The sequence below is a fragment of the Pseudomonas fluorescens genome (assembly GCF_900636825.1).
Lineage (GTDB): Bacteria > Pseudomonadota > Gammaproteobacteria > Pseudomonadales > Pseudomonadaceae > Aquipseudomonas > Aquipseudomonas fluorescens_BG.
Genome location: NZ_LR134318.1, coordinates 3,130,224 through 3,245,566 on the forward strand (window position 1 = coordinate 3,130,224; position 115,343 = coordinate 3,245,566).

At 58.2% G+C, this 115,343-nt stretch carries 98 protein-coding genes, 1 tRNA gene and 3 pseudogenes (2 of these 102 cut by a window edge); 60 read left to right on the forward strand and 42 right to left on the reverse strand.

Annotated features, from left to right (window positions below; genetic code table 11):
* Window positions 1-669: the 3' portion of a glycine betaine/L-proline transporter ProP gene (gene proP / locus EL257_RS14085; RefSeq protein WP_126363478.1), read on the forward strand. It extends 834 nt beyond the left edge of the window; the window shows 669 of its 1,503 coding nt (coding positions 835-1,503); its start codon lies off the left edge, out of view; it ends in the stop codon at window positions 667-669.
* Window positions 670-740: 71 nt separating this feature from the next.
* Window positions 741-1,334 (forward strand): hypothetical protein, encoded by a 594-nt coding sequence (locus EL257_RS14090; protein ID WP_126363480.1) that lies wholly within the window; start codon window positions 741-743, stop codon window positions 1,332-1,334.
* On the opposite strand, the gene EL257_RS14095 is transcribed toward EL257_RS14090, so the two are convergent.
* From EL257_RS14095 to EL257_RS14110, 4 genes are read right to left on the reverse strand one after another with little or no spacing between them, the layout of a single operon-like run.
* Window positions 1,335-1,937: a hypothetical protein gene (locus EL257_RS14095; protein WP_126363482.1), complete on the reverse strand. Its 603-nt coding sequence runs from the start codon at window positions 1,935-1,937 to the stop codon at window positions 1,335-1,337.
* A gap of 1 nt (window position 1,938) precedes the next feature.
* Window positions 1,939-2,736, reverse strand: coding sequence for a DUF2092 domain-containing protein (locus tag EL257_RS14100; protein WP_126363484.1), 798 nt, complete (start codon window positions 2,734-2,736; stop codon window positions 1,939-1,941).
* Window positions 2,733-2,981, reverse strand: a complete 249-nt coding sequence (locus tag EL257_RS14105; RefSeq protein WP_126363487.1) for a hypothetical protein — start codon at window positions 2,979-2,981, stop codon at window positions 2,733-2,735. The genes EL257_RS14100 and EL257_RS14105 overlap by 4 nt, the downstream gene beginning before the upstream one ends.
* A gap of 24 nt (window positions 2,982-3,005) precedes the next feature.
* The gene (locus tag EL257_RS14110) at window positions 3,006-4,619 is read right to left on the reverse strand and encodes a mechanosensitive ion channel family protein (RefSeq protein WP_126363489.1); all 1,614 of its coding nucleotides are present in this window, start codon (window positions 4,617-4,619) and stop codon (window positions 3,006-3,008) included.
* 230 nt (window positions 4,620-4,849) lie between these two features.
* Here EL257_RS14110 and EL257_RS14115 point away from each other — a divergent pair, with 230 nt between their 5' ends.
* From EL257_RS14115 to EL257_RS14130, 4 genes are all read left to right on the forward strand, one after another.
* Window positions 4,850-6,127, forward strand: a complete 1,278-nt coding sequence (locus EL257_RS14115; RefSeq protein WP_126363491.1) for an OmpP1/FadL family transporter — start codon at window positions 4,850-4,852, stop codon at window positions 6,125-6,127.
* Between the two features lie 351 nt (window positions 6,128-6,478).
* Window positions 6,479-7,774 carry an OprD family porin gene (locus EL257_RS14120; RefSeq protein ID WP_126363493.1) on the forward strand — a complete coding sequence of 432 codons (1,296 nt, stop codon included), beginning with the start codon at window positions 6,479-6,481 and terminating at the stop codon, window positions 7,772-7,774.
* A gap of 171 nt (window positions 7,775-7,945) precedes the next feature.
* Complete coding sequence (locus EL257_RS14125) at window positions 7,946-8,191, forward strand: type II toxin-antitoxin system ParD family antitoxin (RefSeq protein WP_126363495.1); 246 nt, start codon at window positions 7,946-7,948, stop codon at window positions 8,189-8,191.
* Entirely contained in the window at window positions 8,184-8,474 is a 291-nt protein-coding gene (locus EL257_RS14130) for a type II toxin-antitoxin system RelE/ParE family toxin (RefSeq protein ID WP_126363497.1), read from the forward strand. The genes EL257_RS14125 and EL257_RS14130 overlap by 8 nt, the downstream gene beginning before the upstream one ends.
* Window positions 8,475-8,581: 107 nt before the next feature.
* Here the strand turns inward: EL257_RS14130 and EL257_RS14135 are convergent.
* From EL257_RS14135 to fdnG, 7 genes are all read right to left on the reverse strand, one after another.
* Window positions 8,582-8,677: transfer RNA gene (locus EL257_RS14135), tRNA-Sec, on the reverse strand.
* A 6-nt stretch (window positions 8,678-8,683) separates the two neighbouring features.
* Window positions 8,684-10,600 (reverse strand): selenocysteine-specific translation elongation factor, encoded by a 1,917-nt coding sequence (selB, locus tag EL257_RS14140; RefSeq protein ID WP_126363499.1) that lies wholly within the window; start codon window positions 10,598-10,600, stop codon window positions 8,684-8,686.
* Window positions 10,597-12,000, reverse strand: a complete 1,404-nt coding sequence (gene selA, locus EL257_RS14145) for an L-seryl-tRNA(Sec) selenium transferase (RefSeq protein WP_172604554.1) — start codon at window positions 11,998-12,000, stop codon at window positions 10,597-10,599. The genes selB and selA overlap by 4 nt, the downstream gene beginning before the upstream one ends.
* 45 nt (window positions 12,001-12,045) lie before the next feature.
* Window positions 12,046-12,972: a formate dehydrogenase accessory protein FdhE gene (gene fdhE, locus EL257_RS14150; RefSeq protein WP_126363503.1), complete on the reverse strand. Its 927-nt coding sequence runs from the start codon at window positions 12,970-12,972 to the stop codon at window positions 12,046-12,048.
* Window positions 12,973-12,975: 3 nt separating this feature from the next.
* On the reverse strand, window positions 12,976-13,641 hold the full coding sequence (locus EL257_RS14155; RefSeq protein WP_126363505.1) for a formate dehydrogenase subunit gamma: 666 nt from the start codon (window positions 13,639-13,641) through the stop codon (window positions 12,976-12,978).
* Window positions 13,638-14,573, reverse strand: a complete 936-nt coding sequence (fdxH, locus tag EL257_RS14160) for a formate dehydrogenase subunit beta (RefSeq protein ID WP_126363507.1) — start codon at window positions 14,571-14,573, stop codon at window positions 13,638-13,640. The genes EL257_RS14155 and fdxH overlap by 4 nt, the downstream gene beginning before the upstream one ends.
* A gap of 14 nt (window positions 14,574-14,587) precedes the next feature.
* Window positions 14,588-17,653, reverse strand: a complete 3,066-nt coding sequence (gene fdnG / locus EL257_RS14165) for a formate dehydrogenase-N subunit alpha (RefSeq protein ID WP_145964614.1) — start codon at window positions 17,651-17,653, stop codon at window positions 14,588-14,590.
* A 288-nt stretch (window positions 17,654-17,941) separates the two neighbouring features.
* Here fdnG and EL257_RS14180 point away from each other — a divergent pair, with 288 nt between their 5' ends.
* The 5 genes from EL257_RS14180 to EL257_RS14205 all read left to right on the forward strand — a co-directional run bounded on the left by EL257_RS14180 (window position 17,942) and on the right by EL257_RS14205 (window position 22,724).
* Window positions 17,942-19,096: a MalY/PatB family protein gene (locus tag EL257_RS14180; RefSeq protein ID WP_126363512.1), complete on the forward strand. Its 1,155-nt coding sequence runs from the start codon at window positions 17,942-17,944 to the stop codon at window positions 19,094-19,096.
* A gap of 207 nt (window positions 19,097-19,303) precedes the next feature.
* The gene (locus EL257_RS14190) at window positions 19,304-20,161 is read left to right on the forward strand and encodes a glucose 1-dehydrogenase (RefSeq protein ID WP_126363514.1); all 858 of its coding nucleotides are present in this window, start codon (window positions 19,304-19,306) and stop codon (window positions 20,159-20,161) included.
* Between the two features lie 87 nt (window positions 20,162-20,248).
* Window positions 20,249-20,860 carry a Yip1 family protein gene (locus EL257_RS14195; RefSeq protein WP_126363516.1) on the forward strand — a complete coding sequence of 204 codons (612 nt, stop codon included), beginning with the start codon at window positions 20,249-20,251 and terminating at the stop codon, window positions 20,858-20,860.
* A 42-nt stretch (window positions 20,861-20,902) separates the two neighbouring features.
* Window positions 20,903-22,246: a cation:proton antiporter gene (locus EL257_RS14200; RefSeq protein ID WP_126363518.1), complete on the forward strand. Its 1,344-nt coding sequence runs from the start codon at window positions 20,903-20,905 to the stop codon at window positions 22,244-22,246.
* A 184-nt stretch (window positions 22,247-22,430) separates the two neighbouring features.
* A complete protein-coding gene (locus EL257_RS14205) occupies window positions 22,431-22,724 on the forward strand; it encodes a hypothetical protein (protein WP_126363520.1) in 294 nt (97 codons plus the stop codon).
* Between the two features lie 351 nt (window positions 22,725-23,075).
* Here EL257_RS14205 and EL257_RS14210 read toward each other — a convergent pair whose 3' ends face one another.
* The 4 genes from EL257_RS14210 to EL257_RS14225 form a co-directional block, all read right to left on the reverse strand.
* On the reverse strand, window positions 23,076-23,606 hold the full coding sequence (locus EL257_RS14210) for a hypothetical protein (RefSeq protein ID WP_126363522.1): 531 nt from the start codon (window positions 23,604-23,606) through the stop codon (window positions 23,076-23,078).
* 76 nt (window positions 23,607-23,682) lie between these two features.
* A complete protein-coding gene (locus EL257_RS14215) occupies window positions 23,683-25,602 on the reverse strand; it encodes a hybrid sensor histidine kinase/response regulator (RefSeq protein ID WP_126363524.1) in 1,920 nt (639 codons plus the stop codon).
* 5 nt (window positions 25,603-25,607) lie between these two features.
* Window positions 25,608-27,926 carry an ATP-dependent DNA helicase gene (locus EL257_RS14220; RefSeq protein WP_126363526.1) on the reverse strand — a complete coding sequence of 773 codons (2,319 nt, stop codon included), beginning with the start codon at window positions 27,924-27,926 and terminating at the stop codon, window positions 25,608-25,610.
* On the reverse strand, window positions 27,923-29,575 hold the full coding sequence (locus EL257_RS14225) for a VRR-NUC domain-containing protein (protein ID WP_126363527.1): 1,653 nt from the start codon (window positions 29,573-29,575) through the stop codon (window positions 27,923-27,925). Before EL257_RS14225 ends, EL257_RS14220 begins: the two co-directional genes overlap by 4 nt.
* A 193-nt stretch (window positions 29,576-29,768) precedes the next feature.
* On the opposite strand from EL257_RS14225, the gene EL257_RS14230 reads away from it, so the two are divergent.
* Window positions 29,769-29,993 carry a YgdI/YgdR family lipoprotein gene (locus tag EL257_RS14230; protein WP_126368125.1) on the forward strand — a complete coding sequence of 75 codons (225 nt, stop codon included), beginning with the start codon at window positions 29,769-29,771 and terminating at the stop codon, window positions 29,991-29,993.
* Window positions 29,994-30,832: 839 nt separating this feature from the next.
* On the opposite strand, the gene EL257_RS14235 is transcribed toward EL257_RS14230, so the two are convergent.
* Genes EL257_RS14235 through EL257_RS14250 form a run of 4 tightly spaced genes read right to left on the reverse strand, consistent with a single transcriptional unit; the run spans window position 30,833 to window position 34,623 of the window.
* A complete protein-coding gene (locus EL257_RS14235) occupies window positions 30,833-31,918 on the reverse strand; it encodes a polyamine ABC transporter substrate-binding protein (RefSeq protein WP_126363529.1) in 1,086 nt (361 codons plus the stop codon).
* Between the two features lie 55 nt (window positions 31,919-31,973).
* The gene (locus EL257_RS14240) at window positions 31,974-32,318 is read right to left on the reverse strand and encodes a cupin domain-containing protein (RefSeq protein WP_126363531.1); all 345 of its coding nucleotides are present in this window, start codon (window positions 32,316-32,318) and stop codon (window positions 31,974-31,976) included.
* Between the two features lie 30 nt (window positions 32,319-32,348).
* The gene (locus tag EL257_RS14245; RefSeq protein WP_126363533.1) at window positions 32,349-33,755 is read right to left on the reverse strand and encodes an NAD(P)/FAD-dependent oxidoreductase; all 1,407 of its coding nucleotides are present in this window, start codon (window positions 33,753-33,755) and stop codon (window positions 32,349-32,351) included.
* Window positions 33,756-33,807: 52 nt separating this feature from the next.
* The gene (locus EL257_RS14250; protein ID WP_126363536.1) at window positions 33,808-34,623 is read right to left on the reverse strand and encodes an AraC family transcriptional regulator; all 816 of its coding nucleotides are present in this window, start codon (window positions 34,621-34,623) and stop codon (window positions 33,808-33,810) included.
* Between the two features lie 261 nt (window positions 34,624-34,884).
* Here EL257_RS14250 and EL257_RS14255 point away from each other — a divergent pair, with 261 nt between their 5' ends.
* Window positions 34,885-35,157, forward strand: coding sequence for a DUF1652 domain-containing protein (locus EL257_RS14255; protein WP_126368127.1), 273 nt, complete (start codon window positions 34,885-34,887; stop codon window positions 35,155-35,157).
* Window positions 35,158-35,205: 48 nt separating this feature from the next.
* On the opposite strand, the gene EL257_RS14260 is transcribed toward EL257_RS14255, so the two are convergent.
* Window positions 35,206-37,680, reverse strand: coding sequence for a UvrD-helicase domain-containing protein (locus EL257_RS14260; protein ID WP_126363538.1), 2,475 nt, complete (start codon window positions 37,678-37,680; stop codon window positions 35,206-35,208).
* A 276-nt stretch (window positions 37,681-37,956) separates the two neighbouring features.
* Here EL257_RS14260 and EL257_RS14265 point away from each other — a divergent pair, with 276 nt between their 5' ends.
* The gene (locus EL257_RS14265) at window positions 37,957-38,652 is read left to right on the forward strand and encodes a pirin family protein (RefSeq protein ID WP_126363540.1); all 696 of its coding nucleotides are present in this window, start codon (window positions 37,957-37,959) and stop codon (window positions 38,650-38,652) included.
* 70 nt (window positions 38,653-38,722) lie between these two features.
* Here EL257_RS14265 and pgm read toward each other — a convergent pair whose 3' ends face one another.
* The 4 genes from pgm to EL257_RS14285 all read right to left on the reverse strand — a co-directional run bounded on the left by pgm (window position 38,723) and on the right by EL257_RS14285 (window position 44,965).
* Window positions 38,723-40,369, reverse strand: coding sequence for a phosphoglucomutase (alpha-D-glucose-1,6-bisphosphate-dependent) (pgm, locus tag EL257_RS14270; RefSeq protein WP_126363541.1), 1,647 nt, complete (start codon window positions 40,367-40,369; stop codon window positions 38,723-38,725).
* A 106-nt stretch (window positions 40,370-40,475) separates the two neighbouring features.
* Window positions 40,476-41,876 (reverse strand): PLP-dependent aminotransferase family protein, encoded by a 1,401-nt coding sequence (locus EL257_RS14275; RefSeq protein WP_126363543.1) that lies wholly within the window; start codon window positions 41,874-41,876, stop codon window positions 40,476-40,478.
* 49 nt (window positions 41,877-41,925) lie between these two features.
* Complete coding sequence (locus EL257_RS14280; protein ID WP_126363545.1) at window positions 41,926-43,377, reverse strand: hypothetical protein; 1,452 nt, start codon at window positions 43,375-43,377, stop codon at window positions 41,926-41,928.
* Between the two features lie 565 nt (window positions 43,378-43,942).
* Window positions 43,943-44,965 carry a zinc-dependent alcohol dehydrogenase family protein gene (locus tag EL257_RS14285; protein ID WP_126363547.1) on the reverse strand — a complete coding sequence of 341 codons (1,023 nt, stop codon included), beginning with the start codon at window positions 44,963-44,965 and terminating at the stop codon, window positions 43,943-43,945.
* 270 nt (window positions 44,966-45,235) lie between these two features.
* Here EL257_RS14285 and EL257_RS14290 point away from each other — a divergent pair, with 270 nt between their 5' ends.
* From EL257_RS14290 to EL257_RS14315, 6 genes are all read left to right on the forward strand, one after another.
* Window positions 45,236-46,153 (forward strand): LysR family transcriptional regulator, encoded by a 918-nt coding sequence (locus EL257_RS14290; RefSeq protein WP_126363549.1) that lies wholly within the window; start codon window positions 45,236-45,238, stop codon window positions 46,151-46,153.
* Window positions 46,154-46,286: 133 nt separating this feature from the next.
* Window positions 46,287-46,634 (forward strand): DUF4190 domain-containing protein, encoded by a 348-nt coding sequence (locus EL257_RS14295; RefSeq protein ID WP_126363551.1) that lies wholly within the window; start codon window positions 46,287-46,289, stop codon window positions 46,632-46,634.
* A gap of 16 nt (window positions 46,635-46,650) precedes the next feature.
* On the forward strand, window positions 46,651-47,112 hold the full coding sequence (locus EL257_RS14300; RefSeq protein ID WP_126363553.1) for a DUF805 domain-containing protein: 462 nt from the start codon (window positions 46,651-46,653) through the stop codon (window positions 47,110-47,112).
* 269 nt (window positions 47,113-47,381) lie between these two features.
* Window positions 47,382-48,635, forward strand: a complete 1,254-nt coding sequence (gene mexE, locus EL257_RS14305; RefSeq protein WP_126363555.1) for a multidrug efflux RND transporter periplasmic adaptor subunit MexE — start codon at window positions 47,382-47,384, stop codon at window positions 48,633-48,635.
* 15 nt (window positions 48,636-48,650) lie between these two features.
* Window positions 48,651-51,842: an efflux RND transporter permease subunit gene (locus tag EL257_RS14310; protein WP_126363557.1), complete on the forward strand. Its 3,192-nt coding sequence runs from the start codon at window positions 48,651-48,653 to the stop codon at window positions 51,840-51,842.
* The gene (locus EL257_RS14315) at window positions 51,839-53,260 is read left to right on the forward strand and encodes an efflux transporter outer membrane subunit (RefSeq protein ID WP_126363559.1); all 1,422 of its coding nucleotides are present in this window, start codon (window positions 51,839-51,841) and stop codon (window positions 53,258-53,260) included. The genes EL257_RS14310 and EL257_RS14315 overlap by 4 nt, the downstream gene beginning before the upstream one ends.
* A gap of 243 nt (window positions 53,261-53,503) precedes the next feature.
* On the opposite strand, the gene EL257_RS14320 is transcribed toward EL257_RS14315, so the two are convergent.
* From EL257_RS14320 to EL257_RS14330, 3 genes are read right to left on the reverse strand one after another with little or no spacing between them, the layout of a single operon-like run.
* Entirely contained in the window at window positions 53,504-54,427 is a 924-nt protein-coding gene (locus EL257_RS14320; RefSeq protein ID WP_419866625.1) for a biotin/lipoyl-binding protein, read from the reverse strand.
* Between the two features lie 25 nt (window positions 54,428-54,452).
* Entirely contained in the window at window positions 54,453-54,653 is a 201-nt protein-coding gene (locus tag EL257_RS14325; protein ID WP_016774855.1) for a DUF1656 domain-containing protein, read from the reverse strand.
* Entirely contained in the window at window positions 54,643-56,778 is a 2,136-nt protein-coding gene (locus EL257_RS14330) for an FUSC family protein (protein WP_126368129.1), read from the reverse strand. Before EL257_RS14330 ends, EL257_RS14325 begins: the two co-directional genes overlap by 11 nt.
* 169 nt (window positions 56,779-56,947) lie before the next feature.
* Between EL257_RS14330 and EL257_RS14335 the strand changes: the two genes are divergently transcribed.
* The 3 genes from EL257_RS14335 (at window position 56,948) to EL257_RS14345 (ending at window position 61,304) form a co-directional block, all read left to right on the forward strand.
* Entirely contained in the window at window positions 56,948-58,003 is a 1,056-nt protein-coding gene (locus EL257_RS14335) for a tetratricopeptide repeat protein (RefSeq protein WP_126363563.1), read from the forward strand.
* A gap of 131 nt (window positions 58,004-58,134) precedes the next feature.
* Window positions 58,135-59,637 carry an ATPase domain-containing protein gene (locus EL257_RS14340; RefSeq protein WP_126363565.1) on the forward strand — a complete coding sequence of 501 codons (1,503 nt, stop codon included), beginning with the start codon at window positions 58,135-58,137 and terminating at the stop codon, window positions 59,635-59,637.
* Window positions 59,634-61,304, forward strand: a complete 1,671-nt coding sequence (locus EL257_RS14345) for an ATP-binding protein (protein WP_126363568.1) — start codon at window positions 59,634-59,636, stop codon at window positions 61,302-61,304. Before EL257_RS14340 ends, EL257_RS14345 begins: the two co-directional genes overlap by 4 nt.
* A gap of 118 nt (window positions 61,305-61,422) precedes the next feature.
* Here EL257_RS14345 and EL257_RS14350 read toward each other — a convergent pair whose 3' ends face one another.
* Genes EL257_RS14350 through EL257_RS14370 form a run of 5 tightly spaced genes read right to left on the reverse strand, consistent with a single transcriptional unit; the run spans window position 61,423 to window position 67,967 of the window.
* Window positions 61,423-61,800 carry a response regulator gene (locus tag EL257_RS14350; RefSeq protein WP_126368131.1) on the reverse strand — a complete coding sequence of 126 codons (378 nt, stop codon included), beginning with the start codon at window positions 61,798-61,800 and terminating at the stop codon, window positions 61,423-61,425.
* A 44-nt stretch (window positions 61,801-61,844) separates the two neighbouring features.
* A complete protein-coding gene (locus EL257_RS14355; protein WP_126363570.1) occupies window positions 61,845-63,059 on the reverse strand; it encodes a hybrid sensor histidine kinase/response regulator in 1,215 nt (404 codons plus the stop codon).
* On the reverse strand, window positions 63,053-63,646 hold the full coding sequence (locus EL257_RS14360; protein WP_126363572.1) for a chemotaxis protein CheB: 594 nt from the start codon (window positions 63,644-63,646) through the stop codon (window positions 63,053-63,055). Before EL257_RS14360 ends, EL257_RS14355 begins: the two co-directional genes overlap by 7 nt.
* Window positions 63,643-64,476 (reverse strand): CheR family methyltransferase, encoded by an 834-nt coding sequence (locus tag EL257_RS14365; protein ID WP_126363574.1) that lies wholly within the window; start codon window positions 64,474-64,476, stop codon window positions 63,643-63,645. Before EL257_RS14365 ends, EL257_RS14360 begins: the two co-directional genes overlap by 4 nt.
* Window positions 64,476-67,967, reverse strand: a complete 3,492-nt coding sequence (locus EL257_RS14370; protein WP_126363576.1) for a response regulator — start codon at window positions 67,965-67,967, stop codon at window positions 64,476-64,478. The genes EL257_RS14365 and EL257_RS14370 overlap by 1 nt, the downstream gene beginning before the upstream one ends.
* Before the next feature lie 263 nt (window positions 67,968-68,230).
* On the opposite strand from EL257_RS14370, the gene EL257_RS14375 reads away from it, so the two are divergent.
* The 21 genes and pseudogenes from EL257_RS14375 (at window position 68,231) to EL257_RS14480 (ending at window position 90,837) form a co-directional block, all read left to right on the forward strand.
* A complete protein-coding gene (locus EL257_RS14375) occupies window positions 68,231-68,605 on the forward strand; it encodes a response regulator (protein ID WP_126363578.1) in 375 nt (124 codons plus the stop codon).
* Between the two features lie 118 nt (window positions 68,606-68,723).
* Window positions 68,724-70,013 (forward strand): glycosyltransferase, encoded by a 1,290-nt coding sequence (locus EL257_RS14380; protein WP_126363580.1) that lies wholly within the window; start codon window positions 68,724-68,726, stop codon window positions 70,011-70,013.
* 161 nt (window positions 70,014-70,174) lie between these two features.
* Window positions 70,175-71,026 (forward strand): phospholipase, encoded by an 852-nt coding sequence (locus EL257_RS14385; protein ID WP_126363582.1) that lies wholly within the window; start codon window positions 70,175-70,177, stop codon window positions 71,024-71,026.
* Window positions 71,027-71,203: 177 nt separating this feature from the next.
* Window positions 71,204-72,073, forward strand: a complete 870-nt coding sequence (locus EL257_RS14390) for a phospholipase (RefSeq protein WP_126363584.1) — start codon at window positions 71,204-71,206, stop codon at window positions 72,071-72,073.
* Between the two features lie 70 nt (window positions 72,074-72,143).
* A complete protein-coding gene (locus EL257_RS14395; protein WP_126363586.1) occupies window positions 72,144-73,049 on the forward strand; it encodes an AraC family transcriptional regulator in 906 nt (301 codons plus the stop codon).
* Between the two features lie 235 nt (window positions 73,050-73,284).
* Window positions 73,285-74,595, forward strand: a complete 1,311-nt coding sequence (locus tag EL257_RS14400; protein ID WP_126363588.1) for an ABC transporter substrate-binding protein — start codon at window positions 73,285-73,287, stop codon at window positions 74,593-74,595.
* A 173-nt stretch (window positions 74,596-74,768) separates the two neighbouring features.
* Complete coding sequence (locus tag EL257_RS14405) at window positions 74,769-75,695, forward strand: carbohydrate ABC transporter permease (RefSeq protein ID WP_126363590.1); 927 nt, start codon at window positions 74,769-74,771, stop codon at window positions 75,693-75,695.
* Between the two features lie 8 nt (window positions 75,696-75,703).
* Window positions 75,704-76,534: a carbohydrate ABC transporter permease gene (locus EL257_RS14410; RefSeq protein WP_126363592.1), complete on the forward strand. Its 831-nt coding sequence runs from the start codon at window positions 75,704-75,706 to the stop codon at window positions 76,532-76,534.
* A 119-nt stretch (window positions 76,535-76,653) separates the two neighbouring features.
* A complete protein-coding gene (locus EL257_RS14415; RefSeq protein WP_126363594.1) occupies window positions 76,654-77,757 on the forward strand; it encodes an ABC transporter ATP-binding protein in 1,104 nt (367 codons plus the stop codon).
* Window positions 77,758-77,775: 18 nt separating this feature from the next.
* A complete protein-coding gene (locus tag EL257_RS14420) occupies window positions 77,776-79,248 on the forward strand; it encodes a mannitol dehydrogenase family protein (protein WP_126363596.1) in 1,473 nt (490 codons plus the stop codon).
* A 219-nt stretch (window positions 79,249-79,467) separates the two neighbouring features.
* Window positions 79,468-80,964, forward strand: a complete 1,497-nt coding sequence (xylB, locus tag EL257_RS14425; protein ID WP_126363598.1) for a xylulokinase — start codon at window positions 79,468-79,470, stop codon at window positions 80,962-80,964.
* Between the two features lie 19 nt (window positions 80,965-80,983).
* The gene (locus EL257_RS14430) at window positions 80,984-81,922 is read left to right on the forward strand and encodes a carbohydrate kinase family protein (protein ID WP_126363600.1); all 939 of its coding nucleotides are present in this window, start codon (window positions 80,984-80,986) and stop codon (window positions 81,920-81,922) included.
* Between the two features lie 45 nt (window positions 81,923-81,967).
* Window positions 81,968-82,588: a hypothetical protein gene (locus EL257_RS14435; RefSeq protein WP_126363602.1), complete on the forward strand. Its 621-nt coding sequence runs from the start codon at window positions 81,968-81,970 to the stop codon at window positions 82,586-82,588.
* Window positions 82,589-83,001: 413 nt separating this feature from the next.
* A complete protein-coding gene (tssI, locus tag EL257_RS14440; RefSeq protein WP_126363604.1) occupies window positions 83,002-86,505 on the forward strand; it encodes a type VI secretion system tip protein TssI/VgrG in 3,504 nt (1,167 codons plus the stop codon).
* Entirely contained in the window at window positions 86,498-87,148 is a 651-nt protein-coding gene (locus EL257_RS14445) for a DUF2931 family protein (protein ID WP_126363607.1), read from the forward strand. The genes tssI (EL257_RS14440) and EL257_RS14445 overlap by 8 nt, the downstream gene beginning before the upstream one ends.
* A gap of 206 nt (window positions 87,149-87,354) precedes the next feature.
* Window positions 87,355-87,438 (forward strand): annotated as a pseudogene (locus tag EL257_RS28430) (hypothetical protein); the annotation flags it as partial.
* A 247-nt stretch (window positions 87,439-87,685) separates the two neighbouring features.
* Entirely contained in the window at window positions 87,686-88,336 is a 651-nt protein-coding gene (locus EL257_RS14455; protein ID WP_126363609.1) for a DUF2931 family protein, read from the forward strand.
* A gap of 111 nt (window positions 88,337-88,447) precedes the next feature.
* Window positions 88,448-89,095: pseudogene (gene tssI / locus EL257_RS14460) on the forward strand (type VI secretion system tip protein TssI/VgrG); the annotation flags it as partial.
* A 119-nt stretch (window positions 89,096-89,214) separates the two neighbouring features.
* Window positions 89,215-89,865, forward strand: coding sequence for a DUF2931 family protein (locus tag EL257_RS14465; protein ID WP_126363611.1), 651 nt, complete (start codon window positions 89,215-89,217; stop codon window positions 89,863-89,865).
* A gap of 213 nt (window positions 89,866-90,078) precedes the next feature.
* Entirely contained in the window at window positions 90,079-90,348 is a 270-nt protein-coding gene (locus tag EL257_RS14475; RefSeq protein WP_126363613.1) for a DUF2790 domain-containing protein, read from the forward strand.
* A gap of 90 nt (window positions 90,349-90,438) precedes the next feature.
* On the forward strand, window positions 90,439-90,837 hold the full coding sequence (locus EL257_RS14480) for a hypothetical protein (protein ID WP_126363615.1): 399 nt from the start codon (window positions 90,439-90,441) through the stop codon (window positions 90,835-90,837).
* Here EL257_RS14480 and EL257_RS14485 read toward each other — a convergent pair.
* A complete protein-coding gene (locus EL257_RS14485) occupies window positions 90,834-91,103 on the reverse strand; it encodes a DUF1652 domain-containing protein (protein ID WP_126363617.1) in 270 nt (89 codons plus the stop codon). The two genes, EL257_RS14480 and EL257_RS14485, sit on opposite strands and share 4 nt — an antisense overlap.
* A gap of 367 nt (window positions 91,104-91,470) precedes the next feature.
* On the opposite strand from EL257_RS14485, the gene eco reads away from it, so the two are divergent.
* The gene (gene eco / locus EL257_RS14490; protein ID WP_126363619.1) at window positions 91,471-91,956 is read left to right on the forward strand and encodes a serine protease inhibitor ecotin; all 486 of its coding nucleotides are present in this window, start codon (window positions 91,471-91,473) and stop codon (window positions 91,954-91,956) included.
* 30 nt (window positions 91,957-91,986) lie between these two features.
* On the opposite strand, the pseudogene ilvA reads toward eco, so the two are convergent.
* Window positions 91,987-92,976: pseudogene (ilvA, locus tag EL257_RS14495) on the reverse strand (threonine ammonia-lyase, biosynthetic); the annotation flags it as partial.
* Window positions 92,977-93,228: 252 nt separating this feature from the next.
* Here ilvA and EL257_RS14500 point away from each other — a divergent pair.
* Window positions 93,229-93,564 carry a DUF2834 domain-containing protein gene (locus EL257_RS14500; protein WP_126363624.1) on the forward strand — a complete coding sequence of 112 codons (336 nt, stop codon included), beginning with the start codon at window positions 93,229-93,231 and terminating at the stop codon, window positions 93,562-93,564.
* Between the two features lie 99 nt (window positions 93,565-93,663).
* On the opposite strand, the gene EL257_RS14505 is transcribed toward EL257_RS14500, so the two are convergent.
* The gene (locus EL257_RS14505; RefSeq protein WP_126363626.1) at window positions 93,664-94,809 is read right to left on the reverse strand and encodes a PQQ-dependent sugar dehydrogenase; all 1,146 of its coding nucleotides are present in this window, start codon (window positions 94,807-94,809) and stop codon (window positions 93,664-93,666) included.
* Between the two features lie 51 nt (window positions 94,810-94,860).
* A complete protein-coding gene (locus tag EL257_RS14510; protein WP_126363628.1) occupies window positions 94,861-95,196 on the reverse strand; it encodes a hypothetical protein in 336 nt (111 codons plus the stop codon).
* 189 nt (window positions 95,197-95,385) lie between these two features.
* Between EL257_RS14510 and EL257_RS14515 the strand changes: the two genes are divergently transcribed.
* A complete protein-coding gene (locus EL257_RS14515) occupies window positions 95,386-96,252 on the forward strand; it encodes a Ku protein (RefSeq protein ID WP_126363630.1) in 867 nt (288 codons plus the stop codon).
* A gap of 117 nt (window positions 96,253-96,369) precedes the next feature.
* On the opposite strand, the gene lpxO is transcribed toward EL257_RS14515, so the two are convergent.
* On the reverse strand, window positions 96,370-97,269 hold the full coding sequence (gene lpxO / locus EL257_RS14520) for a lipid A hydroxylase LpxO (protein ID WP_126363632.1): 900 nt from the start codon (window positions 97,267-97,269) through the stop codon (window positions 96,370-96,372).
* Between the two features lie 378 nt (window positions 97,270-97,647).
* Here lpxO and EL257_RS14525 point away from each other — a divergent pair, with 378 nt between their 5' ends.
* Together EL257_RS14525 and EL257_RS14530 are read left to right on the forward strand one after the other, a co-directional pair.
* A complete protein-coding gene (locus EL257_RS14525; protein WP_126363634.1) occupies window positions 97,648-99,234 on the forward strand; it encodes an ABC-F family ATPase in 1,587 nt (528 codons plus the stop codon).
* A gap of 305 nt (window positions 99,235-99,539) precedes the next feature.
* Window positions 99,540-100,721: an MFS transporter gene (locus EL257_RS14530; RefSeq protein ID WP_126363636.1), complete on the forward strand. Its 1,182-nt coding sequence runs from the start codon at window positions 99,540-99,542 to the stop codon at window positions 100,719-100,721.
* A gap of 132 nt (window positions 100,722-100,853) precedes the next feature.
* On the opposite strand, the gene EL257_RS14535 is transcribed toward EL257_RS14530, so the two are convergent.
* Window positions 100,854-101,891: an alpha/beta hydrolase family protein gene (locus EL257_RS14535; protein ID WP_126363638.1), complete on the reverse strand. Its 1,038-nt coding sequence runs from the start codon at window positions 101,889-101,891 to the stop codon at window positions 100,854-100,856.
* 169 nt (window positions 101,892-102,060) lie between these two features.
* Window positions 102,061-102,672 carry an FMN-dependent NADH-azoreductase gene (locus EL257_RS14540; protein WP_126363640.1) on the reverse strand — a complete coding sequence of 204 codons (612 nt, stop codon included), beginning with the start codon at window positions 102,670-102,672 and terminating at the stop codon, window positions 102,061-102,063.
* Window positions 102,673-102,798: 126 nt separating this feature from the next.
* On the opposite strand from EL257_RS14540, the gene EL257_RS14545 reads away from it, so the two are divergent.
* Together EL257_RS14545 and EL257_RS14550 are read left to right on the forward strand one after the other, a co-directional pair.
* Window positions 102,799-103,707 (forward strand): LysR substrate-binding domain-containing protein, encoded by a 909-nt coding sequence (locus EL257_RS14545; protein ID WP_126363642.1) that lies wholly within the window; start codon window positions 102,799-102,801, stop codon window positions 103,705-103,707.
* Window positions 103,708-103,724: 17 nt separating this feature from the next.
* The gene (locus EL257_RS14550) at window positions 103,725-104,084 is read left to right on the forward strand and encodes an MmcQ/YjbR family DNA-binding protein (RefSeq protein ID WP_126363644.1); all 360 of its coding nucleotides are present in this window, start codon (window positions 103,725-103,727) and stop codon (window positions 104,082-104,084) included.
* Between the two features lie 118 nt (window positions 104,085-104,202).
* Here the strand turns inward: EL257_RS14550 and EL257_RS14555 are convergent, their stop codons facing one another.
* Both EL257_RS14555 and EL257_RS14560 read right to left on the reverse strand, forming a co-directional pair.
* Window positions 104,203-104,631, reverse strand: coding sequence for a DUF1294 domain-containing protein (locus EL257_RS14555; RefSeq protein ID WP_126363646.1), 429 nt, complete (start codon window positions 104,629-104,631; stop codon window positions 104,203-104,205).
* Window positions 104,628-105,458: an undecaprenyl-diphosphate phosphatase gene (locus EL257_RS14560; RefSeq protein ID WP_126363648.1), complete on the reverse strand. Its 831-nt coding sequence runs from the start codon at window positions 105,456-105,458 to the stop codon at window positions 104,628-104,630. The genes EL257_RS14555 and EL257_RS14560 overlap by 4 nt, the downstream gene beginning before the upstream one ends.
* 301 nt (window positions 105,459-105,759) lie before the next feature.
* Between EL257_RS14560 and EL257_RS14565 the strand changes: the two genes are divergently transcribed.
* From EL257_RS14565 to EL257_RS14605, 9 genes are all read left to right on the forward strand, one after another.
* On the forward strand, window positions 105,760-107,394 hold the full coding sequence (locus tag EL257_RS14565; RefSeq protein WP_126363650.1) for a methyl-accepting chemotaxis protein: 1,635 nt from the start codon (window positions 105,760-105,762) through the stop codon (window positions 107,392-107,394).
* 227 nt (window positions 107,395-107,621) lie between these two features.
* Entirely contained in the window at window positions 107,622-108,185 is a 564-nt protein-coding gene (pnuC, locus tag EL257_RS14570) for a nicotinamide riboside transporter PnuC (RefSeq protein ID WP_126363652.1), read from the forward strand.
* Window positions 108,182-108,706 carry an AAA family ATPase gene (locus EL257_RS14575; protein ID WP_126363654.1) on the forward strand — a complete coding sequence of 175 codons (525 nt, stop codon included), beginning with the start codon at window positions 108,182-108,184 and terminating at the stop codon, window positions 108,704-108,706. The genes pnuC and EL257_RS14575 overlap by 4 nt, the downstream gene beginning before the upstream one ends.
* Before the next feature lie 356 nt (window positions 108,707-109,062).
* Window positions 109,063-109,512 (forward strand): hypothetical protein, encoded by a 450-nt coding sequence (locus EL257_RS14580; protein WP_126363656.1) that lies wholly within the window; start codon window positions 109,063-109,065, stop codon window positions 109,510-109,512.
* A gap of 1 nt (window position 109,513) precedes the next feature.
* Complete coding sequence (locus EL257_RS14585) at window positions 109,514-110,086, forward strand: adhesin (protein WP_126363658.1); 573 nt, start codon at window positions 109,514-109,516, stop codon at window positions 110,084-110,086.
* Window positions 110,087-110,157: 71 nt separating this feature from the next.
* Window positions 110,158-111,153, forward strand: coding sequence for a heme utilization protein (locus tag EL257_RS14590; RefSeq protein WP_126363660.1), 996 nt, complete (start codon window positions 110,158-110,160; stop codon window positions 111,151-111,153).
* Between the two features lie 66 nt (window positions 111,154-111,219).
* Window positions 111,220-111,900, forward strand: a complete 681-nt coding sequence (locus tag EL257_RS14595) for a C39 family peptidase (protein ID WP_126363662.1) — start codon at window positions 111,220-111,222, stop codon at window positions 111,898-111,900.
* A gap of 43 nt (window positions 111,901-111,943) precedes the next feature.
* A complete protein-coding gene (locus tag EL257_RS14600) occupies window positions 111,944-112,690 on the forward strand; it encodes a hypothetical protein (RefSeq protein ID WP_126363665.1) in 747 nt (248 codons plus the stop codon).
* 45 nt (window positions 112,691-112,735) lie between these two features.
* Window positions 112,736-114,052, forward strand: coding sequence for a transporter (locus tag EL257_RS14605; protein WP_126363667.1), 1,317 nt, complete (start codon window positions 112,736-112,738; stop codon window positions 114,050-114,052).
* Window positions 114,053-114,182: 130 nt separating this feature from the next.
* On the opposite strand, the gene EL257_RS14610 is transcribed toward EL257_RS14605, so the two are convergent.
* A protein-coding gene (locus EL257_RS14610) for a sigma-54 dependent transcriptional regulator (protein ID WP_126363669.1) crosses the window boundary here: on the reverse strand, window positions 114,183-115,343 show its 3' portion. The gene runs 165 nt beyond the window's last position; the window shows 1,161 of its 1,326 coding nt (coding positions 166-1,326); the start codon falls outside the window, past its right edge; its stop codon occupies window positions 114,183-114,185.

Genomic DNA, 115,343 nt, shown 5'->3' on the forward strand with positions numbered 1-115,343 from the left:
CTGCTCACTTACATGCCGAGCTACCTCACGCATAACCTGCACTACAGCGAAAACCACGGCGTATTGATCATCATCGCCATCATGGTCGGGATGTTGTTCGTGCAGCCGCTGATCGGCTTCATCAGTGACAAAATCGGTCGCAAGCCTTTTATTGTCGTCGGCAGCATCGCCCTGTTTATCTTCTCCATCCCCGCGTTCATGTTGATCAACAGCGGCAGCCTCGGCCTGATCTTCGCCGGGTTGCTGACCCTCGCTGTGATACTGAACTTCTTCATCGGCGTGATGGCTTCGACGCTGCCGGCGATGTTTCCCACGCACATTCGATACAGCGCGCTGGCCAGCGCCTTCAACGTGTCGGTGCTGATCGCCGGCCTGACCCCGACCGTGGTCGCCTGGCTGGTGGAAAGCACCAACGATCTGTACATGCCGGCGTATTACCTGATGGTCATTGCCGTGGTCGGCCTGGTAACCGGCGTAACCATGAAGGAAACCGCCAACAAACCCCTGCGTGGCGCGGCGCCTGCGGCGTCTGATCTGGAAGAAGCCAAGGAGTTGCTCCAGGAACATCACGACAATATTGAACAGAAAATCGAAAACATCGACGCCGAAATCGCCGCGTTGGAGGCCAAGCGCAAGGAACTGGCGCAGCAGCATCCGCGCATCGACTGACAGACCGTCAGCACGTTGCTGAGCTTCAGCTAGCCTTGAATGCGCAATCGCACGTCATTCAAGGAGCCGTCATGTTCAAGTTCATCAAGACCACCGTGATCGGTGGTCTGCTGTTCATCCTGCCGCTTGTGTTGATCGTCGTGCTGGTCGAAAAAGCCATTCACCTGTTGCGCGGGCCGGTGGAAAAACTGCTGCCCATGTTCAAGAACTATGACGTGGCCGGCGTTACGCTGATCAGCCTGGCGACGTTGATCGGCCTGATCGTGCTGTGTTTTCTCGCCGGGTTGCTGGCACGCACTTCACTGGCGACCCGCGCCATGGCAGCCACGGAAAACAAACTGCTGAGCAATTTGCCGGGCTACCAGTTGTTCAAGGACACCACCGCACGCTTTGCCGGGCTGGAGAACGAGGACGGTTCCAAAGTCGGCATCATTGCCGAAGGCGACGGCTGGCGCCCGTGTCTGATTGTCGAAAGCGTCGATGACTGGCTGACGATCTTCATGCCCGACGGCGGCCCTGCCGGGGGCACCTCTGGTGAAGTGCGACTGGTGCCCGCCAGCGAAGTGATCGTCACCGAGCTGTCGTGGCTTACCCTGGCCACGGGGTTGCGCCGTGGCGGTCGCGGTATGTTCGCTGCGATCCAACCCTGGGTGCCGAAAGCCTGATCACGGCGCGTTGACCACCACATACGTCACATCGCTGCCCTGGTACTGCGGCTGGTACCAGGTCGAACCGCATTGCATGTAGGCAACGTCGTAGCGAATCACCTGCACGCAACTGCTGGGCATTTGCGCTGGCGTCAGGATAGAACCGACCACTGCCGCGGTGACTGCAACGGTTGCCGTCACCGCGGCGGCGGTTGCGATCGGATGATAGTGATCGTCGTAGCCATAACGGCCATGCCCGTCGACATCGATGTCGACGTCGCGATGGTTGTCGATGTTGACGTTACGGTTGACGTTGCGATTACGGTTGCTGTTATTGACGTAAGTGCGATTGCCGACGTTGTTGCCCGCCGCGACCCGATTGCCCGAATGGACTCGATCAACGGCGGTCGCCCGGTTATTCGCGTTCACATGCTGGGTGCGTTGCGGCGCATGCATGCGCTGCGCTCGTTGCGCATTGGGCGCGGGTGCGCGATTGACATGAGCACGAGCATGGCTCTGCGCACGCTGGCCACGGGCATCTGCCTCGGCGACCACACCCGCGGTCAACAGCGTTGCGGTGGCCAGCGATATCAGCAAACTCCACTTCATCGACTTGTTCATCTCACTGCCCTCCCTGATCGCTGGCTTGCTTGAACGCAATCGCGACATCATCCTTGGCCGGTTTGAACGTAAACAGCGCATCAGGAATGTTCGGTTTGAGGTTCCACTGATAGATGGCGGTGTATTCGGGGTAGGTCTTTTCGTCCGTCGTGGTGATCACCAGTTTGCACGGCAGCGGTTTGTCCGAGCGGGTCAGCCACAACTGCCAGTCGATGCCCTCCTGGCGGAACGCCAAGTGGTCGCAGAGCTGACCCTTGATGATCGACGGCCCGACGTAAAGCGCGGCTTGCAAGGCATCGATCTGCGCCTGATCGCTGCCGAACAGAAACAGATCTTCCATCGGCACTTGCACGCCGTAGTAATTCTCGACCTTGTGCAGGGTTTCGCCAACGGTGGCCGGTGCGTCGACGGTGGTGTAGTACTTCAGATAGGGCGAATACTGAGTGAGTTTTTTGCCGTTGTAGAAGAACTCCCGCGTCCGCACATCACCTTCGCTCTTGGCGTACAAGCGGTCATGGCCGACCACTTTCAAGGTGTTGACCGACTCGGTCTTGATCTTCTGCCCCGACTCCAGAACCGTGTCCCGCGAGACCTGCGCGTCGACCTGGAATTTCGGCAGGCTGCGCAGGTAATCGCCCATGTCGATGAGCTTGTCGACCACCTGCGGATTGACCAGCGGCGTGTCGTCCGCTGCATCGGTGGCCGGTGTGGCCGGTGTCGCGGGCGGATCATCGGCGCGGACTCCCGGCGCGAGAACCAGCGTGAACATCAGGCAGACCATACTGACTGGGGCTTTCATCGGCTCCGCTCCTGTCCCTGCGTTGGGCGTGACGCCCGAGTGGGCGACTGACTGTCCAGCCTAGACGCCAGTATCGGGCTGCGCCAATGCGCGTATGTCCCCACAAAACCCAGCCCCAATGAAAAACCTGTGGCGAGATGAAAGCTGCCGATATGGATACGACCGACGAATACGCCCAGAGCAATCGCCAGGAACACGCCGATCTCAGGATCAGCGCGTAACGCGTGGAGGATGAATTCCGGCATGGACGAACTCCCTTGGGCTGACAATCATTGATCCTTTGGTTCTTGAGCCGGCGCGGTGTACCACTTGTCTCTGGGCACCTTCTTCTCTTGTTGCGGATCAGCCAGATAATGCGGCGACATGATTTGCACGTCGTACTCGTTGAACACGTCCTGGATATTGGCGTGGAGCATGCTCAGCAACACCGCGCGTGGTCGCGGCTGGCTGGGAATGGCCTGTGCCACCAGCCGGTACTCGGGATAAAAGTCCGACAAGGCCGTCTGGAACACTTGCGCCGGCGGATCCTCGAGAATGCCCGGCGTGCGCTGCGCGGCCTCCAGCAACATCGCCTCGACCTGACGCCACGGCGTGTCGTAACCAATGGTGACGATCGTGTCGACCACATACCCGGGGCCTTGTACGGTGCGCGAATAGTTCTTGGTGACGGTGCCGGTGATCATCGAGTTAGGCAGGGTCAGCACTTCGCCCAGACCGGTGCGAATGCGCGTGGTGAACATGCCCAGTTCGGTCACGGTGCCTTCGTACTCGCCAATCCTGACGAACTCACCGGGGCGCAAGGTGCGTGTGTAGGTCAGGATCAATCCGGCCGCGGCCTGACCCACGACGCTGGTGGCGCCGAGGGAAATCATCAGGCCGATCAACACCGACAACCCCTTGAACGCATCGGTGCCAGCGCCTGGCAGATACGGATAGGCCATGGCCAGTGCAAACAGCCAGATCGCCAACGCGGTCAGGCGTTGCGTCGGTTGCAGGGTTTCGTGGTTCAGCCAGCTGAAAGTGCCCGGCATGGCCATGCGCCGCAGGATGCGCCGGGTAAACGCGGTAACGCCGCGGGCAATGAAGAAAATCGCCAGCGCCACACCCAGACCGGGAATCGCCCCGACAATGCCTTGCACCAGGTAGCCAAGCAGTTCAAACAGGTAATTATTGAGGCTTTCTCCCCAGGGCCGTGTGTAGGGAAATCGCGACAGCACAAAACCCAGCCATTCGTAGGTCAGCAGCAGGATCACCAGCCAGCGCAGCAGCAAGAGCAACCGGCTGACCAGCGGATAGAGAAAGTTCGAGTCGATCAGTTGCACTCGTCCCACCCTCAGCGCCTGGGTGTGCCGCTCCATTAGCGCCGGAAGCCTGGCCAGCAACTTGCGCCGCAGGTACGCCAGGCACCAGAGCAGACCGAGATAGATCAGGGTTGCCACCGCCACCAGCGCGAGCGAGCGCAGGATCATCTCGATATTGCGTGCCTCACGGGTTTCCGTGACGACCTGACGGAGTTTCTCCGCCGCGCCTTCAGCGGCCTGTTGCACTGACGAATAGGCGAGGCTGTCGACATCCTGCGGCGCGACGATGAACGCGCGCTTGTCGCCGATCAACACCATGTAGCTGTTCTGAATCGCGTCGGTGCTGATGTTCAGCGCCGCGTTCTCGTCCAAAGCCTCGCTGATGACCATTTTTGCGCGTTTGACCCGAGACGCCGGAGCCTCGCCCAGAATGGTCGCGCGAAACAGCATGATGCTGCGGTTGGCGACCTTCAACTCCACCGCTTCATCGGCGGGTTTTGTCGCCTCGTCGATCGCCCAGCCCACCCCGCTCCACAGCACTGCAAACACCACCATCGATACCGCCAGCAGCCTGCTTCGCATGCGCCTGTTTCCTTACGCCCAAGTGTCAAAGAGGGTTACGTAAGCCAGCGTAGTCGAGCGATCAACGCCTGTCAGATTTGCCCCGGGAGTTAAATGTCACAGCAGATTTTCCGGGCCGCTATGAGCCCGGATCACATCCGCCCCGCTCGTCTTTACGACCAATCAACTGGTGCGCTGGCCGATTCGCGTCTAAACCTGATGCACGTCCCCGTTTATAAGGAAGTACCCGGATGCGATCGACACATTCACTGATGATTCTTGCCTTGGCCGGTAGCGCCGGTCAGGCGTGGGCGGGTGGTATTCAGCTGTATGAGGCCGGTCAGGAAGGCGCCGGGCTGGCCAATGCGGGCTCGGCGGCGCTGGCGACCGAGCCGAGCGTATTGATGAGCAACCCGGCGGGCATCGCCGCACTCAAAGGCACGCAGATCACCCTGACCGGCCAAGCGGTGTTCGGTGGCCTGGGCTTTGATCGGGACGGTGACAACGATTTTTCCGGCAATGAGGGCGGCAATCCACTGCCGATCCTCCCCGGCAGCAGCTTTTTCATCAGCCATGAAGTCAATGACCGCGCCAGCATCGGTTTTGGGCTGTACGGCAATTTCGGCCTGAGCGTGAAGTACGACGACGACTGGGCCGGGCGCTATTTCACTCAGGAATCGACATTGATCGGCATTTCGATGCAGCCGACCTTCGCCTACAAAATCACCGACGACCTGTCGATGGGCATCGGCCCGCGTCTGGTTTACGGCTATTACTACACAAAAATGGCCATCGACAATAACGCCTTCCTGCCGGGCACACCGTTCCAGGAAGATGGCAACCTGCAGTTCAAGGACACCGACACCGGCGTCGGCCTTAACCTCGGTCTGCGCTATCAACTGGACCCCCGCACCACCATCGGCCTCGCCTACACCAGCAAGGTCAAGATGGAATTCAAGGACGCGCCGTCAACCCATGGCGTGCGTAATCCGCTGCTCAATCTGGCCTTGTCACGACTCGATGTCGACGAGCTGGAAATCGACATGAACATCCCACAAACCGCGACCCTCAGCATCGCCCATCAGTTGAACGAGCAATGGACGTTGCTCAGTTCGGTGAACTGGCAGGACTGGAGCGACTTTGCCGACATCGCGGTGAACGTCGATACGGCGCTCGGCGATGTTTCCCGTTCGGTCGACCGCAAGTATCAGGACACATGGCACTTGTCGATCGGCGCGCAAAATCAGATCAGCCCGAAACTGCGCTGGAACATGGGCATCGGCTACGACAGCTCCGCCGTCAAAGACAAGGACCGCACCGTCGACAACCCGATGAACGAGACCTGGCGATTGGCGACGGGCCTGAGCTACAAACTGGCCGAAGACACCGACATCAACCTCAACTACACGCTGGTCTGGTTGGGCGATATGGACGTGCAGCAAACCAAGCGCAATGGCCAGACGCTGTCGGGCAGTTATCCCAACAGCGCGCTGCACATCGTCGGGGGTGGCGTGACCTGGCGGTTTTGATGCCACGACCTGCAATTATGTCGACTGAGCCACCGCCATCGCTTGCAGGGCAAGCTCCCACAGGGGTCTGAGCCGTTCAGTGATCTCGCGATTGCCACGAGACCTTGTGGGAGCTGGCTTGCCAGCGATGAGGCAAGCACAGTCAGCGTCTTCATTGACTGAGCCACCGCCATCGCTCGCAGGGCAAGCTCCCACAGGTATCTGAGCCGTTCAGGGATCTTGCGATTGCCACGAGACCTTGTGGGAGCCAGCCCTGCTGGCGATGGCGTCAGTGCAATTCAGCACATCGGCTCAATCTTGTAAGCGGATATTCTTCGATCATTCGGCCACTTCAATTGCTGGCCACTGACCATGATCGATCATGCACTTTCGCGTTTCAGCCTGCTCGCCCTGCTCTGCAGTCTGCACGGCACAGCCAGCGCGAGCGGTTTCCTTGATGACGCGAAGACCGAGGTGCTCAGCCGCAACTTCTTCCTGAGCAATGACTACCGAACCCCTTCGCCCACCGGCAAAAGCTATAAACAGGAATGGGCGCAAGGCTTTATCGGCACGTTTACATCAGGCTACACATCGGGCAGCGTGGGATTCGGCATCGACGCCCATGCGTTCCTTGGCTTGAAGCTCGATGGCGGCAGAGGCCATTCCGGCACCGGTCTGTTACCGGTGAACAGCAGCGGTCGCAGCGAATCGGATTACTCCGACGCCGGCGGCGCGTTCAAATTGAAGGTTTCGCGCACCACCCTCGCGTTCGGCGAAATGACCGTCGAAACACCGGTATTCGACACCTCCGACAAACGCCTGCAACCGGAATTCGCCACGGGGTTTCTGATAAATAGCCGCGAAATCGACAACGTTAATCTGCAGGCCGGACACTTCACCGCCTTCAAAAACCAGGACAGTTCTTCCGGCCATGGCGACTTCTATGGCTACGGCGCCAACACCGAAGCCGGCGGGATCAGCTTCCTCGGCGCCGACTTGTTCGGCGACAGCCCCGTCGGCGGTTCGCTGTTTGCCTCGGAGCTCAGCGACGCCTGGCACCAGTACTACGGCAATCTGCATTTCAGACAATCCGGCGTGCTGCTCGACGCCAACCTCTATCACACCCAAGACACCGGTCGGGCCGTGGCCGGCGCGATCGACAACACCGCATTCAGCCTGTCCGGCAAATACACCTTCGGCGCGCACGGGATAATGCTCGGCTGGCAACGTATCGATGGCGACACGCCGTTCGATTTTGTCGGCGGCGACTCGATCTACCTCGCCAACTCCATCAAATACGCCGACTTCAACGGCGCCGGCGAACGCTCGTGGCAAGCGCGCTACGACCTCGACCTCGGCGTCTTCGGCATCCCCGGCCTGACCTTCATGACCCGCTACGTCTCCGGCAACCACATTGACGGCACCCACGCGCCCAAGGGCGGCGCGTACAACCCGTTCGATCCCGACAGCGGCGCATATCAGCCGCAGCAAGGCGCCGGCGGCAAACACTGGGAGCGCGATATTGATTTGAAATACATCGTGCAATCGGGAGCGGCGAAGGATTTGTCGGTGCAGCTATCGCACGTTTCGCACCGGGCAAATGATGCGCAGGCCGGGGATGATATTGACCGGATATATGTGGTGGTGCAGTACCCGTTGGGGTTTTGAATCCGCGCGTTCATTAACATCTTGAACAGAAGCGTTTATGTAATTCGGCGCTCCACAACCCTAACATCCTTCGCGATTTTGATAGCTTGACCGACAGGCCTGAATGCTCGATGGCGCACCAATAGTATGATAATTTGCACGGAACCGACCATCTGCCTGGAGGCCCTAATCATGGGAACCGTACGCAAAACCATTACCGTCACCGACCAGCAAGACAGCTGGATCAAAGCGCAGATTGAAGCAGGTCATTACACCAACGATAGCGAATACATTCGCGATCTTATCCGCCGAGAGCAAGAGCGTAGCGCTGAAATTGACACGATCCGCGCAGCGCTTCGTGAGGGTGAGTCCAGTGGAAAACCTCGCCCATTTGATTCCGTTGCATTCAAGCAGAGAATGTTAACCACGCATGACTGAATATCGTCTGACGCCCGCTGCCGAAGCTGACCTTGAGGCAATCTGGATATACACCGTGCGCCAGTGGGGCGTGGATCAAGGCAATAATTACATCGACGCCCTGACCTCTGCATTCTTGCAGTTGGCCGAGCGCCCGAAAACAGCGCCGGCCTGCGACGACATACGTGCAGGCTACCGCCGTTGTCGGGTGGAGCGGCATATGATTTATTTTCGAATCACTGCTTACGGGATTGCGATCATCAGAGTCTTGCATGACCGAATGGAAGTGCAGCGCAATCTCTAATTCGCCCCTTTTTACTCTCGATAAATCTAATCGATTGAAAAAACCGCCATCGCGAGCAGGCTTGCTCTCACAGGAAGCATAAGTGTGTCTGAAGGTGCTCTGTTAATTGGCGGAAGGCAGCCGGAGTCGAACCTGCCCGGGAACGGATGCCGTCCCCAACCGGGTTTGAAGCCCGGCCGCGCCACCGGGCGCGATTGCCTTCCTTGAACTCAGTGTGTATCGGGGTTGGCCAGTGCGTTGTCGGGGCGAATCTGCCGGGATTCGCCGATGCGTCGGGTCAGGCCGAGACGGTCGAAATATTCCAGATACTGAATACAGCGTTTGCGTCCCAAGCCTAGCGCATCGCGGAAGGTTGTCACCTGGATCGGTGGATTTTCCTCGGCGAGCTTCAACAATACCGCTGCCATTTGCCGCAATTGCACATCGTACATAAACAGATCGCGCACCACTTGGTGCATCAAGCCCAGCCGCGCCAGTTTGCGCAACAGCAGACGTACCACGGCATCCTCCTGGCCAAGCGTTTTCGCCACGTCTCGTACCCATGGCGGATCGAATCCTGCGCTTTCAAACAGCGGCTGCATCTGCTGCCACAAGGTTTCGTCATCAGCATTCAAGCGCACCTGATGGTCGGGAAGATGCAGCCACGGGCCGCTGGTGGTGATCGCGCCCGCTTCGCGCAATTCATCGAGCAGGCTGGCAAACGTTGAACGTTCCAGCGCCAGTCCGCTGAAGCGCCGCAGGCGGTCGCGGTCCGGGCCCATCTGATCAGGCTCCAGCTCATGAAACTTCGCCAGTTGCTCGAGCAACATAAATTTCAGTTGGCCCCAACGCTGGACGTTGAACAGCACGGGGCCTTGGCGGGTATCGATCAGGCGCACGTTGGCCGGCAGCATCCAGTCGGTGCGGGGCCGATTGAATTGGCGTTCAAGTATTTGCGGATCGAGGCCCGATGCGCTGTGACCAAGCAACACCGGCAGCACCTGTTCGAAACTGTCGCTGTGAGCCAAGGCGTGGAGTTGCGCAAGACGTTCGGGACTGCGCCGACGTCGGGCCGGGGCGAACGGGTCGAGTACGCGCCCGCCGCCAAGGGTGCGCTGGGCACTGGCGTCACGGAGGATCAGCCGATCGCCCTTCACTGCATGCACCGGTGCGTTGATCAGCAGCTGCGCAAACATGCGCTCGCCGGGGTTCAAGCGTGGGCCTTCAAGCAACGCGACGCGGGCAATCACATCCTTTGTGCCAAGGTGCACATGCACCGGGTGAAAGTGTTCGAATGTGCGTTCGCCGGGCAACAGTTGAAACTCGATGTCGACCCGCTGCGTCGGTGCGTGCAGCCATTGCGTCAGCAACCACTGGCCGCGATGGATCTGCGCCAGTTCAAGACGTTCGCCGCTGATATTCAACGCCACTCGTTGTCCAGCCAAAGCCTGTTCGGCAGGTTGATTCTGCGCGTGCAAGCCGCGGACCCGCACCGATTTTCCAGAAGGCCCAAGAGTGAGCTTGTCTTCGACGGAAATCATCCCCGACAGCGCCGTTCCGGTGACCACAATCCCCGCACCGGCGACACTGAAGGCGCGGTCGATGGCCAAACGGAAACCACCTTCGCGACTGCGCTCTTGCACTTTATGTTGCTCGCCCACCAGCATTTCACGCAGAGCATCGACACCCTGCCCGGTTACGCTGGAGACGATCATCATCGGCGCGTCGGCATACGGGCCGGGCTCCAGTAAATCAAGGATCTGCCGCTGAATCTCTTCCACTCTGCCCGCCTCGACCCGGTCACACTTGGTGATCGCCACCAGCGCCCGAGGGATGCCGAGCAGTTCGACAATCGCCAGATGCTCGCGGGTCTGCGGCATCACGCCGTCGTCCGCCGCGACTACCAGCAGCACCAAATCGATACCTTGGGCGCCGGCGAGCATGTTGTGGGTGAATTTCTCGTGGCCGGGGACGTCGATAAACCCGGTCAGGCCCGCGCCGGGTTCGAGTTCCGCGTAGAGGTAGCCAAGATCGATGGTCATGCCACGCTCGCGTTCCTGCGGGCGGCGGTCGCCGGTTTGTCCGGTCAGGGCTTGCAGCAGCGAGGTCTTGCCGTGGTCGATGTGCCCCGCCGTGCCGACAATCATGAATCAACCTGCAACTGCGGCAATTGCGTGAGCCACGCCGGTTCGTCGTCGAGTTGGCGCAGGTCCAGCCACAGCGCGTCGTCGTCGATACGACCGAGCACGGGGATCGGCAAGGCCCGCAACGCGGCTTCCAGATTCAGCAGGCAACGCCCGCGCAAGCGCTTGGAGACTTGTGGGCGGCAGCGCAGCGCCGCACTCGGCAGACGCGCCACCGGTTGGCTGCCGCTGCCGATCATGCCCAAGGCCTCAACTGCACTGACCTGCCAGCGCTCACCTAACAAGTCAGCCATCAAGGGCTGCAAACGTAAGGACTGGGCGAAGATGTCAGCTTGCGGGCGGGTCAGCAGGCGCAGGCTGGGCAGACGTTCAGCGAGGCGATCCGGATCGCGGTACAAACCCAGCACTGCCTCCAGCGCCGCCAAGGTCAACTTGTCAACCCGCAAGGCGCGTTTCAGCGGATTCTTCTTGATCTTCGCAATCAGCTCTTTACGCCCGACGATCAACCCGGCCTGCGGGCCGCCGAGCAGTTTATCGCCGCTGAAGGTAACGATGTCCGCGCCATCGAGCAGCGCCTGACGCACCGTTGGCTCTGCGGGCAAGCCCCACCGTGTCAGATCCAGCAGGCTGCCGCTGCCGAGATCCTCCAGCAGCGGCAAGCCATGCGCGTGCGCCAACGCAGCCAGCTCAGCGGTCGGCACGCGGGCGGTAAACCCTTCGATGCTGTAGTTGCTCGCATGCACGCGCATGATCAAACCGCTGCGTGGATTGATCGCTGCTTCGTAATCGCGAGCATGGGTGCGATTGGTCGTACCGACTTCATGCAGTCGTACGCCGGCACGGGCCATGATGTCGGGGATACGAAACGCGCCGCCGATTTCGATCAGCTCGCCGCGAGAAATGATGCCTTCCTTGCGTACGCCCAGACTGTTGAGCGTCAGCAGCACCGCAGCGGCATTGTTGTTGACCACGGTGACGGCTTCGGCACCGGTCAGTTCACGGATCAGGCCCTCGATCAGATCATCACGGTCGCCGCGCTTGCCGCTGGCCAGATCGAATTCCAGATTGAGCGGATAACGCGCGGCCATTTGCACCGCTTCGATGGCTTCGTCGGGCAGCAACGCGCGGCCGAGATTGGTATGCAGCACGGTGCCGGTGAGGTTGAACACCCGGCGTACGTTGCTGCGCTGTTGCCGGTCCAGACGCTCACCGACGCGGCCGGCGAGCACTTCGGGACTGATTTCGACGGATGATAATTGCCCGTTCAAAACGCCGGGCCGCAATTCATCGAGCAATTGCCGCAAACTCGCCAGCAACGACTCACGGCCGTGGCGTTCAAGTAACGGCGCACACGCCGGGTGCCGCAACAAACCATCAATGGAAGGTAACCGCAGGGACATCAGCCACTCCTGGAAACAGATCACTGCGCCAGAGTGTAGACCCTTCGTTCACTCGTCTCCGGGTGCTAGCAACAAGTTCGGCGCCAAGCGCTGATAACCGTCCTGCGCCAGGCGCATGTCCAGCAGCAGACTGCCGAGATCCGCCGACAGCGCCTCGGCCTCGGCATCGTTTTCCAGATAAATCAGTTTCAGGTAACTATTACAGCCCGGACAGACTTCAGCACGCAGCGGCGCCTGATTGGCCGCGTGGCGATCGTTCTCGAAGCTCAGGTAATCAAGGCCTTTGCTCGATTCGCAATACACGCACTTGACTCGCACCACATGCCATTCACAGGCGCACAGCGAACACACCAGATATCGCAAACCGTTGTGTTTGCCGCGATGGCGGATCACTCCGGCCATGGCGGGCGAACCGCAGGCCGGGCATTGGCTGAGGCTGTCGCCGGGTTGCAGTTTCAGGTCAGCCGCGCTGAGCAACCAATGGCTCCACGCCGTCTGCAGCGCCGCGCCGAGAAACGGCACCAGTTGCGCCGGCACCAGTGAATATTGGCCGCTGACCAACGCCACCGCCCATGAACGCAAGTGGCCGGGACTGGCAGCGCGTAGCGTGTCCACCGCCGCAACAACAGCGGGCTGAGCCACAGGCTCGTAACGCTGAAGAAAAACCTCGAGGTAAGCCTGCCAACCTTCTTCCCGCACCAATGTGTCGGCCGCAAACGGCGGCAAGCCATGTTGCTGACACGTCTCGATTCGCTGCGCATCCAGCGCACTGTTCGACGGTGGATCATCGAACACCTGCTGCTGCACCCGGCACAAACCCGCGATCAACCGCAAGTATTCAGCCAGCGCATGCCCCTCGGCCAAATGCTCGAGGCGTTGCGCACGCAGCGTGAACAGATTGCGTGGCGGCATATACAGAAACGGCGGCGAACTGGCCGCCGCTTCGATTTCCCCCGGTTCGAGAATGGTCGGCAAAAGTCAGCCCTTTTTGGTCAGCGGTCGCTCAGGCACGTCGCGAGGCTGTTTCTCGCGGGTCACCTCGCGGTACCACAGTTCATGATGTTTCTTCGCCCACGGCCGGCTGACCCAGCCATGCAGCATGGCGTCCACCGAACCCTTGATCCACAGACCCGCGTAAATATGAATGATGATGCTCAGCACCAGAACAAAACCCGCCAGCGCATGTAAAAGCATGGCCCAGCGGATCACGCTGATGCCGAAGTACGCACTGAACCAAGCGCGCCAGATCACCAGCCCGGTGAACAGCAAACCGAGCATGCACAGCAGTAAAGTCCAGAACAGCAGCTTTTGCCCGGCGTTGTATTTGCCCACCGGCGGCACGCTTTGTTCGTCGTTGACCATGACCCGATTGATCCGCCGCAACCACTGGCGGTCATTGGCGATGAAAAAGTTGGTGCGCCAGAAACTGAACACCAGGCCGAGAAACAGCACAAACATGGCGATGCCCATGTATGGGTGCAGGATCCGCGTCCAGGTGCCGCCGCCAAACAGGTTGCTCAGCCAGAACAGCGATGGATGAAACAGCGCCAGCCCCGACAACCCGGCCATGAAAAACAGGATCGCCACCAGCCAGTGATTGGTGCGCTGGTTGGCGCTGTAGCGCAGGATCGTCTTGTTGCTCATGGTCGCTCCTCCCCGCGTGGATCGAAGGTGTGCACCGCCGGATCGACGACGTGCACCGAGGTGTCCGGCGCTGGCGGATGCTCATCCTCTTCGACACGATTCGGCCCGATGCGCACATAGTGAAAGAACCCCGCCAGCACCGCCGCGCCCATCGCCAGCAGGCCCAGCGGCTTGCTGATGCCTTTCCACAAGTCCACCAGTGGACTGATTGCGGGATGATCCGGCAGCCCGGCGTAGATTTTCGGCGTGTCGGCATGGTGCAGCACGTACATCACGTGCGTGCCGCCGACTCCGGCCGGGTCATACAGACCGGCATTTTCGAAGCCACGGCTTTTCAGGTCGACGATCCGTTCGGCGGCGTGTTCCTTCATGTCTTCCTTGGTGCCGAAGACGATGGCGCCGGTCGGGCAGGTCTTCACGCAGGCCGGCTCAAGCCCCACCGCCACGCGGTCGGAACACAAGGTGCATTTGTAGGCTTTGTGATCTTTCTGCGAAATGCGCGGAATGTTGAACGGGCACCCGGTGATGCAATAGCCGCAACCGATGCAGTGATCCTGATCGAAATCGACGATGCCATTCGCGTGCTGGATGATTGCGCCGGGGCTCGGGCACGCCGCCAGACAACCGGGTTCGGCGCAGTGCATGCAGCCGTCCTTGCGGATCAGCCATTCGAGGTTGCCGGCGTCGGTCTCGTGCTCGGTGAAGCGCATCAGTGTCCACGAATCCGCCGTCAGATCCTGCGGATTGTCATAGGTGCCATGGTTGTGCCCGACCTCGTCGCGCAGCTCGTTCCATTCCGAACAGGCGACCTGACAGGCTTTGCAGCCGATGCATTTGGTGGTGTCGATCAGCTTGGCGACCGCCTCCTGATTGCGCACCGACGGCGGCACCGTGGTGGTGGCCGAGCGGGCAATGATGTCTTGGCTGGCCATTTAAAGATTCTCCATCAGAGCTTCTCCACGTTGACCAGGAATGACTTGGATTCCGGGGTCTGTGTGTTGCCATCGCCGAGGAACGGCACCAGGGTGTTGGTCAGATAACCGTGGCGCGTCAGGCCGGTGAAACCCCAGTGCAGCGGGATGCCGATTTGATGCACGACCTGACCATTGACTTGCAGCGGCCGAATCCTTTTCGTCACCACCGCCACCGCTTCAATAAAGCCGCGCTTGCAACTGACCCGCACGCGATCACCCGCCGCGATGCCCTTCTCTTTCGCCAGCACTTCGCCGATTTCAACAAACTGCTCAGGCTGAGCAATCGCATTCAATTTGCAGTGCTTGCTCCAGAAGTGGAAATGCTCGGTCAATCGATAGCTGGTGCCGGCGTACGGAAAGTCCTTGGCTTCGCCGAGGCTTTCCCAAACCGAATCGAAGATCCGCGCCGCCGGATTACTGGTGGCTTGCTTGTTTTGCGGATGCAACGGGTTGATGCCGATCGGCGTTTCAAACGGCTCGTAGTGCTCGGGGAATGGGCCTTCGGTCATCTTGTCGACGGCGAAGAATCGGGCCACGCCTTCGGGGTTCATGATGAACGGGTTCATTCCGGCTTCCGGCGGCACATCGGCTTTGTAGTCCGGCACGTCGGTGCCGGTCCAGGTCTTGCCGCTCCACCACACCAGACGTTTTTTCGGATCCCACGGTTTGCCCGCCGGATCTGACGAAGCGCGGTTGTAGAGGATTCGCCGATTGGCCGGCCACGCCCAGGCCCAGCCCTGATGCTGGTGCATGCCGAACGGATCGGCGTTATCGCGACGGGCCATCTGGTTGCCAGCCTCGGTCCAGCTGCCGGCGAAAATCCAGCAGCCGGATGCAGTGCTGCCGTCATCCTTGAGCAAACCGAAGCCGGCCAGTTGCGTCCCCGCCTTGACCGTGACGCCGCTGGCGTCGGTGAAATCGCTGACGGCGGTGCCGTTGATTTCCCGCGCCAGTTCTTCCGGCGAAGGCTCGTCGGGAATCTTGTACGGCCACGACAGCTTGAGCAGCGGATCGGGAAACTTGCCGCCCTCGCGCTGATAACGCTGGCGCAGGCGCAGGAACAGTTCGCTCATGATGCGAATGTCGGTTTGCGCTTCGCCCGGGCCATCGGCGCCCTTCCAGTGCCATTGCAGCCAGCGACTGCTGTTGACCAGCGAGCCGTCCTCTTCGGCGAAACAGGTGGTCGGCAGGCGAATGACTTCGGTCTGGATGTCTGCGCTTTTCACGTCATTGTATGGCCCGACGTTTTGCCAGAACTCCGAGGTTTCGGTGGCCAGCGGGTCCATCACCACCAGCCATTTGAGTTTGGCCAGCGCGCCCATCACGCGGTTCTTGTCCGGCAACGCGGCGATCGGATTGAAGCCCTGACAGAAGTAGCCGTTGACCTTGCCCTGGCTCATCAGGTCGAACATTTTCAGCACGTCGTAATTGGGGATGTCGAGCTTCGGCAAATGGTCGTAACACCAATTGTTTTCGAGCGTGGCATTGGCGCCGTACCAGGATTTCATCAGGCTGACATGAAACTTGCTGTAGTTCTGCCAGTACGACAGCTGCCCAGGACGCAGCGGCACTTGTGTGCGTTTGTGAATGAATTGGCCGTAATCCTGCTCGCTGTCCTGTGCCAGCGTCAGATAGCCGGGCAACGCGTTGGAAAGCAATCCCAGGTCGGTGAGGCCCTGAATGTTCGAGTGGCCGCGCAAGGCATTGACACCGCCACCGGGCATGCCGACGTTGCCCAGCAACAACTGCACCATCGCCGCGCTGCGAATGATCTGCGCACCGATCGAATGCTGCGTCCAGCCGAGGGCGTAAAGAATCGTCATGGTCTTGCCCGGCGTCGAGCAAGTGGCGATTTCGTCCCAGATTTTCTGCATCGCATCGACAGGCATACCGCAAATCTGACTGGCGAGGTCGATGTTGTAGCGGCTGTAATGCTGCTTCATCAATTGATAGACGCAGCGTGGGTCTTGCAATGTCGGGTCGACTCTGACGAAACCGTCGTCGCCCAGTTCGTAACCCCAGCCGGATTTGTCGGTGTAGCTGCGTTTATTGACGTCGTAGCCACTGAAAATGCCGTCTTCGAAGCCGTAGCCAGCTTTGACGATGAACGACACATCGGTGTAGTTGCGCACGTATTCGTGCTGGATCTTGTCCTCGGTCAGCAGGTAATTGATCAAGCCGCCCATGAAGGCAATGTCGGTGCCGGTGCGGATCGGCGCGTAATAGTCGGCCACCGACGCGGTCCGGGTAAAACGCGGGTCGACCACAATCAGCCGCGCGGCGTTGTGCGCCTTGGCTTCGGTTACCCATTTGAAGCCGCACGGATGCGCTTCTGCTGCGTTGCCGCCCATCACCAGGATCAGATTCGCGTTGGCGATATCGGTCCAGGTATTGGTCATGGCACCACGGCCGTACGTCGGGGCAAGACTTGCCACCGTCGGGCCGTGTCAGACACGCGCCTGGTTATCGAACCCCAGCATGCCGAGGCTGCGAATCACCTTCTGAGTGATGTAACCCGCTTCGTTGGACGCCGCCGAGGCCGCGAGGAAACCGGTGGTCAGCCAGCGATTCACCGTTTGCCCGTTGGCATTCTGTTCGATGAAGTTGGCGTCGCGGTCGGCCTTCATCAGGTCGGCGATGCGATCGAGCGCATCGTCCCAACTGATCCGCGTCCATTCGCTACTGCCGGGCTTGCGTGTTTGCGGGTAGAGCAAACGACCGGGGCTGTGAATGAAGTCGAGCAGGCCTGCGCCTTTCGGGCAGAGGGTGCCGCGATTGACCGGATGGTCGGCGTCGCCCTCGATGTGAATGATGTTTTGCGCCACGTTTTTGCCGGCATCGCCCTGGCTGTACATGATCAAGCCACAACCGACCGAGCAATACGGGCAGGTGTTGCGGGTTTCATGAGTGTGGGCGAGCTTGAAGTGGCGTACCTGCTCGGCGAAGGCTGGCGTCGGGGCCATGCCCAACGCGCCCAGGCTTGAGCCTGCAAGGCCGACACCGGCGACCTTGAAGAACTGACGACGGCTGAGATCCATCGTGCACTCCTGATCAGGTGGAACCCGGTGCTTGTGCCGGGTTTTATCTGGACAATCACGGTTGCAGCGCAACGGCGCTGACTTTTTCACTGTAGCCAAAGACCATACAATTTGTGTGAAAACCGACCGTCGGGCTCGGCAACGCCCGTGTAGGAGCTGCCGAAGGCTGCGATCTTTTGACTTTGCCTGTAAAAAACAAGATCAAAAGATCGCAGCCTTCGGCAGCTCCTACAGGGGTTGAGGGTTTATCATGGCGCCCATGAACAACCCGCCTTCACGAGACCGCGCATGACTTTCGATTTTGATCAGGTATTCGACCGCCACCACACCGGCAGCACCAAGTGGAGCCGCTACCCTGCCGATGTGCTGCCGATGTGGGTCGCTGATATGGATTTCGCCGCGCCGCCGGTGATCATCGAGGCGCTGCAACAGCGTCTGCTGCATCCGCTGGTGGGTTACAGCGTGGCTCAGGACAACCTGCGTGAAGCGATCGTCGCCGACCTCTGGAACAAATTCGCCTGGAAGGTCAGACCGCAGGAGCTGATCTTTCTGCCAGGCGTCGAATCCGGTTTCAACATGGCGCTCAAGGCCTTGGTACAGCCGCAGCAGAACGTCGTGGTGCAAGTGCCGAACTATCCGCCGCTGCGTCATGCTCCCGGCCATTGGGGCTTGAACAAAGTCGAACTGGAATTCGAGCCGCAGACCGACGGCACCTACCTGACCCCGTTGGATGTGTTGCGTGATTCGCTCGCAGGGGGCGGCGCGCTGCTGTTGAGCAACCCGCACAACCCGCTGGGCAAAGTATTCAGCCGTGAAGAACTGCAAGCCGTGGCGGACATCTGCGTGGCCCAGGACGCGTGGATCATCTCCGACGAAATCCACGCGGAACTGTGCTTCGATGGCCGCGTGCACATTCCGACCGCGTCGCTAAGCCCGGACATCGCCAAACGCACCATCACTCTGATGTCGGCGAGCAAGGCCTACAACATCGCCGGGCTGAAGACTTCGTTCATGATCATTCAGGATGCGGCCCTGCGAGAACGCGTCAACCATGCTCGCTGCGGGATGGTCGACAGCGTCAACCCGTTGGGCATGGAAGCGACCCGCGTGGCGTACAGCGAAGGCGCGCCGTGGCTGGCCGAGCTGAAAACCTATCTGCAAGCCAACCGCGACTGGCTGGTGGCAGCGGTGCGCACGCGCCTGCCGGGCGTAACCATCAATGTGCCGCAGGGCACTTATCTGGCGTGGATGGATTGCTCGGCGCTGGATCTGGCAGATCCGCAGAAGTTCTTCCTCGAACAGGCCAAGGTTGGTCTTAGCGCGGGTGTGGATTTTGGCGATCAGCACCAACAATTCGTACGCCTGAATTTCGGCTGCCCGCGGGCGTTGCTGGAAGAAGGGATTGCGCGGATGGAGCGGGCTTTGACCAGCCGCAACAGCTGAAAACACCTTGCCCCCTGTGGGAGCTGGCTTGCCAGCGATGACGGCCTCACATGCAATATAGATGTTGTCTGTGGCACCGCAATCGCTGGCAAGCCAGCTCCCACAGTTTAGCCAATCAGTCTGTAAATCCAGCGCAAATCCAATCGAACTCAAGGCAAAGCCATCAGGTCAACCCGGAACACTGGCCTTGAAATCAGGAGATCCGCGATGACTGACTATCCAAAACCACCCTTCCCGAAACAAGCCCAACCGGTGCCCGGTTCGCAACGCAAAATGGAACCCTATCCGGACTGCGGCGAACAGAGCTACGTCGGCTCCGGCCGTCTGTCCGGCAAAATTGCTTTGATCACCGGCGGCGACAGCGGCATCGGTCGTGCCGTGGCAATTGCCTTCGCCCGCGAAGGTGCGGACGTGGCGGTGGCTTATCTGAACGAACACGAAGACGCCAAGGAAACCGCACGCTGGGTCGAACAGGCCGGGCGCCAATGCCTGCTGCTGCCGGGCGATATCGCTGAGAAAGCGCAGTGCCAGGCTTTGGTCGACAAGACCGTCGAGCGCTTCGGTCGCATCGACGTACTGGTCAACAATGCCGCGTTCCAGATGACCCACGAAAACTTCGAAGAAATCCCCGATGACGAATGGCTGATGACCTTCGACGTCAACATCACTGCCATGTTCAGGATTTGCCAAGCAGCGATCAAACACATGGGGCCCGGTTCATCGATCATCAACACCAGCTCGGTCAACTCGGACATGCCCAAGCCCACCCTGCTCGCATACGCCACCACCAAAGGGGCGATTGCCAACTTTACCGGCGGCCTCGCGCAGATGCTCGGGCCGAAGGAAATCCGCGTCAACAGCGTGGCACCGGGGCCGATCTGGACACCGCTGATCGTCTCGACCATGCCTGACGAAGAAGTGCAGAACTTCGGCGGTAGCACCCCGCTCGGCCGTCCGGGGCAACCAGTGGAAGTCGCACCGATTTACGTGCTGCTGGCGTCCAACGAAGCCAGCTATATCACCGGCCAGCGCTACGGCGTGACCGGTGGCAAACCGATGCTGTAACCGCATAGCAGAAAAACGGAACCCCAGCGGCATGACATCCCTCCATACCTGTAAGCGCCCACGGGCCATCAGGAACAGGAGGTTGTCATGTCCGCACCCCTCGTCAGACTTTTTACCCAACCCAACTTCGCCTGGACCGATATCCGCCGCGAAGAAGAAACCCATCCCCGCCACTACCTCGCCCATCTGCTGCTGCTCGCGCTGATACCGGCGGTGTGCCTGTTTCTCGGCACCACCTATGTCGGCTGGAGCCTGGCGGTCGGCGAGACCGTGCGCCTGAGCATGGCCAGCGCCTTGCAACTGAGCGTGTTGTTGTACGTGACAATCGTTGCCGGCGTGGTGGTCATGGGTGGTTTTATCCGCTGGATGTCGCGCACGTTCGATGCGCGGCCGACGCTTAACCAATGCATTGGCTTCGCCGCCTATACCGTGACACCGTTTTTCATCGCCGGCATTGCCGGGCTGTATCCAAGCCGCTGGCTGGCGATTCTGGTGCTCGGTGCGGCGTCGATTTATTCGACGTTCTTGCTGTTTGTCGGCCTGCCGACGTTTATGCACGAGCGCAAGGAGCAAGGTCTGCTGTATTCGGCCTGCGTGTGGGGCGTCGGGCTGCTGGTGCTGGTGACCATGCTGGTGTCGATGATCCTGCTGTGGTTCAACGTGCTCATTCCCGAGTACCTGCGCACGACCGTGAGCTGACCCGGTGCGACTGTCCTTGAAAATTCATCATAGCGAGCGGTCATGAGTTTCGGCGTATGGGTCGCGGTGCTCGGCGCCGTGCTGCTGACGCTGGCGCTGACGTCGTCATGGTTGCGCTGGATGCCGGTCACCACGTCGGCGGTGTGTCTGCTGCTGGGGATCGCCATCGGCCCCAGTGGCCTCAACCTGTTGAAACTGTCGCTGGAACAATCGTCGCTGTGGATGGAACACCTGACTGAAGTCGCGGTGCTTTTCTCGCTGTTCGTCTGCGGGTTGAAATTGCGCCTGCCGCTGCGGAATAAAACCTGGCGCATCGCTTTTGGCCTGGCAGGACCGGTGATGGTCATGACGATTATCGGCGTATGCCTGCTGTTGCATTGGGGCTTGCAGTTGTCGTGGGGGCCGTCGTTGCTGATTGGCGCGATCCTCGCACCCACTGATCCGGTGCTCGCGGCGCTGGTGCAGGTCAACGATGCGCAGGACGTCGACAGTGTGCGCTTCGGCCTCTCGGGCGAAGCCGGGCTCAACGACGGCGTGGCCTTCCCTTTTGTGATCCTCGGTTTGCTGTTGCTGCATGGCGATGGCAGCGCCGCCGAATGGCAGCACTGGGCGTTACGCAGTTTGTTATGGGCAGTACCGGCAGGTTTGCTTACCGGTTACTGGATGGGCCGTGGCATCGGTCGCATCGCCTTGTCGCTGCGCATCCACAATGAAGACAGCACCCTCGGTCCCAATGATTACCTGACGTTGGCGTTGATCGCGCTTTCGTATGTGGTGGCCGATGCGATTGGCGGCTACGGCTTCCTCGCGGTGTTCGCTGCGGGTCTCGGTTTGCGTCAGGAAGAAGTCAAGTCCACCGGCGTCAGCCAACCGCCAGCCGAGCATTTGGTGCAACCAGTGGTGGGTCATCAGAACATCGAACCGCAAAACGCGGTGCATGGCGACACCGAGCAGTTGGAAGAAAGCCAAGTGGCGGCTGGCATCATGATGGGCGACATGCTGGCCTTCGGCAGCCTCGTGGAACGGGCGATGGAAGTGTTTCTGGTAACCCTGCTCGGCGTCGTGCTTATCGCCCACTGGGACTGGCGTGCGTTGTGGATCGGCGCCGTGCTGTTTTGTCTGATTCGTCCGCTGAGTGTCGCGGTGATGCCGTGGGGCAAGTTGCTCAGCGGTCCGCAGCGTCTGCTGATCGGCTGGTTCGGCATACGCGGGATCGGCAGTCTGTTCTATCTGTTTTTCGCGTTGAATCATGGCTTGGACAGCGACGTCGCAACCATCTGTACGAACATCACTTTGTCCGTCGTAGCCCTGAGCATTCTGCTGCATGGCATCAGCACGCAACCCATGCTGGCGCGGTACGAACGTCTGAAACAACGGAAAAGCTGATTCTTCAGCCGTTTGAAATCGTTCAGATTTATCGAAGTTTTTTCTGCAAAAAAATGGATCGCTGGTGGCGACTGGGGAGTCACAACCTTAACCGCGCCAATTCTGCGGCGCGGCCCGGCAGGTTCGGTTCCCCTGCGGCGAATAGCCTATTAAACGGAACTTCGACAACTTTAAGGTTACGGTCATGAATGAATGCTCGACTCCTGCTCAAATCAAGGCTTGCAGAGCGCTGGCTCTGGAAAACAATCGTCAACTGTTCGAGGAAGCCCATGAGCTGAATCGAGCGGCGAACGCCCTGCTCGAGAACACGCCAATGGATTTTGAGCGATTTGAAGAATATCGAGCACTGCGCAAGAAGGCCGATGCCAAGTTCGAGGACGCGATTGATCATCTGTGTGTATTGAATGAAGACTTCCCGCCGATTCCTGCGGCTGTGCAGAATTCGGTAACGACGCGGCGTGAGCTGGAAACTGCTTGATCGTGTCCCTGAAGGTCAAAAGCCCCTCACCCTAGCCCTCTCCCAAAGGGAGAGGGGACTGACTGCATGATTCTCTCGTCATTCATCGACTTGAAAAATCGAGTCGAATGATGAATTTGAAAAGCAAAAAGTGCTCCCTTCCCCTCGTCCCACCGGGAGAGAGGGGACTGAGCGCATCGTTCTTCAGTCATTCATCGACTTGAAAAATCGAGTCGGGCACCAGTTTGAAAAACATAAGTTCTGCTCCCTTTCCCCCCTCGCCCCCTTGGGGGAGAGGGCTGGGGTGAGGGGGTAGAAATCTAGCAGCCACCACAGAACCCGGAACCTTGCCTCGTCCCAGCCAATCCCGACTCAAGGATTGGTCACCTGAATGAACACCGCGTAAACCCCCAACATCACCCAGAACGTGGCGAAGATCCACGGTGTCCGCACCGAAAACAGCAGCGACTTGCGATAGCCTTTGTGGCTCGACTCCATTTCGCTGAACAGCGGCGATTCGTCATAAGCTGCACCCATCACCGGCTCACTGTGCAACAACTGGCTCTGCTTGAAATGCCAGTGATCGATGATGTCGTACGCCGCGCGAATCCCCGGCCAGGCATTCAGGGAACTGAGTACGCCCAGCAGCGCCAGAAACGGCGGCACGACGAGAGTGAACATCTTGCCCCATTCAGGATTGACGTTGGCCATGCAGGACGCGAACGCAATCACCAGAAAAGACTGGGCGGCCAGATAGGCGTCGGTGCGGTTGGCCAGGATGCTCGTTTCGTACTGGATTTCCCGACGATAGAAATCCAGACGTTCCTTGGGTGAGCCGAACATCTTGGCGTTGTGTTCGGTCAAGGTTTCTTCAGCGGTCGGCTCGGTGAGTATGAGGGACAAAACTTGCGCGCTCCGGAGTGGGTGAACTCGTTAGAGACACTCCGGCGCGCACTGGTTCAGGCGGATCTACCAATGGTCATTTCATCGACTGAGCGATGATTTCCACCAGATTCAGCTGTGTAAACGGCTTGGCTAGCCGCGGCAGTTGCGCGGCAAAACCCTCCAGGCGTTCGGCGTAACCGGTGGCGAGGATGATCGGCAAGTCCGGTTTGCGTAGCCGCACCGCATGTGCCAGTTGCGCGCCGCTCATCTGCGGCATGGCCATGTCGGTGATCATCAGATCAACGACTTCATTCTGATCCAATAGCGCGAGCGCCTGAGCGCCGGACGTAGCGCTGATCACCCGATGCCCGAGGTCTTCCAGCAGCAGGCTGGTACTGGTCAACACCAGCGAGTCATCGTCCACTACCAGAACGCTGAGCCTTGGCACGGAAACCGGCGCGATTGGCGCATACGAGGTTTTCACCGTCGCGCCTTCGACAGCCACCGGTAACCACAGCTCGGCCGTGGTGCCTGTGCCCTTCTTGCTTTTGAGCATGAAGCGGCCACCGAGCTGTTCGATGAAACCGTGCACCATCGACAACCCCAGCCCTGTGCCTTTGCCCAGGCCTTTGGTGGTGAAAAACGGATCTCGCGCCGAGGCCAGCGTCTGTTCGTCCATGCCTTCACCGCTATCGATCACGCTCAGACATACATAACGACCGGCGGCCAGGTCAGCATGAGTTTGTTCAAGCACCACTTGTGGCTCTGCGCTGATGATGACATTGCCGCCATCGGGCATCGCGTCGCGAGCGTTGGTCGCCAGATTGAGAATCGCCAGTTCGAGTTGATTGGTGTCGGCGAGCACTGGTTCAAGGTCTTTGGGGAAACGCGTGTTGATCCGGATCCCCGGCCCCAGCGAGCTGCGCAGCAGGCCGGTGATGCCCTGCACCAGTTGCGCGATGTCCACTGATTCGGTCTTCAGCTCCTGGCGGCGCGCGAACGCCAGCATGCGCTGGGTCAGAGAAACGCCACGCAATGCACCTTGAGTGGCGTTTTCGAGCAGGCGGCGCACACCCGGTTGATCCCCGGTCCGTTTTTGCAGAATCTCCAGATTGCCGAGAATTACCGTCAGCAAATTATTGAAGTCATGGGCGATGCCGCCGCTGAGTTGACCGATCGCCTGCATTTTCTGCGCTTGGAACAACGCTTCACGGGTTTTCTCGAGGGCCTGTTGGGCCACGTGGGTTTCGGTGACGTCGCGAGTGATCTTGGCAAACCCGAGAAGCGTGCCGGTGTCACCGCGAATCGCATCGACCACCACGTGGGCGAGAAACCGCGTGCCGTCCTTGCGCATGCGCCAGGTCTTGTTTTCGAAACGGCCCTCGCGGGTGGCGATTTCCAGCGCCCGTTGCGGCTCGCCCAGATCGCGATCTTCAGGGGTGTAGAAAATCGAGAAATGCTTGCCGATGATTTCTTCCGGCAGATAGCCCTTGATTCGCTGTGCGCCCTGGTTCCAGTTGCTGACCAGGCCTTCGGGGCTGAGCATGTAGATCGCGTAGTCGGTAACGCCCTGCACCAGCAGACGGAACTGCTGCTCGCTTCGCTTGAGGGTTTCTTCGGCCATTTTGCGATCGGTCAGGTCGCGGGTGATCTTGGCGAAGCCCAGCAGATTACCGCTGGGGTCGATGATCGGATCGATGACAACGTGGCACCAGAAGTGAGTGCCGTCCTTGCGCACCCGCCATCCCTCGCCTTCAAAGCGCCCCTCACGGATCGCGGTGTCGAGCGCGCGCTGGGGCAAGCCGGCCGCTCGGTCATCGGTGGTGTAAAACCGCGAAAAGTGCTCGCCGAGGATTTCCGCCTCTTCGTAGCCCTTGAAACGTTTGGCGCCGGAGTTCCAACTGGTGATGATGCCGCCCGGGTCGATCATGTAGATCGCATAGTCGACGACCGCATCGATCAGCAACCGGAAACGCATCTCTTCAATCGCGGCGGTCTTGGTGTTTTCGCTCATCACATTCATCGCACAGTGTCATGCGCAGAATTATGCGGTAATCCGGGAAATTGAAAAGCCACCGTTTCGCTTTTGATCGCCCACCAGCGCGGCAACAACTGCTGGACGCGCCCTTCGGCGAAACGATCATCGATGAGCATGACCACGCCGCGATCCTCACGCGTGCGGATCACCCGCCCAGCCGCCTGTACGACTTTTTGCACACCAGGGTATAAATAGGTGTAGTCGTAACCGGCGCCGAAAATCGCCGCCATGCGGCGTTTCATTTGTTCGTTGACCGGGTTGAGTTGCGCAAGGCCCAGCGTGGCGATGAATGCGCCGATCAACCGCGCGCCCGGCAAATCGATGCCTTCGCCGAACGCGCCGCCCAACACGGCAAAACCGACGCCTTGGCTGTCGGCAGTGAACTGATCCAAAAACGCCTGACGTTGGCCCTCGGCCATGCCTCGCGACTGCTGCCACAGCGGGATGTGCGGATGTCGTTCGGCCAGCAGCGTCGCCACTTGTTGCAGATAATCGAAGCTGCTGAAGAATGCCAGATAGTTACCGGGGCGCTCGCGGAATTGGCGGGCGATCAACTCGACTATCGGCTCCAGCGACGCTTGGCGGTGATTGAAGCGTGTCGATATCTGACTGACGATGTGCACTTGCAATTGCTCGGCTTCGAACGGTGATTCGACGTCGATCCACACCGTACTGGCCGGGGCGCCCAACAGATCCGCGTAATAATTGCGCGGGCTGAGGGTTGCGGAGAACAACACACTGCTGCGCGCCGCAGTCAGTCGTGGGCCGATGAATGCTGCCGGCACCACGTTGCGCAAGCACAGTTGCGACAGCGGTTTTTTGCGGTCGAGGTCGCGTTTGCTGATATCGAACAGATAGCTTTCGTCGTACAGCTCCGCGACCCGGCCGAATTGCAGCAGGTCGAAATAGAAGTTCTGCAGGCTGCTTTCCAGCCCTTGCGGGTGTTCGTTGAGATAATCGCCAATCGCCGCGCAGCACAGGGAAATCGCCTGCAGCAGTTTTTCCGGCGCTTTGTCATACGCCTGATACGCCGCCAATTGCGGTGCATGCAGGGCGTTCCATTCACGATTGATGCGTTGCAGGGAATTTTTCAGCGCGGCGGGCGCGGTCTTGCGCACGCTGGCAAGTGCGAACTGGTCGAGACTGGCGCTGTACATCTGCCGCCCGCGCTCGACCAGGTTATGCGCCTCATCTGCCAGCACCGCGACTTTCCACTGGTTGAGCTGGGCCAGACCGAACAGCAATGCGCTGAAGTCGAAGTAATAGTTGTAATCGGCGATGACCACATCGGCCCATCGGGCCATTTCCTGGCTCAGGTAATACGGGCACACCGCGTGCTGCGCGGCGACCTCGCGCAGGGCCGCCTGATCAAGCAGGTTGAGGCGACTGGCCGCTGCGCGCGCGGCCGGCAAACGATCATAAAAGCCTTGCGCCAACGGACAGGATTCACCGTGACAGGCTTTGTCCGGATGCTCGCAGGCCTTGTCCCGCGCGACCATTTCCAGCACGCGCAAGGGTAAGCCGGGCGACCGGTCGAACAACACCTGACTGGCGTCCAGCGCCAGTTTGCGCCCTGGTGTCTTCGCGGTCAGGAAAAACACTTTGTCCAGTTGCTGCGGCGCCAAGGCCTTGAGCATCGGGAACAGCGTGCCAAGAGTTTTGCCGATACCGGTCGGCGCCTGCGCCATCAGGCAGCGGCCGGTGCTGACGGCTTTGAACACTGATTCGGCCAGATGCCGCTGGCCGGGACGAAAATCCGCGTGGGGAAACGCCAATTGTTGCGCCGCCAGATTGCGCGCCTGTCGATGAGCCATCTCTTGCTCGGCCCATTGCAGGAACAACCCGCATTGCGCCTCGAAAAAATTTTGCAGCTCAGCGGCGCTGCAATGTTCGACCAGGCAGGTTTCCTTCTCGCTGACGATATCGAAGTACACCAGCGCCAGACTGATCTCTTGGAGTCCGAGCTTGCGGCACATCAGCGCGCCATAGATTTTCGCTTGCGCCCAATGCAACTGCCGATGGTTGGCCGGTTGTTTGCTCAGATCGCCGCGGTAGGTTTTGACTTCTTCCAGGCGATTCTGCGTCGGGTCATAGCCGTCCGCCCTGCCCTTGACCTTTAGCTGACGGAACTCGCCTTCCAACGCGACTTCGCTCTGGTATTGCTCACTGCGCCGCGACGCGACCGTGCGATGGCCGACGATGCCCTCAAGCGCAGTGGGCGAAGGCGTGAAACGCAGGTCGAGATCGCCGGCCTTGGCGGTGAACTCGCACAGTGCCCGCACTGCAACGTTGTAGCTCAAGCGCTCTGCTCCGCCCATTGCACGTAGCAGACGGCGACGGGCATCTGATGCTCGTGGCAGAACTCGAGCCAACGCAGTTGATTGTCCTGCAAGCGGTCGCCGGGGCCTTTCACTTCGATCATCCGGTAGGTTTTTTCCTGCGGCCAGAACTGGATCAGGTCGGGCATGCCGGCGCGGTTGGCCTTGATATCGAGCAGCAAACGGTTGAACCAGTGCTTGAGGTGCTCGGCGGGCAGACATGCCAGCGCTTGCTCAAGCAAGCCTTCGTTCAATGCGCCCCAAAATACGAACGGCGACTGCACGCCCCATTTGTCGACGAATCGCTGACGAATGGTGTCGGCATAACGGCCATCGTCGAGTTCGCCCAGACAGGTCTGGAACAGCTCGGCACGGCGCTGCTGGAAATCTTCGTTGAGCAGGTCGACGGGGCCGCGCTGAAACGGATGAAAGAACGCGCCGGGCAAAGGTGCGAAAATCGCTGGCCAGCACAGCAGCCCGAACAGCGAATTGATCAGGCTGTTTTCCACGTAATGCACCGGGCCATCGTCGTCGTGCAGATGCGCCTGCACGTGAAATTCCACCGACAGCGCCGGATCGCTGCGCGCCAACTGCAAATCCAGCCGCTCGACCGGTTTCGCCACTGCGCGCTTGAGCGGCGGGCCGCCGAGTTTGCGGCGCAAGCGCGGCATTATTCTCTGCAAACCCTGATGCTCTGCGGCGCTTTCTACAGCCAATTGCGCCTGGGTTGCGATTTCCAACGCCAAGGCATACTCGCCGCAGCGCTCCAGCACTCGAATCATGCGCAAACGCGCGCCGGGATAGGCACAGTCGCGATAGATGCTCAGGGCCAGCGCGAACTCACCGATGCGTTCGCCATACTGGCCGATCTGGAACAGCACCTTACCGCGCCGACGCTGCAACCATGGGTTGTCGAAGTGCAACGCGCCGACTTGTGCGGCAATGTCCTCCAGCGGCTCGCCGGCTTCGAAGCGCAACTGGCAAGCATGCAGGAACAAGCAGGCGTCGACGTCTTCGCGGCTGCGCAGACCGCGAGAGTCCGCGCAGAACGGGACCTTTTCGTAGGTAAAAATGCCGAGATCGGCGAGGACGAATTCAGACCAGTCTTGATACAGGTTGCCGAAGAACATCAAGCGCAGGCGATCGCACAGGTCCATGAGGGTCAGGCTGAACAGACGATCCTCCAGCCCCGGTGCCCAGTCACGCAGGCTGCGCGCTTCGCTGAACTGCTCGGCCAGCAGCGGCAGCCAATCATCCTTGCGGCCCTTGGGCTGGTCGATCGCAGCGCCGAATGCCTGAAGAATTTCGGCCTTGAGCAGCACATCGAACAGCTCGGCGATGCTCAACGGTGCGTGTTCGACGATCCAGCCGTGATCAAGCAACGGTTGCGCGGCGTGAACGATGTCACCGATTTCGAGGTAATTGAGTTTGCTTGCGCGAAAATGGAGGCCCTTGCGCATGACCATGCGCACCAGCAACCCTTGTGAAGCGCGCGGCACGGCGTGGAACTGGCGGATAAAGCCGTGTTCAGCAGCACTCATCACGTCGGCATAGCGAAGCTCAAGCCAATCAAGCACTTGCCGGAAGTTGTTGAGGTAATAGAACGGATCGTCGAGCGGATTGGCAGTCACGGAAATTCAGGGCCATGCGGGCAAATACTGGTTATGCGTACAGATACCAGCTCTGCCCGGTGCGTTGCAAACGGAAAAGGATCAATGGCATTTTTTCGTCGGGCCATCGAACTTTTGCCGTGCCGGCAGCACCAACCGCGTTAGAGGGCCGACAATGCCCGTCATTGCATCGCATGAGGATTTAGAGGTGGGTATGAAAATCAAGGCACTGGGAATTTGTTTCGCAGCCGTGGCCGCGCTGGCATTGGGCGGTTGCTCGACCCAGACGGTGGTGACCTTGCAGAACGGCACGCAATATCTGACCGAGGATATGCCGAAAACCAAGACCAAAGACGGATTCTACGAGTTTGAGGATATTTCCGGCGCCAAAGTGAAGGTACGCGCCGACGAAGTAGCAACCGTTCGCAAGGAAGACTGAGTCCTGGCCCTCCCCCTGAAATCGAGCCCTCTGCTGTAGGAGCTGTCGAGTAAAACGAGGCTGCGATCTTTTGAATCTTTAAAACAAGATCAAAAGATCGCAGCGTGCCGCAGCTCCTACACGGGCACCACATTCTGTAGGAGCTGTCGAGTGAAACGAGGCTGCGATCTTTTGACTCTTTAAAACAAGATCAAAAGATCGCAGCGTGCCGCAGCTCCTACACGGGCACCACATTCTGTAGGAGCTGACGAGTAAAACGAGGCTGCGATCTTTTGACTCTTTAAAACAAGATCAAAAGATCGCAGCGTGCCGCAGCTCCTACAGGGGCACCACATTCTGTAGGAGCTGACGAGTAAAACGAGGCTGCGATCTTTTGATTCTTTAAAACAAAATCAAAAGATCGCAGCGTGCCGCAGCTCCTACAGGGGCACCACATTCTGTAGGAGCTGACGAGTGCAACGAGGCTGCGATCTTTTGATTCTGTAACACAAGATCAAAAGATCGCAGCGTGCCGCAGCTTCTACAGGGGCACCACATTCTGTAGGAGCTGACGAGTGAAACGAGGCTGCGATCTTTTGACTCTTTACAACAAGATCAAAAGATCGCAGCGTTCCGCAGCTCCTACACGGGCAACACATTCTGTAGGAGCTGACGAGTGCAACGAGGCTGCGATCTTTTGATTCTTTAAAACAAGATCAAAAGATCGCAGCGTGCCGCAGCTCCTACACGGGCACCACATTCTGTAGGAGCTGACGAGTGAAACGAGGCTGCGATCTTTTGACTCTTTAACACACGATCAAAAGATCACAGCGTGCCGCAGCTCCTGCAATGCGAGACCGTCAGCTACCGGTGCGGATCTTGTTCCACACCCGCGTGCGGATCCGGTCGATGTTCAACGGCATCGCTTCGAGCGCGAACAATTTGCCCATCATCTCTGGGCTCGGATAGACCTTGGTGTCGTTCTTGATCGCCGGGTCGATCAAGCTGTCGGCCTGTTCGTTGCCATTGGCGTAATGCACGTAGTTGCTGATGCCAGCCATGACGTCCGGACGCAACAGGTAATTCATGAACTCGTACCCTGCCTTCTCGTCAGGTGCATCGACGGGCATGGCGACCATGTCGAACCAGATTGCCGCGCCTTCCTTGGGAAGCGCATAACCAATGTCGACACCGTTCTTGGCTTCTTTCGCGCGGTTTTCCGCCTGCAGGATGTCACCGGAGAATCCGACTGCGACGCAGATGTCGCCGTTGGCCAAATCGCTGGTGTATTTCGAAGAGTGGAAGTAGCTGACGTACGGACGCACTTTCATCAGCAGTGCTTCGGCCTTCTTGTAGTCCTCGGGATTTTTACTGTGATGCGGCAAGCCCAGGTAATTCAGCGCGGCCGGGAGCAATTCCGGGCCGTTGTCGAGGATGGCTACGCCGCACTTTTGTAACTTTTCCATGTATTCGGGTTTGAAAATCAGATCCCATGAATCGACCGGGGCATCGTCACCCAATACAGCTTTGACCTTGGCGATGTTGTAGCCGATGCCGGTGCTGCCCCACAGGTACGGAAAGCCGTGTTCGTTGTTCGGGTCGTTGTTCTGCAAAGCCTTGAGCAGCACAGGATTGAGATTTTTCCAGTTCGGCAGCTGACTTTTGTCGAGCTTCTTCAACGCCCCGCCCTGGATCTGCCGCGCCATGAAATGGTTGGACGGAAACACCACGTCGTAACCGGATTTGCCGGTCATCAGTTTGCCGTCGAGGGTTTCATTGCTGTCGTAAACGTCATAGGTGACGCCGACGCCGGTTTCCTTCTCGAAATTTTTCGTGGTGTCGGGCGCGATGTAGTCGGACCAGTTGTACACCTTGACCGTTTCCGCCGCCTGAGCGAGGGAAACGGCCAGCATCAGCGGTGCCAGAGCGAGGGTCTTGCGGATCATGGGTCGATTCCTGTGTAGGTTTTTTTGTTGGCAGGCAATCAAAAGGATCAAGCAATCAGAAAATCAGCACGTAGCTCTTGCGCACGGTTTCCTGGATATCCCAGATCCCGAGCGTGTTGGCCGGCAACATCAGTGCGTCGCCACCTTGTATGTGCAGGGTTTCGCCACCGCCGTCAGGGGTAAAGGTGCAGCGCCCGGAAATGAAATGGCAGAACTCCTGCGCGGTGATCTGCCGACGCCAGCGGCCCGGCGTACATTCCCAGACGCCCGTTTCAACGCCGTCATCGCGCTCGACGCTGGTGGTTGAGGCGATCGCCACCGGTTCGCCAAGCGGCACGGCGACCGGGTTGGATTCTTCAAGTGGCAGGGTGGCGGTGTTTTTGAACTGGGTAATGCTCATGGTCAGACCTGTGTGTTGACGAAAAGGATGTCAGTGCATGAAGCCTTCCATGAAGCCGGCGACCTGGCTGGCGAGTTTGCGCCGCCACAGCGCCGTCGCCGGGTTGGCCAGGGTCTGGTCTTCATGGACAAAACTTTTGATGATCGCGTTGTAGCCGAGCCAGCGACATGGCTCCGGCTCCCAGGCGCGCAACGCATGAATACCGCCGTCAGGCAACACCCAGGGCTGGTGAACCAGTTCGGTGTCGCGCTCGAGGATCAGATCCGCCAGGGTTCGCCCGCCGAGATTGCTGGCACCGACGCCCTCGCCGCCATAACCGCCCGACAGCGCGATACCATTGGCGCGATCGCAGAGCATGTGCGGTTTGAAATGCCGCGACATACCGAGGTTGCCGCCCCACGCATGGGTGATCTGCACGTTTTTCAGCTGCGGAAACAATTCGCCGAACAAATAACGGCGCAACTCGACTTCATCCCGACTGAGATCAAAGTTATGGCGCAGCTTGCCGGCAAACTGGTATCCGCCACGTGCGCCGAAAATCAGCCGATTGTCAGCGCTGCGCTGGCCGTACGTGACCTGCCGGCTGAATTCACTGAAGGCTTGTCCGCGGTTCAGGCCGATTTCATCCCAGGTCGCGGGCGACAAGGGTTCGGTCGCGACAATCAGGCTTTGCACCGGCAGTTGATAACGGCCCAGCGGCGGTAACGTGACCGAATACCCCTCCACGGCCGGAACGATCCAGCGACTGCGCACGCTGGCCTTGGCGGTTCGCAAGCTCCCCGATTGCCAATGCGTGACCGGGCTGTTTTCGTAGATCTTGACGCCCATGTGCTGCACGGTACGAGCCAGGCTGCGCACCAGTTTGGCCGGGTGAATGGTCGCCACATGCGGGGCAAAAATCCCGCCATAAGGCTTGGCCACGCGGATCTGCTGTGCCAGTTGCTCAGGACTCAGCCAGCGGTAATCGTCGTCCGTCAGGCCTTGAGCGTGCAGTTTGCTCAAGTATTCGCGCAGGCTCGCTTCCTGCTCTGGATAACGCGCGGCGCAGTACAACACGCCGCCTTTACGGTAGTCGCAGTCGATGCCCTCGTTTTCGAGGACGATTTCTACTTCATCAGGAATGCTGTGCAACAGATCAAACGAGGCACGGCGTTGTTCCGGCGACAGGCCCGCGAGCAAGCGATCCTCGCCGAGCAGATTGCCCATCAGCCACCCGCCATTGCGACCGGAGGCGCCGAACCCGGCGGTTTGCGCCTCGACGATGGCGATGCTCAGGCCCGGAGCGTGCTTCTTCAGGTAGTACGCGGTCCACAGGCCGGTATAGCCGGCACCGATGATTGCCACGTCGACATCCAGATCCCGCTCAAGCGCCGGCCGCGCCGTCAACGGTTCGTCGAGCTGATCCATCCACAAACTGATAGTGCGCCACGCCGGCATGCAAGACTCCGCCACTGAAAACTTTCGATGGCGTCGATCCTAGTGGGCGAACTCAGGGGATGTCTTGCGCGCGTGTCCGCAAAGAAATTTGTTTGACGTAAGCCTTCGGCGACTGGCCGGTGTGCTGGCGGAAACAGCTGTAGAAGGCCGACAGCGAATTGAATCCGGCGGCGAACGCCAACTCATCGACGCGCAGCGGCGGTGTCGCGGTGTCCAGCGAGCGCAACAGATGTTGCAGGCGCGCCTGATTGACGTAGCGATAAAAGCTTTGCCCCAACACTTGGTTCAGCAGATATGAGATCTGGTTGCGGCTGTACCCGCACTCCTTCGCCACCCGCTGCAAGTCCAGTTCCGGATCCAGATAAGGCTGCTGCTGTTCGAAGTATTGCTGCAGGTCTTCGGCCATGAAGCTCAACTGCCGGGGAGACAAACCGAGGCGACTGACTGCCGGCCGCTGATTGGTGGCGGCCGTGCCGCCGGTGGGCGTGCGCACCAGTGATGCGTATTCATTGACGCGCCAGATCAAGCCATCCTTGACGGTGATCGCCTCACTCGAACGAAACGAAACCAATCCTTCGCCGCCGCGCAACGTGACTTCGTACTGGATGAAAGCGGTATTGCCGTCGACGCGAATGCGGTCGCAATGTTCCAGCAGTTCGTCGGATTCTCTTGGCATGCTCACGCGGACATATTCGCGCAACTCATCAAGACCGAGCACACGATTCTGAAAGAAATCGTTGTATTGAACAGCCGGGTGATACAGCGCCATCACGGCATCAAGATCACGGTGTTTCCAGCTCAGATGGTATCGCATGACCGTAGCGGCCGTGGCCTGGGTCTGTTCGGGGCCGTCGTCGTCGGCGTGCATATGAAAGCTCGGCGGAAAAAACCGAGCTTGCCCAAGTTCGCCCTGCGCTTCAATGAAAAGTCGATACTGGCAATGTGCCGATGTTGGTGCAGCCGTGACTTACATCAAAAAAAGCCAATCAATCGCCAAACGGACTGAAAAATCTCACAGTATTTTCACAAACGGATGCTACTTTTAAAGTCTGAGACCGGTTGAGCCAATGAAGGCTCTTCCCACCTACATGAGCAAATGGAAGCGCTCGATGAAGAAGGCGGGCAACACATGAATAAAGGTTCGAGCAAAGTCACGTTTCCCAACGCTTGCCAGCTGATGCGCTGGCATTTTCATCCAATGGGGTTCGAGGCAACAATGGATGCGCCCGGCAGCATGATCGCCCGGTTGTTTGATCGCGCTAATGGGGAAACCCTGATCGCCATTGCCGGCATTCCCTGCGCCACGGTGATGAACGCGGCGGATGTCGAGCGAATCATTGAAGCGGTGGAGGACGAGCTGGAGGCATTTGTACCTCCAGAGTCTCTCAGGAGTTACGCGTAACTTTCTGATTTAAAAGCAAAAAGCCCGCATTGCTGCGGGCTTTTTTGTTCAAGCGCTTTGCTTCTGTTTGCGATGATCCGCGAAGAATGCTTTGCCCTGAGCAACGCGATCTGACGCTCGCGGCATGTTGATCGCCGGCGCCTCCTGCCGTTCGACGTACCAATAACAATGGCTCACCGCGCGGGTGATACCGACATAGGCCAGGCGCAGGATTTCGTCCTTTTGAGCGCTGTCGTACGGCTCGCTATCACCGTTCTTGCCCAAACCGGCCATGCGGTAAACCTGATTCTTGTACGGCGAACTGGTCAGGTGCTGGCAATCGCCGAGCAGAAATACCGCATCTGCCTGCAAGCCTTTGGCGCTGTGAAAGGTCAGTTGCTTAAGGCGGCGGTCTTCGTACGGCAATCTCGAATCCACATTAACTACGGACTGAATATGTTGTTCAATCAATGACTTATCGCTACTTTTTCGATACAGCATGAGGATCGAATGACCTTGTCGATAATGTTCGGCGAGGCGCTGAGCGAGGGCTTGATCATCGCGCTCCAGCACATTGACTGGCTGCAAGGCTTTGACTTCGCCGCTGGCTTTGGCCTTTTTGCCGGGGATTGCTGGTGCCGCGCGTACGATATGCTCGGCGGCATCAATGATGTGTTGATGGCTGCGATAGTTGTCACTGAGCATGACCCGTGTCGTGCCAGGCGACGGGAATTCCTTGTTGAACTCCATGAAATATGTCGGTGAACTGCCGCGCCAGCCGTAGATCGATTGCCAGTCATCACCGACGCACAGCAATGAAGAGCGCTGCGCACCGCGGCCGACATGCATCGCCGGGCCACGACTGCGGATTTCATTAAGCGTGGCGCGGATCCACGAGACGATCTGGGGAGAGACATCCTGAAATTCGTCGATCATCAGGTGGGACATCGGCCTGAGCAGCTCATCACTCAGCAGCTTGAGATTTTCCGGCGAATGTTCGCTGAACAAGGCGAACATGCGGTTGTAGGTCATCACCGGCGGTTTCTGATCGAGCAAATGATCTTCGAAAGCGCGCCAGAACAGGCTCAGCGCCTCGAAGAAAAACCGGTCCGGGTCATCCTTGGCAAAACTCATGCGGCCAACGGCATCCGGCACGTCCAGCCCGAGGTTTTCGATGAAGCCTGCCGCAGCGACGAAACAGTCGAGCAAGGGCGCTGAAGCCAATTCGCCTTTGACCTTGTAATCGAAGCCTGGACCAGCGCTGGCATCGCCAGCCAACGTCGCGAGCACACGCTTCGCCGAATCGTAACTATCGAACCATATCAATGGCTTACGACAGAAAGCTTGAAACAGGGTGCGCTTCACCGCCCATTCCGCGCGGATACTTAGCTTGGCATTGGGGCGAGCAAGCTGCACATTTTCCCGCGGATCAAAACCGAGAACGACCCAGGCATCGAGACTGGGGATGTAGCCGTGACAATGAAATTTCGCACCATTGATGTCGAATGTCTGCCGGTTCGGTTCGACGCCTTTTATCGGCCAGGCGCCGGCACGAAACCACAGATCTTCGATGGCATCGCACAGTTCTTCGTCGCGTTTGGCGGCCAGTTCCGTCACGGCCATGCGTTTCTGCACATCGGGGTGATCACGCTCCAGCTCTTTGAGCTGGAGCGCGGCGCGGGACAATGGCTGGATCAGCTGGCGGAAACGTTCGTCCTCAGTGAACAAGCGGTGATAGCAAGTGTTGAGCTGCTGACGCTGGGCATCGTTGATACGCAGGTCGAATGGATTACTGTCGACGTCCTCATCTGCGCCCGGCGTTCGGTGGCTGAGATTTTCGAACGCTTGCAGCCGTTCGAAGCCCGGCAGACTGCGCACCATCGGCAGGATGCGCGAATGGAAGGTTCGCACCAGCTCCCGTGCCTGTTTAAGGCTCAGTGTCTGGCCCCAGAGCGCGAACATCTCGATCAGTTTGCTGATGAAATCCTTGCGCGACTCTCGGGTGAATGTCACCACAGTCATTGAGTCGAGCTCAAAGCCCAGATATTGCGTCAATAACAGAATGCGCAACACCAGCGTGGTGGACTTGCCTGCACCGGCGCCCGCGACCACGGAGGTCGACGGCGTATCGCTGAAAATCATTTTCCATTGCGCCGCGCTTGGCTGCGCATGCTCCGGCAGCAACCGCGCCACGTCAGCCTTCATGCGCTTTTTCAACTCGGCGTTGAGCGGCAGGCGCCAGTCATCAAACAGATAGTTATCGACACTTGGCGGACGGTGCTCGGTATTGCGGCTGTCGCGGATCAGCAGCACTTGCCGACCTTCCTCCAGCCCTTCCAGCTTGCCCTCCTTGAAACCGTATTCGACACCCGCCGTGTGGCCGCTGCGAAATCCGTCGGCCTGGCCATGCAGCCAAGACGCACGATGCTGCGCGCGCAGGCGGGTCAGGCCGTGGCCGAAGAAACGCGCGGCCAGGCGCTTGAACCAAGGCATCTCGGCCAGAGGACGGAGTTCGGGAGGAAGATCAGGAGTGTGTTGCGCCACGCTGAGGGCTCCAGTGTGTGAGGCTGAGGGCGGCTATGGTGTCTGCATTCGTCGTCGAGTTCTAGCGAAATGCTTACAGGACATTGGTTTAGGTGACGAAGTGAAAGTGAGATCAGACCGTAAGGGCGGAATTCCGATCGATTTATTCGATCATCATGCTGCATTTTTTACGCTTTTTATCGATGGTTGGCTGACAGATGATCGCCGTCATAAACCACCGGTTTCGCCGCAGGTGCCGTCATCGCACTGCACGCCGAGCCTTTTGAGGAGACGATCATGCTTGAACTCAGACCTTTCAGCTCGCTGGGCGGCGCCCATCACGCCTGGCTGGATGCCCACCACCACTTCTCGTTCGCCGAGTACTACGATCCGGCGCGTATGAACTGGGGCAACTTGCGCGTTTGGAACGACGACATCATCGCCGCCGGAACCGGTTTTCCGCAGCACCCGCACCGCGACATGGAAATCATCACTTATGTGCATGAAGGCGCGATTACTCACCAGGACAACTTGGGCAACAAGGGCCGGACCGAAGCGGGCGATGTGCAGGTGATGAGCGCCGGAACCGGCATCGCTCACAGTGAATACAACCTGGAAGCCACAGAGACGAAGATCTTCCAGATCTGGATTCTGCCGACCGAAACCGGCGCACCGCCATCGTGGGGCGCAAAACCGTTTCCCAAAGGTGAGCGCGAAGGTTTCGTCACGCTCGCCAGCGGCAAGGACGGCGATGACCAGAGCCTGCGAATTCGCGCTAACGCACGGTTGGTCGCGGCGAACATCAAAGCCGGAGAAACCGCTGAATACCATTTGGACGCGGGGCGTCGCGCTTACCTGGTGCCAGCCACCGGTGTGATCGAAGTCAACGGTTTGCGCGCCCAAGCGCGCGACGGCGTGGCAGTGGAACACGAGCAGGTGCTGACTGTTACTGCGATTGAAGACAGCGAAATCGTACTGGTGGACCTCGCCTGAGGTCGAATTCGCAGGCAAAAAAAGACGGGCGACCCAATGGTCGCCCGTTTTTTATTGTGCGTTCGCTGCCTTACTTGCTGGAGATGGCGCCATCTACCAGCGTCTGCGCTTCGGCCACCAATTGCTTGAGGTGATCATCGCTGATAAAGCTTTCGGCGTAGATTTTGTAGATATCTTCGGTGCCCGAAGGACGCGCGGCGAACCAGCCGTTTTCGGTCATCACTTTCAGACCGCCGATGGCCTGGTCGTTGCCTGGTGCGTGGCTGAGAATGCTTTGGATTTGCTCGCCAGCCAGTTCGGTCGAAGTGACCTGTGCCGGTGACAGCTTGCTCAGCAGCGCTTTCTGTTCAGGATTGGCCTTGGCGTCTACGCGCACCGAGAACGGTTCGCCCAACTCGGCAGTCAGCGCGTTACACGCCTGGCTTGGATCGCGACCCGTGCGAGCAGTCATTTCGGCGGCAAGCAATGCCGGAATCAGCCCGTCCTTGTCGGTACTCCAGACACCGCCATCCTTACGCAGGAACGACGCACCGGCGCTCTCCTCCCCGCCAAAGCCCAATGAGCCATCAAACAGGCCGTCGGCGAACCATTTGAAGCCAACGGGCACTTCGTACAGACGACGACCCAGGCGTTTCGCAACGCGATCGATCAAGCCGCTGCTGACCACGGTTTTGCCCACGGCGGCATCAGCACGCCATTGCGGACGATTCTGGAACAGATAATCGATGGACACCGCGAGATAATTGTTCGGCGCCAGCAAACCACCCGATGGGGTCACGATGCCATGGCGATCGTGATCCGGATCACAGGCGAACGCCACGTCAAAACGCTCTTTCAGACCGATCAAACCTTGCATCGCATGACTGGACGACGGGTCCATGCGGATTTGACCGTCCCAGTCGACTGTCATGAAACGGAACGTCGAATCAACCTCTTTGTTGACCACCTCCAGATCCAGACGGTAATGCTCGGCAATGGCCGACCAGTAGCGCACCCCTGCTCCACCCAGCGGATCAACACCAAGGCGCAGCTTGGCATCACGAATGGCGTCGAAGTCGATGACATTGATCAGGTCAGCGACATAGGTGTTGAGGTAGTCATGGCGGTGCGTGGTGCTGGCCTTGAGCGCCTGCTCGTAGCTGATGCGCTTGACCCCGGCGAGTTTGTTCGCCAGCAGTTCGTTGGCCTTGGCTTCGATCCACTTGGTGATGTGCGTATCGGCCGGGCCGCCGTTGGTAGGGTTGTACTTGTAGCCGCCGCTTTGTGGCGGGTTGTGCGACGGCGTGATAACGATGCCGTCAGCCAGGCCCGTGGTACGGCCACGGTTGTAGCAGAGAATCGCGTGAGAAATCGCCGGCGTCGGCGTGTATTCATCGCCTTCGGCAATCATCACGGTCACCCCGTTGGCCGCCAGCACTTCCAGAGCGCTTGCCCCGGCAGGCGTCGACAACGCATGGGTATCGATCCCGACGAACAATGGGCCGTTGATGCCCTGGGCTTCGCGATACAGGCAGATCGCCTGGCTGATTGCCAGAACGTGCCATTCATTGAAACTCAAGTCGAAGGAGCTGCCTCGGTGGCCGGACGTGCCAAACGCCACGCGCTGAGTGGAAACCGATGCGTCAGGCTGACCCGTGTAATAGGCCGTTACCAGTCGCGGGATATCGACCAACAGTTCTGCCGGTGCCGGTTTGCCCGCAAAAGGACTGAGTGTCATGCAAAACCTCTGATAAAGAGTGGTTCAGGAAATACAGCGCAGTTTACTGGCAGTTTGACCGTAGTGCGACGAGATGTATCCGAGCAATATCAGATGTTTTTTAACGTCAGTCACCGGGGGCCAGGCGCAAGGCATCTGCGAGCATTCCGACCACGGCAGCCAGGTCGTGATCACCCTGCCCGAGCGAGCTCAGACGCATGTGGTGTTCGTACAGGCCATTGGCACTGAACAGCTCACCCGGTGCGATCAGCACTTGTTGCTTGAGCAGTCGTTGAAACACCGCGCGCATGTCCACGGGTCGCAACGAGCGGACCCAAACGGTGGCGCCTCCGTACGGTTCGACGATCTGCAGGGTTTCGCCCAGACGTTCGCGCAGTAACTGGATCAAATGCGTACGGCGTTCTTTGAGCAAACGCCGCAATATCGGCAGGTGGTGGTCAATGCGCCCACCGGCGTAAAGACGGGCGATGGCCTTCTGCCGAATCGGCGACATGCGAAATGAGCGCAGCAGGAAATGTCGGTGCAACTCATGACGCCACTGGCGCGACAACACGAAGCCGTAAGGCGCTTCAGCGCCAATGACATTCTCGAAACTGGAAAATACCAGCAAGCGCTCTGGGTCGAGCAGATTGCGCAAGCGTTGCCCGTCCAGCCGCTCATCCAGTTCGCTGTAACAATCGTTTTCCAATACCCAGGTGCCGTGTCGTGTGAGCAGGCTGGCAATGGCGCGGCGGTTGTCCTCACAGACCAGACTGCCGTGGGGCATACTCAGCGCCGACGACAACAGGATCAGCCGTATCGGTTCGGTTTTGAGCAACGCTTCCAGTCGCCGCGCATCCAGCTCCCCCAACGCCTGCAACGGCAATTCAATGACGCGCACATTGTTGGCTTCCAGCAGGCGCAAAATCGTCCAGTCGCACGGTGATTCGATCACCATCGTCGCGCCACGCAGCGCCAGCACACTGATCAATATCTCCAGCACTCCGCGCAGGTCGGCGCCGATGTAGACATCCTCGGCATGCCAACACCGCGTGGCCGATGTCGTGTAGCGCGCGGCGAGTACCGTGCGCAGTTCGAGCTCGCCACAAGGCTGCGTGTTGATGTGCGTCTGACGCGGATATTGGCGCAACAACTCGCGTTCGAGCATCAATAGCGGGCTGTCGAGTGGCAGCACCGCCGCCGGATCATCGTGACTTAGCACGCAGATATCGGGGCGTCTGGCGTGAAGGCACAACGTTTCAAGCAAATCCTCGCCGTTTCCCGGTGCCGTCCAAGGTGTCTGCGCCCTTGCGTAATATCCCGATTTCGCAACCGAATACACCCGGCCTTCCTTCTCCAGCAGTGAATAGGCGTACTGGATCGTCGAGATCGACACATTCAACCGATCAGCCAACTGTCGCAGCGACGGCAAACGCACCGGTTCATTGCCGCCCGGTTCGTTGAGCAGTTGATTCAAGTAACGATAAACCGCCTGATAGGCGAAGTCGTTTTCGCGCAAGGTTTTCATCGGCGCCAATCCCGCGGCGATTCGGTGCCTGCCGAATCGAACTCCACCGTCAACCTTCCGCCGAGCGGCCGTTGCCAATGGCACACCCACCGGCTTGCATCTCGGGCGAGTCCGGCGCCTGCAACTGCATCGCCCCCATCGCATATAGACGAGCAATCAGCCGAACCGGCATTCCGCTGACATCCGTCATCCATTTCAATACCTGCTCGGGTGCATGCAGACCTTGCATGGCTCGGTGAAGATCCGGCAAGGCCACCAGCATGCCGGGGTGACAGCTGCGCAAGAATCGCTCAAGCCCGGCACCGCCGTTGACGAAAGGCGCGAACAGCAGACAGATCACTTGGGTTTCATCCATGGCGAATCCCAGCTGCAGCGCCTCGCGTGCCTGCTGTTGCGAATGGTTCAGATCCGCCCCGCTCCCAAACGTCGCCAGCCACTGTTCTCGGACAGATTCGGGGACTTGCCTGTGTTGCATCAGTTCGAGATTACGCTGGAGGAAGTCGCGAACCCCCGCCTCATAAGTACGCCCCTCAATAAAACTCGCGTGCAAACCTTCCAGGTAAGCCCCTACCAACGGGTCGGCATATTCGCTTTCGCTGTATTGCTGCACGAGGTCGCCCGGCTGAAACCCGAGAAAATCACTCAGCAACGGCCAGCGCTCCTCCAGATTGCCGACGACCATATCGTGGATATCGACATAACTTGTTCGCCGGCAGGCCTCGAATTTGCCCTCCGGGCGCCAGGGCGTCAGCTCGTCTTCGCTATGGAATTCGCGATAGAAATCACCATCCTGCCTGTCGAGCAACCCGAACAGCTCTTCAAACGTGCCTGAATTGCAGGGCAGCCCGCCGACTCCGGCTTTTTGCAGCGCCCGGTTCAGACCATCGAGAAAGTGTTTCTGCCGGCGCGGCGGCTCACTGCCGATCAGAGCGTCGACACCATGGTTCCAGCGGGCAACCTGGCTGTAGAGCCCTGCGGTGGCAATATAGGCGTCATCCCACAGTTCGAGCTTTTCGCTGAAGCCACGGCGATGGGCAATCATGAGCAGATTGAATCGATTAGCCGCGACGCTTTCCTCTTTGACCGGCGCCTGAGCATCGAAAGGCAGTACCTCACGATTATCGACCATCACCAACTCGACTCGCGGATCATCGTAGAGAAACAGTGAGCTGTAGCTGCGATGCAGGTTTTGCAGGGTGCTGGCATCGTTGGCGTTCCAGCGCAAGGAGGCAACACGCAACTGGAACGTGGCCGGCGCACGGCCGGCAAGACTCAACTGGGCCGCTCTGAGCAACGCCAGGCTGTAGAAGCTGTCCCGGGCACCGGATTGCACCACCATCACCTTGAAATCACCGATGCGCTCCATCCCCCCCGCCGCCACCACGACTCTATGAATCAATAACTGCAACGCCGTGCGCTCGGCACGCGAGAAGAAACTCATCAAGCGTTGCAGCACTTGCTGGTAGACGTAGTTCATTGCCTGATCATGGATTGCGCTCATCGGTACTTCACCCGGTAATCGAAATGGTCATGTCACGCAGTCCCAACAAGGGGACGCGTGAAAATTCATTAGTAAGTAATAGACGCTCAGATGCTAACACTTGTGATTGCGTAGTTATTTGAAACACTTGATCTGAAAGGCACCCGATCAAAGTCCTATTAAGCCACGTATCACCTTGTTTTCTATGCCTTTTAGATATTGTTAAAAGCTTCTTCGGAAACTTCCCACAAGGTCCTACGGCAAATGAGCACAAGAAAAAAAGACGCAACTTCGGAATGGGACTACAGCCTTTAAACACAAGTAGACGTTAGAAATATCGGAAGTCGATTTATATCGAGCGAAGCAAATAGAATGCACAGCCATAGCTCATTCCTTGAGATGAAAGTAATCATTCAATTATCAGGGCTTGTGTGGGGATTAGAAGATACAGATCGAGGGGAAAAACCGGTTCAGTTGCTGAACCGCCCCGTGCAGGGCGCCCGGGGAACTGTGGTTTTCAGGAGGATTAAACGCAAAAGAGTCCGTGGGATCACGGACTCTTTGGTTGACGGACAGCTATTGGATATCAGGCGGGCTCGACTTGCAGAGCAACCCGTTCACGACACGGACATTCATCCATGTACCGGTGCGCCTCGACAAACTCGGTGAACGGAAACACTCGGGTCTTGAGCGGCAGCAACACACGATCCGCCGTCAACTGGTTGATGTCGCGCAGGGCACGTTGCAGCGCGACGTGATCCTGAACGATGCCCAACTCCGGCTTGCCGGTGAAGTTGCCGATGCAGTGCACGAAGAACTGAATATTCTTCTGGAACGCTGCACAGGCCGGGAACGGCGTTTGATTGCCACCTTGCAGACCATACAAGACCAGACTGCCACGCGGTGCCAGCACATCCCCCAACAGCGACATCTGCGGGCCGCCAAGGCCATCGAACACGACGTCGACGCCGCGATTGTCGGTGATCTTGTTGATCCGCATCAGCAGATCTTCTTCCTCGGTGACAATCACTTTTTCTGCGCCAAGGGACAGCAGGTATTCGCGCTCTTCCGCGTCTTTGGTCGCGGCAATCACCCGCACTCCCAGTGCCTTGCCCAACTGGACGAACGAAGGGCCGGCGCAGTGACTGGCGTCAGTCACCAGGGCAAATTGGCCAGGCTTGACCCGCGCCAGATCGGCGTAAGCAAAATAGGCGATCAACAGTGGCGTGTAATGCACGCTGGCCTGAATCGGGCTGAGTACGTCTGGATAACGGGTCAACGCGGTACGCGGCAATATGATCTGCTCGCCATAAACCGGGTAGTCATTCGGGCTCTCGGCCGGAAAACTGGCAACCTTGTCACCCACCGACAGGTCATCGACACCATCGCCGATAGCTGTGACCACACCCGCCATCTCGTGGCCGAGGCCCGAAGGCAGACGTGCCTGCGACGAGGCCAGGTTCTGACGCCAGAGCGTGTCGTACCAGCTGATGCCGATCGCTTCGACACGCACCTGCACTTCGCCAGGACCTGGCTGAGCGGCCGCATGCTCTTCGCATTTGAGCACCTCGGCCGGACCAAACTTGTGAAAACGGATCGTGCGGGACATCGCAAACCTCGTCAAAGTAACCTCTAATGCCATGAACTCTATCTGGGCTTTCGACCCACGACTATCAGTGGCTATTAATAGTCAACATGCCTGTCATTGATTCCGCAGCAATGGCGGCATTGGCGAAATCGATGAAAAAAGTGCTGCCACTGTTTCAGTAAAGCTGAATTTTCCGGTGCAGAGTACCAGCCTTTCCCCGTAAGATTCATGCCGGCCATTGTTCTCATATGGTCGCTCTCGTCAAGCTTGATGACTCTGCCAGGACTCCAGATGAATCGTAATGACCTGCGTCGTGTCGACCTGAACCTGTTGATCGTATTCGAAACATTGATGCACGAACGCAGTGTGACCCGGGCGGCGGAAAAATTGTTCCTTGGTCAACCGGCGATCAGCGCGGCGTTGTCGCGCTTGCGCAGTCTGTTCGATGATCCTTTATTCGTACGCACCGGACGCAGCATGGAGCCGTCCGCTCGGGCGGTGGAAATCTTCGCCCTGCTCTCGCCTGCGCTCGACTCCATTTCGACGGCAGTAAGCCGTGCGGCAGAGTTCGATCCGGCGACCAGTACCTCGGTATTTCGTATCGGCCTGTCCGATGACGTCGAGTTCGCCCTGCTGCCCATGCTGCTCAAACGCTTGCGCGCCGAAGCGCCGGGCATCGTGCTGGTCGTGCGTCGGGTCAACTACATATTGATGCCGGGCCTGCTCGCCTCCGGAGAAATTTCCATCGGCGTCAGCTACACCACCGATTTGCCGGCCAACGCCAAACGCAAGGTTTTGCGTCGCAGCGCGCCAAAATTGCTGCGCGCTGACACCGTGCCGGGACCGTTGAGTCTGGACGACTACTGCGCGCGCCCGCATGCGCTGGTGTCGTTTGCCGGAGACCTGAGTGGTTTCGTCGACGAAGAACTGGAAAAACTCGGACGCAAACGGCACGTAGTACTGGCGGTGCCGCAGTTCAATGGATTGGGCACGCTGCTGGCAGGCACGGACATCGTCGCCACCGTGCCGGATTACACGGCGGAAGCACTAACGGCGGCTGGCGGTCTGCGCGCCGAAGACCCACCGTTGCCGACGCGCACGTTCGAGCTGCACATGGCGTGGCGTGGGTCTCAGGATAACGATCCGGGTGAGCGCTGGTTGCGGTCGCGGATTCAGATGTTCTTCGGCGATCCGGACAGTCTGCAGTAACGCTGTTGTTGCCAAATCCCCTTCGCGTCCGTCGTGATGGCAATGTGCTAATGACAAATGCGGTAATAAAGTTTAACTTACTGCCGCGCCGGCCCATGGGGGCCGGAACACCCGCATTCAGTTAAGGAAAACGATGGCAATGGTCTATTGTCGTGCTTGCGCCAAGGAGCTACACGAAACGGCGCTCACCTGCCCGCAATGCGGAGCCAGCCAACAACTCTTGGTGCCGCAGACGCACGCCGAAGTGCCTTGGCTGGCCATCGTCTCGATGATCCTGGGAATTATCAGCGCACTTACGCTGTTTGATGATTCCGAATGGGACGCTGAAACGATCCTCGGTGTTGGTGTTTTCAGCATCGCCGGTCTCGCTTGCGGCGTCATCTGTGTCAACCAAAAACAACCTGGTCGAAACCTCGCAATCGCCGGCATTATTTTGTCCGGCCTCACTGCGTTCGTTTTGGCTTGTCTATCGATTGAATAAATTTTAGGGAAAAAATATGAGCATGGTTTTCTGCCGCGGTTGCGCCAAGGAAATAAGCACCTTGGCCCTGGCTTGCCCACAGTGCGGCGCACCACAGGCAGCTCAGGCCGCGCCGCAGTCCTACGCAAGCGGCCCCGCCATCACCACAGGCAATCCTTACCTTGAGGCATTGAAGAATTACGCCGTGTTCAACGGTCGCGCTACGCGTCGTGAATACTGGCTGTTCTTCCTTATCAACATGGGCGTCGCGTTCGTTATGGGCTTCATTGACGGTTTTGCCCAGACCGGCGGGGTTATGCAAGGTCTTTATAATCTGGCGATGCTGGTGCCGAGTATTGCCGTCGGTGTGCGCCGTATGCACGACACGGACCGTAGCGGCTGGTGGCTGTTGCTGCCGATCGTCAATATCGTTTTCCTCGCACAGGACAGCCAGCCTGGGCCGAATCGTTTTGGTGCCAACCGCAAAGGCATCAACTGACAGCAGCACTGCATCAATCGAAACGGCCTTCACGGCCGTTTCTTTGTTTCTGGCCTTCGCTTTCATAATTGCGCTAAATCTTTGCAGTTCATGCAACAAGCTTTTGCGCTCAAATGAATTGATAGCCCCCTAACGAAAGGTGCATGCTAGAGGGCTTGATTCGCGCTTATATCATTCCGAATGATAGTTACCTTTGCTTCATTCGATTCGTGCCATCACACCCCGCCGAGCATCATCCGCCCATCTTCAATACATTGGCGGATGCATCCATGGAACAATCACTCAAACATTTGCGCTTCCCGTTGGCCCTTTTGGCCGTACTGGTGATGAGCGCCTGCGGCAAGACTCCGGAGACTGCCGCCGCGCCACCTGCTGCCAAAGTCAGCGTGGCCAAGGTAATCGAACAACCGGTCAATGAGTGGGACGAGTTCACCGGGCGCCTTGAAGCGCCTGAAACCGTTGAAATCCGTCCACGGGTTTCCGGACAGATCGACCAAGTCGCTTTCACCGAAGGCGCACTGGTCAAGAAAGGTGACTTGCTGTTCCAGATCGATCCGCGTCCGTTTCAGGCTGAGGTCCGCCGCCTCGAAGCACTCGTAGCCCAGGCTCGCGCCACCGCCACCCGCAGTGAAAACGAAGCCGGTCGTGGTGAGCGTCTGCGCGCCAGCAACGCGATCTCTGCCGAACTGGCTGATTCGCGCGCCAGCGCCGCTCAAGAAGCCCGCGCCGCCGTCGGTGCCCTGCAAGCGCAACTGGACCTGGCCAAACTGAACCTGAGCTTTACCCGCGTGACCGCGCCGATCAGTGGCCGCGTCAGCCGTGCCGAGATCACCGCCGGCAACCTGGTGACCGCCGACACCACCGCGCTGACCAGCGTGGTTTCTACCGATAGGGTCTACGCCTACTTCGACGCTGATGAACGCGTGTTCCTCAAGTACACCCAACTCGCTCGCAACGGCCAGCGCGGTGCTACCACGCCGGTGTACATGGGCCTGTCCAATGAAGACGGCAATCCGCACCTCGGCCAGATGAACTTCGTCGACAACCAGGTCAACCCGAAAACCGGCACTATCCGTGGCCGCGCCGTGTTCGACAACGCTGATGGCACCTACACCCCGGGGCTCTACGCGCGTCTGAAACTGGTCGGCAGCGGCACCTACAACGCCATGCTGATCAATGACGAAGCCGTCGGCACCGACCTCGGCAAGAAGTTCGTCCTGGTGATGGATGCGGACAACAAAACCGCCTATCGCGCCGTTGAACTGGGTCCGAAGATCGAAGGCCTGCGCATCGTCCGTACCGGTCTGAACAAAGACGACACGATCATCGTGAAGGGCCTGCAACGGGTTCGCCCTGGCTCGCCGGTCACTCCTGAAGTGATCCCGATGGCCAGCGAGCAAACCCTCGCGGCACTCGCTCAACAACGTCAAGCGCTGGAAGCCAGCAACCTGCCCAAAGTCGCCCCTGCCAAGGGTGCCTCGGGTTCGGCTGCGAAGCTGGCTGCTACGACCCCACGCGGTTAAGGGACGATAACTCCGATGAATTTTTCCCAATTCTTCATTTCACGGCCGATCTTCGCAGCGGTACTTTCGCTGCTGATCCTGATCGCCGGTGCGATTTCGCTGTTCCAGCTCCCGATCAGCGAATACCCGGAAGTCGTGCCGCCGACCGTGGTCGTGCGCGCCAACTTCCCCGGCGCCAACCCTAAAGTCATCGGTGAAACCGTGGCCGCTCCGCTGGAGCAAGCCATCACCGGCGTCGAGAACATGTTGTACATGTCTTCGCAGTCGACCGCCGATGGCAAGATTACCCTGACCATCACTTTCGCCCTGGGCACCGACCTGGATAACGCGCAGGTGCAGGTGCAAAACCGGGTAACCCGAACCGAGCCCAAGCTTCCCGAGGAAGTGACACGAATCGGTATCACCGTCGACAAGGCTTCGCCCGACCTGACCATGGTTGTGCACTTGACCTCGCCGGACAAACGCTACGACATGCTCTACCTGTCGAACTACGCGATCCTCAACATCAAGGATGAGCTTGCTCGCCTGAACGGTGTTGGCGATGTGCAGCTGTTCGGTATGGGCGACTACTCGCTACGCGTCTGGCTCGACCCGAACAAGACCGCCTCGCGCAATTTGACCGCGACCGATGTGGTCACCGCGATTCGTGAGCAAAACCGTCAGGTGGCGGCCGGTCAACTGGGTGCGCCCCCTGCCCCGAACGCCCAGAGCTTTCAGCTTTCGGTCAACACTCAGGGCCGTCTGGTTTCCGAGGAAGAATTCGAAAACATCATCATTCGTTCCGGCGATGATGGTGAGATCACTCGCCTCAAGGACATCGCGCGGGTTGAACTCGGTTCCAGTCAATACGCCCTGCGCTCGTTGCTGGACAACCAACCGGCGGTGGCCATCCCGATCTTCCAGCGTCCAGGCTCCAACGCCATCGACATCTCGAACGAAGTTCGCGGAAAAATGGACGAGCTGAAGAAAAACTTCCCGCAAGGGATGGACTACAGCATCGTTTATGACCCGACCATCTTCGTGCGCGGCTCGATCGAAGCGGTGGTTCACACGCTCTTCGAAGCATTGATCCTCGTGGTGCTGGTGGTAATCCTGTTCCTGCAAACCTGGCGTGCTTCGATCATTCCATTGGTTGCAGTGCCAGTGTCGCTGATCGGTACGTTCGCGGTGATGCACCTGTTCGGCTTCTCACTCAATGCGCTGTCGCTGTTCGGACTGGTGCTGGCCATCGGTATCGTGGTGGATGACGCCATCGTGGTGGTGGAGAACGTTGAGCGGAACATCGAACTGGGGTTGACCCCGGTCGAAGCCACCAAGCGCGCCATGCGTGAAGTGACCGGCCCGATCGTTGCCACGGCGCTGGTGCTGTGCGCGGTATTCATTCCGGCGGCATTCATTTCCGGTCTCACCGGGCAGTTCTACAAGCAATTCGCACTGACTATCGCCATTTCGACGGTGATCTCGGCGTTCAACTCGCTGACCCTGTCGCCAGCACTGGCCGCTGTGTTGCTGAAAAGCCACGACGCACCGAAAGACCGTTTTTCCAAGATACTCGACAAGATCTTCGGTGGCTGGTTGTTCCGCCCATTCAACCGCTTCTTCGACCGCGCCAGCCATGGCTACGTCGGCACGGTGGGCCGGGTAATCCGCAGCAGCGGCATCGCCCTTCTGCTGTACGCAGGCTTGATGGTGCTGACCTTCTTCGGCTTCGCCAATACCCCGACCGGTTTCGTACCCGGTCAGGACAAGCAATACCTGGTGGCCTTCGCGCAATTGCCGGACGCGTCGAGTCTGGATCGCACTGAAGACGTGATCAAGCGCATGTCCGACCTGGCGCTGAAACAGCCGGGCGTGGAAAGCGCCGTGGCGTTCCCGGGCCTGTCGATCAACGGCTTCACCAACAGCCCGAACGCCGGCATCGTTTTCGTGACCCTGAAGCCGTTCGAAGAGCGTAAAGACCCGAGCATGTCCGCCGGTGCAATTGCCGGTGCCCTGAACGGCCAGTTTGCGAACATTCAAGAGGCGTACATGGCGATCTTCCCGCCACCGCCGGTTCAAGGCTTGGGCACCATTGGTGGTTTCCGCCTGCAAATCGAAGACCGGGGCAACCTGGGCTACGACGAGCTGTACAAAGAAACCATGAACATCATCAACAAGAGCCACAACGTGCCGGAACTGGCTGGCCTGTTCACCAGTTACACCGTGAACGTGCCGCAAGTCGATGCAGCTATCGACCGCGAAAAAGCCAAGACCCACGGCGTTGCCGTCAGCGACATCTTCGACACCCTGCAGATCTACCTGGGTTCGCTGTATGCCAACGACTTCAACCGCTTCGGGCGCACCTATCAGGTCAACGTTCAGGCCGAGCAACAGTTCCGCCTCGAATCCGATCAGATCGGTCAGCTGAAAGTCCGCAACAACAAAGGCGAAATGATCCCGCTGGCGACCTTCATCAAGGTCAGCGACACCTCGGGGCCGGATCGCGTGATGCATTACAACGGATTCATCACTGCTGAAATCAACGGTGCCGCAGCCCCAGGCTACAGCTCTGGCCAAGCGGAAAAAGCCATCGAGAAACTGCTCAAGGAAGAACTTCCGAACGGCATGACCTACGAGTGGACCGACCTGACCTACCAGCAGATTCTGTCCGGCAACACCGCGCTGTTCGTGTTCCCGCTCTGCGTACTGCTGGCGTTCCTGGTGCTCGCCGCCCAATACGAAAGCTGGAGCCTGCCATTAGCGGTGATCCTGATCGTACCGATGACCCTGCTGTCAGCGATTACCGGTGTGATCATCTCCGGCGGTGACAACAACATCTTTACCCAGATTGGCTTGATCGTGCTGGTGGGGCTTGCGTGCAAGAACGCGATTCTGATCGTCGAATTCGCCAAGGACAAACAGGAGGAAGGTCTGGGCCCGCTCGCTGCGGTGCTGGAAGCGTGCCGTCTGCGTCTGCGCCCGATCCTGATGACCTCCTTCGCGTTCATCATGGGTGTGGTGCCACTGGTGTTCTCCAGCGGCGCCGGTGCCGAGATGCGTCACGCCATGGGTGTGGCGGTGTTCTCCGGGATGCTCGGGGTGACCTTCTTCGGTCTGCTGCTGACGCCAGTGTTCTATGTGCTGATTCGTAATTTCGTCGAACGCGGCGAGCAGCGCAAAGCGGCCAGGGCGCAAAAACTTCAACAGCAACTGGAGGCGCAACAATGAGTCTGAAAGTCTTCCTGCCGAGTCTGCTGGTGCTGGCCCTGAGTGCCTGCGCAGTCGGCCCCGACTACAAGACCCCAGTCACGGAGGCGGCGAATATCACCACCGCCACCGACGGCGCCGCCGGGCAAAAGAACTTCGACCGCTCGAAATTCGAAGGCATCTGGTGGCAGCAATTCGACGATCCGACCCTCAACCAGTTGGTGACGCAATCGCTGCAAGGCAACCGTGACCTGCGCGTGGCATTTACCCGCTGGAAAGCCGCACGGGCGATCCGCGACGACGCCGGCAACGATGCGATGCCGACCATTACCAGCCGCGCCAGCAGTGATTTGGGCAAGGGCCAGATTCCCGGCCAGACCACCGACCGGGTCAATAGCGAACGCTACGATCTGGGCCTGGACATGGCGTGGGAGCTCGATCTGTTCGGCCGTATCCAGCGCAATCTGGAAGCCAGCGACGCCGATCAACAGGCGGCCGAGGCCGACCTGTACCAACTGCAAGTCACCATGATTGCTGAACTGGTCGATGCCTATGGTCAACTGCGCGGTGCTCAACTGCGGGAAAAAATCGCCGTGGCCAACCTGAACAACCAGCAGGAGTCGCGCAAGATCACCATCAGCCTGCGTGACGCCGGCGTCGGTGATCAGCTCGATGTCGAGCGTGCTGACGCGCGTCTGGCCAATGTCGAAGCAAGCGTCCCGCAGTTGCAGGCGGAACAGGTGCGGCAGAAAAACCGCATCGCTACCCTGCTCGGCGAACGGCCGGACAAACTGACCGTCGATCTGAGCCCGAAAGATCTGCCGGCAATTGCCAAGGCCCTGCCAATCGGCAACCCGGGCGATCTGTTGCAACGCCGTCCGGACATACTCAGCGCTGAACGCCAATTGGCTTCTGCCACGGCGCGAATCGGCGTGGCGAAAGCCGATCTGTTTCCACGGGTGAGCCTCAGCGGCTTCCTCGGCTGGACGGCGGGACGGGGTTCGCAGATCGGTTCATCGGCGGCCAACGCCTGGGCGCTCGGCCCGAGCATTACGTGGGCAGCGTTCGATCTGGGCAGTGTCCGCGCGCGTTTGCGTGGTGCCGATGCTGACGCCGAAGGCGCGCTGGCGAATTACGAGCAACAAGTGCTGCTGGCACTCGAAGAATCGGAAAACGCGTTCAGCGACTATGGCAAGCGTCAGCAACGGCTGATCTCGCTGATCCGTCAAAGCGAATCAAGTCGCAAGGCGGCCGATCTGGCAGAAATTCGCTACCGCGAAGGCACCACGGACTTCCTCGTGCTGCTCGATGCTCAACGCGAACGGCTGAACGCCGAAGACACACAGGCCCAGGCCGAAGTCGATCTGTATCGTGGCATTGTCGCGATCTACAAGGCCCTCGGTGGCGGCTGGCAACCGGAGACGGTCGCCAGTCAATAACCTGTTGTTAAAGAGCTCCTTTGGTTGGCCGCAACCAACCAAATTTTTTGCCCCGCGTATCACTCGGTCGCGGGGCTTTTTTATGCCCGCCTGTTTCACCGATCCCCTGAAGGAGCTGCCGAGTGAAACGAGGCTGCGATCTTTTCCGCTTTGGAACGCAGAGCGTCCCGGCTGCATTCCCACGCAGAGCGTGGGAGCGATCAAGATCGCAGCCTCGTTGCACTCGGCAGCTCCTACAGGGGGTTAGTGTTCCTCGATGGTCACGGTGGCTGTGGTGCCGGCGCGCAATTGATTCTTGCCCGCGTAATCAGCATCAATGTCGATCCGCACCGGCACACGCTGCGCCAGTTTTACCCACGTGTAGCTCGGGTTGATGTTGGCCAGCAATCGACTGCCCGGCGCGTTCTCGCGGTCGGCAATCGCGAAAGCAATGCTTTGCACCGTGCCGCCGAATCTCTCGCCGCTCATCAGCTGAATCCGGACCCGATCACCCTCTTTGATCCGCGGCAGTTTGGTCTCTTCGAAATAACCGCTGACATAGAACGAATCACTATCGACCAACGCCATTAGCGCGCCGCCCGCCTGCGCGTAATCACCTTGACGGGTCAGCAGGTTCGTCACGTAACCGCTGACCGGCGATTCGACGCGGGTGCGCTGCAAATCCAGCTCAGCCTGGGTCAGCGCTGCAATCGCCAATTGCACATTGGCGTCCGCCAGCCCGAGATTCGCCTGATTGCGCAACAGATCCGCCTGGGCAACCGCCACGTCGGTACTGGACTTCTCCCATTCTTCGCCGGAAATCGCGAAACCCTGCTTCAGCGTGCGTCGCCGGCGTTCTTCGCTTTGGCGTTGTTTGAGTAACGCTTCACTGGCAACAATCGCTGCTTGCGACTGCCCCAGCGACGCCTTCGACACTTCAACCGAACGCCGGGCATGCTCCACCGCCAACTGATAACGCGCCGGATCGATCTCCAGCAACAACTGGCCTTTGTCGACGTGCTGATTGTCCTGCACCGCCAGTTTGACGATACGCCCGGAAACATCCGCCGACAGCGTCACCACATCCGCCCTCACCCGAGCGTCCCGCGTCCATGGCGCGCGGGTGTAATACTCCCAAGCGAACCAGCCGAGGACGATTGCCAGGATCACCACCGCTACGGTCATCATTCGTGCAACTAGCGCTTTCAAGACATCAGGCTCCCATCAGCAAAATCAGCGTGGCACACACACAGGCATAAAGAGCCCCTTCGAACAGCGCTTCATGCCAGACCAGGCGCAGCACGCCCAAACGCCGCAAACACCAGTCCAGCAACATGAAAATCGGGATTGCCAGTAACAACGCCTGAGCAATCGGTGGCAGATAGACTCCGCCAATCTCGAAATCAATGGGCAAGTTGCGGTTCTCCTTCCAGTGCTTCAGGTTGCAAATATTCGCCGTGGCGTTCGAGGAACGACATGACAATCAGCAGCGCTACGCGCATGCGGAACACCGACCACAAATGCTCATGGCTGGCGGTGTGCAGTTCGTCCAGCTCATCGCCCAGTTCGTGCAGGGTGTCCAGCAGCGTCGCGAATCGCACGTCCTGGCGTCCGGCGACGAGGCGACCGGTCTTGCGCAACGCCGAGGCCAGGCGCTGGCTGAAGACTTCGGTGACCAATGCGTTGTTCTGCGCCTGTTGCCGCAGCTGATGCATGGCCACGCCCAATGCCACGCAAGCCAGGCTGATCTCATACAAGCGTTGCATGGAACGATCATTCACCGCCGGCAACAAGCCAAGCATGCTGGTCAGACGATCGACCATCCGACTCTCGAAGGCAAACTGTTGCTCATCGGTGGCTGGCAGTTTGCTCAACTGATAAACCTGCTCCCGCGCTTCGCCGTACAGGCGGCGAATACGCAGGGCCGGACGAAACGGAAAGATCAACGCATAGACAATCAAGGCCAGCATCGCTGCGCTGACATAGGCACCTGCGAACTCGAACCACTGAATCGCGGTGTTTTGCCCGGTGCCGACGTTCTGCGGCCCGATCATGAGGAAACTGGACAAGCCAAGCCCCATGCCGATACCGGCAGTGGCCGGACTGGAAATACCTACAGCTATGGCGTACAGCAGCGGCGCCAGCAACAAGGCCAGCAGCTCGAAATCACTGATTGCCGGCACCAGCATGAATTGATAGAACGCCGATACCACCAGCGCCAGAGCCAAACCCCGGGCATAGCTTTGCGCGGCCATCAGCGGACGCGGGAAGGTCGCCATCAGCGAGCAGAGAATCCCCACCAGCACCATTCCGCCGCGCGCACCATCCCACGCCGTTTCGATCCAGATCAACCCGGCGACCAATAGCGCGGTAAAGGCCCGGATCGCGTTCATCGAGGCGAGGGTGAAATCCAGGTGGAGCGGACTGGTCTGGCCGCGATACAGGCAACTGGCCGGTCGCCCTTCCTGGATGGCGTCACTCAGCTCAAGAATCTGTTCCAGTTGCTGCAGCAGTCGCGCCTGCTCCCAGCGCAACGCCCACGCCAGTGAGCGCAAGGCCGCACTCATGTTCTCGGTCTGTTGCTCGGCTTTGTACGCCAATGATTCGAATCGTTGCTGCAGCGAGACAAAACGCTGCCGATCCTGCCCAGAAAGTGCTCGGCCCTGCTGGGCCAATTGATCAAGCAACGCCAATTCCTCGGTTCGCAACTGCTGAACCTCTAGCGGCAGATCTCCCTCCCAGCGTTCCATGAGCAATTCGCGTTGATGACGCAAAGCGGTCAGTCGCGACGTGAGCAGCATCAGTTGATTGCCGAGCAGCAAAACCAGGTTGTCGGCGCTGCGCAAGCGCGGCGCGTCGAAATACAAATGACGCCGCAAGCCTTCCAGCGCACTGATTTCACCGAGCAGTTGCATTTGTCGACGCTGAAAATCCGCTTCGCTCTCTTCAGTGCGAAGCACTTCGGCGGCGTGGCTGGCGGCGAGTTTGATCACCTGATCGATCTTGGCAAAATAACCCTTGGCTACGGCCTCCGGCCGGGCTGTCAGCAAACTGACCACGCAGACGCATGCGACTGCCAAAAGGGTTTCGGTGACACGGGTGACGGCAAGCAGAAAAGTGCCGTCCTGATCTGGAATCGCCAGCAGGGCCACGACCACCGCCGTGTAACCACTGAGCACGAACGCCTGGGAGCTGGTGTAGCGCAATAACGTGCCACCCGCCGTGCACAGCGCCAGCCACAGCGCCAAGGTTGTAATGAATGGCAGCGGCGCCTGGGGAAAGATTGCCATGATCAACACCGCCACCGCCGCGCCGACCGTAGTGCCGATCACTTGGCCAAAACTGCGCGCCAGCGCCATCCCCGCCAGCGGTTGGCTGACAATGACCACAGCCATGATCGACCACTTGGGCTGCTCGAGATCAAAAACGAACGCCAGGTAAAGGGTCAACAACCCGGCGGCGATGGTCCGCAGGGCAAACAGCAAAACAGCCTGACCGGGATGGATCAAAGCTTTGAAGTAAGCAAACAGCGCAGGCATGGGCATACTCATCAAAACGACTTCTGCAAGCGTAGACACTGCAGCAAAAGCCTGACGGATTTCACAGTCGACACGACTCGTAGGACGATTCGCAGGCAAGGGTTTGACTCACGCGCCAAGCTGACCGAAGCTTGCCGCTCTGCTCAAGTTCGACGCTTCGGAAACCCGCATGACTCAGTCCCGCCGCAATCTGCTGATAGGCCTTGGCCTCGTACTGATCCTCGGCATCGTCTGGCTGTCTCTGCGCAGCAGCACACCGACCATTCCCGATGCAATCAAGCATGGCTACAGCGAAGCATTAAACGCCGCCCGGGTTGGTGAACCCGGTGCAGCGCGCCAGTTGTACCAACAATTGGGCCGTCCGGACATCTCTGTTAAACGCCGAGTGTGGTTGCATGCCGAGTTGCCCAATTACCCTAGCCCGCAGGCGTTGAAACTGGCTGACATCGACTTGCACCACGCGGCGCCGCAAGTTCGGGTGGCGGCGATTAATAGTGTTGTGGGCCTGGTACCCGGTGGGCAACGGAGTCTGTTGCTCGCGCCGTTGCTCGATGACGCAGAGGAAAGCGTGCGATTCGCCGCGATCAACGCCCTGCTCGGCCTGACCCCGGATGAGTTGGGGCTGTACTTCGCGCCGTTGCAGCAAGCCACCGATGGCTGGCAACAGGCACTTGAAGGCCAGCCGGAGAGCGCCGCCAATTACGCGCAACTGGCGCGCCTCTATATTCACAACGCCGAATACAAACAGGCCCAACTCGCCCTGGACAACACGCTGCGACTGGAACCGGGCAACCTGTCGGCACTGGTCATGCAGATCGATGTGCTCGACCGTCAGGGCCAAAGCGATGCAGCGCGCCAACTGCTTGCCCGGCAGCTCAAGGCTCAGCCCGATTCCGCTTACCTGCAACACGCTCTCGGTTTGTGGCTGTTGCACCACGGGCAGCGCGAATATGCCCTGCTAGGCTTGTCCAAAGCCGTGGAGCTTGAGCCGGACAACAAGGATTATCGCTACGACCTCGCGACCACGCTGCATAGCGCCGAGGAGCTGGAAGCGGCGCAAAACCAGTTGCAGGAGATCGTCCAGCGCCACCCGGCCGACCGCAAGGCGCGGGTTTTGCTGATCAACTATTGGAAAGAAAGCGGCCAACTGCAAAACGTGCAGATTCTGTTGGCGCAGCTTGAGCAACTCAATCCGGATGACCCGGCTTTACAGCAAGGCCTTTGACGCGATTCTTACCGCCAGTTCGACACATTCAGCAACGAGGTTCGGAACTGCCATCACGGCGCAAGGTCAAGTTAATGAGGTCACCGCTTGATCAAGCGGAACCGCTTCCCCTAGTCACCAGAGGACATTATTTGTCTACTTCTAACGAGTTGATCAGTGCAAAAGCCGCCACCGGCATTGTGGGTATGGACGACATCCTGGCGGGTGGCTTGTCTCGCGGCCATGTGTTTTTGCTGGAGGGTGAACCCGGAACCGGCAAAACCACGGTTGCTTTGCATTTTCTTATGGCCGGCGCGCGAGCCGGTGAACGCTCGTTGTACATCACACTGTCGGAAACCGAAGTCGAACTTCGACAAGGTGCGCTATCGCACGGCTGGACGCTCGACGACAACATCAAGATCTTTGAACTGACCCCGCCGGAAAGCCTGCTCAATGCTGAGCACCAGCAGAGCCTGCTGTATTCCTCCGACCTGGAGTTGGGCGAAGCCACCAAACAGATATTCGACGCGGTCGAGCAATACAAACCTACACGCGTGGTACTCGACAGCCTGTCGGAGATCCGTCTGCTGGCGCAGAGCTCTTTGCGCTATCGCCGGCAGATTCTGGCAATCAAGCATTACTTTGTGCGTTATAACGCCACCGTTCTGCTACTCGACGACCTGACCACTGAGTCTCTCGACAAAACCGTGCACAGTGTCGCCCACGGGGTGATTCGCCTTGAAGAGTTGACCCCCAATTACGGCGCCGAGCGACGTCGGGTGCGGGTGGTCAAATATCGTGGTCAGAAATATCGCGGCGGGTTCCATGACTTCACCATCATGGGCGATGGCCTGCATGTGTTCCCGCGACTGGTCGCTGCTGAGCACCGTGGCGACTATCCACGCTTGCAACTGTCCAGTGCCATCAAGGAGTTGGACGCCCTGCTCGGCGGCGGTATCGAGACCGGCTCCAGTACGTTGATTCTCGGCCCGGCAGGTACCGGCAAATCATTGATCGCGATGATCTTCGCTGCCGCTGCGGTTAAACGCGGCGAAAAAGCGGCCTTGTTTATTTTCGATGAAGAGCTGGGCCTGTTGTTCGAGCGCATGAAAAACATCGGCGTCGATCTCAAGGCACTGCAGGCGACCGGCAATCTGCTGATCGAACAAGTGGATGCAGCCGAACTGTCGCCGGGCGAGTTTTCTCATCGTGTGCGACGCTGCGTCGATGAGCTTGAGATCAAAACCGTGGTCATCGACAGCATCAACGGCTATCAGGCCGCCATGCCGGAAGAGAATGCGCTGGTCCTGCACATGCACGAACTGCTGCTGTACCTGAACCGCAAAGGCGCGGCAACGTTCATGACGGTTGCGCAACACGGACTGGTGGGCGACATGCAAGCGCCGGTGGACATTACCTATCTGGCTGACACGGTGATTCTGTTGCGCTACTTCGAAGCGCTGGGCAAAGTGCGCCGTGCGATTTCGGTGATCAAGAAACGCACCGGCAGCCACGAATCGACCATCCGCGAATACCTGATTTCCGCAAAAGGCATGACCATCGGCGCACCTCTGGAATCCTTCCAGGGTGTGCTACGCGGCGTACCGACCTATATGGGCGAGAAGAATCCGCTGCTTCGGGAAGCGGACCTGTGACCATTCAGCTTTCATTGGCCGAACGGGCGCTGATTCTGGCGCCCTTGGGCCGCGACAGTCAGATTGCGCTGATGATTCTCGACGAGGCAGGTTTTTGCGCAGAGATATGCCCCAGCCTGGGCAAACTCTGCACCGAGCTAGAACACGGTGCGGGTCTCTTGCTGATCGCGGCCGAGGCGCTGGGAGGGCCGGACATCGAGGCGCTGGTGCTGCATCTGGAGCAGCAACCGGCCTGGTCTGACCTGCCGATCGTCTTGTTGACTCACCATGGCGGCCACGAACAAAGTCCCTTTTCACGTCTCAGCAGCCTCTTGGGCAACGTCACGTTCCTCGAACGGCCATTTCATCCCGCCACGCTGGTGAGTATGGTTTCTGCCGCGCTGCGTGGACGGCGACGACAGTACGAGGCCCGCGACCGCCTGATCGACCTGAGCGAGAGCGAACGGCGTCTGCAATCGACACTGGAAAGCCTTGAGCACCAGGTCGAAGAGCGCACGGCGCAACTGCGCCACAACGAGGAAGCATTACGCCAGTCGCAAAAAATGGAAGCCGTTGGCCAGCTCACCGGCGGTATCGCCCACGACTTCAATAATATGCTGACCGGGATCATCGGCAGTCTGGAACTGCTGCGCCGACGTCTGGCCCGTGGTCGTCTCGATGACCTCGATAGCCTGATCGACCTGGGCGTGACTTCCGCCAATCGCGCCGCCGGCCTGACTCACCGCTTGCTGGCTTTTTCCCGGCGGCAATCGCTCGATTCCAAAGCGGTGCAAATGAATACCTTGGTGCTGTCTATGGGCGAGCTGCTGCAGCGCAGTCTCAACGAGAGCATTCAGCTGGAAATGCGCCTGGACGACAAACTCTGGGTAGCGGAAGCCGATCCGAATCAGCTGGAAAGCGCCCTGCTCAATCTGGTGATCAATGCCCGCGACGCCATGCCCGATGGCGGCAAACTGGTGGTCGAGACCAGCAATGAGGTGCTGAACCGCGAATTCACCGAGGCCTACAGCAATCTGGAACCGGGTGAGTACGTGGTGCTCAGTGTCACCGACAACGGCAGCGGCATGCCGGAAAGCGTGATGAACCGTGCTTTTGATCCGTTTTTCACGACCAAACCGATTGGCCAGGGCACTGGCCTCGGTTTGTCGATGATTTATGGCTTCAGTAAACAATCGCGCGGCCATGTTTCGATCGATAGTGAGGTTGATCAAGGCACCACGGTCAAACTTTACCTGCCGCGCTTTCGCGGTGAAGAAATCGAACTCCCCGCCGCCGATACCCAGCAAGCGCCGCATGCCATGGATGGCGAAACCGTGCTGATCGTCGAAGACGACCCGGCCGTCCGCGTGCTGGTTTGCGCGGTGCTCAGTGAGTTGGGGTACGCCTTTGTCGAAGCCAGCGACGCCGATAGCGCCGTGCCGATTTTGAACTCGACACAGCGTATCGATCTGTTGATCAGCGACGTCGGTTTGCCGGGCATGAACGGTCGTCAGCTGGCGGAAGTGGGCCGGCAATACCGACCCGGTTTGAAGGTGCTGTTCATCACGGGGTACGCCGAGCACGCAGCGGTGCGCGGGGGCTTCCTCGATTCGGGAATGCAGATGATCACCAAACCGTTCACATTCGATCTGCTCACGGCGAAGGTGCGCGAGATGATCAAAATCTGAAAGCACTGAATTATGAATTCGCTGAACATGTAGGAGCTGCCGAAGGCTGCGATCTTTTGACCTTCGTTTAAAACCCAACGTCAAAAGATCGCAGCCTGCGGCAGCTCCTGCATTTGTATCAGGCGAGCAGTTCCTGAATCTTTTCCTGCAATATGTCGAGATCGAACGGCTTTTCGAGGATCGGTGCCTTTTGCGTGATCGGGCTGCCGGTCTCGCGAATCTCTTGCGGGTAGCCGCTGATAAAAATCACTTTCAAATCCGGTCGAAGCTTTACCGCAGGCTCTGCGATCTGCACGCCGGAAATGCCGCCGGGCAGGCGAAAATCGGTGATCAACATGTCCAGGTGCGGTTTACTTGCGAGAATCTCGAAGGCCTGCTCGCCATTTTCAGCTTGCAGCACGCGATAGCCCTGCCCCGACAGATAATCTGTCAGAACCATCAAGATAACCGGTTCGTCTTCGACGACGAGTACTACATCTTGCGCATCTACGCTCATGGGAAGCCTTTGTTCGGTCAATAGCTGCTGATACGACCGTGTGGTCACTCAGAGGTTGCGTCGGATATGCCGTTTTCCTGGATTGGCAGACAAACGCGAAACAGGGCGCCTTCGTTGATTTCACTCTCGACGACGATGGAGCCGCCATGGGCGGCGACGATCTGCTCGGAAATGAACAGACCCAGCCCGAGCCCGGCGACCACTGTCTTGGCAGAGACCCGTTCAAACTGTTGAAAAATACGTTTCTGGTTCTCGGCGCTGATACCGATGCCGTGATCCTGAACCTCGATCCGCGCCTCGTCGTCATCGCGATAAACACGTACTTGAATCGGGCTGCGGCCACCGTAGCGCAGCGCATTGGTGATCAAATTGGTCACCACTTGCTCGATACGGAATTCATCCCAGTTGCCCTCGACCGGCTCAGGCGCGGTAAACGACACTTCGGTTTCGGCGGCTTCGATCTGCTGGGCAAAGTTTTGCAGCAGGTTGCTGACCAGTTGCACCAGATCGAATCGGTTTGGCCGGATCGACAGCTTGCCGGTGCGAATCCGCGAGACGTCGAGCATGTCTTCGATCAAGCGGATCAAGCTTTTGATCTGACGCTCGTCGCGATCGACCATCGCATGCATCTTGTCGAGGGTGAACGCCGCCGCGTTGTCGCGCGCCAGATGCATTTTGCGCAACTGGGTTTCGAGGATCAGACCATTGAGCGGAGTGCGCACTTCGTGGGCGACGATCGACATGAAGTCGTCGCGCATGCGCACAGCCTGCTCCAGCTCCCGTTGCGTGCTCTGCAATTGTTGCAGCAACGCTTCCTGCTCGCGCCGGGCCTGCTCCAGCGCCTCAACCTGCTGCTTCATCGCCTTGCTCTGGCGGTACAGATCGACGAACACGTTAACCTTGCTCTTCACCGCGTGAATATCCAGCGGCTTGTGCAGGAAGTCCACCGCCCCGCTCTCATAGCCCTTGAACGCGTAATTGAGCTCACGGCCGGCGGCACTGACGAAGACGATCGGGATGTTCTTGGTTTTCTCGGTGCCGCGCATCAACTCGGCCAGTTCGAAGCCATTCATGCCGGGCATCTGCACATCAAGAATGGCCATGGCGAATTCGTGTTGCAGCAGCAGCGACAGCGCTTCGTCCGCGGACAGCGCTTTATAGACCGTGCGGTCTTCACGCTTGATCAGCGCTTCGAGGGCCAGCAGGTTCTCTGGCAGATCGTCGACGATCAGCAGTTTGGCTTGGATATTACTCAGCATGCGATTCGTTCCAGCTCGACAAGCAGACGGCCGATGCCGCGAATGGGTAAGACATGATCCGGCTGCTGAAGCTTCAGCGCTGCCAGGGGCATGGTGGCGACCTGAGCATCGTCAGGGTCCTGCACAATCGTCAGGCCGCCGTAACGTTTGACTTCGGCGAGGCCGCGCGCGCCATCGTGATTGGCGCCCGTCAGCAGCACTGCCGCCAGAGCCGTGCCGTAAACGGCGGCGGCGGATTCGAACAGGAAATCGATCGAAGGTCGAGAATAGTGCAGGCGATCCTCAAGACTGAGCGACAGACTGCGATCTTCCTCCACCGACAGGTGATAGCCGGGGGTCGCGAAATACACCGTGCCCGGTCGGATATCCTGTTTGTCGACGGCCTCCAGCACCGGCATCGCCACACGCCGGGCAAACACATCGGCCAATTGGCTGCGCCGCTCTTCAGGTAGGTGCAAGACAATGATGATCGGCAGCGCGAAACCTTTACGCAACGGCCCTAGCAGGCTCAATAACGCCTCCACGCCTCCGGCGGAAGCACCCATCACAATGGCCTCGACCCGAGGCAAATCCGCAGCGTCGCTCATGATTTGCGGTAGATCCGTTCCTGTTTGACCAGCGGCTCGAACTGGCTCGAATAGTTGGAAAAATCCAGCGTCTCTTTGCTGCCAAGCACCAGGAAACCACGATGACTCAACGATTCGTGGAACAGCCCGAAGGCGCGATCCTGAAGCTTCTTGTTGAAATAGATCAGAACGTTGCGACAGGAGATCAACTGGGTTTCCGAAAACACGCTGTCGGTCGCCAGGCTATGGTCGGCGAAGGTTACGTTTTCGCACAGACTCTTGTCGAAAATCGCATAGCCGTACGCCGCCGTGTAGTAATCCGCAAACGAGCGCTGACCGCCGGCCTGCTGGTAGTTGGCGGTGTAGGCGCGGACGTTCTCGAGCGAGAAAATCCCCTGCTTGGCCTTGTCCAGCGAACGCGGGTTGATATCAGTGGCATAAATGATGGTGCGGTCAAGCAGGCCTTCTTCGCGCAGCAGAATCGCCATCGAATAAACCTCCTCGCCCGTACTGCATCCGGCAATCCAGATTTTCAGCGACGGATAAGTGCGCAGCAGCGGCACCACTTCATTGCGTATTGCCAGAAAGTGCGACGGATCGCGAAACATCTCGCTGACTGGAATCGTCAGCAACTGCAGCAGCTGCATGAACGCCGTCGGATCGTGCAGGACCTTTTCCTGCAGGGCCGAAATGGTCGCGCACTCGAACTGGCTCAGCGCGTGCTGCACCCGGCGCTTGATGGAAGCGCCGGAGTAATCGCGAAAATCGTAGCTGTACTTGAGGTAAATGGCCTCGATCAACAGACGTAGTTCGATCTCGCTGTTGCGTTCGGTCGGACTGCTGCGTTCCACTAAATACGTTCCATCTTCGGTAACCACACGCGAATCAGCGAGAACAAGCGATCCAGATCGATGGGCTTGGCCAGATAATCGTTGGCGCCGGCCTGCAGGCAGCGCTCCTGATCGTCCTTCATCGCCTTGGCCGTGACCGCAATGATCGGCAGCTTGCGCCAGCGCGGATTCTTGCGGATTTCAATGGTGGCTTCGTAGCCATCCATTTCCGGCATCATCACGTCCATCAGCACCAGGTCGATGTCCTCGACTTCATTCAATTTATCAATCGCTTCGCGACCATTTCGGCCGATCACCACGACTGCACCTTTATGTTCCAGCGCGCTGGTCAGGGCGAAGATGTTGCGCACGTCATCGTCCACCAGCAGCACTTTGCGACCCTCGAAGACCTTGTCGCGACTGCGCGCCGTCTTGAGCATCTTCTGCCGTTCATGGGACAACTGCGATTCGACTTTGTGCAGAAAGAGTGTGACCTCATCCAGCAGCCGCTCTGGCGAGCGCGCGCCCTTGATGATGATCGAGCGCGAATACTTGCGCAGCTCGGCCTCTTCGTCGCGGGTCAGGTTGCGCCCGGTGTAGACGATGACTGGCGGGAACGAGCAGATATCTTCGGTCGACATGCGTTTGAGCAGGTCATTGCCATGCATGTCCGGCAGTTTCAAATCGATGACCATGCAGTCGTAGATCGTCGTGCGCAACAGTTCCAGGGCATCCTGGGCCAGGCCGACAGCGGTGATCTCGATGTCTTCGTCACCGATCAGGCGCGCGATGCTTTCACGCTGCAAATCGTCGTCTTCCACCAGCAAAACGCGTTTGACCTTCTGCGTCAGCTTGGCTTCGAGGCGAGCGAACACGTCCTTGAGTTCTTCGCGAGTGGTCGGTTTCACCGCGTAGCCGATGGCGCCCATGTGCATGGCGGCTTCGACGCGGTCTTCAACCGAAATCACATGTACCGGAATGTGCCGTGTGCCGGCGTGTTCCTTCAGACGTTGCAGCACCGTCAGGCCGGAATGATCCGGCAGGCGCATGTCGAGCAGGATCGCATCCGGCACGAACTCTTTGGCCAGGTCATAACCTTCGTCAGCGCCATGGGCAACCAGGCACTGATAGCCCAGTTCGTGAGCCAGGTCATAAAGGATGTGGGCAAAATTCGGTTCATCCTCCACCACCAGAATGCAGCGGGTGGCGAACGGAGCCCTGTCGCGGTCATCGGCAAACCGCGGAATAACCACCGGCGCGGTGGAAACCGGCGCAGTGACGCGCGGGATAACCGGCGTGACGGCCGGCGGCGTAAGGCTCAGAGGCGCGCTCGGCGCCTCGCCGTTTTCACTGTATTGACGCGGCAATACCAGCGTAAACGTGCTGCCCTGCCCCGGTGCGCTGGTGACGCTGATCGAACCACCGAGCAAGGTCGCCAGGTCTCGGGAAATCGACAGCCCCAGACCAGTGCCGCCGTATTTGCGGTTGGTGGTGCCGTCGGCCTGGCGGAAGGCTTCGAAAATGCTTTCCTGCTGGTCCTGCGCGATACCGATGCCCGAATCGCGAACGATGAAAGCGATGTGGTCGTTCGGCTGACCGGCGATGGTCAGGCTGACGGAGCCCTGCTCGGTGAATTTGAGTGCGTTGGATAACAGGTTTTTGATCACCTGTTCAAGACGCTGGCGGTCGGTGAACATCGTCGCCGGCGCATCGTTGTGCAATTCGACGTTGAAGGTCAGGCGTTTGTCTGCGGCCAGTGGTTCAAACATGCCGCGCAAGCCGTCGGCGAGACGCGCCACATTGGTATTTTCCGGAATGACTTCCAGCTTGCCAGCTTCGACTTTGGAAATGTCGAGGATGTCATTGATCAGGTTGAGCAGATCGTTGCCGGCCGAATAGATCGATTCGGCGAACTTGACCTGTTCGGCGCTGAGGTTGTCCTGCGGGTTCTCGGCCAACAGCTTGGCCAGAATCAGCGAACTGTTCAGCGGCGTGCGCAGTTCGTGGGACATGTTGGCGAGGAATTCGGACTTGTACTTGCTCGAGCGCTGCAACTCTTCGGCGCGCTCTTCAAGTTGCGCCTGCGCCTGATTGAGTTCGGAGTTCTTCAGGTCCATGGCGTCGCGCTGCTCGGCCAGTGTCTGCGCCTGTTCGGCAAGCTGCTCGTTGGTCTGTTCCAGTTCGACTTGCTGGGTTTCCAGATGCGCTTGAGATTCCTTGAGAATCCGCGACTGCTCTTCGAGCTCTTCGTTGGCGGTTTTCAGTTCTTCCTGCTGCACCTGCAACTCTTCGTTGAGCTGCTGGGTTTCGGCGAGGACTTCCTGCAAGCGCTGACGGTAACGCGCAGCTTCGATCGAGGTGCCGATGTTGCTGGCAATCAATTCCAGCAATTCGATGTCGCGTTCTGTGAGCGGGCGCAGAAAGCCCAGTTCGACCACGCCATTGATGCGGTCGTCGTCGCTGGTCGGTACCACCAGCACACTGTGCGGCAGGCCTTCGCCCAGACCCGAGCTGACTTTGAAGTAGTCGGCCGGCACCGAATCGAGACGAATCAGCCGTCCTTGGTGGGCGACCTGGCCGACGATGCCTTCGCCGCTGTAGATCGACTGATCCTGTTCCTCCTGCTCGCGGGAGAAGCCGTAAGTGGCAACGCGTTTGAGACCGCCGTGTTCTTCTCGCACATACAACGCTGCTACCGCGGTGCCCAGGTATTGCGCACAAAACTGCAGAATATTGCGTCCGAGCAGATTCAGGGTCAGCTGCCCCAGCACTTGCTCGGCAAGCTGTGTCTGACCATTGCGCAGCCACGCCTGCTTCTCCAGACGCTCGGCGCTGGCCAATTGTGCCGCCAGATTGGCAGCGTAATTGGTGGAAAGGTTGAGCAAATCCCGGCGGCCGATGTAGGCCAGCAAAGCACTGATACCGATAATGAAGATCAAGTAAAGCGTGATGCTCCAGATCGTCGTGGTGCGCACGTCTTCGTTGCGCGTGGTCCGCAGCAACTGCTCGGTCTGGATAACGTCTTCAAACTGCTTGCGGATTTCATCCGTCAGGCGCTTGCCCCGGCCGGACTTGACCGCAGCGCGATAATCGCCACTGGTGCGCTGCAGATCGATCATCGACTGGGCGTAATTGGCCCATTCCACTTGCAGCGCTTGCAAACGACGCAGGCGATCGGTTTGCGCCGGGTTGTCGGCCGTCAGCTCCATCAACGTCGTCAGGGCCACGGCGATGCGTGGTTTGGCGGTCTCGTACGGATCGAGGAAGTGCTCGTCGCCGCTGAGCAGATAACCGCGCATGCCGGTTTCCAGATCGACGGTGAGTTTCACCGCCTCATTGGCGTTATTGATCACCCGGTCAGTGTGCTCGACCCATTGGATCACCGACAGCAAATAGGTGATCAGCGAGACGAAGAACACGGCGCTGAGTACGCCGACACCCAGCGGCAGGCTGACGTTGCGACTCAGGAGTTTGCGAAACCGTTGCTCATCAACCGAAGACGGAGAGGACATGGGGAAGCCTTGTCGAACTGTTGAAAACCCGAGAGTTTGCCCCAAAACCCCTAGCTGGATCCATTTTTCTCACACAAATGATGGCTTTTTCCTACATACGCCAGCGCATGAGACGACGCCAGCAGTTATCCTTGCCGCATCGCACTGACCTGTTCTTTTTTGTATCAGACCGGGAACTTGTGGCCACACGCCACTTACTCATGCATGAGTCCGGCGATTTTGATTGACCGGTATCCCCGATTTCATTTTTTGAGAGTCCTGCCATGTCCACCAATCCTCCGATCATCCTTGTCGTCGAAGACGATGCCATCGTGCGCATGCTTATCGTCGATGTGCTGGAGGAGCTGGACTACAAGGTCGTGGAAGCCGACGGCAGCGAGCAGGCCCTGGAGGTCCTTAAGGACGAAAGCCAGCGCATCGACCTGATGATGACGGACATTGGCTTGCCGGGTATGGACGGCCATGAATTGGCAACCGAAGCGCGCAAACTGCGTCCGGATCTGCAGGTCATGTTCGCCAGTGGCTATGCTGAAGCCGCGGAGATCCCGAAGGACATGCATATGATCGGCAAGCCATTTTCCATCGATCAGTTGCGTGACAAGGTCAAAGGCATCCTCGCAAGCCAAGCAGCAAACTAGCCCCCAGCTTTCATTGTTATCGACCCGCCGTCAGCCTGACAGGGCGCATTGGCCAAGGACCCTGAGTCCTGTGGTTTAATTGCGCCCTTTTTTGCCCGTTTGCTCAGGATTACCCTTCATGATCCAACCTTCCGCCACCAAAGTGCTGGTCATCGGTTATGTCTGGCCGGAACCGCAATCTTCGGCGGCCAGCGGCCATGTCATGCAGATCCTGCAGACCTTTCGGGAGCAAGGATGGGAAATCACCTTCAGTAGCCCTGCCGGCCCTGGCGAACACAAGGCTGACCTGGATGCCCTGGGCATACGCGAAGTGCCGATCGAGCTGAACAACAGCAGTTTTGACCGCTTTGTCAGCGAGTTGGCCCCGGACATCGTTCTGTTCGACCAATTCATGATGGAAGAACAATTCGGCTGGCGGGTCGAAAAAAACTGCCCGCAGGCATTGCGCGTGCTGGAGACCTCGGACCTGCAAAGCCTGCGGCATGCCCGTCATCAGCGCCTGAAAAATCACCTTAAACACACCGACGATCAAAACGATTTCAGCGCACTGTATTCGCCTGCGTTGCCGGAAGAGTTCGAATTGATGGCCGATTCCGACCTGGCCAAACGCGAGATCGCCGCGCTGTACCGATGCGACCTGAACCTGATGATTTCGGAAGTCGAAATCCAACTGCTGATTGAGCAGTTCGGTGTGCCTCAAGAATTGTTGCACTGGTGCCCGTTGATGGTCGAACCGCCCCGCCAGCCGCCCCGTGCGTTTGAGCAGCGCGAACACTTTCTGAGTATCGGTAACTTCCGGCACGCACCCAATTGGGATGCAGTGCTCTGGATGAAAACCGCGATCTGGCCTTTGATTCGCCAACAACTGCCCAGCGCTCAGTTGCATATTTACGGGGCTTACACGCCGCCCAAGGCCACTGCGCTGCATAACCCTGCCCAAGGTTTTCATGTCATGAACTGGGCTGAAGATGCGCTGCAAGTGATGTCCGCCGCCAGAATCTGTCTGGCACCCTTGCGTTTCGGCGCCGGAATCAAAGGCAAACTGGTCGACGCGATGCTCTGCGGAACGCCAAGCGTCACCACGCCGATCGGTGCTGAAGCCATGCATGGCGACCATCCGTGGCCTGGGCGGATCGCGCAGAGCGCCGAAGCCATCGCCCGCCAAGCCGTTGAGCTTTATCAAAATGAAGCGGCATGGAAACAGGCTCAGACATTCGGTTTTTCGTTGCTCACCGATCGCTATCGCCAAGCGGTACATGGCGCCGCTCTGATCGAAAAGTTGCACGACTGCCGGGCGCATTTGAAGCAGCGTCGAACCAGCAACTTTACCGGCAGTATGTTGCGCCACCACTTGCATAAAAGTACGCAGTACATGGCGCAGTGGATTGAAGCGAAAAACAGGACATAAGCAAATCCACACTTTTATATGTCCCGTTACAAACAAGCAGAAAAATAATTTGGTTTTTTCCTGAATCAAAATGACAGTTTAAACAAGCGTTGATATTCCATATAAATACCTTCAGTCGTTGCCTGCGACAGGCCTCGCACTTTCTAACTAAAGGTATTCATATGAACGCTCTATCTTCAAACCGCAACTGGATGAAGACTACACCAAACATTGATTCATTATCCCTCAGCAAGATGTGTCTGCCGGGCACGCATAACGCGGGAAGTGACTGGAAGGCTTCCTACGCATTTCTGCCCGGGGCGCATTTCCTGGCGTGCCAACATGATTCGTTCTACGCACAACTGAACCACGGCGCACGGGCGCTTGATCTACGCCTGGTGTGTTTAAGCAATAAAAATGGCGTCGACAAATTCCGCTTCTGCCATGACAAATACCTGTCGTCGCGCACGCTTGGTGATCTTTTCCGAGATCTCAAACAGTTCCTGAGAGAGAACCCGGACGAATTCGTCATTCTGGATTTCCATGAACTTTCCAGTAGCGAGGGACCATTCGACTTCAAGGAGTCTAACGGTCTGATCAAGTTTTTCATCGGCAGCCTTATTATCGAAACGGGAGAAACACACAGAAGCCTTGCGACGCTTAAACGCGACAGTATTTCCAAACGGGTTTTACTTACCGGGCCCTCCCATCCTGATCTGGATTACAACCTGTTCGCCCCGCAGATCGAACATCAATGGGTCGGCAAGGGTTCGTTTCTCACAGCCACTTTGAAAAGCTTCATCAGTGAGCTATTGCAAAACCCACAAAGCCAATGGAGCCCATGGTCGTTATCTGCAGCCGTGTACACTGTTCCGATCGGCCCCGTCGATATTCACGAAGAACTGAATGAGTGGTTTGATCCGCGCAAAAGCGACTGGGCCAGCAAGTGCAACATCATCAACGTTGACTTCATCGAAGAGTCCAACATTGTTGCCTACTGCCGCGAAGCTAATATCGCCAAAGCGCTGATGTAATCACGCAGCGGTGCGATCAGATCGCTATCTTTGTGCAGATATTTCCAGGTCTTGGCGAATCAGCATTCCCCCTCTACGCTTGGGTAGAAATCACCCGGACGGCGGCGGCCAACACCGCCGCCTGCCAATCATTTTCTCGTCCCACGGAAGGGTCGACCCAGCAATAGGGATGTTGCCATGCCGCAAAACACGCTCGACAAGAAAAACTGGATGAGCCACGTGCTGGAGATCGGATGCTTGAAGCTCACCGACCTCGTCTGGCCCGGCGCACACAATTGTGGCATGGACAGAAAACCACCCGATCATGACCCTGTCTTCGGTCATTGGACGGTGTGCCAGAACGGTTCTTTCACCTGGCAACTGGAAAACGGCGCACGGGCTTTCGATATCCGTCTCGGCTACGACCCGGCCCCGGCAGCTCCGGCATTTTACTTCCATCACAACGGCTACAAATCCGGGCGCAACCTGGACGACCTGGTCGACGCCGTCACCGCATTTCTTGATCAGCATCCCGATGAGTTTCTCATCCTTGATTTTCATCAATTGGGCGACGGTGACAAACCCTTTGGTTATCGACAACTGCATGAACGGCTGATGCAGGGCTTGGGCTCGCGCCTGATTTCATTCGAGGACGCGCACCTCGACGTGGCGCACCTCAAGCGCGCGAGTGCCCTGCGCAGAATTGTCGCCGCAGTACCGGCAAGACAAGAACTGGACGATCTGTATTACTGGCCGAAAATCCCGCACAAATGGACAGGCGAAGCGTTCGTCTACCCTTCCGACTTGCGCAATCTGATCGCCACCAGCCTCGCCCAGCCGATGCAAGACATTCTGTGGTCCCTGTCGGTCACTGGTTACACTTTTCTCGGGGGGCCGTCGCACCTTGAGCGACATATCAATGACTGGTTTCATTCCTCTCGCGGCTTGACCACCCGGTGCAGCATCATCAACAGCGACTTTTTCGAGGAGTCGGACATCGTCAATCACTGCTGGATCGCCAGCAGCGAGAAAGCGGTTTATGGCGAGAGGCTCCGCGTCACTGTCTGAAAGCGCTGCTGGCCGAGCGCCCCCCGAAAGAGGCATGATCTGGCGGCGATAATTACAAGAGTGCTCTGGAATGACTCGAACAGCCCGGGTGACCGATCCTTCCTACGAACTGATGGATGACCATAACGGGTTGTCCATCATCTATCGTCAACACGGCTTCCCCTGCCCTTTGGTGCGCTGGCACTTTCACAAGGAGTACGAATTGCACCTGATCGTCGCGAGCTCCGGCAAGGTGTTCATCGGCGACTACATCGGCAACTTTTATCCGGAGACGCTGTTTCTCACCGGGCCGAACCTGCCGCATAACTGGATCAGTCAGGTGGCCGGAGATGAAGTCGTGGAAAAGCGCGACATGCTCGTCAACTTCACCGACGAGTTATTCGAGAGCGGCCATCAGGTGTTTGCCGAACTGAAGTCCCTGGCTCCACTGCTGGAACGCGCGCAGTACGGCATCGAATTTCGCTGCAAACGCACCATCCGCCAGGCCATGACATTGATGCAGCGCATTGCCGACACTCAGGGCATCACCCGGCTCGGGCATTTTTTCATCCTCATGGAACTGTTGGCCGCCAGTGATGACTTTCAGTTGTTGTCCGGCGCCACCACTCCGCAACTGGCGGATGAACACAATATCGATCGCACCAACCGCGCCGTCGACTACATCTTCAGCCACTACGCCCGTGACATTTCCCTGGAAGAAGTTGCCGAACATCTGGGCATGACACCGACTTATTTCAGCCGGGTATTCAAACAGGCGACGGGACGCAATTTCATCGAGTTCGTCAACCGTCTGCGCATCAGCAAATCCTGCGAATTGTTGGCAGATGGCGAGAAGCCGGTGACCGAGGTGTGCTTCGAATCGGGCTTCAACAACATCTCCAATTTCAATCGACGCTTTCAGCAACTCAAGGGCATGACGCCGTCGCACTATCGGCGTCTGGCGGTGCAGCGGCTGACTGAACAGAACCTTGGTTGACACTTCGCGGGCCGGGAAACCTATACACATCCAACGACCTATCTCCGCCCGAATCCGCGTCCCTGCGTATGCACTGTCAAAGTCCAGTGCAAAAAAGTATCAACAAAAGTGCGATGGATGATTTGTCAGCCCTCGGATAGAAGGCTGTAATCAGCGCAGATTCTTCCTGCATTCGGAAGACACAAAAACAATAACCGTCCTTCTGCCCCGTCGGGTGCCAGAAAAGGAGTGCACGATGCAACCCACTGCAAAAGCTCTGCTCGCCCTCACCTGCATGACCCTCAGCAGTTTCAGCCTTGGCGCCCAGACCCTCACCATCGCCACCGTCAACAACAGCGACATGATCCGCATGCAGAAACTCTCGAAAACCTTCGAGACCGAGCATCCGGACATCAAGCTCAACTGGGTGGTGCTGGAGGAAAACGTCCTGCGCCAACGCCTGACCACTGACATCGCCACTCAAGGCGGCCAGTTCGACGTGTTGACCATCGGCATGTACGAAGCTGCGCTATGGGGCGGCAAGGGTTGGCTCGAGCCGATGAAAGATCTGCCGGCCGATTACGCACTCGACGACGTGTTCCCGTCGGTGCGCGAAGGCCTCTCGGTTAAGGGTTCGCTGTACGCCCTGCCGTTTTATGCGGAAAGTTCGATCACTTACTACCGCACCGATCTGTTCAAGGATGCCGGGCTGACCATGCCGGAACGCCCGACCTGGGAAGAAATCGCCGGGTTTGCCGAAAAGCTCACCCAAAAGGACAAAGAGCAATACGGCATCTGCCTGCGCGGCAAGGCGGGCTGGGGCGAGAACATGGCGCTGATCACCACCGTCGCCAATGCCTACGGCGCGCGCTGGTTCGATGAACAATGGAAACCGGAATTCAGCGGCCCGGAATGGAAAAATGCGCTGAATTTCTACGTCAACACCATGAAGAAATCCGGCCCGCCGGGCGCGTCGAGCAACGGTTTCAATGAAAACCTCGCGCTGTTCAACAGCGGCAAATGTGCGATCTGGGTCGACGCCAGCGTGGCCGGCTCGTTCGTTACCGACAAGACTCAAAGCAAAGTCGCCGATCACGTCGGCTTCACCTTCGCCCCGCATCAGCTCACCGATAAAGGTTCGGCCTGGCTGTACTCGTGGGCCTTGGCGATTCCGACCAGCTCCAAGGCCAAAGAAGCCGCAAAAACCTTCAGCGCCTGGGCGACATCCAAAGAGTACGGCGAACTGGTGGCGAAAACCGACGGCATCGCCAACGTTCCACCGGGCACCCGCGCCTCGACTTACAGCGATGCGTACATGAAGGCAGCGCCGTTCGCGAAAGTCACTCTGGAATCGCTGAAGGTCGCTGACCCGGCCAAACCGTCGCTGAAACCGGTGCCGTACATCGGCATTCAACTGGTGACCATTCCTGAGTTCCAGGCGGTGGGCACCCAGGTCGGCAAGCTGTTCTCGGCGGCGCTGATCGGCCAGACCACGGTGGATCAAGCCTTGGCCGCCGCCCAGCAGACCACCGAACGCGAGATGAAACGCGCGGGTTATCCCAAGTAACCGCTTCTAAACCTGTGGGAGCTGGCTTGCCAGCGATGACGCCAGCACATGCAACTTCGATGTCGGCTGCTCCATCGCCATCGCGGGCAAGCGCGCTCCCACAGGGTTCGCGTCGATGTCAGGAATGCTGTCTTGCCTGAACATGTATCTGCACCCAATCGGTTGTGATCGCCATGAATACTTCAACTGCCAAAGCCCATATCGACTTGTCCCAGCCGCAGCGTAAAAGCCGCGTGGCCAATCCCGGCTGGTTTCTGGTCAGCCCTTCGGTGGCCCTGTTGCTGCTGTGGATGATCGTGCCGCTGGGCATGACCCTGTACTTTTCGATGATTCGCTACAACCTGCTCTATCCCGGTGAAAACGAATTCGTCGGGTTGGAGAACTTCAGCTACTTCCTCACCGATTCCGGCTTCATGCCCGGCGCTACCAATACCTTGCTGCTGGTCGGCAGCGTGTTGCTGATCAGCGTGGTGTTCGGCGTACTCATCAGTGCCTTGCTGGAAGCCAGCGAATTCCTCGGTCGCGGCCTCGTGCGGGTGATGCTGATCTCGCCGTTCTTCATCATGCCTACCGTCGGCGCGCTGATCTGGAAAAATCTGATTTTCCACCCGGTCTCCGGGATTCTCGCCTATGTCTGGAAACTGTTTGGCGCGCAGCCGGTGGACTGGCTGGCGCACTACCCGCTGCTGTCGATCATCATCATTGTTTCGTGGCAATGGCTGCCCTTCGCGATTCTGATTCTGATGACCGCGATGCAGTCGCTGGATCAGGAACAAAAAGAAGCGGCACGCCTGGACGGCGCCGGCCCCGTCGCGATCTTCTGGCACTTGACGCTGCCGCACCTGGCGCGGCCGATTGCCGTGGTGGTGATGATCGAAACAATCTTCCTGCTATCGGTGTTCGCCGAGATTTTCACCACCACCAATGGCGGCCCCGGCTATGCCTCGACCAACCTCGCGTACCTGATCTACAACCAGGCGCTGGTGCAGTTCGACGTCGGCATGGCCTCGGCGGGCGGCTTGATTGCCGTGGTCATCGCCAACATCGCCGCGATCATTCTGGTGCGGATGATCGGCAAAAACCTGACTGACAAAGCCTGAGGCCTGCCATGACTCTTCATCAATCCCGCCGGCTGCAAAGCCTGCTGCTCGGCACCCTGGCCTGGGCCATCGCGATCGTGATTTTCTTCCCGATCTTCTGGATGGTGATGACCAGTTTCAAAACCGAGATCGATGCCTTCGCGACGCCGCCGCAGTTCATCTTCACGCCGACACTGGAAAATTACCTGCACATCAACGAGCGCAGTGATTACTTCAGTTTCGCCTGGAACTCGGTGGTAATTTCCTTCAGCGCCACGGCGTTGTGTCTGCTGATTGCGGTGCCCGCCGCTTACTCGATGGCGTTCTACGAAACCCAGCGCACCAAAGGCACGCTGCTGTGGATGCTCTCGACCAAAATGCTGCCGCCGGTAGGCGTGCTGATGCCGATCTACCTGCTGGCCAAGAGCTTCGGCCTGCTCGATACGCGCATTGCGCTGATCGTGATCTATACGCTAATCAACCTGCCGATCGTGGTCTGGATGGTTTACACCTACTTCAAGGACATTCCCAAAGACATCCTCGAAGCCGCGCGCCTCGACGGTGCGACGCTGTGGCAGGAAATGGTTCGCGTGCTGCTGCCGATCGCCAAGGGCGGCCTCGCTTCGACCGTACTGCTGTCGCTGATCCTGTGCTGGAACGAGGCGTTCTGGTCGTTGAACCTCACTTCGTCAAAAGCCGCGCCCCTGACTGCGTTGATCGCCTCGTATTCGAGCCCCGAAGGATTGTTTTGGGCCAAGTTGTCGGCGGTATCGACGCTCGCCTGCGCGCCGATTCTGATCTTCGGCTGGATCAGCCAGAAGCAATTGGTGCGCGGCCTCTCGTTTGGTGCCGTCAAGTGAATTGAAAAGCAAAAGATCGCAGCCTCCGGCAGCTCCTACACAGAGCATGCCGTCCCCCGTGCTGCCGCAGGCTGCGATCTTTTGATCTTAAAAAAAATAACAACGCGGAGGCCCATCCCATGGCCAACCTGAAAATCAAGAATCTGCAAAAAGGCTTCGAAGGTTTTTCCATCATCAAAGGCATCGACCTGGAAGTGAACGACAAGGAGTTCGTGGTCTTCGTCGGCCCTTCCGGCTGTGGCAAATCCACCCTGCTGCGCCTGATCGCCGGTCTCGAAGAAGTCAGCGGCGGGACCATCGAACTCGACGGCCGCGACATCACCGAAGTCAGCCCGGCCAAACGCGACCTGGCCATGGTGTTCCAGACTTACGCGCTGTATCCGCACATGACCGTAAAGAAAAACATGTCGTTCGCCCTCGATCTGGCCGGGGTGCCAAAAGCCGAGGTCGAGAAAAAAGTCGGCGAGGCCGCGCGCATTCTCGAACTGGGGCCAATGCTTGAGCGCAAACCGAAACAGCTCTCTGGTGGTCAGCGCCAACGCGTCGCCATTGGCCGCGCCATTGTCCGTAACCCGAAAATCTTCCTGTTCGACGAGCCGCTGTCCAACCTCGACGCCGCCCTGCGCGTGCAGATGCGTCTGGAACTGTTGCGTCTGCACAAAGACCTGCAAGCGACCATGATTTACGTGACCCACGATCAGGTCGAAGCGATGACCATGGCCGATAAGGTTGTGGTGCTCAACGGCGGCCGCATCGAGCAAGTCGGCTCGCCGCTGGATCTGTATCACAACCCGGCAAACCTGTTTGTCGCAGGCTTTCTCGGCACACCGAAAATGGGCTTCCTCAAGGGCCAGATTGCCCGCCTCGACGGCTCGACTTGCGAAGTTGCGCTGGACGCCGGCACGCGCATCACCCTGCCCTTCGATGCTGCCGGGCTTAGCGCCGGCAGCGCGGTAACGCTGGGCATTCGCCCGGAACATCTGGAATTGGCGCAGCCGGGCGATTGCACGCTGCAAGTCACCGCCGACGTCAGCGAACGCCTGGGCAGCGACACCTTTTGCCACGTGATCACCAGCGCCGGCGAGGCCCTGACCATGCGCGTGCGCGGCGACCTGGCCAGCCGTTATGGCGAGCAACTGAGCCTGCGCCTGGACCCGACACATTGCCACCTGTTCGATGCCGAAGGTGTGGCGCTCACCCGCCCACTGCGCGCTGCCGCCTGACTGCGAGAGACTTGCCCGATGAAACTCAACCTGAACAATCTCCACGGCCTGGCAACCGAAGTGAAACTGCCGGCATACAGCCTCAGCGACACCCGCCAAGGCATCGCGCACATTGGCGTCGGCGGTTTCCACCGCGCGCATCAGGCGTACTACACCGATGCGTTGATGAACACCGGCGAAGCCCTTGACTGGGCGATCTGCGGAGTTGGCCTGCGCGCCGAAGACCGCCGCGCTCGCGATGATCTGCAGGAGCAGGATTATCTGTTCACGCTGTTCGAACTCGGTGACAGCGACGGCACCGAAGTGCGCGTCATCGGCGCAATCCGCGACATGCTGCTGGCCGAGGATGACGCCCAGGCATTGATTGACAAACTCGCCGATCCGCAGATCCGCATCGTCTCGCTGACCATCACCGAGGGCGGCTATTGCATCGATGACAGCAACGGCGAGTTCATGGCGCATTTGCCGCAGATCCAGCATGACCTGACTCACCCGCACGCGCCGAAAACCGTGTTTGGTTTCCTCTGCGCAGCTCTGACCAAACGGCGCGAATCCGGGACGCCGGCGTTCACCGTGATGTCCTGCGATAACCTGCCGCACAACGGCGCCGTGACTCGCAAGGCCTTGCTGGCGTTCGCTGCGCTTCTTGATCCTGAGTTGCGCCAGTGGATTGATGAGAATGTCAGCTTTCCCAATGCCATGGTTGACCGCATCACGCCAATGACCAGCACCGCGCATCGTCTGCAACTGGCCGACAAGCACGGCATCGACGATGCCTGGCCGGTGGTCTGCGAACCGTTTGTGCAGTGGGTGCTGGAAGACAAGTTCGTCAGTGGTCGTCCGGCCTGGGAAAAGGTCGGCGTGCAGTTCACTGACGATGTTTCCCCTTACGAAGAGATGAAAATCAAACTGCTCAACGGCAGCCACCTGGCCTTGACCTATCTGGGCTTTTTGAAGGGCTATCGCTTCGTCCACGAAACCATGAATGACCCGCTGTTTGTGCGCTACATGCGCGCTTACATGGACTTGGACGTTACGCCACAACTGGCGCCAGTGCCGGGTATCGATCTGACCGAGTACAAAGATACGCTGGTGGCGCGTTTCTCCAATCAGGCCATTGCCGATCAACTTGAACGAGTGTGCTCGGACGGCTCGTCGAAGTTTCCCAAGTTTACGGTGCCAACGATCAACCGCTTGATTGCCGACGGGCGCGAAACCAAGCGTGCGGCGTTGGTCGTCGCAGCATGGGCACTGTATTTGAAGGGGATTGATGAAAATGGCGATGCCTATTCGATTCCAGATCCTCGGGCGGCTTTCTGTCAGGGTCTGGTGGCGGACGATGAGTTGATCGCCGAGCGGCTGCTGGGCGTGGAAGAGATTTTCGGCACGGCGATACCGAAGTCGGCGGAGTTTGTTGCAGCGTTCGAGTGGTGCTGCCAGAGTTTGCGCGAGGCAGGCGTTTCACGAACGCTGGAACGAGTGCTCGCCTGAAAAGCCCCTCGCCCTAGCCCTCTCCCGGAGGGAGAGGGAACCGACCGCGTGGTTCTTCCGTTATTCATCGACCTGAAATTCCGAGTCGAATAAAGAGTGTGAAAGGCATGAAAATCTGCTCCCTTTCCCCCTCGCCCCCTTGGGGGCGGTCCGACGTTTCGGGAGGGCTGGGGTGAGGGGGTAGCTCTTGATCTTCAGCGCAATCTGACAGGCCAATAAATGACAACAACAAAGCTCTTCCTGGGTATCGACTGCGGCACCCAAGGCACCAAAGCGATCATTCTCGATGCCGGCAGCGGCCAGGTACTTGGTCAGGGCGCCGCGGCGCACACGATGATCAGCGGCGCCAATGGCCGTCGCGAGCAAGATCCGCAGCAATGGCTGGACGCTTTCGCCCTCGCCACCCGCCTCGCGTTGAAGGAAGCCAACGTCGACGGCCAGTCAATCGTCGGCGTTGGCGTTTCCGGCCAGCAACATGGCTTGGTTTTGCTTGATGAGCAAGGCCAGGTGCTGCGCCCGGCGAAACTTTGGTGCGACACCGAAACCACCGAAGAAAACGACCGGTTGCTACAACTGTTGGGCGGCGAACAAGGCTCGCTGGAACGCCTCGGCGTGGTCATCGCGCCGGGCTACACGGTGTCGAAGCTGCTATGGACGAAAGAACAGCACCCGGCGGTATTTTCCCGCATCGCACGGATTCTGTTGCCGCACGACTTCCTGAATTTCTGGCTCACCGGCAGCGCTTGCAGCGAATACGGCGACGCATCCGGTACCGGTTATTTCAACGTGCGGACGCGGCAGTGGGATTTGCAGTTGCTCAGCAAAATCGACGCCAGCGGACGCTTGCAAGCGGCGCTGCCGGACCTGATCGACGCCCACCACGCTGTCGGCACCGTCCTCCCAGCCATTGCCAAACACCTCGGCATCAATCCCAATGCACTGGTCGCCAGCGGAGGCGGCGATAACATGATGGGGGCTCTTGGCACCGGTAATATCCAGCCCGGCGCGATCACCATGAGCCTCGGTTCTTCCGGCACGGTTTACGCTTATAGCGACACGCCGACAGTCAGCCCGGATGCCTCGGTCGCGACTTTCTGCTCATCCACCGGCGGTTGGCTGCCGTTGATCTGCACAATGAACCTGACCAATGCCACGGGTGCCATTCGGGAATTGTTCAAGCTCGATCTGCAGCAGTTCAACGATCTTGTCGCGCAATCCCCCATTGGCGCCGACGGCGTAAGCATGCTGCCGTTCTTCAATGGCGAACGCGTGCCCGCCCTGCCCCATGCCACCGGCAGCCTGCACGGTCTGACCCTGGATAACCTGACGCCGGCCAATCTGTGCCGCGCCGCTGTCGAAGGCACAACGTTCGGTATGCGTTACGGACTGGATCTGCTACGCCAGAATGGTTTACAAAGCCTGCGCATTTGCCTGATTGGTGGCGGGTCGAAGAGCGCAGTGTGGCGGCAAATCGTCGCTGACATCATGAACACCCCGGTCATCTGCACCGAACAAAGCGAAGCCGCAGCCCTTGGCGCAGCGATTCAGGCGGCGTGGTGCGCGTCAGAGCTCGATGGCGGGACGGACAGCCTCGCTGATCTATGCCAGCGCTGCGTTAAACTGGACGCGAGCAGTGAAACCGTGCCCATCGCCGCCAATGTCGCGGCGTTCCAGCAGGCTTACGAACGCTATCAACAGCATGTCGCAACCTTATAAAGATAAAGAGCAAAAAATTATGTACCTGGTGTGTGGCGAAGCCCTGTTTGATTTTTTCAGTGAAGACGATGCCAGCGGTCTGGCCTCGAAAGTGAATTTCAAGGCGATTGCTGGCGGCTCGCCGTTCAACGTCGCGGTGGGATTACGCCGTCTCGGCGTCGAATCAGCGCTGTTCGGCGGACTTTCCACGGATTATCTCGGCCGGCGCTTGCAGCAAGTGTTGCAGGATGAAGGCGTGCGGCCCGACTATCTGGTGGACTTTGCCGCACCAACCACACTGGCGATGGTCGCCGTCGGCGCCAATGGCTCGCCGCATTACAGCTTTCGTGGCGAAGGTTGCGCAGATCGACAACTGAGCGCCGCGCATTTGCCGACGCTCGGCCCCGAGGTTCGCGGCCTGCACATCGGATCGTTCTCACTGGTGGTGCAGCCAATCGGCGACACGTTGCTGACGCTGGTTCAGCGCGAAAGCGGCAAGCGCCTGATCAGCCTCGATCCAAACGTGCGCCTCAATCCCGAGCCGAATATCGAACTGTGGCGCGAACGCATCGCCACTCTGGTGCAACTCGCAGACTTGATCAAAGTCAGCGACGAAGACTTGAGCCTGCTCTACCCCGAGGAGGATCCACAGCGGGTGATCGAAAGCTGGCTCGAGCACCGTTGCCATTTGGTCTTTCTTACTCGCGGCGGCGACGGCGCTACCGTGTTCAGCCGCCAGCACGGATCGTGGTCGGCCCCTGCTGCAACGGTGAAGATCGCTGACACGGTCGGCGCCGGCGACACCTTCCAGGCCGCGCTGATCACCTGGTTGACCGAACATGCGCTGGATTCGGTGGAAGGTGTGCAGCAACTGGCTCGTGAACAGATCGACAGCATGCTCAAATTCGCCATAGGGGCGGCGGCGCTGACTTGCAGCAAGACCGGCCCGGATCTGCCCTATCGTCACCAATTGGCCTGAGCGCGTAGACTGTCGCCTTTTGTGCGCACGACGGGATAACGGCTTTTGAAATACGGGCAGACGCTGGGACTATTGACGCTGGCAACGCTACTCACCGGGTGTGGCACCTCGCCGCCCCGGTCACCGGAAAACATCTGCGACATCTTTCGCGAAAAAAGTGACTGGTATGACGCCGCACAGGTCACGCAGAAACGCTGGGGCGTGCCGATTCAGGTGCCGTTCGCGATCATGTATCAGGAATCCGGTTACCGTTACGACGCCAAGACGCCGCGCAAATACTTGCTCTGGGTGATCCCGTGGGGCCGCGTCTCGACCGCCTCTGGCTACGCCCAGGCCAAGGACGAAGTCTGGGCCGATTACCAGAAAAGCACCGGCCGCAACTGGGCCGATCGGGAAGACTTCGACGATGCCATCGACTTTGTCGGCTGGTACATGGACAAAACCACCTCGATCAACGGCGTCTACAAATACGACGCCTATAACCAATACCTTAACTACCACGAAGGCTGGGGCGGCTTCCGCAACAAGACCTACGCGAGCAAAGGCTGGCTGTTGCCGACGGCGCGCAAAGTGCAGGCGCGCTCGGATATGTACGCGCAGCAATATGCCGGGTGCAAAGAGGAGTTGAATCGGGGGTTCTGGAGCCGGTTCTGGCATTGGCTCTAACGCCGGCGAAAACTTGTAGGAGCTGCCGAAGGCTGCGATCTTTTGATCTGGATTGCCCCCTCCGATTCCGCGTGGCAATCCAGCCAAATAAGCTGTGCTCCGAATACGATCAAAAGATCGCAGCCTGCGGCAGCTCCTACGCGTTCCAGGCTAGGTCATGCGAGGCTTTACACCTGCTACACGCAACTTTGATCTGAATCTTACTTGCGATTCTGCAGTTCACGCTCGTAGGAATTGTCGCCGCAAGCTCTCCGCGGTCTTTGTCTATACCCGGTTTCATTGACCGAAACGCTCTGCCTAAGGGTTTTCCCTATACCGCGTATGGCCCATACGTACGGCTTTTGCGGCTTGAACGACGCGGCTTTATCCTGCAACATCCAGCACCTGCTTATTCAATGGACGGAATTCAAGGCATGCTGGACGCCAATGCAACCCACATTACCCTCACGCTCGAAGGCGTCAACGCTGACCTGCAAGTCCTCAGTTTCACCGGTCGCGAAGCTCTCAACGAACCGTTCCGTTTTGACCTCGAACTGGTCAGCGCCCGCCCCGACCTGAAACTCGAAGAACTCCTGCACAAGCCCGGCGTACTGACCTTCGGCGCTACCGGCGAGGGCATGATTCACGGTCTGGTCTACCGCATCGAACAAGGCGATTCCGGCAAAACTCTCACGCGCTACAGCATCAGTCTGGTGCCGCAACTCGCGTATCTGCGACACAACCACGATCAACAGATTTTCCAGCAACTGACGGTGCCGCAAATCATCGCCCAAGTGCTGGAAGATCGCGGCATTCTGGCTGATGCCTACAGCTTCCAGCTTGGCGCCGAATACCCTCAGCGCGATTACTGCGTGCAATACGACGAGTCGGACCTGCATTTCATTCAGCGCTTGTGCGAAGAGGAAGGCATCCACTTCCATTTCCAGCACAGCAGCAGCGGCCACAAACTGGTGTTCGGCGACGATCAGACCGTGTTCCGCAAGTTGAAACCGGTGATCTACCAGCAAGACTCCGGCATGGCTGCGGAGAAACCGGTGATCAAGCGCTTCAACCTGCGCCTGGAAACCCGCACCACCCGCGTCAGCCGTCGCGACTACGATTTCGAAAAACCCAAGCTGCTGCCCGAAGGCGCAGTGAAATCCGACTTTGCTCCGGACCTGGAAGACTACGATTACCCCGGCCGCTTCACCACCCGCGAGCGCGGCAAATTCCTCTCCACCCGTGCCCTCGAACGCCATCGCAGCGACTACAAACTCGCCGAAGGCAAAGGTGACGAACCGACGCTGACCAGCGGCCACTTCCTCACTCTCGCCGAACATCCGCGCGGGGAATGGAATGACCTGTGGCTGCTGCTGGAAGTTTTCCATGAAGGCAAACAACCGCAAGTGCTTGGCGAAAACGTCACCAGCGACGTCACCGACAACAAAAGCGATTTCCACCAGGGTTACCGCAACAGCTTCCTCGCCACGCCGTGGGACGCACACTATCGCCCCGCCCTTGAACACCCGAAACCGAAAGTCGTCGGCAGCCAGACCGCCGTCGTCACCGGCCCGGCGGGCGAAGAAATCCACTGCGATGAGTACGGCCGGATCAAAGTGCAATTCCACTGGGACCGCGACGGCCAGTCCAACGACAAAACCACCTGCTGGATGCGCGTCGCCAGCGGCTGGGCCGGCGCGGCGTATGGCGGCATCGCCATCCCGCGCATCGGCATGGAAGTGCTCGTCACCTTCCTCGAAGGCGATCCCGACCAACCGTTGGTAACCGGCTGCCTGTATCACAAGGAAAACGTCGTCCCCTACGACCTGCCGGCAAACAAGACGCGCAGCACCTTCAAAACGCTGAGCTCACCGGGCGGCAAGGGCTACAACGAATTTCGGATTGAAGACAAGAAAGGCGTCGAGCAGATCTACATCCATGCCCAACGCGATTGGGACGAGAACATCGAGCACGACCAGAAGATTCGTGTCGGCAACGAACGGCATGACACCGTTGAAGCCAACGTGTTGAGTGAGTTCAAGGTTGAAGAACACCGGATTACCCATCTGGACCGCATCAGCGAAATGCGCGCCGATGATCACCTGACTGTGGGCATCACGCAGCATGTGAAGCTGGGCACTGGGCAGTTTGTTGAGGCTGGGACGGAGATTCACTATCACGCTGGTGAGAAAGTAGTGATAGAAGGCGGCATGGAACTCACGGCCAAGGCTGGCGGGAGTTTTGTGAAGGTTGATGCGGGTGGGGTTACGATTAGTGGGGCTGAGGTGAAGACCAACTCGGGTGGGGCTCCGGGTGTGGGTAGCGGGATTGCCATCCTCGCCCCCCTCATTCCTGGCCTTGCGGCAGCCGATGCCAAGGGCAAACTCTTGAGCGCTCCGCCAATTGGCAAATCCACCCTCGCCCCTGAGTCCTTGCCAGCCAAAACGGCATCGACCCCCGCCGTGGATGATGAAGAATTCGAAGAAGAGGAAGAAGAAGTCGAGATCGAAGACATTACCCTGCGGATTGGAGTGTTTTTCGATGGTACCGGCAATAACCGTAGCAATAGTGAGCGGGTATATGGGTGCTACGCACCGGATGTGAATTTGCAGGAGTCGGCGGAGGATATTCGCAAGTACTGCGCGTCCTATGGTTACGACGGCAAAGGCAGTACGCCTGATAACAGCTATGGGAATGATGTTAGTAACGTGGCTCGGTTATATGATTTATATCCGAACCAATCAGGTGAAGAAGTCTCTGCAGATGCTGAAATGGCGACTCTCTCTATCTATGTAGATGGCATTGGAACGAGCAGTACCGCTGATGACTCTCTGTTTTCTCAGGGTACAGGTTTAGGCGCGATGGGCGTACGGGCTAGAGTCGAAGAGACGCCAGCCCTACTCGTAACAGCGCTTCGTTCTTTTGTAGCAGCTAATCCCGAAAAGCGTGTCAAGGATATCGAATTTGACATATTTGGTTTTAGCCGTGGATCGGCAGCTGCACGGGACTTCGCGAATGAAGTGCTGAAAGGAGAGCAAGGTATATTAGCTAAGGCAATCCCAAAAGGCACACCTGGTCTAGCGGATTCATTTACATGGAGCGCCAGAAGCGCCGCATCTATTAATTTCATCGGGATTTATGACACCGTTGCGGCCATTGCAAACCCATTGCTATTTGACTTTGGAGGACATAATGCATGGAACCCCGGGATAACCATTTCGTTACCTGCCGGCATTGCAAAAAAAATCGTCCATCTGGTGGCTCGAAATGAAAAGCGTTATAACTTTTCGTTGAATAGTGCAGGATCTGCCGACATCATTCTCCCAGGCGTGCATTCGGATTTAGGGGGTGGGTATTTACCCAAAGCTATTGAGCGTGTATTGATTAGCAAGCCACGAAGGAGCGACGTCAATCGAACCACTCCTGCCTCAGAGGCGAACAGCTATAAACTTGCTCAACAAGACCTGTTAAGACTCCAAGATCAGATGGCCCAGTACAACTTGCCCCTTGAGCTGCGCACATGGGAAGTACCATTCAAAAGTCAAGATAGAGATGATCGAACTCCAAAGAAACATGTTTATGCTGCCGTAAGCAGTCAGCGTACGGTATTCAGCGCTTTATCGTTAATTTACCTTCGAATTATGCGTCAGCTCGCCGTCAATAATGACGTGCCTTTCAGAGACATTTCAGAGAACGATCCACGCCTCGCTCTCCCAGAAGAGCTCGTACCTATTTCAGAAAAACTAATGGCTTTTGCCACCGGTAAAAATTCAACCATTGGATTAACTACTAAAGAGGAAGAACTACTTTTTCAGCGTTATGTTCATTTATCTGACAACTGGAATGCTGCCAAAGGATTAAAGAACAGCGACTTGGACGTAATTTTCATCAATCGCCCCACGGAAAATAATCAACGAACGGTGCATTCTAATGAATAAACTCCTGCACCTTATTGTTGTGGCTTTACTGCTTCCCGGTTGCGTTACAGCCAATAGCGCCTCTCTACCCTATAAAGCTTGGTATCTCGGATTCTTGGCGCCAACCTATATGGAGGTCTGGATCGAAACGGCGGATGTAATAGATTCAAAGGGGCAAGTCTACCGGAGGGCTATGAGTGGTGTCTCCGCAATCCAAACACCAGCTAACAATTCCGGCCATCCAAAAGGTTGGCCAAAAAGAACCGGGCGAGGGAAGGGAAAATACGTAACTGGTGCAGACCTCCCCAAAAAACTTTACGTTCGCTGGCAGTCCTTAGTTGAGCCGCAGACTTACCAAGTTGCTATCGACGTGCCTGAGTCGGCCCGTGAAATGATGCGTAAAGAGGAAACCGTTTACTGTGCATTCGACGGCAAAGAAATATCAGAATATCGAGATGCACTTGTAATAGGACTTGCCCCGGGTGGAATAGTTAAAGTTTGGGTACTTGGTTCTTGCCTACCTCCTGTAGAGGTTGCAAGAGTTCAAGCCGAAATCGACCCACGTGGCCCCTACGAGGGAAAATCCGATGGTCAGTATGATTCACTTTCAGATGTTTCCAAGGCTTATGTAGATAAATTTGGAGTGCCGTATGGCTCTTGGTAAGTAAAAAGGGAGAAGCTTGAGTTTCTTCCTTTTCATCAGATTTTGCGCCTTGAAGGCGGTAGCTCCATCCTGCAACATCCGCCACCTGCTTATTCAACGGACGGAATTCAAGGCATGCTAGACGCCAACGCAACACACATTACCCTCACGCTCGAAGGCGCCAACGACGACCTGCAAGCCCTCAGCTTCACCCGTCGCGAAGCCAGTACGGCCGCATCAAAGTGCAATTCCACTGGGACCGCTAAGGTCAGTCCAACGACAAAACCACGTGCTGGCTGCGTGTCGCCAGCAGCGTAGGTCGGTATCGCCAATCTTGCAAAGCAAGATCTGAAGCGTTTCCAGGACCAGCTTGCCCAATACTCTATTTCGCTAGAAATCAGACCATGGGAAGTGCCATTTCAAGGCACCGAGAATGACAGCAGAAAAAATGAAAAGAGTCTATGCCGCAGTCAGTAGCCAGCGTGAAGTTAGGAGCGATTTATCCTTGATCTACTTCCGCATCATGCGCGAACCCGTTGAAAATGACGTCCCATCCAAATGAATAAATTTATACACATCATTTTTACGGCCCTGCTGATTAGCAGTTGCGCCTCTGTCAATAGCGAACCGTTGACTTATAAATCATGGCATCTGGGTTTTTCCGCCCCCGATTACATGGAAGTCTGGATAGAGACAGCGGATGTAATCGATGTTCAAGGCCAGGTTTTCAGACGGGCAATGAGCGGAGTAGCCTCATTACAAACGCCCCCCAACAACTCCGGCGACCCACGCGGCTGGCCGAAGAGAATCGGTATTGGAGGCGGCAAATATGTGACCGGCGCAGACTTGCCTAAAAAAATCTTCGTACGGTGGCAGTCGCTGGTAGAGCCCCAGACCTACAAAATGGACATTGATATATCTGAATCAACTCGAGAGCTGATGCGCAAAGAAGAAAAAGCATTTTGCGCAGCTGACGGAAAGTGGATCACTGGTTATCGTCAATCAATTGCCGTGCGGCTAGTACCTGGTGGTATCGCTAAAATCTGGGTTGGGGGACCTTGTATGACGCCGATCGAGATCGCAAGAATCAAGGCTGAAGTTGACCCCCGAGGTCCGTACGAAGGCAAATCCGCTGGTCAGTATGATTCACTTTCAGCTGTTTCCAAGGCTTACGTAAATAAATTCGGAGTGCCGTATGGCTCTTGGTGAGTAAGGGAAAAGCTTGAGTTTCTTCCTTTTCATCAGATTTTGCGCCTTAAAGGCGGTAGCTCTATCCTGCAACATTCGCTACCCGCTTATTCAACGGACGGAATTCAAGGCATGCTGGACGCCAACGCAACCCACATTACCCTTACGCTCGAAGGCGTTAACGCCGACCTGCAAGTCCTCAGTTTCACCGGTCGCGAAGCTCTCAACGAACCGTTCCGTTTTGATCTCGAACTGGTCAGCGCCCGCCCCGACCTGAAACTCGAAGACCTCCTGCACAAGCCCGGCGTACTGACCCCCGGCGCCACCGGCAGGGGCAGGATTCACGGTCTGGTCTATCGCATCGAACAAGGCGATTCCGGCAAAACCCTGACGCGCTACAGCATCAGCCTGATGCCACAATTGGCCTATCTGCAGCACAACCATGATCAGCAGATCTTCCAGCAACTGACGGTGCCGAAAATCATCGCCCAGGTGCTGGAAGATCGCGGCATTCTGGCTGATGCCTACAGCTTCCAGCTTGGCGCCGAATATCCTCAGCGCGATTACTGCGTGCAATACGAGGAGTCGGACCTGCGTTTCATTCAGCGCTTGTGCGAAGAGGAAGGCATCCACTTCCATTTCCAGCACAGCAGCAGCGGCCACAAACTGGTGTTCGGCGACGATCAGACCGTGTTCCGCAAGTTGAAACCGGTGATCTACCAGCAAGAATCCGGCATGAGCGCCGACAGACCGGTGATCAAGCGCTTCAACCTGCGCCTTTCAGCGTTATGTACACCTGTCCGATAACTGGAATGCTGCGAAAGGTTTAAACAATAGTGATCTGGGCATTCTTTTCATCAATCGACCTAATGAAAATTTACTTCGGACGGTACATCCAAATGAGTAGTTTCATTCGCTTCGTAATTGCCCTCATGCTGCTGGGCGGATCAGCTATGGCGTATGCAGCTTCGCTGCCTTATGACGCTTGGCGCTTGGGTTTTTCGGCACCTGACTATATGGAAGTCTGGATCGAAACCGCTGATGTTGTCGATATGCAGGGACAAGTGTATCGGCGTGCAATGAGCGGAATTTCAGCTATTCAGACCCCTTCGAATCATAAGGGCAACCCTAAAGGTTGGCCTGCCAGATCGGGGTGGGGTAAAGGTAAATACGTGACCGGCGCAGATTTACCGAAAAATATCTATGTTCGCTGGCAATCACTGGCCGAACCTCAGACCTATCAGGTTGGCATCGATATACCTGAGTCCGCACGAGAAATTATGCGCAGGGGTGAAAAAACCTACTGTACAGCTACAGGAAAGTGGATTACCGGATATCGAAAAGCGATTGCAATCGGTCTCGCCCCGGGGGGCATTGCTAAAGTCTGGGTCCTTGGGCCTTGCTTGACACCAATCGAGGTCACGCGAGTACAGGCCGAGATAGATCCACGCGGGCCATATGAAGGCAAATCCGGTGGTACATACGATTCACTTTCGGATATTTCTAAGAAATATGTCGACAAATTTGGCGTTCCATATGGGTCTTGGTAAGTCCACTCCACCCGCCGAAAGCAAACAGAGCGCCAGCCTTGGTGAGAATCCGCCCACTCCCTGACAGCCGGCGTTCAGCTCGGTTAACCATCGCTTAACGCTGTGGTCAGAAAATCCACTGAACCGCACGCCCTCAGCCATTCTGGCTGTCGCCCAGTGCGGCAGGTTCGGGTGTCACGCCGGACGCTAGAACCGCCACACGGGAGTCCTTTCATGAACATTCGTCCTTTGTTTCTTACCGCCGCCCTCGCCTGCTCCTCGCTCGCCGGGCTGGCGCAAGCTAATGACATATCCGCCACATCCCAAGTCATGCCATATGAATACGGCATGCCGCTGCACGTAGCGAAGGTGGTTTCGTTGACCGAGCCACCCACCCTGGATTGCAAGGTGATCACCGCCGACATGGAATACATCGACAACAATGGAAAGCTCGGTGAGGTCAGCTACAGGAAATTATCCGACGCGTGCAGTAAGCAGAACTGACAGAAATTTCTGATTTGCAGGCTTGCGGTATGCGCGGGGTGCTTTCGAGGGTAAGCTCCACAGCACTTCTCACTGCCGCAAGGATTCGCCATGCAGTTGTCGTTCCGCACTTTATCGGGTCTTACCGCTGCCCTTTGTTTTTTACTCGCGCTGATTTGGGGAGTTTTCCCTGATATTTTGCTGGCAATCTGGAGCATCGAGTATTCGGACGGCGCCGGGTTTGTCGCGCGTCGTAGTGCGGTTCTGTTCGCTGGATTGGGCGTGATGTTTTGTCTGGTGCGCAATGCACCACCATCAATCGCGCGAAGCGCACTGAGCAACGGTTTTATTGTTGGATGTTTCGGCTTGGCGGTTCTGGGTTTCGCTGAATGGCTCAACGGCCATGCCGGCCCTGGTATTTTGCTCGCGGTGCTGGTTGAGTTCGCGCTGGGCCTTGGTTTTGTGCAGGCCCGGCGCGTGACGGTAGAATTGGGTGAAACGGTAGGTTAAACGGCTCGGGATCGAGCACTGAAACGTTGCTGGGTAGATTGCTCGCTCAGATCCGAGCGCAGACCAGCGATCAGGTTATTTATTTCACGACAACCGTTGAGTTTGCGGGCGTCGATGCCACTCACCAGCAACTCGACCTGATCAGTTTGATGATCGCCAAATACCTTGACGGTCATCGACAAGTCCGGTGAGAGCGTGCATTGGCAGCGTTTCGGCAGAAAGCTGCTTTCGACAATATTGCGTAGTTCCAAGGCAGACAGAAACATGGCGAACCCTTCCTTACTGTGAGATTGCCAATCAAGTATTCACGCTGACCGTTGCTGCTCCTGCACGGGTGTGTCCCCGTTTTTCCCTGGATGCTGCGTGCGGTGGTACTGCGAAATGCTCAATGGATTGTGGGCGCCCAAATCCGGTGCGCGGTGCTGTTAAGACGCATAAAGCGTGCCTCTGGCCGGTAGAATTTGCCTTCAGGTAAATCAAGCACTTGGCGAAGGTGCCAGCAGTTTGCTATTTGCAAGATGCATGAAGCTGCGCTGTACGCATTGCAATTTGCACGTCGGCGCCAGATTGCATTCGCCTCCCACGGGGCGTAAGAATGCCGCTTGATTACTCTATACCCGCAAGGAGGCATCAATGAATCTTCCACGCATTTGCTCGACCACCGGGCTGATAATTTCGAGTCTGTTCAGCATCGCTCATGCAGCTAATCTTGAGGACGTTGCGCCGTTTCCAAAGGCTGAGGCCGGATTCACACGGCAAGTGATTCATCTACCCAAGCAGGACCAGGAAGACAACTTCCGGGTGGAAATTCTCGCTGGCAAAACTCTTGAGGTTGATTGCAACCGTCAGCGCCTGGGTGGCGTTCTGGATGAGAAGAATCTGCAAGGCTGGGGCTATCCCTTCTACCGACTGGAGAAGGTTATCGGCCCGATGAGCACGATGATGGCCTGCCCACCTGGCAGCCAGAAAAAACGCGCCTTTGTGCCCGTCGTCGGTGATGGGTTCATGTTGCGCTACAACAGCAAACTGCCGGTCGTGGTGTACGCCCCTTCGGACGTGGAGGTGCGTTACCGCATCTGGTCAGCTTCGGACAAAGTCGGCAGCGCCCTTCAGCAATAACGCCGATCAGCCTCAAGCCGCGCATGCAGCGGCGCGCTCGGCGACGTGGCGCAGACTGTCGAAGTTGATATTGGCGCCCGAGTCGATGGCGACATATGTATGGCCGCTCACAGCGGTTCGCGCCACGTGCTGTTTAATCCCCGCGACGGCCAACGCACCGGACGGTTCGGTGATCGAGCGAGTGTCATCGTAAATGTCCTTGATGGCTGCGCAGAGTTCATCGTTGCTGACAGTGATGACCTCGTCGACGCAGAAGCGACAGATTTCGAAGCCATGCGCGCCGATCTGTGCCACAGCAACCCCATCAGCAAAAGTGTCGACTTTCGATAGTACGACGCGCTCGTCTGCGTCCATGGCGGTCTTCAGACAAGCCGAATGTTCTGACTCGACGCCAATGATGCGTATCTCGGGGCGCAAATATTTGATGTATGCGGCGATGCCGGCAATCAAACCTCCGCCGCCGACCGGAACAAAGATCGCATCGATCGCGCCCTGATGCTGGCGGAGGATTTCCATCGCCACCGTGCCTTGGCCGGCAATCACATCCGGGTCGTCAAAGGGTGAAATAAAGGTTCGTCCGGTCACCTCGCCCAGTTGCAGTGCGTGAGCCAAGGCAAACGGAAAACTATCGCCATGCAACAGCGCTTCGGCGCCACGACTTCGCACGCCAATGACTTTCAGCTCCGGCGTTGTCGATGGCATCACAATCGTTGCGGCAATGCCCAGCTCTCGCGCCGCCAACGCCACGCCTTGCGCATGGTTACCGGCGGACGCCGTGATAACTCCGCAGGACTTCTGCGCGTCGCTCAATTGCACAAGTTTGTTGTAGGCGCCACGGATCTTGAACGAAAACGTCGGTTGCAAATCTTCGCGCTTGAGCAGGATCCGGTTACCCAGAGTTTCCGACAGCGCCGGCGCATCTTGCAGTGGCGTACGCACGGCGATGTCATACACCGGCGCAGCCAGGATCTTTTTTACGTAGTGTTCGAGCAAGGCTTGCTGATCGGCGTTGTGCGGCATGGTCGTCTCCTGACGCTTTTTTCGAAACCCCGGAGACAGAAAGTAGAAACCCGCCTCTAGGGCGGGTTGGGTGCTGCAGTCGTGAGCTAGCCCGCCAAATGAGGAATGGCGGTAATAATGCTTGGCTGGCAGCGCAATACTGTAGAAGTCATGTGACTGAAATTAGCCTGAGGACAGCGAATCCGTCAATGGCCAATTTCGGCCGAGGTCTGTAGGCTGACTACTCAACCCATCAGTTCAAGGAACGAATGCATGATGTCTGTCGCCCTGCCCCTCACGGCTTTGCTCGCGTTCGCCGGTTACACCGTTTCGGTGATGCTTCAGGCTGAACAATCCTTGGTTGATTTCGGCATCAGCCTCATGTCCCGCCCCGATACCGCACAAGTAGTCATCGATTTGTACCTGTTGGCGACGCTGGCCGGAATATGGATGGTCAAGGACGCACGGTCTCGCGGGCAGACGATCATATCGGTCGTGCCTTATTTGCTGCTGACGTTGGTTTTCGTATCTATCGGGCCATTGTTGTACCTGGTAGTGCGGGGGTTTAAAGAGCGCAAAAAACTGGCGGTGTCGCCGTCCGCGGGATAATACGGTCGAAGTAGCGACACCAGCCTGTCTTTCGCGGGCAAGACCGTCTTCACAGAGCTCGTCTTCACAATGAGGCGCGAGAGCTCCTGTGGAGGACCGTCACTTCAAACCTAATTTGTACAAGGACCCGTTTTCTTCGTCTGTCAGCACATACAGATAGCCATCTGGGCCCTGACGTACGTCGCGAATGCGCTGTTTGAGCTCACCGAGCAGGCGCTCCTCATGCACCACCTTGTCGCCATCGAACTGCAAGCGAATCAGTTCCTGGGTGACGAGTGCGCCGATGAATGCGTTGTGTTGCCATGGCTTGAAGCGATCGGCATCGTAGAACGTCATGCCCGTAATACCCGGCGACTTCTCCCACACATGGTGCGGTGCAACCGTGCCTTCCGCGTCTTTACCCTTGGCTTCGGGGATCGGTTGCATGGAATAGTTGATGCCATGGGTCGCCATTGGCCAGCCATAATTCTTGCCGCGCTCGATGATGTTGACTTCATCGCCACCGCGCGGGCCGTGCTCGTTTTCCCACAGCGTACCGGTCCACGGATTGAGTGCCGCGCCCTGCGGATTGCGGTGACCATACGACCAGATCTCCGGACGGACCCCGGACTGGCCAACAAACGGGTTGTCGTCCGGAACCTTCCCGTCGGGGTAGATCCGCACGATTTCGCCTTGCAGCTTGTCGAGATCCTGCGCAGTCGGCCGATCGTTGTTTTCACCCAGCATGATGAACAGATAGCCGTCGCGGTCGAATACCAGCCTGGAGCCGAAGTGGTTGCCGACCGAAAGTTTCGGTTCCTGGCGGAAGATCACTTGGAAATCCTTGAGTGATTTCAGGTCGTCCGACAGTCGCCCTCGCCCCACCGCTGTTCCGGCCTTGTTGCCAGCGCCTCCGCCCTCGGCGTAGGACAAGTAGATCAGCCGGTCCTGTTTGAAGTCTGGCGACAGCGCCACGTCGAGCAACCCACCCTGGCCCTTGGCCCAGACTTGCGGGACACCGCTGATCGGTGCCGACAGCTTGCCATCGGCACCGACGACGCGCAGTTTGCCCGGTCGCTCGGTGACCAGCATGCCTTGCCGATCCGGCAGAAACGCCAGGGCCCATGGATGCTCAAGGCCCTCGGTGATGGTGGTGACCTCGATGGTGCCCTGCTCGCTTTGTAGCTCTTTGGCGGCAGCGGCAAATGCCGGCGTGCTGATCAGCGCCCCGGCACACAGGCTGGCTAGAAGGGTTTTACGCAACATGCACGATTCCTTTTGCTCGGTTCAAAGGCTGACAGGCTTCAGTCCTGCCGTTCAACGGGTGGTTCCGGTGCTTCGCGAAGGCGGATTGGGAATGAAGACGGGTGATGTGCTGGGCACCGAACGGATCGGCTGGCCGTTACCGATGCCACGGTTTTCGACGGTCGGCTGACGCGGCATTGGCACAGTATTCGGCCCACGGATGGGCGGTGTACTGGGCTGGGTCCCCTGCATGCTATTGGGGTTGGCCCGGCGAATCGGGCTGTTGTACGGATTGTTGCTGTTGCCGGTCGGGCTCTGCGCCAGCAACAGCGTAGCCCCAGGCACGTCCGCCTGAGCCCAGCCCGCACCGAGGCTCAGGAAAGCGATGACAAACCAGATTCGTTTCATGGCGCGGCCTCTCGATGCGCAGGGAATAGAGCCTTCGAGTCCACGCTACGCTCCGGGTTCGGATTTGTTAACCCACAGCCGTTAAACAACATGTAACACGGCTTGACCAAGTGAGCGGATGGCCCCGCAATCACGGGAAACTTTCGTCTTGCCTCGAAGGTCACCTGATCATCACTTGGAGGACTCGCAATGGCTCGAGCAATCTGGAAAGGCGCGATCAGTTTCGGCTTGGTGCACATCCCCGTCGCACTGGTTTCGGCGACCTCGTCGCAAGGCGTGGATTTCGACTGGCTCGACAGCCGCAGCATGGATCCGGTGGGTTACAAGCGAATCAACAAGGTGACCGGCAAGGAAGTCACCAAGGAGCATATCGTCAAGGGTGTGGCCTATGAAAAAGGTCGCTACGTGGTGCTCAGCGAAGAAGAGATCCGTTCCGCGCACCCGGTTTCAACGCAAACCATCGACATATTTTCCTTTGTTGATGCCGAGCAGATTCCGCTGCAGAACATTGATACGCCGTATTACCTGGCCCCCGACAAACGCGGCGGCAAGGTCTACGCGTTGCTGCGCGAAACGTTGAGCAAAACCAACAAGGTCGCCCTCGCCCGCGTGGTTTTACACACCCGCCAATACCTTGCGGCATTGATGCCGCTGGAATCGGCGCTGGTATTGGTCAAGTTGCGCTGGCCCCAGGAAGTACGCAGTCTCGATGAACTGGCGCTCGGCAGCGAGGTAACCAAGCCGCAATTGGCTAAAGGTGAGCTGGACATGGCGAAACGCTTGGTCGAGGACATGAGCGCGGAGTGGAACCCCGACGAATACAAGGATGAATTCGAGGACAAAATAATGGCTCTGGTCGACAAAAAAGCCCATGAAGGCGAGATCGAGGATGTTGAAACAGTGAGCGGCGAGGAAGAACGCAAGTCGGCCGATGTGATCGATTTGACCGAGCTGCTTAAACGCAGTCTGGGTGGGAAAGCGCCGGCCAAGCCGAAAGCCAAAGCGGAAAAACCGGCGAAAGCTGCGCCGGCGAAAAAGACCAAGAAGGCGTCCTGAAAAAATCGGGATGACTTTTAGCGCTTTATCGCGAGCAGGCTCACTCCCACAGGGCGACGCATTTCAAATGAAGGAGCGAGCCTGCTCGCGAAACGGCCAATAAGACCGCCAAAAACATCAAATCAGAATGAAGATCGCCAGCAAAGCACCAAAAATCGCCCATTTTTCCAAGTAGTAGAGCTTGCGATTGCGCTTCTTCAGTTCCTTACCGCGCAAACGAATCTTGTAGATCTTGGTAAACAAGCGGTTGATGCCACCCGTCTTGTCACCCGCATCGTTGGGCGCACCTGCCGCCGACATCACGGTCCGGCTGAACCAACGGTTGAACGCCGACGCCCAGCGGTATTTCATCGGCCGCTCGATGTCGCAGAACAGGATGATACGGTTCTTGTCAGTGGTGTTTTCCGCGTAATGGATAAACGTCTCGTCGAACATCACCGCTTCGCCATCGCGCCAATGGTAGTTCTCGCCGTCGACATTTATATAGCAACCCGCATCGTTAGGCGTTTCCAGCCCAAGGTGATAGCGGTACGAGCCCGCATAGGGGTCGCGGTGGCGCACCAGTTTCGAGCCCGGTGGCAGCTCGGCAAACATCGCCGCTTTGATCGAGCCGATGCTTTGCACCAGTTCAGTCGTGCGCGGGCACAGTTTCATCGCAGACGGATGACTGTCGCCGTACCATTTCAGATAAAAGCGTTTCCAGCCGGTTTTGAAAAAAGAGTTGAAGCCGACATCGTCATACTGACTGGAACGTTTGATCTCGCCGGCACGCAGCAGATTCTGGCCTTCTTCGCGAATCTCCTGCCAATGCGCCTGTAACGGGCTGAGATCAGGAAACTCCGCCGGATCCAGAAAAGGCTTGTTGGGTTTTTTCGAAAACAGATAAAGGAAGCAATTGATCGGCGCGAGAAACGACGAGTGATCGCTGAGCTGGCGCCCCAGCTTGTGGCGCACACGGCCCCGCAGATGAACGTATGCAATCGAAATGACATAAACAGCAGCGATGATAAGTTTCACGGAAATTGTCACACGTCAGAAATGAAAAAACTGCGCGCCGGGCTGCTTGAGGCCCTGCGTCTTGTGCAGCGGTCTGAATCCCAATGGCACGTCCTTGAGCCCGCGCCGCTTCAAGCGCTGAGTGAATGGATGGCATTTTAGCCACACTTTGTAACCGATAGTGAACCTTGATCTGTGAAAAACTGTCTCGCGTTTGCGACGATTGGCATTCGAGCGGTCATCGCCCTATCGTTTAAAGAGCCAGACCAGTACAATCGCCGCCAAACTTTACGCGCCCCCCTTGGTTGATGACGGGTCTCTCCCGCCTCAGCGCACTCTGACTCGGGCCAAGCGCTCAAGCCGCACCCTCGCTACTCGAATGCTTCGCAGGAAAAACTCTTGATCTCTACAGCTAACATCACGATGCAGTTCGGCGCAAAGCCGCTCTTCGAAAACGTTTCGGTCAAATTCGGCGCGGGTAACCGCTATGGCCTGATCGGCGCCAACGGTTGCGGCAAGTCGACCTTCATGAAGATTCTCGGCGGCGACCTCGATCCGTCCGCCGGTCAGGTGATGCTCGAGCCGAACGTGCGTCTGGGTAAATTGCGCCAGGACCAGTTCGCCTACGAAGAATTCACCGTGATCGACACCGTGATCATGGGTCACGAGGAGTTGTGGAAGGTCAAAGCCGAGCGCGATCGCATCTACTCGCTGCCGGAAATGTCCGAAGAAGACGGCATGGCCGTGGCCGAGCTGGAAACCGAGTTCGCCGAGATGGACGGCTACACCGCTGAATCCCGCGCAGGCGAACTGTTGCTGGGTCTGGGTATTCCGCTGGAACAGCATTTCGGGCCGATGAGCGAAGTATCGCCAGGCTGGAAACTGCGCGTGTTGCTAGCGCAGGCGTTGTTCTCTGATCCTGAAGTGCTGTTGCTCGACGAACCGACCAACCACCTGGACATCAACACCATTCGCTGGCTGGAAAACATCCTGACCCAGCGTAACAGCCTGATGATCATCATTTCTCACGACCGTCACTTCCTGAACAGCGTGTGCACGCACATGGCTGACCTGGATTACGGCGAGCTGCGTCTGTTCCCGGGCAACTACGACGAGTACATGACCGTGGCGACCCAGTCCCGCGAGCAGCTGCTGTCGGACAACGCGAAGAAGAAAGCGCAGATTTCCGAGCTGCAATCGTTCGTCAGCCGCTTCTCGGCGAACGCCTCGAAAGCCAAGCAGGCGACCTCCCGCGCCAAGGCGATCGACAAGATTCAGCTGGCCGAGGTCAAGCCTTCCAGCCGTGTCAGCCCGTTCATCCGCTTCGAGCAGAACAAAAAGCTGCACCGTCAGGCCGTCATGGTCGAAAAAATGGCCAAGGGTTTCGACGGCAAGCCACTGTTCAAAGACTTCAGCTTCCAGGTTGAAGCCGGCGAGCGCGTAGCGATCATCGGCCCGAACGGCATCGGCAAGACCACCCTGCTGCGCACCCTGGTCAACGAACTGACCCCGGATGCCGGTAGCGTCAAGTGGACCGACGCCGCGGAACTGGGGTATTACGCCCAGGATCACGCGCACGACTTCGAAGACGACGTCACGCTGTTCGACTGGATGGGTCAGTGGACCCAGGGCGAGCAGATGATCCGCGGCACTTTGGGTCGCATGCTGTTCTCCAACGACGAAATTCTCAAGTCGGTCAAAGTGATTTCCGGTGGTGAACAAGGTCGCATGCTGTTCGGCAAGCTGATCCTGCAAAAGCCGAACGTGCTGATCATGGACGAACCAACCAACCACCTGGATATGGAATCGATCGAGGCGCTGAACCTGGCGCTGGAAAATTATCCGGGCACGCTGATCTTCGTCAGCCACGACCGTGAGTTCGTATCGTCCCTGGCCACGCGCATCATCGAGCTGAGCCCGAACGGCGTGACCGACTTCAGCGGCACTTATGACGACTACCTGCGTAGCCAGGGTGTGGTGTTTTAAGGGCAGCTTTTAGTTTCAAGCGGCAAGCTGCAAGTTGAAAGCCCTGTCCATGTGACGGGGCTTTTTGCATTTCAGGATCAGGAACTTGTTGGTGCGCAGATATTCGCGAGCAGGCTCGCTCCCACAGGGAAATGCGTTCAAATGTGGGAGCGAGCCTGCTCGCGATGGGGCCGTCAGCAGCGCCGTCAATCCACGTTGGAGCCGCCGGAGGCTGCGAGGTTTTGATCGTTAGCCTGCTTTCTTTTCTTTCTGGCGCGCGCCATGATATCGGCAACTCTCCCACCGCCGCCCGCGAACGAGTGCTCATGTCTGCGCAGCAAACGCAAAGCTCCCTGGCGATCACTCTGCAGATCGTCTCCATCGTTTTCTATACCTTTATCGCTTTCCTCTGCATCGGTTTGCCGATCGCGGTGTTGCCTGGGTATGTCCACGAGCAATTGGGCTTCAGCGCGATCATTGCGGGGCTGGTGATCGGCTCGCAGTACCTCGCCACCCTGCTCAGCCGCCCCATGGCCGGACGTTTGTCGGACACCATCGGCACCAAACGGGCGATCGTTTATGGCCTCTGGGGCATTGTGCTCAGCGGCGTACTGACGTTGGTATCGACGTTACTGCAAAGCTTCCCGCTGACCAGTCTGTTGATGCTGATCGTCGGGCGCCTGCTGCTCGGTATCGCGCAGGGCCTGATCGGCGTCGGCACGATCAGTTGGTGCATGGGCCAGGTCGGCGTCGAACATACGGCGAAATCCATCGGCTGGAACGGCATCGCTTCCTACGGGGCGATTGCGATTGGCGCACCGTTGGGCGTAGTGATGGTCGCTGAATACGGCTTTGTCAGCCTGGGCATCGCTTTGTCGGCATTGGCGGCGGGTGCGTTGTGGTTGATCCGCAACAAGCCGTCAGTGCCGGTGATTCGTGGGGAGCGGCTGTCGTTCTGGGCGGTATTCGGTAAGATCGCGCCGTTTGGCGCCAGCCTGACGCTGGCTTCAATCGGTTACGGCACGCTGACTACGTTCATCACGCTCTATTACCTCAACCGAGGCTGGAGCGGCGCGGCGTACTGCCTGACGGTGTTTGGTGTGTGTTTCATTCTGTCGCGGCTACTGTTCCTATCCGCGATCGCACGGTTTGGCGGGTTCGCCTCGGCCATCGTCTGCATGACAGTCGAAACCGTCGGCCTGGTGATGTTGTGGCTCGCGCCCTCCACCGCTTATGCACTGATTGGCGCGGGGCTGGCGGGGTTTGGCCTGTCGTTGGTATATCCGGCGTTGGGCGTGGAAGCGATCAAGCAGGTGCCAAGTTCAAGCCGTGGCTCGGGGCTGGGGGCTTATGCGGTGTTCTTCGATTTGGCACTGGCGATTGCCGGGCCGTTGATGGGCGCAGTGGCGTTGAATCTGGGGTACTCGTGGATCTTCTTTAGCGCGGCATTGTTGTCGGTGACCGGGTTGGGCCTGACGCTGTTGCTCAAGCGTCGTGCTACTTCATGAAACACCTATCCCCTGTAGGAGCTGACGAGTGCAACGAGGCTGCGATCTTTTGACTTTGATTTTTTTCAAGATCAAAAGATCGCAGCCTCGTTGCACTCGTCAGCTCCTACAAGGATATGTGTGGTGATGAAGTTATTGATCTGCCGTCTGCATACCCGCGCGGGTCTGTCGGCCTAGCGCATGAGCAAAAAACCGCCCGGCCTCGGAAATCAGGTTGCGATGGATGTCCTCCCGATCCACGCCATCGGCGTCGGTACACAGGGCCGGCATGGCGCGAATCTGCTCTTCGTTGCATGGCGCCATGAACACGAAATGCCCTGCCCCGGCCAGCAGTTTGAAGTCCGGTGCGGTGGGCAGTTTGCGCGCCAGGGCGGCGGCGTTTTTATCGAACGCGACGAGCTTGTCGCCGTCACCGCTATAGAGCAGCACCGGCACATGCACATCCGCCAATGTATGACGGCCGAATTTAAGGCTCAGCGGCGCCATCAACAACAACGCGTGAACCCGCGGATCGGCCACCGGCTGCAGGTCATCGCGATCAACGATCAATTCGCCTTGCGTGTTGCAGGCATCATGATCGTCCGGGCGCTCCTGGCAGTAGCGGCGCAGGCGATCCAGATCCGGTTGCGCTCCGGAAAGAATCAACGCGGTCTCGCCACCGGCTGAATAACCAATGACCCCGACCTGATCAGCATTGACGAACGGCGCGAGCATGTTGTCGCCGAGGGTTGCGGTGATCGCCTGGGAAATCTGGATCGGCCGTCCGTAAAGATTGCTCAGCGTGCCAAGTCGGCTGTGGTCGCGCGAGTTGTCACCGGGATGAATCACCGCCACCACCACAAAGCCCTTACGTGCCAGCGAAGTGGCCAGATCATGCAACGCCAGCGGCGTGCCGGTGTTGCCGTGGGATAGCATCAGCATCGGAAAGCGGCCGATTGCGACCTTGGTGTCTTCGCCGGCTTCGACTGAATAACCGTCAAGCAAACTCATGTGCTCACGGTCACTGGAGGGGTAAAACGCGATGGCGCGCATCGGTTGCAGATCGAGCGGGTCGAGAAAGGTCATCTCGTGATAACCGACACTCCAGACGGGATGGCGTCCCGGCGCGGCGTGCACTGAATTCAGGCCGCCCAGCAGGCAAATCAGCAACACTGCACAAAGATGCCTCATGGAATGCCCCACCCTGTTGGACCGCGTCGTCGGATGTGCTGAAAACTGCATAACCCGGGCCAGATTATGTAACAGCCAGAAACAAAAAACTCCGTATTCGGCCCTTGCGGAACCAGAATACAGAGTTTTTCGGGTACTACCTGAACATCAGCTGTTTTTTACGCAAGCCTTACGCGGCAGCGAACAGTTGCTCGCTGATCTTCGCTTGAGCGGCAGTCATCGCGTTGTTCCGCACTTCTTCGCCATACGCCAGACCTTCGGCGCGAACGATTTCGATATCGGTGATGCCGAGGAAGCCCAGCACCAGCTTCAGATATTCTTCGTGAGCGATGCCACTGGCCTGACCCGCGTGGATGCCGCCGGAGGTGGAGACGATCACTACTTTTTTGCCACCGCACAGGCCTTCAGGGCCGGCTTCGGTGTAACGGAAGGTCTGGCCGGCGACGGCGACACGGTCGATCCAGGCTTTGAGTTGGGTCGGCACGGTGAAGTTATACATTGGCGCGGCGATGACGACGGCGTCGGCGGCGATGAATTCGGCCAGCGTCGAAGCGCTCAGGTCGGCTTCATGCTGTTGCGCGGCGTCACGCAGTTCGGCGGTGGTGCCCGCAGCCACCAGCGTCGTCGACGAGAAGTGGCTGATAGCGTCGGCGGCCAGGTCACGATAAGTCACCACAGCGCCGGGCTCGGCAGCCTGCCAGGCTTTGACGACTTCGCTGCTCAACTGACGGGAAGCCGAGTTGTCGCCCAGAATGCTCGAATCGATATGCAGCAGTTTCATGTGAATTCTCCTGAAATGATCGCCGGTGGCGACGGAATGAAGACAATCCTACGCAAGAAACCAATGGATGATTAGCCGCCTGGAATGCGATAGTTTGTCCCATTGATAGGACAGTTGGATTTGACCATGCAGGATCTCAACGATCTCTACTATTTTGCCAAAGTCGTCGAGGCTGGCGGTTTTGCGGCGGCCGGGCGTGCGCTGGGCATTCCCAAGTCGCGTTTGTCGCGACGGATCGCCGAACTGGAAGAACGCCTTGGCGCCCGCTTGCTGCAACGCACCACCCGCCAACTCAATCTCACCGCCGTCGGTGAACGCTATTTGCGCCACTGCCAGGCGATGCTGCTGGAAGCGGAAATGGCCGACGAGGCCGTCGCGAGCATGTCCAGTGAACCGCGCGGTCGCTTGCGGGTGTCCTGCCCCACCGGCCTGGCGCGGGAAATGTTGCCGGGGGTGATCAGCGATTTCCTTGGCAAGTTTCCCCAGGTGCAACTGGAAGTTGTGCTGCTCAATCGTCGCGTCGATCTGGTCGGCGAAGGTTTTGATGTGGCGCTACGGGTACGTGAACATGGCGATGAAGATCCGTCACTGGCAACCCGGCGCTTGCGTCAGGCACAAATGGTTGTGGTCGCCAGCCCGGCTTTCATTCAGGGTCGCTCGATCAACCACCCTCACGATCTGAAGAATCTGCCAGTGCTCGGCGCACTGGAAGCGGATCGCATGGTGCATGTGCGCTTGCTCGATCAGCAGGGCAATCCTTTTGAACTGAGCATGGAGGCTCGGCTGGGCATCGACGATTTTGTCGTGCGCAAAGCCTGCGTGCTCGCCGGTCAAGGCTTTACCCTGTTGCCGATGATGTATTGCGAAGCCGAACTGGATAACGGCACGCTGGTGCAGATGCTGCCGCAATGGTCGCTGCCTGGCGGCTGGTTGCAAGCGGTGTACCCGCATCGGCGCGGGGTGATGCCGGCGGTGCGCGCGTGGATCGACCATTTGGTTGAGTCGTTCAATGCGTGCGGCGAGCGGTTGTTATGAACAACGGAGCGGTTGCTATGAAGAAGGCACGGATGAGTGAAGCGGATGTCGCCGAGTTCTGCCTGGCATTGCCGGGCGCGCGGCAGGATTACAAATGGGGCGGCGTGCGGGTGTTCTCGATCGCGGGTAACAAGATGTTTGCCTTACAGGGTCTGCGCGGAGACTCTCTGGCCTTCAAGGTCGACAAAGACCTGTTTCTCGGCCATTGCGACCGCCCCGGCATCCATCCGGCGCCCTATCTGGCGCGGGCGCAGTGGATCATCATGCATCCGCCTTATCCGTTGGCTGCCGAGGAATTGCAGGGGTTGTTGCAGCGCTCGCATCAGTTGGTGGTTGGCAAGTTGCCGAAGAAGACTCAAATCGGTCTCCTGCTGTAAACCCGATCCCCTGTAGGAGTGAGCCTGCTCGCGATAGCGGTGTGTCAGTCGATCTTAACGTCACAGGTAGACCGCTATCGCGAGCAGGCTCGCTCCCACCGGGGATCTGCTGTGGCTGTCAGATTAGAGACAACAGGTTCGAGCCGAGAAATATCTGGTCGATCCAGAACATCTGATGCAACGCCACGATCACCCAAAACAGAATCTGGAAAGACACCTTGCGCGTCTTGTGCCGGAACACTTGTTGGGCGATCAACGCGCCCGGCCAGCCACCCGCCAGTTCTACGGCATGGAGGATATTTTCCGGGGTGCGCCAGGCATCGGCGCGTGCCTTGCGCTTGTCGGCCCAATACATGAAGAACGCCAGCACGCTGACAATTCCATAGGCCGCCAGCGGCACGCGCGAGATATCGTTCAGCCACATCGACAGCGCGCCGAACAACGGCAACGCACAGACGATCAGCAAGATGATCACTTTGAATTTCAGGTGCTGGACACCGCCACCGGAGGGTCGCCCTTCCGGCCGGCGTGCGCGGGAGTCACTCAAGGCTTGGCCGCCGCCCAATCCACCCAGCCGAACTGCCAGGTCGCCAGAATCAGCAGACCAAACACGATCCGATACCAGGCAAACGCTGCATAGCTGTGGTTGGCAATGAACTTGAGCAAACCGCGCACGGCGATCATCGCGAAAATAAACGCGGTGACGAAACCGATGGCGAACACCGGAAAATCCGCCGGCACGAACAGGTCTCGATACTTGTAGCCTGAGTACACCGCAGCACCGACCATGGTCGGCATGGCCAGAAAGAATGAGAACTCGGTGGCGGTTTTGCGTGACAGCCCGAACAGCAAGCCGCCGATGATCGTCGAGCCCGAGCGTGAAGTGCCGGGAATCATCGCCAGACACTGGGCGAAGCCGACTTTCAGGGCGTCTTTCCAGGTGATCTCATCAACAGTTTCGACATGCACCTCATGCTGACGCTTCTCTGCCCAGAGCATGATGACGCCGCCGACGACCAGCGCCGCTGCAACCGTGACCGGGTTAAACAGGTATTCGTGGATCAGATCGGCAAAGATCACACCGAGTACCACCGCAGGCAGGAACGCAATCAGCAGGTTGGCGGTAAAACGCCGCGCACTCGGCTGGGTCGGCAAACCGATGACCACGTCGAAAATCTTCCGTCGAAACTCCCAGACCACCGCGAGAATCGCGCCCAACTGAATAATGATGTTGAACGCCATTGCCCGTTCACCGCCGAATCCGAGCAAGTCGGCAACGATGATCTGGTGTCCGGTACTGGAAATGGGCAAAAACTCCGTCAGCCCTTCTACAACGCCAAGAATAAGTGCCTGCAAAGCCGTCCAAAGATCCATCAATCCCCCAAAGAGCGATGCGCACCGGCATGCCCCGATAGTATTTTTTTACGTTCACTGCGATCAGAGTAGCGGCTTTTGGCTCGACCGATTCCGCGCACAGGATCCACACGCAACAGTCAAAATTGCGTGAAATATCAACTTGGATTCAGGTTTTAGCGCGCGGGGCCGAAATCCTATCAGACAAGCCGTACTAATGCTGCTGCGGCTTACGACCCCGGTCGATATGCCTGCTCACCGAATCGTGGATGGATGCAGGCAGCGGTTAACTACAAGAACAAGAACCCGGAGTGACAGCGTTATGAACAGCTTGCGCAGTGTGTCGATCAGCCGACGCTTGTGGCTCATCCTGATTGTGGCAGTGGTGATGTTGCTGACCTTGGGCGCGTTGATGCTCAAGCAGATTCACGATGACCTGTATCACGCCAAGGCGCAGAAAACCCAGCATGTGGTGCAGACCGCCAGTGGTCTGCTGACCTATTACCACGGCCTCGAAACCGCCGGCACCTTGGCCAGAGAGGCCGCGCAGAAACAGGCGCTGACGGCGATTCGCGGCCTGCGTTATGACCAGAGTGACTACTTCTGGATCAACGACCTCACGCCCGTGATGGTCATGCACCCGACCAATCCCAAACTCGAAGGCCAGAACCTCTCGGCGATCCGCGATCCTGACGGTTTTGCGGTGTTCAACGAAATGGTCGCCATCGCCAAAGCCAAAGGTGCCGGCATGGTCAATTATCGCTGGCCGAAACCGGGCGCGACCGAGCCAGTGGCGAAAACGTCTTACGTAAAACTCTTCGAGCCATGGGGTTGGGTGATCGGCTCCGGCGTATATGTCGACGACGTGCAGGCCGAATTTCAGGGGCAGATGATCAAGGCATCGGCGATTGGTCTGGCAATTGCGCTGATCATGGCGCTGCTGGTGATTCTGATTGCGCGCAGCATCGTCCGTCCGTTGCAGGAAACCGTGAATGCGATGGCCAACATCGCCAGCGGCGAAAGCGACCTGACCCGCAGCCTCGACACCCACGGCAAGGATGAGGTCACCGAACTCGCCCATCATTTCAATGCTTTCACGGCCAAGTTGCGTCGGGTCATCGGCGACTTGCAGGTGTCGGCCAGTGCGCTCGGTCAGTCATCCAGCCAACTGGGCGACGACGCGGCGCAAGCCCAGCAACGCAGCCAGCAGCAGTCGCAACAAATGGAACTGGTGGCCACCGCCGTTAATGAAGTGACTTACGGCGTGCAGGACGTGGCGAAGAACGCCGAGCATGCTGCCGCTGAAATGCGCGATGCCGAAGCGCAGGCGCAGCAGGGTCAGATCAATATTGACGGCAGCCTGCAGCAGATCGACAGGCTCTCGGGCACGATCGATCAAGCCGTCGAGGTGATCCGCACGCTGGCCGCTGAAAGCACGCAGATAGGCAGCGTGCTCGAAGTGATCCGCTCGATCGCCGAGCAGACCAATCTGCTGGCGCTCAACGCGGCCATTGAAGCAGCCCGCGCGGGTGAACAAGGTCGCGGTTTTGCGGTGGTTGCCGATGAGGTGCGGTTGCTGGCGCAGCGTACGCAGAAATCGACGGCGGAAATCCAGTCGATGATCGAGCGCTTGCAGAATCATTCCGAGGCAGCCGTGAAGGTCATCGGCGACAGCAGCAAGGCGTCGCAACTGACCATCGAACAGGCAGGCCTGGCCGGCGCAAGTCTCAATGCAATTGGTCAGGCGCTGCGCAATCTCAACGGTTTGAACGCATCGATTGCCAGCGCGACATTGCAGCAGGCGCATGTGGTTGAAGACATCAACCAGAACGTCACCCAGGCGGCCGGACTCTCGCACAGCACCGCCATGGCGGCCGAACAGTCTAGCGCTGCGAGTTTGCGACTTGGGCAGTTGAGCGAACAGCTCAACGGGTTGTTGCGTCAGTTCCGGGTCTGACCCAGACGCCGAGATGAATTCACCCCTCACCCCAGCCCTCTCCCCAAGGAGAGGGAGCCGACCGAGGTGGCTGGCGTTCACGGATTCGCTAAAGATCTTCCAGGCCGACGCTACTTACAACATCCCCTATTAGTCCCCTCACCCCGGCAGAGGGTCAGGGTGAGGGGCTTTTGATCTGGCGAATACAGTACAATCCGCCCCCTCCTCAATTCCCCAAAGGAACCTTCATGTCCGGGCTCGAACTGTTTGCCGCCGCCCTCGGTGTGATCGCCGTCTGGCTGACGGTCAAACAGAATCCGTGGTGCTGGCCCGTCGGGCTGGTCATGGTGCTGCTTTACAGCTGGATCTTCTATGAAGTGAAACTGTATTCGGACATGTTGCTGCAAGTGATCTACGCCGCGTTGCAAGTTTACGGCTGGTGGCAGTGGACGCGAGCCGGGACGATGCACGACGGTCGCCACGTCACGCGGCTGGATCATCGCTTGTTAGTGATCGGCCTCGGCTTCGGTGCCGTCGGCAGCGTGTTGTTGGGCGCGGCCATGGCGCATTGGACCGACGCGGCGCAACCGTGGCTCGATGCTGCACTGACCGGTTTCAGCCTCGTCGCGCAGCTATGGATGGCACAAAAACGTCTGCAATGCTGGGCGCTGTGGTTCGTCCTCGATGTGATCTTCGTTGGCCTGTTCATCTATAAGGGGCTGTACCTCACCGCAGGGCTCTATGGCCTGTTCACGCTGTTGGCCATACAAGGCTGGCGCGAATGGCGTGCCGATCCGGCGCTGCGCACATGAAGGTCGTCGTCCTGACTGGTCCCGAGTCGACCGGCAAAAGCTGGCTGGCGGCGGGCCTCGAGCAGCGATTCGGTGGCCTGCGTGTGGATGAATACGTGCGGCGCTTCATCGAATTGAATCCTCGCGAGACTTGTTTGGCGGACATCCCCGAGATCGCCCGTGGCCAACTGCAATGGGAAGATCAGGCCCGCGCGCAATTGCCGGCGCTGTTGATCCTCGACACTCACCTGTTGAGCAATATCCTCTGGAGCCAGACCCTGTTCGGCGATTGCCCCCCATGGCTGGAACGCGAGTTGTTGGCACGCCATTACGACCTGCACTTGTTGTTGTCCCCGGAACAGGTCGACTGGACTGATGACGGTCAGCGTTGCCAGCCAGATATGAATGAACGACTGGCATTTTTCCACGCCACTCGCGATTGGCTTGAACAACATTGCCAACCGTTCGAGGTTATTCAAGGCAACTGGCTTGAACGGCAAACGCGGGCATTCACACTGGTTGAGCATCTGTTGGCAAACTAGCCCGTTCTTTGGGGCGCTTGCCCCGTGGTTCCCCCGGTTTTGGGGGGCAAAGTGTCCGTTCCTGAAACACTCAACGATGTCCAAAGTGCCCGTCTAAACGCACTTCATTGCTTTGTCATGCCGAGTGTTAGGCAGGTGAAACACTCAAGCGCAAACCCCCATTCCAGAGCGTTGTTCAGCCAACGGACAGCTTAGGGCTTGGAGTGGTGTATCAGCGTTGAAACACGCCTGACATCTACCCAGCGCGACTCTCCGTTAACTCATTGAAAACAAATCGAAAATCAAAAGCGGCACAGCTTTCGCTCTCTCCTTCACAACGCTGACTAGGGCCAGCCCACTGAAGAAGGAATGCAGCCGTGGGGAACATCAATAAAACCTTGACCTGCCTTCTGCTGATCGGATCAGCAGCCAGCACATTCAGCAGCTTCAACGCCCAGGCCGAGGGCAACGGTGTGATCGTCCTCAACCGCGACGTTCAGCCGATCCCGATCGGCCGCAACGGCGGCAAAGATCCTTACCCGACCACCGTCAATGCCAACCCTTCGGCGCGGATCAATCAGACCCTCAGCAGCACCGAACTCAGCGACGGCGATTTCGCCAATGTCGCCAGCGGGTCGTCGATTCGCGGCAACATGACCACGCCCAGCTCCAACCTGCCCGGCATGAACACACTGACCAACCAAAACGGCTTGCCCGGCATGCGCACCGGCAGTGGCGGCGGTGCAGGCGGTTCGATTTCCAACACCGTCAACCGGGCGATGAGCACCGGTCTGGCGCCTCTGACTCGCATGGCCGGAGGCCAATGACATGAATCGCACCTTACTGCTTCTCGCCCTGCTCGGCTGCACCCAGGCCATGGCCGATTCGGCCTCGGTCAACAATGCCAACCTGCAGAATTCGGGCGCGCAATACCGCGGCAATTTCAACGTCAACCAGGCCGCCGGTGACCAGATGCAACAAGCCAATACCAAGGCGATTGCGATCGGCACCGAATCCCACGCCACCACGCACGTCATGCAGAGCATTGACACACCCGCCAGCCGCGCCATCGACGCGAGCGCCAACATTGGCGGCAACTCTTTCAGTAACGGCAACGGGATCCTTGGTGTGAACCAGGGCGCCGGTGCCAACAATCAAATGGCCAACGTCACGCGCGTCAGCATCAGTGCTGCCCCGCAGAGCGTTGACGACAGCGCCCTTTCACAACAGAACGTGGCGTTTTTACCAAGCTCAGGAGCAACTGGTACCTCTATCGGCAGTCGCCAGGTCACGACAAGTGATCAGGCCTTCACCGGCAGCCGCGGGGTAATTCAGGTGAACCAGAGTGCCGGGGTGGGGAACCGCATGGCTAACACCCTGAGCATCCGGGTCGCAGACTGACCCATACAAAAAGCAGTGCAATTAGAAAGTACCGACACTTAACCAACTAATAAGCACGATGGAGAAACACCATGAAACCTACAATGGCTCTCAAACCACTGGTTTTCGCACTCGCAGCAGTGATGGCAATGGCAGCACAAGCGGGCGGCCGTGATGACAACAACGGTCATGGAAATGGAAATGGACACGGCAACGGTCACGGCCAGCCGCAAGGTCCTAATCTTGAACAACTGCTGCAAATTACCGCAGGCGCTGGCGCCGCTGTGCTCGACGCGCAAAACAGCGACGGCAACGTGGTAAAAAACCAGGGCACCTTGAACAATGCCAATGCCAGCGACTCGCTCAACGGCTCCAACGGCAACATGGGCGCCAACGTTGCAGCCGGCGACGGCAACCAGCAAGACAACGCTGCTGCACTGGCGACCGCTGACGAAAGCTTCATCTTCGGCAATGCTGTTGCGGCTTCGAGTGCGACTCAGGTCAACAACAACAACTATGTGAAAAACTCGTCCACCTTCAACAACGCCACGCTCAACAACGCAGGCAACAATGGTTCCGGCAACATCGGCATCAACGTGAGCGCCGGCAACTTCAACCAGCAGAAAAACAACCTCGCCATCGCCGTGTCCGGCGGTCGTGTAGCGCAGGCTGCCGCCTCTGCCAACCAGGCTTCGACCGGCCTGGTAGTCGACAACAAAGGCGTGCAAACCTACAAAACCGACACCCTTACTGGCACTTATGCAGCCGCTGGCACGTTCAAAGCCAAAGGCACTGCAACCATCGAAGACGACAACCATGGCGGTTGGGGTAACCGTGGCGGCGGCCACGGCGGCAACGATGATCAGAAAGCCAAGTTCGAAGCCGTGGGTTCTTTTGGCCTCGCTGGCGTAACCACCCAACAAGTGTTGACCAAAGATGGCTGGAAAACTCCTGTCGTCAACAACGCCAACATGACCAACTCGATGAACAACTTCTCCGGCAACGGCGGAGCCAACGTCTCGGCTGGTGTGGGCAACCAACAAAGCAACTCGCTGTCCATCGCCGCAGGTTGCAAAGCCTGCATGTAATCGCGATCGAAACGAAAGCCCCGGTAACGGGGCTTTTTTCCTCGGTTCCACAAGGCGTATTCGATCATGCGGACTTCTGCCCTCCTCGCTTTGCTGTGTCTGTGCGGCCTGACTCAGGCAGCGCAAATGCCCGTGGCTGCCCTGCCGGGTGGCGTGCTGGTCTACAAAGACGTGCAAAGCATTCGGGAGCGCAAGTTTGCCGACATCGTCGAACAGAAGACCGATTTCAGTTGCGGCGCTGCTGCACTGGCCACGGTCCTGCGTCAGGCTTATTGGCTCGACGTCGATGAGGAGCACATCATCAAAGGCATGCTGGTCAATGCTGACCAGGACCTGGTGCGAACCCAGGGTTTTTCCATGCTCGACATGAAGCGCTACGTAGAAAGCATCGGCATGCGTGCCCGAGGCTACCGGATCCCGCCCGAGAAACTCGAAGCGGTGACCATTCCGGTGGTGGTTCTGATGGATATTCGCGGCTACAAGCATTTCGTCGTGCTACAGCGTTCGGACAAGCAGTGGGTCTACATCGGTGACCCGGTTCTCGGCCACAAGCGCTACAAACATGACGACTTTGTCAAAGGTTGGAACGGCATCGTCTTTGCCATCGTCGGCCCAGGCTATGACAAGGCGAACGCCTTGCGCAGCCCTCCGGTGCCGCTGACGGCGAAGAACACGCTGGATGGCTTCAACCCGGTCAAAGATGCGGAATTGATGGATTTCGGGTTCATTCAGAGCGACTTCTTTTAATCGCCGAGTTAGAGATTGGGACTGGATGTCCCGGGAGCAGCAGATGAAAACCTCATACTGGCTGGCCGCCGCCTGCCTGGCAGCGAGCGCGTCAGGCTTTGCCCATGCCGGATTCAAACCCATCGAAATCAAGGACCAGGAGCTCGCCGAGCTGCGTGGTCGCTACGTCATGCCGGGGCGCATTATCAGCTTCGGCATTGTAATGAGCAGCACCTGGCGCAACGCCAGCGGCGATTTGATCGGGGCCGCGACCTCGATGCAGGTCCAAGCCTCTACGGTCAAACCGCAATTCTACGTCTCGACCATCAAGGAGTCGGGCAACGGCAGCGCGCCGTCACTGGGCACTGGCACCGTGATCGGTGGCGCCGGCCTCAACAGCAGCCAAGGCGTGACGCAAAGCGTACGGGCGGCAGGTGATGGCAACACCGCCAACAACAACGTGGCGATCAACGTCCGCGAGGCGAGTCAGGCACCGGCACTGGCGCCGTCGCAAGGTCAGGCCCTCATCGCCGGACAGACCATCACCGGCAGCAACGGCGCCGGCAGTGTCGCGGTTTCGGCCAACGGTGGCGGCGTGCAAATGGCCATTCAGGCCAGCGGCAATCAAGGCACCGCGCTGCAACAAGTCGCACAGGGCGGCCTGCTGCAAAACACCCGCCTGCTGGGCAGTGCCAACGTGGTCAACAACCTCACGCAACTCAACGTCGTACTTAACAATAACGGCAGAAGCGCCGGTGCACTGGACTGCAACCTGACTCAACTCGGGGCCCTACGCAATATCGGATATTGAACTACGCTGAGTCTCGATCATTGGGCTAAAAGGGACGGCTTATTCATGTATCGATCAGTCTCACTGCGTGTCGCAGTGTGTTTGAGTACCCTTCTTCCGGCGGCAATGTTGCAAGCAGCACCCGACGCCGATGTAGAAGCCCTGAAACGGGAACTACTGGAACTGAAACAACGATACGAAGTACAACAACAAGCCCTGGCGGTACTTGAACAACGGGTCCGCCAGGTAGAAGAACAACCCGCCGCCCCACCGCCGAAAAGGCTGGCCAAATCACCATCGGACATGAAAGGCAATCGCGTCGCTGCCGGAGCCGCCACAGGCACCGGTGCGGCCGCAGCCTCAGGAGGCGCCGCCGGGGGCAGTGGCGCTTCTTACGGGCAATCGCTGGCTGACGATTCGCAACCGGCGCAAAGTGTTTCCAACCTGTATGACGAAGCCAGCGGTTTCTTTGGCGGCGGCAAGTTCAGCGTGGAAACCGGGGTCACCTATTCGCGCTATGACACCCGCCAGTTGATCCTCAACGGTTTCCTCGCGCTGGATTCGATTTTCCTCGGCAACATCAACCTCGACCGGATCAAGGCCGACACCTGGACCCTCGATCTGACAGGCCGCTACAACTTCGACAATCGCTGGCAGTTCGACCTGAACGTGCCCGTGGTGTATCGCGAATCGACTTACCAGTCGGGCGGCGGCAACCAGGGCGCGGCGGGCGTCACCACTGAAGAAACCGTCACCAAGGATCCGACCATTGGCGACGTCAACTTCGGTGTCGCCTACAAGTTCCTCGACGAGTCGGTCAACACCCCGGATGCGGTCGTCACCTTGCGTGTCAAGGCGCCGACCGGCAAAGACCCGTTCGGCATCAAACTGCGCCAGACCGATGCGAACTCCAACCTGTTCGTCCCCGACACCCTGCCCACCGGCAACGGCGTCTGGTCGATCACACCGGGCATATCGCTGGTCAAGACGTTCGACCCGGCGGTGCTGTTCGGCAGCTTGTCCTACACCCACAACCTGGAGGAGTCGTTCGACGACATCAGCTCGACCGTCAACCAGAAAAACCCGGGCAAAGTGCGCATTGGCGACAGCTTCCAGATCGGCGCAGGTATCGCGTTTGCGCTGAACGAGAAGATGAGTATGTCGTTCTCGGTATCTGACCTGGTGCAACGCAAAAGCAAGCTGAAACAGGATGGCGGCGACTGGGAATCCGTGGTGTCGAGCGACGCCAACGCCGGTTACTTCAACGTTGGCATGACCATCGCGGCTACCGACAATTTGACGATTGTGCCTAACTTGTCGATTGGGATGACTGACGATGCGCCGGACTTCTCCTTCAGCCTGAAATTCCCGTATTACTTCTAAAAGCAAAAGATCGCAGCCTTCGGCAGCTCCTACATAGATCCGTGTAGGAGCTGCCGAAGGCTGCGATCTTTTGATCTGGGGTCGCCAAAGACCCGGGCCGCGATCGGACGATCTTTTGATCTTGCCCTGTCTAACGAATCTGATGTTTGTGCAGTAACCGATAGAAAGTCGGCCGGGAAACGCCGAGCACTTTGGCAGCGATGCTGAGGTTGTCACTGTGCCGATTCAACACATCACAGAGCGCCTGGCGTTCAGCACGGGTTTTGTAATCTTCCAGAGTGCCCATGGGCGTGGCGATGGAATGCTGGCTGATCAGGCCGAGGTCACGCGCCTCAATTTGCCGCCCCTCAGCCAGAACCAGGCCCCGCCGCACACGGTTGGCCAATTCGCGCACGTTGCCAGGCCAGTCGTGTTTGCCCATGGCGATCAGCGCATCCTCGCTGAAACTGCGCGGGCGTCGACCGGTTTCATGGCTGTAGAAATGGGAAAAATGGTTGGCCAGCATCGACAGATCACCATGCCGTTCACGCAGCGGCGCGGTGACCACTTGCAGCACGTTGAGGCGGTAATAAAGGTCTTCGCGAAAACGTTTTTTCTCAATGGCGGCTTCCAGATCGACGTGAGTCGCCGCCAATACCCGCACATCAACCGGTATCGGCTGACTGCCACCGACACGCTCGATGTGCCTTTCCTGAAGAAAACGCAGCAGATTCGCCTGCAGTTCCAAGGGTAAATCGCCGATTTCGTCGAGGAACAACGTGCCGCCGTTAGCGGCTTCTATACGGCCGATTTTGCGCTGGTGGGCGCCGGTGAATGCGCCTTTTTCATGGCCGAACAGTTCGGATTGAATCAAATGCTCCGGGATCGCGCCGCAATTGATTGCCACAAAAGGTTTGTTGTGGCGCTGCGACTGTCGGTGCAAAGTGCGCGCGACCAGCTCCTTGCCGGTACCGCTTTCGCCACGAATCAACACCGGCGACTCGGTGGGCGCCAGTTTGCTGAGCAGTTTACGCAGTTCGCGGATCGGTTTGCTGTCGCCGAGCAGTTCGTGTTCGGGCTGGTCAACATGGATCGTGCCCTGCCCGCGGAGACGCGCCATGCCAAATGCGCGACCAAGGGTCACCTGCACCCGCGAAACGTCGAAGGGCAAAGTGTGGAAATCAAAAAACCACTCACAGACGAAGTCGCCGACGTTCTGTAAACGCAGGACCTCCTGATTCAACACGGCAATCCATTCGGTGCCGCTGCGGCTGATCAGCTCCTTGACCGCATCGGGTCGCTCAAGATGAAA

What these genes read in the sequence shown, in the direction of transcription:
- EL257_RS14090 (WP_126363480.1), top strand. Translation starts at nt 741, where the DNA reads ATGTTCAAGTTCATCAAGACCACCGTGATCGGTGGTCTGCTGTTCATC.
- EL257_RS14095 (WP_126363482.1), bottom strand. Translation starts at nt 1,937, where the DNA reads ATGAACAAGTCGATGAAGTGGAGTTTGCTGATATCGCTGGCCACCGCA.
- EL257_RS14100 (WP_126363484.1), bottom strand. Translation starts at nt 2,736, where the DNA reads ATGAAAGCCCCAGTCAGTATGGTCTGCCTGATGTTCACGCTGGTTCTC.
- EL257_RS14105 (WP_126363487.1), bottom strand. Translation starts at nt 2,981, where the DNA reads ATGCCGGAATTCATCCTCCACGCGTTACGCGCTGATCCTGAGATCGGC.
- EL257_RS14110 (WP_126363489.1), bottom strand. Translation starts at nt 4,619, where the DNA reads ATGCGAAGCAGGCTGCTGGCGGTATCGATGGTGGTGTTTGCAGTGCTG.
- EL257_RS14115 (WP_126363491.1), top strand. Translation starts at nt 4,850, where the DNA reads ATGCGATCGACACATTCACTGATGATTCTTGCCTTGGCCGGTAGCGCC.
- EL257_RS14120 (WP_126363493.1), top strand. Translation starts at nt 6,479, where the DNA reads ATGATCGATCATGCACTTTCGCGTTTCAGCCTGCTCGCCCTGCTCTGC.
- EL257_RS14125 (WP_126363495.1), top strand. Translation starts at nt 7,946, where the DNA reads ATGGGAACCGTACGCAAAACCATTACCGTCACCGACCAGCAAGACAGC.
- EL257_RS14130 (WP_126363497.1), top strand. Translation starts at nt 8,184, where the DNA reads ATGACTGAATATCGTCTGACGCCCGCTGCCGAAGCTGACCTTGAGGCA.
- selB (WP_126363499.1), bottom strand. Translation starts at nt 10,600, where the DNA reads ATGATTGTCGGCACGGCGGGGCACATCGACCACGGCAAGACCTCGCTG.
- EL257_RS14155 (WP_126363505.1), bottom strand. Translation starts at nt 13,641, where the DNA reads ATGAGCAACAAGACGATCCTGCGCTACAGCGCCAACCAGCGCACCAAT.
- fdxH (WP_126363507.1), bottom strand. Translation starts at nt 14,573, where the DNA reads ATGGCCAGCCAAGACATCATTGCCCGCTCGGCCACCACCACGGTGCCG.
- EL257_RS14180 (WP_126363512.1), top strand. Translation starts at nt 17,942, where the DNA reads ATGACTTTCGATTTTGATCAGGTATTCGACCGCCACCACACCGGCAGC.
- EL257_RS14190 (WP_126363514.1), top strand. Translation starts at nt 19,304, where the DNA reads ATGACTGACTATCCAAAACCACCCTTCCCGAAACAAGCCCAACCGGTG.
- EL257_RS14195 (WP_126363516.1), top strand. Translation starts at nt 20,249, where the DNA reads ATGTCCGCACCCCTCGTCAGACTTTTTACCCAACCCAACTTCGCCTGG.
- EL257_RS14200 (WP_126363518.1), top strand. Translation starts at nt 20,903, where the DNA reads ATGAGTTTCGGCGTATGGGTCGCGGTGCTCGGCGCCGTGCTGCTGACG.
- EL257_RS14205 (WP_126363520.1), top strand. Translation starts at nt 22,431, where the DNA reads ATGAATGAATGCTCGACTCCTGCTCAAATCAAGGCTTGCAGAGCGCTG.
- EL257_RS14215 (WP_126363524.1), bottom strand. Translation starts at nt 25,602, where the DNA reads ATGAGCGAAAACACCAAGACCGCCGCGATTGAAGAGATGCGTTTCCGG.
- EL257_RS14230 (WP_126368125.1), top strand. Translation starts at nt 29,769, where the DNA reads ATGAAAATCAAGGCACTGGGAATTTGTTTCGCAGCCGTGGCCGCGCTG.
- EL257_RS14235 (WP_126363529.1), bottom strand. Translation starts at nt 31,918, where the DNA reads ATGATCCGCAAGACCCTCGCTCTGGCACCGCTGATGCTGGCCGTTTCC.
- EL257_RS14240 (WP_126363531.1), bottom strand. Translation starts at nt 32,318, where the DNA reads ATGAGCATTACCCAGTTCAAAAACACCGCCACCCTGCCACTTGAAGAA.
- EL257_RS14245 (WP_126363533.1), bottom strand. Translation starts at nt 33,755, where the DNA reads ATGCCGGCGTGGCGCACTATCAGTTTGTGGATGGATCAGCTCGACGAA.
- EL257_RS14250 (WP_126363536.1), bottom strand. Translation starts at nt 34,623, where the DNA reads ATGCACGCCGACGACGACGGCCCCGAACAGACCCAGGCCACGGCCGCT.
- EL257_RS14255 (WP_126368127.1), top strand. Translation starts at nt 34,885, where the DNA reads ATGAATAAAGGTTCGAGCAAAGTCACGTTTCCCAACGCTTGCCAGCTG.
- EL257_RS14265 (WP_126363540.1), top strand. Translation starts at nt 37,957, where the DNA reads ATGCTTGAACTCAGACCTTTCAGCTCGCTGGGCGGCGCCCATCACGCC.
- pgm (WP_126363541.1), bottom strand. Translation starts at nt 40,369, where the DNA reads ATGACACTCAGTCCTTTTGCGGGCAAACCGGCACCGGCAGAACTGTTG.
- EL257_RS14275 (WP_126363543.1), bottom strand. Translation starts at nt 41,876, where the DNA reads ATGAAAACCTTGCGCGAAAACGACTTCGCCTATCAGGCGGTTTATCGT.
- EL257_RS14280 (WP_126363545.1), bottom strand. Translation starts at nt 43,377, where the DNA reads ATGAGCGCAATCCATGATCAGGCAATGAACTACGTCTACCAGCAAGTG.
- EL257_RS14285 (WP_126363547.1), bottom strand. Translation starts at nt 44,965, where the DNA reads ATGTCCCGCACGATCCGTTTTCACAAGTTTGGTCCGGCCGAGGTGCTC.
- EL257_RS14290 (WP_126363549.1), top strand. Translation starts at nt 45,236, where the DNA reads ATGAATCGTAATGACCTGCGTCGTGTCGACCTGAACCTGTTGATCGTA.
- EL257_RS14295 (WP_126363551.1), top strand. Translation starts at nt 46,287, where the DNA reads ATGGCAATGGTCTATTGTCGTGCTTGCGCCAAGGAGCTACACGAAACG.
- EL257_RS14300 (WP_126363553.1), top strand. Translation starts at nt 46,651, where the DNA reads ATGAGCATGGTTTTCTGCCGCGGTTGCGCCAAGGAAATAAGCACCTTG.
- mexE (WP_126363555.1), top strand. Translation starts at nt 47,382, where the DNA reads ATGGAACAATCACTCAAACATTTGCGCTTCCCGTTGGCCCTTTTGGCC.
- EL257_RS14310 (WP_126363557.1), top strand. Translation starts at nt 48,651, where the DNA reads ATGAATTTTTCCCAATTCTTCATTTCACGGCCGATCTTCGCAGCGGTA.
- EL257_RS14315 (WP_126363559.1), top strand. Translation starts at nt 51,839, where the DNA reads ATGAGTCTGAAAGTCTTCCTGCCGAGTCTGCTGGTGCTGGCCCTGAGT.
- EL257_RS14320 (WP_419866625.1), bottom strand. Translation starts at nt 54,427, where the DNA reads ATGATGACCGTAGCGGTGGTGATCCTGGCAATCGTCCTCGGCTGGTTC.
- EL257_RS14330 (WP_126368129.1), bottom strand. Translation starts at nt 56,778, where the DNA reads ATGCCTGCGCTGTTTGCTTACTTCAAAGCTTTGATCCATCCCGGTCAG.
- EL257_RS14335 (WP_126363563.1), top strand. Translation starts at nt 56,948, where the DNA reads ATGACTCAGTCCCGCCGCAATCTGCTGATAGGCCTTGGCCTCGTACTG.
- EL257_RS14350 (WP_126368131.1), bottom strand. Translation starts at nt 61,800, where the DNA reads ATGAGCGTAGATGCGCAAGATGTAGTACTCGTCGTCGAAGACGAACCG.
- EL257_RS14355 (WP_126363570.1), bottom strand. Translation starts at nt 63,059, where the DNA reads ATGCTGAGTAATATCCAAGCCAAACTGCTGATCGTCGACGATCTGCCA.
- EL257_RS14360 (WP_126363572.1), bottom strand. Translation starts at nt 63,646, where the DNA reads ATGAGCGACGCTGCGGATTTGCCTCGGGTCGAGGCCATTGTGATGGGT.
- EL257_RS14370 (WP_126363576.1), bottom strand. Translation starts at nt 67,967, where the DNA reads ATGTCCTCTCCGTCTTCGGTTGATGAGCAACGGTTTCGCAAACTCCTG.
- EL257_RS14375 (WP_126363578.1), top strand. Translation starts at nt 68,231, where the DNA reads ATGTCCACCAATCCTCCGATCATCCTTGTCGTCGAAGACGATGCCATC.
- EL257_RS14380 (WP_126363580.1), top strand. Translation starts at nt 68,724, where the DNA reads ATGATCCAACCTTCCGCCACCAAAGTGCTGGTCATCGGTTATGTCTGG.
- EL257_RS14385 (WP_126363582.1), top strand. Translation starts at nt 70,175, where the DNA reads ATGAACGCTCTATCTTCAAACCGCAACTGGATGAAGACTACACCAAAC.
- EL257_RS14390 (WP_126363584.1), top strand. Translation starts at nt 71,204, where the DNA reads ATGCCGCAAAACACGCTCGACAAGAAAAACTGGATGAGCCACGTGCTG.
- EL257_RS14395 (WP_126363586.1), top strand. Translation starts at nt 72,144, where the DNA reads ATGACTCGAACAGCCCGGGTGACCGATCCTTCCTACGAACTGATGGAT.
- EL257_RS14400 (WP_126363588.1), top strand. Translation starts at nt 73,285, where the DNA reads ATGCAACCCACTGCAAAAGCTCTGCTCGCCCTCACCTGCATGACCCTC.
- EL257_RS14405 (WP_126363590.1), top strand. Translation starts at nt 74,769, where the DNA reads ATGAATACTTCAACTGCCAAAGCCCATATCGACTTGTCCCAGCCGCAG.
- EL257_RS14410 (WP_126363592.1), top strand. Translation starts at nt 75,704, where the DNA reads ATGACTCTTCATCAATCCCGCCGGCTGCAAAGCCTGCTGCTCGGCACC.
- EL257_RS14415 (WP_126363594.1), top strand. Translation starts at nt 76,654, where the DNA reads ATGGCCAACCTGAAAATCAAGAATCTGCAAAAAGGCTTCGAAGGTTTT.
- EL257_RS14420 (WP_126363596.1), top strand. Translation starts at nt 77,776, where the DNA reads ATGAAACTCAACCTGAACAATCTCCACGGCCTGGCAACCGAAGTGAAA.
- xylB (WP_126363598.1), top strand. Translation starts at nt 79,468, where the DNA reads ATGACAACAACAAAGCTCTTCCTGGGTATCGACTGCGGCACCCAAGGC.
- EL257_RS14430 (WP_126363600.1), top strand. Translation starts at nt 80,984, where the DNA reads ATGTACCTGGTGTGTGGCGAAGCCCTGTTTGATTTTTTCAGTGAAGAC.
- tssI (WP_126363604.1), top strand. Translation starts at nt 83,002, where the DNA reads ATGCTGGACGCCAATGCAACCCACATTACCCTCACGCTCGAAGGCGTC.
- EL257_RS14445 (WP_126363607.1), top strand. Translation starts at nt 86,498, where the DNA reads ATGAATAAACTCCTGCACCTTATTGTTGTGGCTTTACTGCTTCCCGGT.
- EL257_RS14455 (WP_126363609.1), top strand. Translation starts at nt 87,686, where the DNA reads ATGAATAAATTTATACACATCATTTTTACGGCCCTGCTGATTAGCAGT.
- EL257_RS14465 (WP_126363611.1), top strand. Translation starts at nt 89,215, where the DNA reads ATGAGTAGTTTCATTCGCTTCGTAATTGCCCTCATGCTGCTGGGCGGA.
- EL257_RS14475 (WP_126363613.1), top strand. Translation starts at nt 90,079, where the DNA reads ATGAACATTCGTCCTTTGTTTCTTACCGCCGCCCTCGCCTGCTCCTCG.
- EL257_RS14480 (WP_126363615.1), top strand. Translation starts at nt 90,439, where the DNA reads ATGCAGTTGTCGTTCCGCACTTTATCGGGTCTTACCGCTGCCCTTTGT.
- EL257_RS14485 (WP_126363617.1), bottom strand. Translation starts at nt 91,103, where the DNA reads ATGTTTCTGTCTGCCTTGGAACTACGCAATATTGTCGAAAGCAGCTTT.
- eco (WP_126363619.1), top strand. Translation starts at nt 91,471, where the DNA reads ATGAATCTTCCACGCATTTGCTCGACCACCGGGCTGATAATTTCGAGT.
- EL257_RS14500 (WP_126363624.1), top strand. Translation starts at nt 93,229, where the DNA reads ATGATGTCTGTCGCCCTGCCCCTCACGGCTTTGCTCGCGTTCGCCGGT.
- EL257_RS14505 (WP_126363626.1), bottom strand. Translation starts at nt 94,809, where the DNA reads ATGTTGCGTAAAACCCTTCTAGCCAGCCTGTGTGCCGGGGCGCTGATC.
- EL257_RS14510 (WP_126363628.1), bottom strand. Translation starts at nt 95,196, where the DNA reads ATGAAACGAATCTGGTTTGTCATCGCTTTCCTGAGCCTCGGTGCGGGC.
- EL257_RS14515 (WP_126363630.1), top strand. Translation starts at nt 95,386, where the DNA reads ATGGCTCGAGCAATCTGGAAAGGCGCGATCAGTTTCGGCTTGGTGCAC.
- EL257_RS14530 (WP_126363636.1), top strand. Translation starts at nt 99,540, where the DNA reads ATGTCTGCGCAGCAAACGCAAAGCTCCCTGGCGATCACTCTGCAGATC.
- EL257_RS14535 (WP_126363638.1), bottom strand. Translation starts at nt 101,891, where the DNA reads ATGAGGCATCTTTGTGCAGTGTTGCTGATTTGCCTGCTGGGCGGCCTG.
- EL257_RS14540 (WP_126363640.1), bottom strand. Translation starts at nt 102,672, where the DNA reads ATGAAACTGCTGCATATCGATTCGAGCATTCTGGGCGACAACTCGGCT.
- EL257_RS14545 (WP_126363642.1), top strand. Translation starts at nt 102,799, where the DNA reads ATGCAGGATCTCAACGATCTCTACTATTTTGCCAAAGTCGTCGAGGCT.
- EL257_RS14550 (WP_126363644.1), top strand. Translation starts at nt 103,725, where the DNA reads ATGAAGAAGGCACGGATGAGTGAAGCGGATGTCGCCGAGTTCTGCCTG.
- EL257_RS14560 (WP_126363648.1), bottom strand. Translation starts at nt 105,458, where the DNA reads ATGGATCTTTGGACGGCTTTGCAGGCACTTATTCTTGGCGTTGTAGAA.
- EL257_RS14565 (WP_126363650.1), top strand. Translation starts at nt 105,760, where the DNA reads ATGAACAGCTTGCGCAGTGTGTCGATCAGCCGACGCTTGTGGCTCATC.
- pnuC (WP_126363652.1), top strand. Translation starts at nt 107,622, where the DNA reads ATGTCCGGGCTCGAACTGTTTGCCGCCGCCCTCGGTGTGATCGCCGTC.
- EL257_RS14575 (WP_126363654.1), top strand. Translation starts at nt 108,182, where the DNA reads ATGAAGGTCGTCGTCCTGACTGGTCCCGAGTCGACCGGCAAAAGCTGG.
- EL257_RS14585 (WP_126363658.1), top strand. Translation starts at nt 109,514, where the DNA reads ATGAATCGCACCTTACTGCTTCTCGCCCTGCTCGGCTGCACCCAGGCC.
- EL257_RS14590 (WP_126363660.1), top strand. Translation starts at nt 110,158, where the DNA reads ATGAAACCTACAATGGCTCTCAAACCACTGGTTTTCGCACTCGCAGCA.
- EL257_RS14595 (WP_126363662.1), top strand. Translation starts at nt 111,220, where the DNA reads ATGCGGACTTCTGCCCTCCTCGCTTTGCTGTGTCTGTGCGGCCTGACT.
- EL257_RS14600 (WP_126363665.1), top strand. Translation starts at nt 111,944, where the DNA reads ATGAAAACCTCATACTGGCTGGCCGCCGCCTGCCTGGCAGCGAGCGCG.
- EL257_RS14605 (WP_126363667.1), top strand. Translation starts at nt 112,736, where the DNA reads ATGTATCGATCAGTCTCACTGCGTGTCGCAGTGTGTTTGAGTACCCTT.